The 115,343-nt window shown below is 73.4% G+C and carries 97 protein-coding genes, 5 tRNA genes and 1 riboswitch; of the genes, 76 read left to right on the top strand and 26 right to left on the bottom strand.

Annotation, left to right across the window (positions count from 1 at the left end; genetic code table 11):
- Positions 1 to 202 precede the first annotated feature (202 nt).
- Positions 203 to 1,618: a family 2B encapsulin nanocompartment shell protein gene (locus AB0M03_RS13935; protein ID WP_363491626.1), complete on the top strand. Its 1,416-nt coding sequence runs from the start codon at positions 203 to 205 to the stop codon at positions 1,616 to 1,618.
- Here the strand turns inward: AB0M03_RS13935 and glgX are convergent.
- Positions 1,599 to 3,869, bottom strand: a complete 2,271-nt coding sequence (glgX, locus tag AB0M03_RS13930) for a glycogen debranching protein GlgX (protein ID WP_363491624.1) — start codon at positions 3,867 to 3,869, stop codon at positions 1,599 to 1,601. The two genes, AB0M03_RS13935 and glgX, sit on opposite strands and share 20 nt — an antisense overlap.
- Before the next feature lie 209 nt (positions 3,870 to 4,078).
- Here glgX and AB0M03_RS13925 point away from each other — a divergent pair, with 209 nt between their 5' ends.
- The 4 genes from AB0M03_RS13925 to AB0M03_RS13910 all read left to right on the top strand — a co-directional run bounded on the left by AB0M03_RS13925 (position 4,079) and on the right by AB0M03_RS13910 (position 8,795).
- The gene (locus tag AB0M03_RS13925) at positions 4,079 to 5,299 is read left to right on the top strand and encodes an Ig-like domain-containing protein (protein WP_363491623.1); all 1,221 of its coding nucleotides are present in this window, start codon (positions 4,079 to 4,081) and stop codon (positions 5,297 to 5,299) included.
- Positions 5,300 to 5,479: 180 nt separating this feature from the next.
- Positions 5,480 to 6,769: an Ig-like domain-containing protein gene (locus tag AB0M03_RS13920; protein WP_363491622.1), complete on the top strand. Its 1,290-nt coding sequence runs from the start codon at positions 5,480 to 5,482 to the stop codon at positions 6,767 to 6,769.
- A 178-nt stretch (positions 6,770 to 6,947) separates the two neighbouring features.
- On the top strand, positions 6,948 to 8,153 hold the full coding sequence (locus AB0M03_RS13915; protein WP_363491621.1) for an Ig-like domain-containing protein: 1,206 nt from the start codon (positions 6,948 to 6,950) through the stop codon (positions 8,151 to 8,153).
- 93 nt (positions 8,154 to 8,246) lie between these two features.
- Complete coding sequence (locus AB0M03_RS13910; protein WP_363491620.1) at positions 8,247 to 8,795, top strand: ATP-binding protein; 549 nt, start codon at positions 8,247 to 8,249, stop codon at positions 8,793 to 8,795.
- Positions 8,796 to 9,101: 306 nt separating this feature from the next.
- On the opposite strand, the gene AB0M03_RS13905 is transcribed toward AB0M03_RS13910, so the two are convergent.
- From AB0M03_RS13905 to gcvT, 5 genes are all read right to left on the bottom strand, one after another.
- A complete protein-coding gene (locus AB0M03_RS13905; RefSeq protein WP_363491619.1) occupies positions 9,102 to 9,557 on the bottom strand; it encodes a hypothetical protein in 456 nt (151 codons plus the stop codon).
- A gap of 112 nt (positions 9,558 to 9,669) precedes the next feature.
- Complete coding sequence (locus tag AB0M03_RS13900) at positions 9,670 to 11,052, bottom strand: L-serine ammonia-lyase (protein ID WP_363491618.1); 1,383 nt, start codon at positions 11,050 to 11,052, stop codon at positions 9,670 to 9,672.
- A 142-nt stretch (positions 11,053 to 11,194) separates the two neighbouring features.
- A complete protein-coding gene (gene glyA / locus AB0M03_RS13895) occupies positions 11,195 to 12,463 on the bottom strand; it encodes a serine hydroxymethyltransferase (protein WP_363491617.1) in 1,269 nt (422 codons plus the stop codon).
- A gap of 77 nt (positions 12,464 to 12,540) precedes the next feature.
- Positions 12,541 to 12,915, bottom strand: coding sequence for a glycine cleavage system protein GcvH (gcvH, locus tag AB0M03_RS13890; protein ID WP_363491616.1), 375 nt, complete (start codon positions 12,913 to 12,915; stop codon positions 12,541 to 12,543).
- Between the two features lie 81 nt (positions 12,916 to 12,996).
- Complete coding sequence (gene gcvT, locus AB0M03_RS13885) at positions 12,997 to 14,115, bottom strand: glycine cleavage system aminomethyltransferase GcvT (protein WP_363491615.1); 1,119 nt, start codon at positions 14,113 to 14,115, stop codon at positions 12,997 to 12,999.
- Between the two features lie 186 nt (positions 14,116 to 14,301).
- Positions 14,302 to 14,403, bottom strand: a riboswitch (glycine riboswitch).
- A 115-nt stretch (positions 14,404 to 14,518) separates the two neighbouring features.
- Between gcvT and AB0M03_RS13880 the strand changes: the two genes are divergently transcribed.
- The 7 genes from AB0M03_RS13880 (at position 14,519) to AB0M03_RS13850 (ending at position 23,101) form a co-directional block, all read left to right on the top strand.
- Positions 14,519 to 15,313, top strand: coding sequence for an enhanced serine sensitivity protein SseB (locus tag AB0M03_RS13880; RefSeq protein ID WP_363491614.1), 795 nt, complete (start codon positions 14,519 to 14,521; stop codon positions 15,311 to 15,313).
- 155 nt (positions 15,314 to 15,468) lie between these two features.
- Entirely contained in the window at positions 15,469 to 16,356 is an 888-nt protein-coding gene (locus AB0M03_RS13875; protein ID WP_363491613.1) for an enhanced serine sensitivity protein SseB C-terminal domain-containing protein, read from the top strand.
- A gap of 588 nt (positions 16,357 to 16,944) precedes the next feature.
- Entirely contained in the window at positions 16,945 to 17,931 is a 987-nt protein-coding gene (locus AB0M03_RS13870) for an ABC transporter permease (protein ID WP_363491612.1), read from the top strand.
- Positions 17,932 to 18,025: 94 nt separating this feature from the next.
- Positions 18,026 to 19,795, top strand: coding sequence for an ABC transporter substrate-binding protein (locus AB0M03_RS13865; RefSeq protein ID WP_363491611.1), 1,770 nt, complete (start codon positions 18,026 to 18,028; stop codon positions 19,793 to 19,795).
- Positions 19,796 to 19,912: 117 nt separating this feature from the next.
- On the top strand, positions 19,913 to 20,911 hold the full coding sequence (locus tag AB0M03_RS13860) for an ABC transporter permease (protein WP_363491610.1): 999 nt from the start codon (positions 19,913 to 19,915) through the stop codon (positions 20,909 to 20,911).
- Positions 20,908 to 21,969, top strand: a complete 1,062-nt coding sequence (locus tag AB0M03_RS13855) for an ABC transporter ATP-binding protein (RefSeq protein WP_363491609.1) — start codon at positions 20,908 to 20,910, stop codon at positions 21,967 to 21,969. Before AB0M03_RS13860 ends, AB0M03_RS13855 begins: the two co-directional genes overlap by 4 nt.
- Before the next feature lie 34 nt (positions 21,970 to 22,003).
- Positions 22,004 to 23,101: a dipeptide ABC transporter ATP-binding protein gene (locus AB0M03_RS13850; RefSeq protein WP_363491608.1), complete on the top strand. Its 1,098-nt coding sequence runs from the start codon at positions 22,004 to 22,006 to the stop codon at positions 23,099 to 23,101.
- Between the two features lie 36 nt (positions 23,102 to 23,137).
- Here AB0M03_RS13850 and AB0M03_RS13845 read toward each other — a convergent pair whose 3' ends face one another.
- Positions 23,138 to 23,563: an SRPBCC domain-containing protein gene (locus AB0M03_RS13845; protein ID WP_363491607.1), complete on the bottom strand. Its 426-nt coding sequence runs from the start codon at positions 23,561 to 23,563 to the stop codon at positions 23,138 to 23,140.
- Positions 23,564 to 23,565: 2 nt separating this feature from the next.
- Positions 23,566 to 24,165 (bottom strand): ABATE domain-containing protein, encoded by a 600-nt coding sequence (locus AB0M03_RS13840; protein WP_363491606.1) that lies wholly within the window; start codon positions 24,163 to 24,165, stop codon positions 23,566 to 23,568.
- Between the two features lie 21 nt (positions 24,166 to 24,186).
- Between AB0M03_RS13840 and AB0M03_RS13835 the strand changes: the two genes are divergently transcribed.
- The 5 genes from AB0M03_RS13835 (at position 24,187) to AB0M03_RS13815 (ending at position 28,885) form a co-directional block, all read left to right on the top strand.
- Positions 24,187 to 24,636 carry a VOC family protein gene (locus AB0M03_RS13835; RefSeq protein WP_363491605.1) on the top strand — a complete coding sequence of 150 codons (450 nt, stop codon included), beginning with the start codon at positions 24,187 to 24,189 and terminating at the stop codon, positions 24,634 to 24,636.
- A 16-nt stretch (positions 24,637 to 24,652) separates the two neighbouring features.
- Positions 24,653 to 25,468: a class I SAM-dependent methyltransferase gene (locus tag AB0M03_RS13830; RefSeq protein ID WP_363491604.1), complete on the top strand. Its 816-nt coding sequence runs from the start codon at positions 24,653 to 24,655 to the stop codon at positions 25,466 to 25,468.
- A 158-nt stretch (positions 25,469 to 25,626) separates the two neighbouring features.
- A complete protein-coding gene (locus AB0M03_RS13825) occupies positions 25,627 to 26,406 on the top strand; it encodes a ferritin-like domain-containing protein (protein WP_363491603.1) in 780 nt (259 codons plus the stop codon).
- Positions 26,407 to 26,465: 59 nt separating this feature from the next.
- The gene (locus tag AB0M03_RS13820) at positions 26,466 to 27,614 is read left to right on the top strand and encodes a hypothetical protein (protein ID WP_363491602.1); all 1,149 of its coding nucleotides are present in this window, start codon (positions 26,466 to 26,468) and stop codon (positions 27,612 to 27,614) included.
- A complete protein-coding gene (locus AB0M03_RS13815; protein WP_363491601.1) occupies positions 27,611 to 28,885 on the top strand; it encodes a serine/threonine-protein kinase in 1,275 nt (424 codons plus the stop codon). Before AB0M03_RS13820 ends, AB0M03_RS13815 begins: the two co-directional genes overlap by 4 nt.
- Positions 28,886 to 28,920: 35 nt before the next feature.
- On the opposite strand, the gene AB0M03_RS13810 is transcribed toward AB0M03_RS13815, so the two are convergent.
- A complete protein-coding gene (locus AB0M03_RS13810) occupies positions 28,921 to 29,349 on the bottom strand; it encodes an FHA domain-containing protein (RefSeq protein ID WP_363491600.1) in 429 nt (142 codons plus the stop codon).
- A 131-nt stretch (positions 29,350 to 29,480) separates the two neighbouring features.
- Here AB0M03_RS13810 and AB0M03_RS13805 point away from each other — a divergent pair, with 131 nt between their 5' ends.
- Positions 29,481 to 30,140, top strand: coding sequence for a trimeric intracellular cation channel family protein (locus tag AB0M03_RS13805; RefSeq protein ID WP_363491599.1), 660 nt, complete (start codon positions 29,481 to 29,483; stop codon positions 30,138 to 30,140).
- Here the strand turns inward: AB0M03_RS13805 and AB0M03_RS13800 are convergent.
- Complete coding sequence (locus tag AB0M03_RS13800; RefSeq protein ID WP_363491598.1) at positions 30,076 to 30,891, bottom strand: IclR family transcriptional regulator; 816 nt, start codon at positions 30,889 to 30,891, stop codon at positions 30,076 to 30,078. The two genes, AB0M03_RS13805 and AB0M03_RS13800, sit on opposite strands and share 65 nt — an antisense overlap.
- A 134-nt stretch (positions 30,892 to 31,025) precedes the next feature.
- On the opposite strand from AB0M03_RS13800, the gene AB0M03_RS13795 reads away from it, so the two are divergent.
- The 21 genes from AB0M03_RS13795 to AB0M03_RS13695 all read left to right on the top strand — a co-directional run bounded on the left by AB0M03_RS13795 (position 31,026) and on the right by AB0M03_RS13695 (position 61,597).
- A complete protein-coding gene (locus AB0M03_RS13795; protein WP_363491597.1) occupies positions 31,026 to 32,207 on the top strand; it encodes a cysteine desulfurase family protein in 1,182 nt (393 codons plus the stop codon).
- Positions 32,208 to 32,327: 120 nt separating this feature from the next.
- A complete protein-coding gene (gene mnmA, locus AB0M03_RS13790) occupies positions 32,328 to 33,455 on the top strand; it encodes a tRNA 2-thiouridine(34) synthase MnmA (RefSeq protein WP_363491596.1) in 1,128 nt (375 codons plus the stop codon).
- Positions 33,456 to 33,598: 143 nt separating this feature from the next.
- The gene (locus AB0M03_RS13785; RefSeq protein ID WP_363491595.1) at positions 33,599 to 34,126 is read left to right on the top strand and encodes a TIGR00730 family Rossman fold protein; all 528 of its coding nucleotides are present in this window, start codon (positions 33,599 to 33,601) and stop codon (positions 34,124 to 34,126) included.
- 15 nt (positions 34,127 to 34,141) lie between these two features.
- The gene (locus AB0M03_RS13780; protein WP_363491594.1) at positions 34,142 to 34,831 is read left to right on the top strand and encodes an SDR family oxidoreductase; all 690 of its coding nucleotides are present in this window, start codon (positions 34,142 to 34,144) and stop codon (positions 34,829 to 34,831) included.
- Between the two features lie 37 nt (positions 34,832 to 34,868).
- Positions 34,869 to 35,879: a methionine synthase gene (locus AB0M03_RS13775; protein WP_363491592.1), complete on the top strand. Its 1,011-nt coding sequence runs from the start codon at positions 34,869 to 34,871 to the stop codon at positions 35,877 to 35,879.
- Between the two features lie 18 nt (positions 35,880 to 35,897).
- On the top strand, positions 35,898 to 38,156 hold the full coding sequence (gene ligA, locus AB0M03_RS13770) for an NAD-dependent DNA ligase LigA (RefSeq protein ID WP_363491591.1): 2,259 nt from the start codon (positions 35,898 to 35,900) through the stop codon (positions 38,154 to 38,156).
- A gap of 327 nt (positions 38,157 to 38,483) precedes the next feature.
- Positions 38,484 to 40,208 carry a bifunctional diguanylate cyclase/phosphodiesterase gene (locus AB0M03_RS13765; protein WP_363491590.1) on the top strand — a complete coding sequence of 575 codons (1,725 nt, stop codon included), beginning with the start codon at positions 38,484 to 38,486 and terminating at the stop codon, positions 40,206 to 40,208.
- A 210-nt stretch (positions 40,209 to 40,418) separates the two neighbouring features.
- Positions 40,419 to 41,267, top strand: a complete 849-nt coding sequence (locus AB0M03_RS13760) for a hypothetical protein (protein WP_363491589.1) — start codon at positions 40,419 to 40,421, stop codon at positions 41,265 to 41,267.
- A gap of 316 nt (positions 41,268 to 41,583) precedes the next feature.
- Positions 41,584 to 41,880, top strand: coding sequence for an Asp-tRNA(Asn)/Glu-tRNA(Gln) amidotransferase subunit GatC (gatC, locus tag AB0M03_RS13755; protein ID WP_033820075.1), 297 nt, complete (start codon positions 41,584 to 41,586; stop codon positions 41,878 to 41,880).
- Positions 41,881 to 41,883: 3 nt separating this feature from the next.
- A complete protein-coding gene (gene gatA / locus AB0M03_RS13750; RefSeq protein WP_363491588.1) occupies positions 41,884 to 43,377 on the top strand; it encodes an Asp-tRNA(Asn)/Glu-tRNA(Gln) amidotransferase subunit GatA in 1,494 nt (497 codons plus the stop codon).
- Entirely contained in the window at positions 43,374 to 43,613 is a 240-nt protein-coding gene (locus tag AB0M03_RS13745; protein ID WP_363491587.1) for a hypothetical protein, read from the top strand. The genes gatA and AB0M03_RS13745 overlap by 4 nt, the downstream gene beginning before the upstream one ends.
- Before the next feature lie 31 nt (positions 43,614 to 43,644).
- Entirely contained in the window at positions 43,645 to 45,147 is a 1,503-nt protein-coding gene (gene gatB / locus AB0M03_RS13740; protein ID WP_363491586.1) for an Asp-tRNA(Asn)/Glu-tRNA(Gln) amidotransferase subunit GatB, read from the top strand.
- Positions 45,148 to 45,371: 224 nt separating this feature from the next.
- On the top strand, positions 45,372 to 45,560 hold the full coding sequence (locus tag AB0M03_RS13735; protein ID WP_363491585.1) for a hypothetical protein: 189 nt from the start codon (positions 45,372 to 45,374) through the stop codon (positions 45,558 to 45,560).
- A 119-nt stretch (positions 45,561 to 45,679) separates the two neighbouring features.
- The gene (locus tag AB0M03_RS13730; protein WP_363491584.1) at positions 45,680 to 48,706 is read left to right on the top strand and encodes an AAA family ATPase; all 3,027 of its coding nucleotides are present in this window, start codon (positions 45,680 to 45,682) and stop codon (positions 48,704 to 48,706) included.
- 429 nt (positions 48,707 to 49,135) lie between these two features.
- Positions 49,136 to 52,042, top strand: a complete 2,907-nt coding sequence (locus AB0M03_RS13725; RefSeq protein ID WP_363491638.1) for an EAL domain-containing protein — start codon at positions 49,136 to 49,138, stop codon at positions 52,040 to 52,042.
- A 295-nt stretch (positions 52,043 to 52,337) separates the two neighbouring features.
- Positions 52,338 to 54,191 (top strand): acetolactate synthase large subunit, encoded by a 1,854-nt coding sequence (locus AB0M03_RS13720; protein ID WP_363491583.1) that lies wholly within the window; start codon positions 52,338 to 52,340, stop codon positions 54,189 to 54,191.
- 36 nt (positions 54,192 to 54,227) lie between these two features.
- Positions 54,228 to 54,752 (top strand): acetolactate synthase small subunit, encoded by a 525-nt coding sequence (gene ilvN / locus AB0M03_RS13715; protein ID WP_263107951.1) that lies wholly within the window; start codon positions 54,228 to 54,230, stop codon positions 54,750 to 54,752.
- Positions 54,753 to 54,879: 127 nt separating this feature from the next.
- Positions 54,880 to 55,878, top strand: coding sequence for a ketol-acid reductoisomerase (ilvC, locus tag AB0M03_RS13710; RefSeq protein ID WP_263103553.1), 999 nt, complete (start codon positions 54,880 to 54,882; stop codon positions 55,876 to 55,878).
- A 216-nt stretch (positions 55,879 to 56,094) separates the two neighbouring features.
- Positions 56,095 to 57,675 (top strand): phosphoglycerate dehydrogenase, encoded by a 1,581-nt coding sequence (serA, locus tag AB0M03_RS13705; RefSeq protein WP_363491582.1) that lies wholly within the window; start codon positions 56,095 to 56,097, stop codon positions 57,673 to 57,675.
- Between the two features lie 309 nt (positions 57,676 to 57,984).
- Positions 57,985 to 58,143 carry a hypothetical protein gene (locus tag AB0M03_RS13700; protein ID WP_363491581.1) on the top strand — a complete coding sequence of 53 codons (159 nt, stop codon included), beginning with the start codon at positions 57,985 to 57,987 and terminating at the stop codon, positions 58,141 to 58,143.
- A gap of 187 nt (positions 58,144 to 58,330) precedes the next feature.
- A complete protein-coding gene (locus tag AB0M03_RS13695; RefSeq protein ID WP_363491580.1) occupies positions 58,331 to 61,597 on the top strand; it encodes a S8 family serine peptidase in 3,267 nt (1,088 codons plus the stop codon).
- On the opposite strand, the gene AB0M03_RS13690 is transcribed toward AB0M03_RS13695, so the two are convergent.
- The 4 genes from AB0M03_RS13690 to AB0M03_RS13675 all read right to left on the bottom strand — a co-directional run bounded on the left by AB0M03_RS13690 (position 61,538) and on the right by AB0M03_RS13675 (position 67,875).
- The gene (locus tag AB0M03_RS13690) at positions 61,538 to 61,987 is read right to left on the bottom strand and encodes a GtrA family protein (RefSeq protein WP_363491579.1); all 450 of its coding nucleotides are present in this window, start codon (positions 61,985 to 61,987) and stop codon (positions 61,538 to 61,540) included. The two genes, AB0M03_RS13695 and AB0M03_RS13690, sit on opposite strands and share 60 nt — an antisense overlap.
- Positions 61,984 to 62,952, bottom strand: coding sequence for a glycosyltransferase family 2 protein (locus AB0M03_RS13685; RefSeq protein WP_363491578.1), 969 nt, complete (start codon positions 62,950 to 62,952; stop codon positions 61,984 to 61,986). The genes AB0M03_RS13690 and AB0M03_RS13685 overlap by 4 nt, the downstream gene beginning before the upstream one ends.
- Before the next feature lie 69 nt (positions 62,953 to 63,021).
- The gene (locus AB0M03_RS13680) at positions 63,022 to 65,598 is read right to left on the bottom strand and encodes a YfhO family protein (protein ID WP_363491577.1); all 2,577 of its coding nucleotides are present in this window, start codon (positions 65,596 to 65,598) and stop codon (positions 63,022 to 63,024) included.
- Positions 65,599 to 65,808: 210 nt separating this feature from the next.
- A complete protein-coding gene (locus tag AB0M03_RS13675) occupies positions 65,809 to 67,875 on the bottom strand; it encodes a PIG-L family deacetylase (RefSeq protein WP_363491576.1) in 2,067 nt (688 codons plus the stop codon).
- A gap of 157 nt (positions 67,876 to 68,032) precedes the next feature.
- Here AB0M03_RS13675 and AB0M03_RS13670 point away from each other — a divergent pair, with 157 nt between their 5' ends.
- From AB0M03_RS13670 to cimA, 3 genes are all read left to right on the top strand, one after another.
- Positions 68,033 to 69,070, top strand: coding sequence for a 3-isopropylmalate dehydrogenase (locus AB0M03_RS13670; RefSeq protein ID WP_363491574.1), 1,038 nt, complete (start codon positions 68,033 to 68,035; stop codon positions 69,068 to 69,070).
- Between the two features lie 177 nt (positions 69,071 to 69,247).
- Positions 69,248 to 70,360, top strand: a complete 1,113-nt coding sequence (locus AB0M03_RS13665; protein WP_363491573.1) for a branched-chain amino acid aminotransferase — start codon at positions 69,248 to 69,250, stop codon at positions 70,358 to 70,360.
- Positions 70,361 to 70,757: 397 nt separating this feature from the next.
- Positions 70,758 to 72,371 carry a citramalate synthase gene (cimA, locus tag AB0M03_RS13660; RefSeq protein ID WP_363491572.1) on the top strand — a complete coding sequence of 538 codons (1,614 nt, stop codon included), beginning with the start codon at positions 70,758 to 70,760 and terminating at the stop codon, positions 72,369 to 72,371.
- Positions 72,372 to 72,444: 73 nt separating this feature from the next.
- Here cimA and AB0M03_RS13655 read toward each other — a convergent pair whose 3' ends face one another.
- The 4 genes from AB0M03_RS13655 to AB0M03_RS13640 all read right to left on the bottom strand — a co-directional run bounded on the left by AB0M03_RS13655 (position 72,445) and on the right by AB0M03_RS13640 (position 77,488).
- Positions 72,445 to 73,029, bottom strand: a complete 585-nt coding sequence (locus AB0M03_RS13655) for an ATP/GTP-binding protein (protein WP_363491571.1) — start codon at positions 73,027 to 73,029, stop codon at positions 72,445 to 72,447.
- Complete coding sequence (locus AB0M03_RS13650; RefSeq protein WP_030277985.1) at positions 73,010 to 73,462, bottom strand: DUF742 domain-containing protein; 453 nt, start codon at positions 73,460 to 73,462, stop codon at positions 73,010 to 73,012. The genes AB0M03_RS13655 and AB0M03_RS13650 overlap by 20 nt, the downstream gene beginning before the upstream one ends.
- Positions 73,463 to 73,599: 137 nt before the next feature.
- A complete protein-coding gene (locus AB0M03_RS13645; protein WP_035873530.1) occupies positions 73,600 to 74,013 on the bottom strand; it encodes a roadblock/LC7 domain-containing protein in 414 nt (137 codons plus the stop codon).
- A gap of 10 nt (positions 74,014 to 74,023) precedes the next feature.
- Positions 74,024 to 77,488 carry a nitrate- and nitrite sensing domain-containing protein gene (locus AB0M03_RS13640; protein ID WP_363491570.1) on the bottom strand — a complete coding sequence of 1,155 codons (3,465 nt, stop codon included), beginning with the start codon at positions 77,486 to 77,488 and terminating at the stop codon, positions 74,024 to 74,026.
- 521 nt (positions 77,489 to 78,009) lie between these two features.
- Between AB0M03_RS13640 and AB0M03_RS13635 the strand changes: the two genes are divergently transcribed.
- From AB0M03_RS13635 to AB0M03_RS13600, 8 genes are all read left to right on the top strand, one after another.
- Positions 78,010 to 78,231 carry a hypothetical protein gene (locus AB0M03_RS13635; RefSeq protein ID WP_363491569.1) on the top strand — a complete coding sequence of 74 codons (222 nt, stop codon included), beginning with the start codon at positions 78,010 to 78,012 and terminating at the stop codon, positions 78,229 to 78,231.
- A gap of 190 nt (positions 78,232 to 78,421) precedes the next feature.
- Positions 78,422 to 79,222, top strand: coding sequence for a fumarylacetoacetate hydrolase family protein (locus tag AB0M03_RS13630; protein WP_363491568.1), 801 nt, complete (start codon positions 78,422 to 78,424; stop codon positions 79,220 to 79,222).
- Positions 79,215 to 80,720 carry a glutamate--tRNA ligase gene (gene gltX / locus AB0M03_RS13625; RefSeq protein ID WP_363491567.1) on the top strand — a complete coding sequence of 502 codons (1,506 nt, stop codon included), beginning with the start codon at positions 79,215 to 79,217 and terminating at the stop codon, positions 80,718 to 80,720. The genes AB0M03_RS13630 and gltX overlap by 8 nt, the downstream gene beginning before the upstream one ends.
- A gap of 175 nt (positions 80,721 to 80,895) precedes the next feature.
- Positions 80,896 to 80,967: transfer RNA gene (locus tag AB0M03_RS13620), tRNA-Gln, on the top strand.
- 22 nt (positions 80,968 to 80,989) lie between these two features.
- Positions 80,990 to 81,062 (top strand) — tRNA-Glu (locus AB0M03_RS13615).
- Between the two features lie 37 nt (positions 81,063 to 81,099).
- A tRNA-Glu gene (locus AB0M03_RS13610) sits at positions 81,100 to 81,172 on the top strand.
- A gap of 24 nt (positions 81,173 to 81,196) precedes the next feature.
- Positions 81,197 to 81,269, top strand: a tRNA-Glu gene (locus AB0M03_RS13605).
- Between the two features lie 4 nt (positions 81,270 to 81,273).
- Positions 81,274 to 81,348: transfer RNA gene (locus AB0M03_RS13600), tRNA-Gln, on the top strand.
- A 154-nt stretch (positions 81,349 to 81,502) separates the two neighbouring features.
- Here the strand turns inward: AB0M03_RS13600 and ndgR are convergent.
- Positions 81,503 to 82,216 (bottom strand): IclR family transcriptional regulator NdgR, encoded by a 714-nt coding sequence (gene ndgR / locus AB0M03_RS13595; protein WP_030275730.1) that lies wholly within the window; start codon positions 82,214 to 82,216, stop codon positions 81,503 to 81,505.
- Positions 82,217 to 82,452: 236 nt separating this feature from the next.
- Between ndgR and leuC the strand changes: the two genes are divergently transcribed.
- From leuC to AB0M03_RS13575, 4 genes are all read left to right on the top strand, one after another.
- On the top strand, positions 82,453 to 83,874 hold the full coding sequence (gene leuC, locus AB0M03_RS13590) for a 3-isopropylmalate dehydratase large subunit (protein ID WP_363491566.1): 1,422 nt from the start codon (positions 82,453 to 82,455) through the stop codon (positions 83,872 to 83,874).
- Positions 83,875 to 83,879: 5 nt separating this feature from the next.
- Positions 83,880 to 84,476, top strand: coding sequence for a 3-isopropylmalate dehydratase small subunit (leuD, locus tag AB0M03_RS13585; RefSeq protein WP_363491565.1), 597 nt, complete (start codon positions 83,880 to 83,882; stop codon positions 84,474 to 84,476).
- A 373-nt stretch (positions 84,477 to 84,849) separates the two neighbouring features.
- Positions 84,850 to 85,038 carry a hypothetical protein gene (locus tag AB0M03_RS13580; RefSeq protein ID WP_078661527.1) on the top strand — a complete coding sequence of 63 codons (189 nt, stop codon included), beginning with the start codon at positions 84,850 to 84,852 and terminating at the stop codon, positions 85,036 to 85,038.
- A 132-nt stretch (positions 85,039 to 85,170) separates the two neighbouring features.
- Positions 85,171 to 85,806, top strand: coding sequence for an HU family DNA-binding protein (locus tag AB0M03_RS13575; protein WP_363491564.1), 636 nt, complete (start codon positions 85,171 to 85,173; stop codon positions 85,804 to 85,806).
- 157 nt (positions 85,807 to 85,963) lie between these two features.
- On the opposite strand, the gene AB0M03_RS13570 is transcribed toward AB0M03_RS13575, so the two are convergent.
- Both AB0M03_RS13570 and cofC read right to left on the bottom strand, forming a co-directional pair.
- The gene (locus AB0M03_RS13570; protein ID WP_363491563.1) at positions 85,964 to 86,188 is read right to left on the bottom strand and encodes a hypothetical protein; all 225 of its coding nucleotides are present in this window, start codon (positions 86,186 to 86,188) and stop codon (positions 85,964 to 85,966) included.
- Positions 86,189 to 86,209: 21 nt separating this feature from the next.
- Entirely contained in the window at positions 86,210 to 86,887 is a 678-nt protein-coding gene (cofC, locus tag AB0M03_RS13565; RefSeq protein WP_363491562.1) for a 2-phospho-L-lactate guanylyltransferase, read from the bottom strand.
- A gap of 299 nt (positions 86,888 to 87,186) precedes the next feature.
- Between cofC and AB0M03_RS13560 the strand changes: the two genes are divergently transcribed.
- Genes AB0M03_RS13560 through AB0M03_RS13550 form a run of 3 tightly spaced genes read left to right on the top strand, consistent with a single transcriptional unit; the run spans position 87,187 to position 90,185 of the window.
- Positions 87,187 to 88,002 carry a lysophospholipid acyltransferase family protein gene (locus AB0M03_RS13560; RefSeq protein WP_363491561.1) on the top strand — a complete coding sequence of 272 codons (816 nt, stop codon included), beginning with the start codon at positions 87,187 to 87,189 and terminating at the stop codon, positions 88,000 to 88,002.
- Positions 87,999 to 89,000 (top strand): NAD(P)H-dependent glycerol-3-phosphate dehydrogenase, encoded by a 1,002-nt coding sequence (locus AB0M03_RS13555; protein WP_363491560.1) that lies wholly within the window; start codon positions 87,999 to 88,001, stop codon positions 88,998 to 89,000. The genes AB0M03_RS13560 and AB0M03_RS13555 overlap by 4 nt, the downstream gene beginning before the upstream one ends.
- Before the next feature lie 39 nt (positions 89,001 to 89,039).
- Entirely contained in the window at positions 89,040 to 90,185 is a 1,146-nt protein-coding gene (locus AB0M03_RS13550) for a D-alanine--D-alanine ligase family protein (protein ID WP_363491559.1), read from the top strand.
- A gap of 59 nt (positions 90,186 to 90,244) precedes the next feature.
- Here the strand turns inward: AB0M03_RS13550 and AB0M03_RS13545 are convergent, their stop codons facing one another.
- Positions 90,245 to 90,748 (bottom strand): DUF3515 domain-containing protein, encoded by a 504-nt coding sequence (locus AB0M03_RS13545; protein WP_363491558.1) that lies wholly within the window; start codon positions 90,746 to 90,748, stop codon positions 90,245 to 90,247.
- Between the two features lie 19 nt (positions 90,749 to 90,767).
- Positions 90,768 to 91,001: an Lrp/AsnC ligand binding domain-containing protein gene (locus AB0M03_RS13540; protein WP_363491557.1), complete on the bottom strand. Its 234-nt coding sequence runs from the start codon at positions 90,999 to 91,001 to the stop codon at positions 90,768 to 90,770.
- 158 nt (positions 91,002 to 91,159) lie between these two features.
- Between AB0M03_RS13540 and AB0M03_RS13535 the strand changes: the two genes are divergently transcribed.
- From AB0M03_RS13535 to thiD, 3 genes are all read left to right on the top strand, one after another.
- On the top strand, positions 91,160 to 92,128 hold the full coding sequence (locus tag AB0M03_RS13535) for a thiamine-phosphate kinase (RefSeq protein ID WP_363491556.1): 969 nt from the start codon (positions 91,160 to 91,162) through the stop codon (positions 92,126 to 92,128).
- A gap of 182 nt (positions 92,129 to 92,310) precedes the next feature.
- A complete protein-coding gene (locus tag AB0M03_RS13530; protein ID WP_363491555.1) occupies positions 92,311 to 93,336 on the top strand; it encodes an ATP-dependent 6-phosphofructokinase in 1,026 nt (341 codons plus the stop codon).
- Between the two features lie 24 nt (positions 93,337 to 93,360).
- Entirely contained in the window at positions 93,361 to 94,194 is an 834-nt protein-coding gene (thiD, locus tag AB0M03_RS13525; protein ID WP_363491554.1) for a bifunctional hydroxymethylpyrimidine kinase/phosphomethylpyrimidine kinase, read from the top strand.
- Positions 94,195 to 94,334: 140 nt separating this feature from the next.
- Here the strand turns inward: thiD and rpmB are convergent, their stop codons facing one another.
- A complete protein-coding gene (gene rpmB, locus AB0M03_RS13520; protein ID WP_014138233.1) occupies positions 94,335 to 94,520 on the bottom strand; it encodes a 50S ribosomal protein L28 in 186 nt (61 codons plus the stop codon).
- Positions 94,521 to 94,845: 325 nt separating this feature from the next.
- Between rpmB and AB0M03_RS13515 the strand changes: the two genes are divergently transcribed.
- The 10 genes from AB0M03_RS13515 to mutM all read left to right on the top strand — a co-directional run bounded on the left by AB0M03_RS13515 (position 94,846) and on the right by mutM (position 104,577).
- Positions 94,846 to 96,513 carry a DAK2 domain-containing protein gene (locus tag AB0M03_RS13515; protein ID WP_363491553.1) on the top strand — a complete coding sequence of 556 codons (1,668 nt, stop codon included), beginning with the start codon at positions 94,846 to 94,848 and terminating at the stop codon, positions 96,511 to 96,513.
- Between the two features lie 38 nt (positions 96,514 to 96,551).
- Complete coding sequence (recG, locus tag AB0M03_RS13510) at positions 96,552 to 98,753, top strand: ATP-dependent DNA helicase RecG (protein ID WP_363491552.1); 2,202 nt, start codon at positions 96,552 to 96,554, stop codon at positions 98,751 to 98,753.
- Between the two features lie 110 nt (positions 98,754 to 98,863).
- Complete coding sequence (locus tag AB0M03_RS13505; protein ID WP_363491551.1) at positions 98,864 to 99,376, top strand: hypothetical protein; 513 nt, start codon at positions 98,864 to 98,866, stop codon at positions 99,374 to 99,376.
- A 129-nt stretch (positions 99,377 to 99,505) separates the two neighbouring features.
- The gene (rsmD, locus tag AB0M03_RS13500) at positions 99,506 to 100,090 is read left to right on the top strand and encodes a 16S rRNA (guanine(966)-N(2))-methyltransferase RsmD (RefSeq protein WP_363491550.1); all 585 of its coding nucleotides are present in this window, start codon (positions 99,506 to 99,508) and stop codon (positions 100,088 to 100,090) included.
- A 30-nt stretch (positions 100,091 to 100,120) separates the two neighbouring features.
- Positions 100,121 to 100,606: a pantetheine-phosphate adenylyltransferase gene (gene coaD, locus AB0M03_RS13495; RefSeq protein WP_363491549.1), complete on the top strand. Its 486-nt coding sequence runs from the start codon at positions 100,121 to 100,123 to the stop codon at positions 100,604 to 100,606.
- Between the two features lie 182 nt (positions 100,607 to 100,788).
- Positions 100,789 to 101,916 carry an ATP synthase F0 subunit B gene (locus AB0M03_RS13490; RefSeq protein WP_363491548.1) on the top strand — a complete coding sequence of 376 codons (1,128 nt, stop codon included), beginning with the start codon at positions 100,789 to 100,791 and terminating at the stop codon, positions 101,914 to 101,916.
- 169 nt (positions 101,917 to 102,085) lie between these two features.
- Positions 102,086 to 102,730, top strand: coding sequence for a DUF177 domain-containing protein (locus AB0M03_RS13485; RefSeq protein WP_363491547.1), 645 nt, complete (start codon positions 102,086 to 102,088; stop codon positions 102,728 to 102,730).
- Between the two features lie 2 nt (positions 102,731 to 102,732).
- On the top strand, positions 102,733 to 102,906 hold the full coding sequence (rpmF, locus tag AB0M03_RS13480) for a 50S ribosomal protein L32 (RefSeq protein ID WP_035866499.1): 174 nt from the start codon (positions 102,733 to 102,735) through the stop codon (positions 102,904 to 102,906).
- 20 nt (positions 102,907 to 102,926) lie between these two features.
- Positions 102,927 to 103,703 (top strand): ribonuclease III, encoded by a 777-nt coding sequence (gene rnc, locus AB0M03_RS13475; protein ID WP_363491546.1) that lies wholly within the window; start codon positions 102,927 to 102,929, stop codon positions 103,701 to 103,703.
- Positions 103,704 to 103,713: 10 nt separating this feature from the next.
- Positions 103,714 to 104,577, top strand: coding sequence for a bifunctional DNA-formamidopyrimidine glycosylase/DNA-(apurinic or apyrimidinic site) lyase (gene mutM, locus AB0M03_RS13470; protein ID WP_363491545.1), 864 nt, complete (start codon positions 103,714 to 103,716; stop codon positions 104,575 to 104,577).
- Between the two features lie 32 nt (positions 104,578 to 104,609).
- Here the strand turns inward: mutM and AB0M03_RS13465 are convergent, their stop codons facing one another.
- Entirely contained in the window at positions 104,610 to 105,530 is a 921-nt protein-coding gene (locus AB0M03_RS13465; RefSeq protein ID WP_363491637.1) for a hypothetical protein, read from the bottom strand.
- Positions 105,531 to 105,716: 186 nt separating this feature from the next.
- On the opposite strand from AB0M03_RS13465, the gene AB0M03_RS13460 reads away from it, so the two are divergent.
- Positions 105,717 to 107,039 (top strand): hypothetical protein, encoded by a 1,323-nt coding sequence (locus AB0M03_RS13460; RefSeq protein WP_363491544.1) that lies wholly within the window; start codon positions 105,717 to 105,719, stop codon positions 107,037 to 107,039.
- 40 nt (positions 107,040 to 107,079) lie between these two features.
- On the opposite strand, the gene AB0M03_RS13455 is transcribed toward AB0M03_RS13460, so the two are convergent.
- Complete coding sequence (locus AB0M03_RS13455) at positions 107,080 to 108,456, bottom strand: MFS transporter (RefSeq protein WP_363491543.1); 1,377 nt, start codon at positions 108,454 to 108,456, stop codon at positions 107,080 to 107,082.
- 61 nt (positions 108,457 to 108,517) lie between these two features.
- Between AB0M03_RS13455 and AB0M03_RS13450 the strand changes: the two genes are divergently transcribed.
- The 5 genes from AB0M03_RS13450 to ftsY all read left to right on the top strand — a co-directional run bounded on the left by AB0M03_RS13450 (position 108,518) and on the right by ftsY (position 115,210).
- Positions 108,518 to 109,012, top strand: a complete 495-nt coding sequence (locus AB0M03_RS13450; protein ID WP_363491542.1) for a helix-turn-helix domain-containing protein — start codon at positions 108,518 to 108,520, stop codon at positions 109,010 to 109,012.
- A gap of 176 nt (positions 109,013 to 109,188) precedes the next feature.
- Positions 109,189 to 109,512 (top strand): acylphosphatase, encoded by a 324-nt coding sequence (locus AB0M03_RS13445; RefSeq protein ID WP_363491541.1) that lies wholly within the window; start codon positions 109,189 to 109,191, stop codon positions 109,510 to 109,512.
- Between the two features lie 398 nt (positions 109,513 to 109,910).
- Positions 109,911 to 110,114 (top strand): hypothetical protein, encoded by a 204-nt coding sequence (locus AB0M03_RS13440; protein WP_095873024.1) that lies wholly within the window; start codon positions 109,911 to 109,913, stop codon positions 110,112 to 110,114.
- Between the two features lie 229 nt (positions 110,115 to 110,343).
- Positions 110,344 to 113,928 (top strand): chromosome segregation protein SMC, encoded by a 3,585-nt coding sequence (gene smc, locus AB0M03_RS13435; protein WP_363491540.1) that lies wholly within the window; start codon positions 110,344 to 110,346, stop codon positions 113,926 to 113,928.
- 94 nt (positions 113,929 to 114,022) lie between these two features.
- Positions 114,023 to 115,210, top strand: coding sequence for a signal recognition particle-docking protein FtsY (gene ftsY, locus AB0M03_RS13430; RefSeq protein ID WP_363491539.1), 1,188 nt, complete (start codon positions 114,023 to 114,025; stop codon positions 115,208 to 115,210).
- Positions 115,211 to 115,343: the final 133 nt, after the last annotated feature.

Genomic DNA, 115,343 nt, shown 5'->3' with positions numbered 1-115,343 from the left:
GACGGCGACATTCGGCCGACGCCGCCGCGGGCGTCCGCGGCGCGGGAGGTACGGCAGGGGCGCGCGGCCATTCGAGTGCATCCGGCGCCTGCGCGCGCCGCGCGCGCCTCGGCCGTCCGGGTGTCGCCCTCCGATTTCATCTGCATGCGGAGAGTGGTCGCCGACCTGCCATGGCGGCCCCCCACGACACGAGAGGTGCCCGATGACGGTCGAGACGGAGCCCCAGCCGGCCGGTGCCCAGGAGCAGATCCAGCTCAGCCTGAGCACGGCGGCGGCGCGGAACCTCGCCACCACCACCAAGTCCCAGCCCCAGATGCAGGAGATCAGCTCCCGCTGGCTGCTGAAGTCGCTGCCGTGGGTCCAGGTGTCCGGCGGCACCTACCGGGTGAACCGGCGGCTGAGCTACGCCGTCGGCGACGGCCGGCTGACGTTCGTGAAGACCGGTTCCCGGGTGCAGGTCGTCCCGGCCGAGCTCGGCGAGCTGCCGCTGCTGCGCGGCTTCGAGGACCCGACGGCGCTGGGGGCGCTGGCCGGCCGGTTCGTCCAGCAGGAGTTCGAGCCCGGCCAGGTCATCGTCGAGCGCGGCCGCCCGGCCGACCACGTCTTCCTGATCGCGCACGGCCGGGTCGAGCAGATCGGCGCCGGCAAGTACGGCGACGAGACGGTGGTCGGCGTGCTCGCCGACGGCGCCTCCTTCGGCGGCCACGTGCTCGCCGGGCCGGACGGCGACTGGGAGTTCACCGCGAAGGCGGCCACCGCGGTCACCGTGCTGGCGCTGCCTCACCAGGCGTACCAGCTGGTCGCCGCCGAGTACCGGCAGCTGGACGACCACGTCCGGGGGCTGTCGGGCAACGGCCACCGGCCGCAGAACAGCCACGGCGAGGCCGCGATCGAGATGTCCGCCGGCCACGTCGGCGAGCACGCCCTGCCGGCCACCTTCGTCGACTACGAGGTCGCGCCCCGCGAGTACGAGCTGTCCGTGGCGCAGACCGTCCTGCGGGTCCACACCCGGGTCGCCGACCTCTACAACAAGCCGATGAACCAGACCGAGCAGCAGCTGCGGCTGACCATCGAGGCGCTGCGCGAGCGTCAGGAGCACGAGCTGGTCAACAACCCGGAGTTCGGCCTGCTCAACAACGCGGACTACGACCAGCGCATCCAGACCCACTCCGGCCCGCCCACCCCGGACGACCTGGACGAGCTGCTCAGCATGCGGCGCCAGACCACCCACCTCTTCGCGCACCCGCGGGCCATCGCCGCCTTCGGCCGCGAGTGCAACAGGCGCGGCCTGTACTTCGGCACGATCGAGGTCGGCGGCCACCACCTGCCCGCCTGGCGCGGGGTGCCGCTGCTGCCCTGCGGCAAGATCCCGGTCACCGACGGCCACACCACCTCGATCATCGCCATGCGCGCCGGCGAGGCCGAGCAGGGCGTCATCGGCCTCAACCAGACCGGCCTGCCCGACGAGTACGAGCCCGGCCTCAACGTGCGCTTCATGGGCATCGACGAGAAGGCCGTCATCAACTACCTCGTCAGCACCTACTACTCGGCGGCGGTGCTCGTCCCGGACGCGCTCGGAATCCTCGAGAACGTCGAGGTCAACCGTCCGCTCGGCTGAACGTCCCACCGCGGTCCGGGGCGGGCGCGCGCAGCAGCTGCAGCGAGCGCCCGCCCAGTACGACGCTGCCCGGCGCGCTGTGGCGGGCCGGCCCGGCCCCGTCCGCCGGGGCCGCGGTGTCGACCACCGTCTCGTAGCGGTCCGCCCACGGCGCACCGGGCAGCCGGAAGACGACCGGCTCGGCACCGGCGTTGACCAGCAGCAGGAAGCTGTCGTCCGTCACCGCCCGGCCCTGCTGGTCGCGCTCGGACATCGCGCTGCCGGAGAGCAGCATGCCGAGCACCGCGGTCGGCGCGAACCAGTCGGCCTCGGTCATCTGCTCGCCGCGCGGGGTGAACCAGGCGAGGTCGCGCTGCCCGCCCGGCACCGTCTCCCGCCCGGAGAAGAACGCCCGCTGGCGCAGCACCGGGTGGGAGCGGCGCAGCCGCACCAGGGTGGACACCAGGTCGGTGAGGGAGGCCCAGGCGGGGTCGTCCAGCAGCGACCAGTCCATCCAGCCGGTCTCGTTGTCCTGGCAGTAGGCGTTGTTGTTGCCGTGCTGGGTGCGGCCGAACTCGTCGCCCGCGGTGAGCATCGGCACGCCGCTGGACAGCAGCAGGGTGGCGAGCAGGTTGCGCAGCTGGCGGTGGCGCAGCCCGCGCACGGCCGCATCGTCCGTCTCGCCCTCGGTGCCGTGGTTCCAGGACCGGTTGTCGTCGGTGCCGTCCCGGTTGTGCTCGCCGTTGGCCTCGTTGTGCTTGCGGTTGTAGGAGACCAGGTCGCGCAGGGTGAAGCCGTCGTGCGCGGTGACGAAGTTGACCGAGGCGTAGGGGCGGCGGCCGCCGCGCTGGTAGAGGTCGGAGGAGCCGGAGAGGCGGTAGCCGAGCTCCCGGACGTCCGGTCTGGCACCGCGCCAGAAGTCGCGCACGGTGTCCCGGTACTTGTCGTTCCACTCGGCCCACAGCGGCGGGAAGCCGCCGACCTGGTAGCCGCCCGGGCCGACGTCCCACGGCTCGGCGATCAGTTTGACCCGGCTGAGCACCGGGTCCTGGGAGACGGCGGCGAGGAAGGGGTGGTGCATCTCCACCCCGTCGCTGCCGCGGGCGAGCGCCGCGGCCAGGTCGAAGCGGAACCCGTCGACGCCCATCTCGCCCACCCAGTACCGCAGCGAGTCGGTGATCAGCCGGACCACGTGCGGCTGCCGGGTGTCCAGGGTGTTGCCGCATCCGGTGTAGTCGGCGTAGCCGCGCCGGCTGCGGTCCAGCCGGTAGTAGCCGCCGTTGTCGATGCCGCGCAGCGACAGCGCCGGGCCCATCACGCCGGCCTCGGCGGTGTGGTTGTAGACCACGTCGAGGATCACCTCGATGCCGGCCGCGTGCAGCGCCCGCACCATCCGCTTGAACTCGCCGACCTGCCCGCCGCGGCTGCCGGAGGCGGAGTAGCCGGCGTGCGGGGCGAAGTAGCCGAGCGTGTTGTAGCCCCAGTAGTTGGTCAGGCCGCGGGACTGCAGGTGGTCCTCGCTGACGTGGTGGTGGACGGGCAGCAGCTCCACCGCGGTGACGCCCAGCCGGGTGAGGTGGGCGATCGCGGCGGGGTGCGCCAGGCCCGCGTAGGTGCCGCGGAGGTCCGGCGGCACGTCCGGGTGGCGCATGGTGAAGCCGCGCACGTGCATCTCGTACAGCACCGTCTCGGCCCACGGGGTCTTCGGCCGCTGGTCGTCGTACCAGTCGTCGTCGTCGTGGACGACGACCGCCTTGGGCACGTACGGCGCCGAGTCCCGGTTGTCGCGCACCGTGTCGGCGACGTCCGGCTCGGGCCAGCCGCGGACCGCGGTGCAGGTGGCGTCGTGGCTGGTGTATTGGCCGTCGATCGCCCGGGCGTACGGGTCGAGCAGCAGCTTGGCCGGGTTCCAGCGGGCGCCCGTCCAAGGGTCCCAGCGGCCGTGCACCCGGTAGCCGTAGCGGGTGCCGGGCAGCACGCCGGGCAGGTAGCCGTGCCAGGTCTGGAAGGTCTGCTCGGTCAGCCGGTGCCTGGTCTCGGTGCCGTCCTCGTCGAAGAGGCACAGCTCGACGGCCTCGGCGCCGGGCGCCCACAGTGCGAAGTTGGTGCCGCAGCCGCCGTCCGGGGCGGTGCGGAAGCGGGCGCCGAGCGGCTGCCAGCTGCCCGGCCACGGGTCGGGGGGCGCCGGCTGCGGGGCGGTGGGGCGCCCGGCCGCCGGATGGCGGCCGCTCCCGGGGCGCGTGCTCCGTCCCAGCTCCTGCCACGCCGTCATCGCCGCACCCTCCCTGCGCGGGGGTCCCGTACCCGCCCTCCAGTTGTTCCCTGATCCCGTGCAGGTGTCACGTGGCCGATCGTGTTGTGACGCTGGGTGAACGGGAGGACGTCCACGGGGTGGCGCGGACGAGTGTCCGGTGCTCCGCGGCATGGTTGCACCAGGTACCGGGCGGTCCGCGCCCGGACGGCGGAGAACGGGGGAACGGCATGCCCGCCATGGCACGGCGCTGGGTGCTGCGGGCGGCCGCGGCGGGGCTCGTCCTGCTCGCCGGATGCACCGGTGCGCCGCCCGGTGGTGACGGCGCGTCGCCGGACGCCGGCCGCGGCGGGCCGCGGACCTCCCGGGCGGCGATCGCCGCGGTGCCGGCCGACGGCACCCAGGACGTGCACTCCGACGCCGAGGTGGCCGTCACCGTGGCCGAGGGGAAGCTGCTGTCGGTCCGTCTGGCGGACGACCGCGGGGTCGCCGTGCCAGGGCGGACGGCGCCCGACGGCAGCCGCTGGACCCCGGAGGAGCCGCTCTCCCCGGCCACCCCGTACACCGTGGACGCGGTCGCGCAGGACGCCGACGGGCTGCGGGCCGACCACCACTCGACCTTCGCGACGGCCGGTCCGGCGCACAGCGTGGCCGCCTTCCTCACCCCGGAGGACGGCGTCACGGTGGGGGTGGGGATGCCGGTCTCGCTGCGCTTCACCCGGCCGATCGCCGACCGCGCCGCGGTGGAGCGGGCGGTGGCGGTGACCGCCGACCCGCCGGTGCCGCTGGCCGCGCACTGGTTCGGCAACCGGCGGCTGGACGTGCGGCCGCAGCACTACTGGGAGCCGGGCACCCGGGTCACCGTCTCGCTGCGGCTGAAGGACGTCGAGGTCGCGCCCGGCGAGTACGGCACCCAGACCAAGGACGCGGACTTCACCGTGGGCCGGGCCCGGGTCTCCACCGTCGACATCGCCGCCCGCACCCTGACGGTCCGCGAGGACGGCGTCCCGGTGCGCACCCTGAAGATCACCGCCGGAGGCCCGCAGCACCCCACCTACCGGGGGACCATGGTGATCTCGGAGAAGTTCGCCGAGACCCGGATGAACTCCCGGACGGTCGGCCTCGGCGACGAGTACGACATCAAGGACGTGCCGCACGCGATGCGGCTCACCGACTCCGGCACCTTCCTGCACGGCAACTACTGGGCCGACGAGGCCGTGTTCGGGACGGCCGACACCAGCCACGGCTGCATCGCCCTGGCCGACCGCCGGGGCGGCGACCCCGAGTCCCCGGCCGGCTGGTTCTTCGAGCACTCGCTGGTCGGCGACGTCGTCGAGGTGCACGGCGACACCGGTGCGACCGTCCCGCCCTCCAACGGCCTCAACGGCTGGAACATGCCCTGGCACGCCTGGCTGAACGGCAGCGCCCTCGGTCCTTCGGGTACCCCCTGAGGCCCGCGCAGGGATTCACCGAACCTGCCGAAGATTCACTCATTCGGGCCAGTTATCCTGGCGTGCCGCGCCCGCCGGTCCGTCCGGAGGGGGTGTGCGCGGAAGGAAGTCCGCGCCCCGGTGAAACCGACCCGGGCGGCGGCGCGTGTATGCAGCGTGAACACCGGGAGGGGAGCAACCGTGAAGGCGGTTCAGGCGGCCGAGGCCGCGATAGTCAGAGGTGCGGCCGGATCGGACCGCACCCGCCGCACCGCCCGCACCGCGGCGGTCGCGCTGGCCATGGGCGGCGTGCTGCTGTTCACCGCCGCCTGCAACGGTGACGGCGGATCGGGCGGCTCCAAGGGCTCCGGCGGCTCCGGCGCCAGTGCGAACGCGGACGCCTCGGCCGGCGGCTCCACCACCCAGGCCGCCCCCAAGACCTCCGCCGCGGTGCTCAGCGTGAGCGCCAAGGACGGTGCCACCGACGTCCAGCCGGGCGGTCTGACCGTGACGGTGGCGAGCGGCAAGCTCACCTCCGTCGAGGTGAAGGACAAGAACGACAAGGCGGTCGCCGGCACCATCGCCGCCGACGGCCTCAGCTGGAAGCCGGACGCGCCGCTCGCGGTCGGCATGGCCTACACGGTCAACGCGCAGGCCAAGGACGACGCCGGCCTGCCCGCCGCGATCTCCTCCGCGTTCACCACGCTGACGCCGGCGAAGAAGGTCAGCACCAACGACAACATCGCCGACAACGCCACCTACGGCGTCGGCATGATCGTCTCGGTGTCCTTCAACAAGCCGGTCAAGAACAAGGACGCCGTCGTCAAGGGCATCACCTTCGAGACCAGCAACGGCACCACGGTGAAGGGCCACTGGTTCGGCAGCCAGCGCCTGGACTTCCGCCCGGCCGAGTACTGGAAGCCCGGCACCAAGGTGACCGTCAAGTACCGGCTGAAGAACGTCGAGGTCTCGCCCGGCGTCTACGGCGACGTGGACCGCGACGAGCCGTTCACCATCGGCCGCTACCAGGTCAGCACGGTGGACGCCGCCAAGCACACCATGGTGGTGGCGAGCGGCAACGGCTCCTCCAAGACGATCCCGATCACCGCGGGCAACTCCCAGAACCCGTCCTGGAACGGCACGATGGTCATCTCCAGCAAGGAGAAGGTCACCCGGATGAACTCGGCGACCGTGGCCAACGTCAAGGGCGACGAGTACGACGTGCCGGACGTGCCGCACGCCATGCGCCTCACCACCACGGGCACCTACATCCACGGCAACTACTGGGGCAACGCCTTCGGCAAGTCCAACGCCAGCCACGGCTGCGTCGGCCTGAAGGACGTCAAGGGCGGCAGCGAGTCCTCCTCCGCCGGCACCTTCTTCAACAGCTCGCTGATCGGCGACGTGGTGAAGATCGTCAACTCCACGGGCCGCACCGTCGGCGCGGACAACGGCCTCAGCGGCTGGACGCTCCCCTGGAGCAACTGGTAGGCCGCCCCTCCTCCCGGACACCTGCAACGGCCCGGCCGCTCCCCGTCGAGCGGCCGGGCCGTTGCTGCTTCGTGACCGGATCGTCGCACGCCGGGCTGCAACCCGCGGTGCCTCCCGGAGCGTTCAACAGGTGGGGATCGCGCGAGGGAGTGCGCGACCGGACACGGGGGGAGTTGCCATGGGGTCGGTGCGCAGAGGGCTGACGGCGGGTGTGCTCGGGGGAGCACTGGTGCTCGCGGCCGCGGCCTGCGGCCCGTCCGGCGAGGGGAAGGACACCACCGCGTCCAAGGCCGGCACCACGGCGGCCAGGCCCAGGCCCACCGTTCCGGCCGCCGTGGTCGCCATCGAGCCGAAGAACGGCGCGACCGACGTCAAGCCGTCCGGCGCCCTCAAGGTCACCGCCACCGGCGGGAAGCTCACCGCCGTCAAGGTCACCGGCAGGGACGGCAAGGAGGTCCCCGGCGCCGCCTCCGCGGACGGCCTCGGCTGGACGCCCTCCGCCGCCCTCGCCGTCGGCGAGCAGTACAGGGTCGTGGCCCGGGCCACCGATGCCGACGGCCTGGAGACGACCGCCGAGAGCGCCTTCACCACGCTCACCCCGAGCAAGAAGATCGGTGCCGACGTCAACATCGACGACAACGCCACCTACGGCGTCGGCATGATCGTCTCACTGCGCTTCAGGAAGCCGGTGGAGAACCGCGCCGAGATCGAGAAGGCGGTGGTCTTCGAGACCTCCGACGGCACGGTGGTCAAGCCGCACTGGTTCGGCAAGACCCGGGTCGACTTCCGCCCGGAGAAGTTCTGGACGCCGCAGACCAAGGTCACCGTCCACTACCGGCTGAAGAGCGCCGAGGTCGCCCCGGGCGTGTACGGCGACCTCCAGGGCGACGACCACTTCACCGTCGGCCGCTCCCGGGTCAGCACCGCCGACGTGGCCACCCACCGGATGACCGTGGTGGAGAACGGGCAGACCGTGGACACCGTGAAGTTCACCGCGGGCAAGGCCGGTTTCGACAGCTGGAACGGCACGATGGTCGTCGAGGAGATGGCCCGCAAGACCCGGATGTCCTCGAACGGCGTCAGCGGGATCCGGGCCGGCGACGAGTACGACCTCGACGACGTGCCGCACGCCCTGCGCCTCACCGACTCCGGCACCTACGTGCACGGCAACTCCTGGGCGATCGGTTCGATGGGCCGGGCCAACGCCAGCCACGGCTGCATCGGCATCGCCGACACCCGCTACGGCAGCGACGGCACCGACGCCGGCCGTTTCTACAACGCGTCAATGATCGGTGATGTCGTCACCGTGGTGAATTCCAAGGGCGAGCAGGTCTCCGGCGAGAACGGGCTGAGCGGCTGGAACGTGCCCTGGACTGCCTGGTAGGCCCTCAGGCGTGCCGCTGTCATATGTCAGCCCGCCGTGATCGTTTGCTCATTGTCCGTACGCACCCGCATGCGTTCCGCAATGATGTGGGCCATGGCGGGATGGCGTGAGGCGGACCAGGCGTCGAATCGGGTGCTCGGCACGGCCGGTGACGATTCGTCGGCCGGCCCCGCCCTCGCGCTGGCGGCCCTGGAGCGGCTCACCGCGCGGGAGCTGGAGCAGGCCGCCTTCGAGCTGCTCCGCGACCCGGCGGTCGAGGAGGAGGTGCGGCTGCCCTCCCGGCCGGAGTCGGCCCGGATCGCCCGCCGCCTGGTGATCGCCGTGCTGCGCTGCTGGGAGCTGCCGCAGCAGCAGGACGCGGGCGAGCTGCTGGTCGCCGAGCTCGTCGCCAACGCCGTCCGGCACGCCGGGGGGCGCACGGTGGGCCTGAGGATGGCGCGCCGGCCGGGCTGGGTGCGGATCGAGGTCCGCGACTCCTCGCGGGCGCTGCCCTGCATGATCGTGGCGGCCGAGCGCGGCGGCGCCGAGAACGGCAACGGCCTGGTCCTGGTGGACGCGGTGTCGGACCGCTGGGGTGCCGACCTGATGCCCCGCGGCAAGGCCGTCTGGTGCGAGCTGAGGGTCCGCGAGAGAGCCGTCTGACCGGCGGGTGCGCCGCCCGGTCCGCGCCGCCCGGAGATGAGCCGCCCGGAAATGAGCAGGGCCCCCGTTCCGCTCGGTGTGCGGTGTCGGGGGCCCGTGCGCGTCACCGCGCGGCCAAGGGGGTGCGTGCCCCGCGGTGGAAACGGCCGAACCGGGTCGGTGGAGGCCGTGGAATGCCTCTACTGTCGCATGCTCGGACTGGTCTGGACAAATCGATCCAAAGGTGCATGCGTCTCATTGCCTTCGAAGGCGTGCATTCGGTGGCTTCCGACCTGCGAATGCTGTGTCGCGCGTGCGTCACTGCTGTCATGTCGCCAGCGCCTTTGCCGGCGAGAGCCGCGACGCCCGGACGGCCGGGTACAGGCTGGCCACCGTGCCGATGACCAGCAGCGCCACCGAGCCGAGGCCCGGCAGCAGCCCGCCCAGTGCCGCGTCGGTCGCCCGCTGCGCGGCCAGTGCGTCCGACGGCCGGGAGACCCGCACCGCCGACGGCGACTCCGGGTCGGCGGTCGCCGCCAGCACCGAGCGCACCGCCTCCACGGACGGCTGCACGGCCCGGACGAACAGCTCGGTCGGCCGCCCGTCGAAGCCCGGCAGCCGCTCGCCCGCCGGCCGGCCCACCAGTGCGGCCGAGTCCAACTCGCCGACCGGCGGCACCGGTTCGAGGACGCCCGTGACGGAGAGCCACTGGCCGCCGAGCCGCACCCGGGTGCCGGGCGCGGCCTCGGCCTGTCCATCGTCCGCTCGGTGGCGCGCATGCACGGCGGCCTGCGCGTGGAGGCCGTGCTCGGGTCCGAGGAACGGCCCGGAGGAGCCGTCCTCCGGTGGTTCCGGTGGATTCCCGGTGCCCGGGCGGGCGGCGCGCCCGGCGCCGTCAGCACTCGATGACGTTCACCGCCAGGCCGCCGCGCGAGGTCTCCTTGTACTTGATCTTCATGTCGGCGCCGGTCTCCTTCATGGTCTTGATCGCCTTGTCGAGGGAGACGTGGTGCCGGCCGTCGCCGCGCAGCGCCATCCGGGCCGCGGTGACGGCCTTCACGGAGGCCATGCCGTTGCGCTCGATGCAGGGGATCTGGACCAGGCCGCCGACCGGGTCGCAGGTGAGGCCGAGGTTGTGCTCGATGCCGATCTCCGCGGCGTTCTCCACCTGCTCCGGGGTGCCGCCGAGGACCTCGGCGAGGCCGCCGGCCGCCATCGAGCAGGCCGAGCCGACCTCGCCCTGGCAGCCGACCTCGGCACCGGAGATGGAGGCGTTCTCCTTGAAGAGCATGCCGATCGCACCGGCCGCCAGCAGGAAGCGCACGATGCCGTCGTCGTCGGCGCCGGGGATGAAGTTCATGAAGTAGTGCAGCACGGCCGGGACGATGCCCGCGGCGCCGTTGGTCGGTGCGGTGACCACGCGGCGGCCCGAGGCGTTCTCCTCGTTCACCGCCATCGCGTACAGGGTGACCCACTCCATCGCGTTCGCCGGGCCGATGCCCTCGGCGCGCAGCGCGCGGGCACCCGCGGCGGCCCGGCGGCGCACCTTCAGCCCGCCCGGCAGGATGCCCTCGCGGCCCATGCCGGCCGCCACGCACTCCTGCATGACGTGCCAGATCTCCAGCAGCCCGGCCCGGATCTCCGCCTCGGTGCGCCAGGCCTTCTCGTTCTCCAGCATCAGGCCGGAGATCGACAGCCCGGTCTCGCGGGTGAGCCGCAGCAGCTCCTCGCCGGTGCGGAAGGGGTAGCGCAGCACGGTGTCGTCGGGCTTGACGCGGTCGGCGCCTATCGCGTCCTCGTCGACCACGAAGCCGCCGCCGACCGAGTAGTAGGTCTTCTCCAGGACGGGCACGCCGGCCGCGTCGTAGGCGGCGAGGGTCATGCCGTTGGCGTGGTACGGCAGCGAGCGGCGCCGGTGCAGCACCAGCTGGCTGTCCGGGTCGAAGGCGATCTCGTGCTGGACGTCCTTGTCCTGGGCGAGCAGGCGCAGCCGCTTCTCCCGGTGGATGCGCTCGACGTCGAGGTCGGCCTGGTCGACGTCGACGGTGCGCGGCGAGTTGCCCTCCAGACCGAGCAGGACGGCCTTGGGGGTGCCGTGGCCGTGGCCGGTGGCGCCGAGCGAGCCGAACAGCTCGGCCCGCACCGAGGCGGTGCGGTCCAGCAGCCCCTCCGAGTTGAGGCGGCGCGCGAACATCCGGGCGGCGCGCATCGGGCCGACGGTGTGCGAGCTGGACGGCCCGATGCCGATGGAGAAGAGGTCGAAGACGCTGATGGCCACGGGGGGACGTCCTTGTCTGGTCTCGTGGAAGGACTTGCTGGGTGACACGGTTCGGGGCACCGTGCGCACTGTCCAGTGTGCTCGGTGCCCCGGAATTCCCGGCGAACGGCCGGGGTGGGGCCGTTCGCCGGGAGGAGACGGACTACAGCTCGGGGTAGAGCGGGTACTTCGCGGCCAGCGCCGTCACGCGGGCCTTGAGGGCGGTGGCCTTGGCCTCGTCGAAGCCCGGCAGCAGGGCCTCGGCGATGACGTCGGCGACCTCGCGGAAGTCCTCCGCCTGGAAGCCGCGGGTGGCCAGGGCCGGGGTGCCGACGCGCAGGCCGGAGGTGACCATCGGCGGGCGCGGGTCGTTCGGGACGGCGTTGCGGTTGACCGTGATGCCGACCTCGTGCAGGCGGTCCTCGGCGTCCTGGCCGTTGAGCTCGCTGTTGCGCAGGTCGACGAGGACGAGGTGCACGTCGGTGCCGCCGGAGAGCACCGAGACGCCGGCGTCCACGGTGTCCTGGCGGAGCAGGCGCTCGGCCAGGATCTTCGCGCCCTCCAGGGTGCGGCGCTGGCGGTCCTTGAACTCCTCCGAGGCGGCGACCTTGAAGGCCACGGCCTTGGCGGCGATCACGTGCTCCAGCGGGCCGCCCTGCTGGCCGGGGAAGACCGCGGAGTTGATCTTCTTGGCCCACTCCTCCTTGCAGAGGATGACGCCGCCGCGGGGGCCGCCGAGGGTCTTGTGGGTGGTGGTGGTGACCACGTCCGCGTACGGCACCGGGGAAGGGTGCAGGCCCGCGGCGACCAGGCCGGCGAAGTGCGCCATGTCGACCATGAGCAGGGCGCCGACCTCGTCCGCGATGCGGCGGAACTCGGCGAAGTCCAGCTGGCGCGGGTAGGCGGACCAGCCGGCGATGATCAGCTTCGGCTGGTGCTCCTTGGCCAGGCGCTCGACCTCGGCCATGTCGACCTGGCCGGTCTTCTCGTCGACGTGGTACGCGGCCACGTTGTAGAGCTTGCCGGAGAAGTTGATCTTCATGCCGTGGGTGAGGTGGCCGCCGTGCGCCAGGCTCAGGCCCAGGATGGTGTCGCCCGGCTGGATCAGAGCGAACATCGCCGCGGCGTTCGCCTGCGCGCCGGAGTGCGGCTGGACGTTCGCGTGCTCGGCGCCGAACAGCGCCTTCACCCGGTCGATGGCGATCTGCTCGGCGACGTCGACGTGCTCGCAGCCGCCGTAGTAGCGCTTGCCGGGGTAGCCCTCGGCGTACTTGTTGGTCAGGACCGACCCCTGGGCCTCCATGACCGCCACGGGGGCGAAGTTCTCGGAGGCGATCATTTCGAGGGTGGTCTGCTGGCGGTGCAGCTCGGCGTCGACCGCGGCCGCGATCTCCGGGTCGAGCGCGTGCAGGGACTGGTTGAGAACCGTCATGAGGTGGGGTCTCCCCGTGGAGCGAAGGGCCAGGGCGGGGCGGCCGCTGCGCTGCGGCCGCCCCGGAGAGCGGGCGGTCAGCCGCCGATGAAGGCGGTGTACGCGTCGGCGTCGAGCGTCTTGCCGGTCTCCTCGACGCGGACCTTGAACAGCCAGCCCTCCTCGAACGGGGAGCTGTTCACCAGCGCGTTGTCGTCGAGGACGGCCTGGTTGACCTCCACGACCTCGCCGGTGACGGGCGAGTACAGGTCGCTGACCGACTTGGTGGACTCCAGCTCGCCACAGGTCTCACCGGCGGTGACCGTGTCACCGACCTCGGGGAGCTGGACGTACACGATGTCGCCGAGGGCGTCCGCGGCGTGCGCGGTGATGCCGATCGTCGACACCCCGTCCACGGCGGCGGTCAGCCACTCGTGCTCCTCGGTGTACTGCAGGTGCGTGGGGTTGCTCATGGCGTCATTCTCCAGGATCGCAAGGGGGAGGGGCGGGGCCGTCCGCTGTGCGGACCGCTCGGTGAAGGGGCTTTTCGGCGCTCAGCGGGCGCGCTTGTAGAACGGCAGCGCAACGACCTCGACCGGCTCGGCCTTGCCGCGCACGTCGACGGCGACGGCGGTGCCGGGCTCGGCGTGCGCCGCGTCCACGTAGGCGATGGCGATCGGCTTGCCGAGGGTGGGGGAGGGCGCGCCGGAGGTGATCCGGCCGATCGGGTCGCCCTGGGCGTCGACCACCGCGTACTCGGCGCGCGGCACCCGCTTGCCCTCGGAGACCAGGCCGACCAGCTTGCGCGGCGGCGCGGACTCGGCCTCGGCGGCCGCCTGCTCCAGCGCCTTGCGGCCGACGAAGGCGCCCTCGTTGGTGGTCTTGTCGAAGCGCACCACGCGGCCGAGGCCGGCGTCGAACGGGGTCAGGTCGGTGGACAGCTCGTGGCCGTACAGCGGCATGCCCGCCTCCAGGCGCAGCGTGTCGCGGCAGGACAGGCCGCACGGCACCAGGCCCTTGTCGGCGCCCGCCTCGGTCAGCGCCTGCCACAGGTGCTCGGCGTCGGCCGGGGCGCAGAAGACCTCGAAGCCGTCCTCGCCGGTGTAGCCCGTACGGGCGAGCCAGACCTGCTTGCCGGCGACGGTCGCGGGCAGCAGCGCGTAGTACTTCAGGCCGGGCAGGTCGGCGTCGGTCAGCGAGGCGAGGATGCCGTTCGCCTCCGGGCCCTGGACGGCGATCAGCGCGTAGGCGTCGCGGTCGTCGCGGACGACCGCGTCGAAGCCCTCGGCGCGCTCGGTCAGCGCGTCCAGCACCACCTGGGCGTTGGAGGCGTTGGCGACCACCATGTACTCGTCCTCCGCGGTGCGGTAGACGATCAGGTCGTCGAGGATGCCGCCGTCCTCGCGGCAGATCATGGTGTAGCGGGCGCGCAGCACGCCGAGCGCGGAGATGAAGCCGACCAGCGCGTGGTCCAGCATCTCGCCGGCCTGCGGGCCGCTCACGGTGATCTCGCCCATGTGCGAGAGGTCGAACAGGCCGGCCTTCGTCCGGACGGCGAGGTGCTCCTCGCGCTCGCTGCCGTAGCGCAGCGGCATGTCCCAGCCGGCGAAGTCGGTCATGGTGGCACCGAGCGAGCGGTGCAGCGCGTCGAGCGCGGTGAGGCGGAGGGACATGACGGCAGGACTCCTTGGCTGCTTGCGGGCACGCGGGCGACCCTCCTGCCCGGGGGCGGGCAGGACGGGCTGGTGGAGTCTCCCCGTCTGTCGTCAACAACCTGAGAGCTTCACCGCCACCTCAAGGATGGCGGCTTGCACCGTGGGTGGGCGCACGGCGCGGCCGTGTCCACTTTCCAGATGTGCCTCGCCCGTGCGGTATGGGTGCCTGAGAGATTCCGGGGAGGACTTGCTCCTTCGGCGCCGGCCGCGCCCTGGGGGCGTTCCGGACTCTCCCGCGCGGGTTCGAGCGGCCAGTATGAACTTGGAGGTCGAGCGCGCTCATCATGGCATGCCGCCGGGCCTGATGGGAGAGGGGGCGGCCCGCTAGGCTCTGTACAGCGGTCGATCGAAGGGGCGGTACATGGGCTATCCGGCGGGCGAGGCACAGGCGTGGGCCGGTCCCGGCTCGGCGCCGGAGGGCGGCGGCTGGCCGTCCAACGAACTGGAGCAGGTGCTCACCGCGGCCCTCGGCGACCCCGGCGCGACGCCCCGGGTGATCGAGGTGCTGGCCCGCAGCCAGGTGTGGATCCCGCTGCCGGCCGGCGCCGACCCGCAGGGCACCTCGCTGGACCTGCCGACCATCGAGCTGGCCGGTACCCCGTACGTCCCGGTGTTCTCCTCGCAGGAGCAGTTCCTGCAGCACGCCCCCGGCATGCCGTTCGCGATCGCACCGGTCTGGGAGTTCGCCCGCGGCCTCCCGCTCGGCATCGGCATCGCGGTCAACCCGGAGGCGCCGGTGGGCATCCCGGTGCCGCCCGAGGGCGTCGGCGAGCTGCGCCGCGGACCGCAGGGCGACCGCTGGGACGCCGAGCCCGTCTCCGAGGGCGCCGCGGTGGCCCTGCGCGAGCCCGAGCCGCACCACGAGCCGTACGCCTTCCTCGCCGCGGCGACCGCCGAACTCCAGGCGCTGCCGGGCGTGCTGACGGCGCGCCGGGCGCTCGCCCGGGTGGAGGCCGACGCCCCGCAGCTGTACGTCGGGATCCAGCTCGACCCGGCCTGGCCGGCCGATCCCGCGCAGGTCAACGAGGCGCTCGGCCGTGCGATGGGAACCGCGCCGCCGCCCTGGGGCGTCCACCTGGTGCTGCTCGATCTTGCCGACGACCCCGTCGTCGAGTGGCTGCTCACCGCCGTGGCGCCGTTCTACGTCCGGGGGTGACCGCCTGCGCCGCACGGCGGCGGGGCGGCCGGGGGGTATGCGGCATGACGCCTGTCGGCCTTGCGCAATAGGGTGCTCCCCGACAGTGAGGGCGAGCGGCGGAAGACGGACAAGACGGGGCACGGCGACGTGAGCGAGCGGAGCGAGGCGGGCGCATGAGCGCGGCAGCGGCAGGCGGCGGGCCGGGCCAGTGGGGCCGGGCACCCGTGGCGCCCGCGGGCGGAGACCCGGGCGCCATCGAGCGCGCCCTCGGCGCGGTCGCCCCGGAGCGCTACGACGCGTACGAGAACCTGCTCCGGGCCCTCGCCCAGGGGCAGGTCTGGATGCTGCTCTGGCACGGCACCCCCGGCAGCCCCGACGCCCAGTACGGGAACATGGACATCGGCGGGCACGGCTACGCCCCCGCCGTCACCTCCGCCGAGCAGCTCGCCGCCAGCGGCTGGGCCCGCGGCCACGAGGTGATCTCCGGCACCGAGATCGCCGCCGCGCTGTTCCGGACCCGCTGGGGCCTGTGGCTGAACCCGCACGCGCCCGGCGGCGGCGTCGGCGTCCCGTGGGCCGACCTCAGACGCATCGCGGTGGGCCTGGACCGGCTCCCGGCCGGCCCGCTGGGCATCTCCGAACCCCGCCTGCACGCGCCGCAGTTCTACGGCCTGCTGGAGCAGCAGGCGGTGCAGGTCCGGCCGCTGCGCTCGCTGCGCCAGGCCTGGGTGCAGCCCGCCCTGGGCGAGGCGTACCTGGCCGTCGGGCTGGACCTGTACGACAACTCCCCGCCCGCGGTGGAGGCGGCGCGGGCGCTGGTGCAGCGCGCCGCCCAGCTGGCCCCGGAGGGGCTGGCGGTCTCCACCGTCGCGATGGCCGACGAGTTCGACCCGGTCGCGATGTGGATGCGCGCCAACGCCCGCCCGTTCTTCGACCGCGACGCCCAGTACGGGCACCCGCAGGGCGGGGCCCCCTACCCGGCCTATGGTTACTCTCCGCAGTCGGCGCCGGGGCCGCAGCCCTGGCCCCAGCAGCCGTGGCCCGGCTACCCCGGCCGCTGATCCACTTTCTTTTCCCGCACTTTACCGAGCCTTGTGGCGGAGGTCCGCCAGTGGCGGGTCATGCCCAGGTGGTGGCGGTTTCCCGCCGTTGGCGGGCTTCCGTCAGTACCCGTCTTGACAGGCTTGTTTCAGCCGTGTGAAGACGCCCATTCGAGGCCCGACGGGTCTGCATGTGGACAGATCACAGTTAGGCATCCTTCGGTTGCCCCCTCTGGCGGAACGCCTCTCCGATGACAGAGAGTGCTGCCCAACGCAGTGCGCGATCCGATCCCCACAAAGGTGAACGCGCCCTCCGGAACCCGCCGAACCGCGCGATGTGCATGCCGCGCACCGGCACCACGCAGGACCCGCTCCACCCCGCAACGCCGCGAACCCGCCACCCCGGTCCCCGAGTCCGGCCGGCCGGTTCCGGCACCCCGAAAACGAACTCTGCACCGCCGCACCGGCGTACGGAACCACCGCACCGCTCTGCACCGCACTGTCGCGAACTCCGGACCGCACCGGGGTCCGGGCCCTGATCGGGCCCGGGTCGCCCCGCCGGACCGGGCCGTGGGCCGGCCACCGTCGGCGAGGGGAACGAACTGACTCATGACCACACCCACCGAGACCACCGGCTCTGCCCGGCCCGAGGCCGCAACTGCCGCCCCGGCCAAGCGCATCCAGGGCCGTTCTCCGGGCCGGATCGCCTGGGACCGCCTGAAGCGTGACAAGGTCGCCCTCGCGGGCGGCGCCGTGGTGCTCCTGCTGATCCTCGCCGCGATCTTCGCTCCGGTGCTGACGGCGCTGTTCGGCCACCCGGTCGACGAGCCCCACCCGGACCAGATCAACCCGGACCTCGGCCTCCCCAAGGGCGCCTACGGCGGTATGAGCGGCGAGTTCCTGCTCGGCGTCGACCCGACCTTCGGCCGCGACGTCTTCAGCCGGATCCTCTACGGCGCCCAGATCTCGCTCACCGTGGCCTTCCTGGCGGCCGCAGTCTCCGTGGTGATCGGCGTGGTGCTCGGCGCCGCGGCCGGCTACTTCGGCGGCTGGATCGACACCGCGATCAGCCGGGTGATGGACGTCCTGCTGGCCTTCCCGCAGCTGCTGTTCTCCATCGCGCTGGTCTCGGTCATGCCGAACTCGCTGCTGGGCCTCGGCGGAACCACCCTGCGCATGGGCATCCTCGTCCTGGTCATCGGCTTCTTCGGCTGGCCGTACATCGGCCGCATCGTCCGCGGCCAGGCCCTGTCACTGCGCGAGCGGGAGTTCGTCGACGCCGCCCGCAGCCTGGGTGCCGGCAGCATCCACATCCTCTTCCGTGAGCTGCTGCCGAACCTGGTCGCACCGATCCTCGTCTACACGACGCTGATCATCCCCACCAACATCCTCAGCGAGGCGGCGCTCAGCTTCCTGGGCGCGGGCGTCAAGCCGCCGACGCCCTCCTGGGGCCAGATGCTCTCCGAGGCGACCAAGATCTACCAGGCCGACCCGACCTACATGGTCATCCCCGGTCTCGCGATCTTCGTCACGGTGCTCGCCTTCAACCTCTTCGGTGACGGCCTCCGTGACGCGCTCGACCCCAAGGGCAACTAGCCCGTACCCCCCACAGACCCGGCAGGTCCCTCTCAACCTGCCCGCCCCCGGCGGACCGTTCGTGCCCGCACATCATCAGGAGGACTCCGTACCCATGAAGCGCAACAGGACACTTGCCGCAGCCTCCCTCGTGGCTGTGCTCGCCCTGACCACCGCGGCCTGCGGCGGCACCAAGGGCGGTGGCACGAGCGACAACGCCGGCAAGGGCTCGACCGGCGGTTTCAACGCCGCGGTTGACAAGGTGCTGAACCCCTCCGACAAGAAGGGCGGCACGCTCAACCTCTGGACGTCGACCGACGTCGACTCGCTCGACCCGGGCCGCGCCTACTACGCCTCGGTGTGGAACTTCGAGCGGTTCTACGCCCGCACCCTCCTGTCCTACGACGCCAAGCCGGGCAAGGACGGCCTGAAGCTCGTCCCGGACCTCGCGGCCAACATGCCGTCCGTCTCCTCCGACGGCAAGACCTACACCTTCCACCTGAAGCAGGGTCTGAAGTTCGAGGACGGCTCGCCGATCACCTCGAAGGACATCAAGTACGGCATCGAGCGCATCTTCGCGCAGGACGTCGTCGCCGGTGGTCCGACCTACCTGATCCAGTCGCTGGACCAGGGCCAGGACTACAAGGGCCCCTACACCGACACCGACCCCAACAAGCTGGGTCTGAAGTCGGTCGAGACCCCGTCCGACACCACCATCGTCTTCAAGCTGGCGAAGCCGGACTCCTCCTTCCCGTACCTGCTCGCGATGGGCTCCGCCTCGCCCATCCCGCAGAAGCTGGACACCGGTGCCAAGTACGGTGAGAAGCCGGTCTCCTCCGGCCCGTACAAGTTCGCCAAGGTCGAGCCGGGCAAGGGCTACGAGCTGGTCCGCAACGAGAACTGGGACCCGGCCACCGACCCGTTCCGCAAGGCGCTGCCGGACACCGTCAAGCTGACCGTCACCTCCAACGCCGACGACATGGACGCCCGCCTGCTGGCCGGCACCGTCGACCTCGACTTCGGCCAGACCGGTCTCTCCCAGGCCGCCCAGGTCAAGGTCCTCCAGGACGAGAAGCTCAAGGCCAACACGGACGACCCGTACAACGGCTTCATCCGCTTCATCGCGCTGAACCAGAAGGTCGCGCCCTTCGACAACATCCACTGCCGCAAGGCCGTGCTGTACGCGGCCGACACCACCGCGCTGCAGACCGCCCGCGGCGGTTCGGTCGCCGGCTCCACCTACGGCAACATGCTGCCCCCGAACATCCTCGGCTCGGACGACTACGACCCGTTCGGTCTGACCAAGGGCAAGCCGGACCTGGAGAAGGCCAAGGCCGAGCTCAAGGAGTGCGGCAAGGCCGACGGCTTCACCACCACCATCGCCGTCCGCGGCAACAAGGCCAAGGAGGTCAACTCGGCCGTCGCGCTGCAGACCGCCCTCAAGGCCATCAACGTCACCGTCAACGTCGACCAGTACGACGGCAAGCTGCTCGCCTCCGTCGCCGGTGCGCCGGACGTCGTCCACCAGAAGGGCTACGGCCTGATCGTGGCCGGCTGGGGCGCCGACTACCCGAACGGCGCGGGCTACATGCAGCCCCTGATGGACAGCCGTTTCATCACCAAGACGGGTAACAGCAACTACCCGGAGACCGCCGACCCGGCGATCGACAAGCTCTTCGACGAGGCCGCTGCCCAGACCGACCCGGCCAAGGCCGCCGAGATCTACAAGCAGATCAACCACAAGGTCGTCGACACCGCGGTGTGGCTGCCGGTCGTGGCCGACAAGGCGCTCAACTACCGCAACCCGCGCCTGACCAACGTCTTCATCAACGACGCGTTCGGCGAGGTCGACTTCCAGGCCCTGGGCGTCTCCGACGGCAAGTGACCTGCCCCTCCCGCACCCGTAGTTCGCACAGCTAGTCCGAAGGGCAGGTGAAGGCTCCGCCCGGGCCGGTCGGCGTCCCCACAGGGACGCGGCCGGCCCGGGGCGGGGCCGACCGCAGTGCTCGTATATCTCATCCGACGGCTCGTCAATGTCGTCGCCATGCTGCTGGTGGTCTCCGCGGTCACCTTCGGCATCTTCTTCATGGTGCCGAAGCTGACCGGGACCGACCCTGCGCTGCTCTACGTCGGCAAGATCGCCGACAAGGTGGCCGTCGAGGGTATCCGACACAAGATGGGCCTCGACAAGTCCGTCGTCGAGCAGTACTTCCTGTTCCTGAAGGGCCTGTTCGTCGGGCGCGACTACAGCACCGGCGTGGACCTCACCCACTGTGCCGCGCCGTGCTTCGGTTACTCCTTCAAGACCGAGCAGGAGGTGTGGCCCGTCCTGCTCGACCGGCTGGGCGTCACCGCCTCGCTCGCCTTCGGCGCGGCCGCGCTGTGGCTGGTGTTCGGCACCGCCACCGGTGTGGTCTCCGCGCTGCGCCGCCGCACCCTGCTGGACCGCTTCACCATGACGACCGCCCTGGCCGGCGTCTCGCTGCCGATCTACTTCACCGGCATGCTCGCCAGCGCGATCTTCGTCTACCAGCTCGGCTGGTTCCCGCACGACTACGTGAACTTCGCCGACGACCCGGTCGCGTGGTTCCAGAACCTCGTGCTGCCGTGGATCACCCTGGCGTTCCTCTTCGCCGCGACCTACGCCCGCCTCACCCGCGCCACCCTCCTGGAGGTGCTGGGCGAGGACTACATCCGCACCGCCCGGGCCAAGGGCCTCGGCGAGCGGACGGTCATCGGCAAGCACGCCATGCGCTCCACCCTCACCCCGATCCTCACCGTCTTCGGCATGGACCTCGGAGGCCTGATCGGCGGCGCGGTGCTCACCGAGTCGACCTTCAACTTCCGCGGACTCGGCTACGAGGCGGTCACCGCGGTCAACTCCAGCGACCTGCCGGTGATCATGGGTGTCACCCTCTTCGCCGGATTCTTCATCATCCTGGCCAACCTGCTGGTTGACGTGATGTACGCAGTTGTCGATCCCCGGGTGAGGCTGGCATGAGCAAGACCCTGAACACCACCAAGCCCTCGGCCTTCCTCTCGGTGCGCGACCTGCGGGTCCACTTCCCCACCGAGGACGGCCTGGTCAAGTCCGTGGACGGGCTCACCTTCGACCTCGAGAAGGGCAAGACCCTCGGGATCGTCGGCGAGTCCGGCTCCGGGAAGTCCGTCACCTCGCTGTCGATCATGGGCCTGCACCGCACCGGCACCAAGCGCGGCGCCCCCCGGATCACCGGCGAGGTCTGGCTGGACGGCGAGGAGCTGGTCGGGGCCGACCCCGACCGGGTCCGCAAGCTCCGCGGCCACAAGATGGCGATGATCTTCCAGGACCCGCTGACCGCGATGCATCCGTACTACTCGGTGGGCGCGCAGATCATCGAGGGCTACCGGGCGCACCACCCGGGTGCCACCAAGAAGCAGGCCCGCACCCGGGCGATCGAGATGCTCGACCGGGTCGGCATCCCGCAGCCGGACAAGCGGGTGGACGCCTACCCGCACGAGTTCTCCGGCGGCATGCGCCAGCGCGCCATGATCGCGATGGCCCTGGTCAACGACCCCTCGCTGCTGATCGCCGACGAGCCGACCACCGCCCTGGACGTCACCGTCCAGGCGCAGATCCTGGACCTCATCCGGGACCTGCAGAAGGAGTTCGGCTCGGCCGTCATCATCATCACCCACGACCTCGGCGTGGTCGCCGAGCTCGCCGACGACATCCTGGTGATGTACGGCGGCAAGTCCGTCGAGCGCGGCCCCGCCGCGTCCCTCTTCGAGGCACCCGAGCACCCCTACACCTGGGGCCTGCTCGGCTCGATGCCCCGGCTCGACCGGGAGCTCCAGGACCGGCTGATCCCGGTCAAGGGCACCCCCCCGAGCCTGATCAACGTGCCGTCCGGCTGCGCCTTCCACCCGCGCTGCCCGTACGCCGAGCTGACCGGCGGGCGCTCCACCTCCGAGGTGCCCGTGCTGGCCGAGGCCGCCCCCCGGCACCTCGCGGCCTGCCACCTGCCGATCGCCGAACGGCACCGGATCTTCGCCGAAGAGATCGCGCCCCGGCTGTGACCCGGCCGCCAGTACCACACTCAGGAGACAACCGATGACGGACTCGAAGACGGCGGCGATCCCCGCACCCGCGCCCGCCTCCGACCGTCAGCCCCTGCTCAAGGTGACCGGGCTGACCAAGCACTTCCCGATCACCAAGGGGCTGCTGCGCCGCCAGTCCGGCGCCGTGCGCGCCGTGGACGGCCTCGACTTCGAGGTCCGGGCCGGCGAGACCCTCGGCGTGGTCGGCGAGTCCGGCTGCGGCAAGTCCACGATGGGCCGCCTGGTGACCCGTCTGGACGAGCCGACCGGCGGAAAGATCGAGTTCGAGGGCACCGACATCACGCACCTCGGCGTCTCTGCGATGCGCCCGCTCCGCCGGGACATCCAGATGATCTTCCAGGACCCGTACTCCTCGCTCAACCCGCGGCACACGGTCGGCACCATCGTCGGTGCGCCGTTCCGGCTGCAGAAGGTGGCGACCGAGAGCGGCGTGAAGAAGGCCGTGCAGGAGCTCCTCGAGCTCTGCGGCCTGAGCCCGGAGCACTACAACCGCTACCCGCACGAGTTCTCCGGCGGCCAGCGCCAGCGCATCGGCATCGCCCGTGCGCTCGCCCTCAAGCCGAAGATGATCGTCGCGGACGAGCCGGTCTCCGCGCTCGACGTGTCGATCCAGGCGCAGGTGGTCAACCTGCTGGACGACCTGCAGAACGAGCTGGGCCTGACCTACCTGATCATCGCCCACGACCTCTCGGTCGTCCGGCACGTCTCGGACCGCGTCGCGGTGATGTACCTCGGCAAGATCGTCGAGATCGCCGACCGGGACGCGCTGTACGGCGCGCCGATGCACCCGTACACCAACGCGCTGATGTCCGCCGTCCCGACGCCGGACCCGCGCCGCAAGGAGCGCCGCGAGCGCATCCTGCTCACCGGTGACGTCCCCTCGCCGCTCAACCCGCCGAGCGGCTGCCGCTTCCGCACCCGCTGCTGGAAGGCGCAGGACGTCTGCGCCACCCAGGAGCCGCCGCTGGTCGCGGCCGCACCGGGGCACCAGGTGGCCTGCCACTTCCCGGAGAACTCCGAGCCGGGCACCGGTGCGCACGCCAAGCGGCTCGGCGGCATCCACGCCCAGCGGGGCACCGACCTCGGCTGACCCCCGCAGTACCCCCGGCCGGCCCGGGTGCCTGTTTCAGGCACCCGGGCCGAGCCGTGCCAGGGCGTCGACGACCGACGCCCAGTGCGCCCGCTGCCGCTCGCGCTCCTGCGCATCGGCCAGTCGCTCCTGGTGGAAGCGCAGCACCGCGCCGCGCGGCGCGGGCGAGACGGTCACCTGCAACGTGGTGTCGCCCGCACGGCCGGGCGGCCGCCAGGTCAGCCGCAGCCGCGAACCCGGGTGGTGGCTGCGGACCTCGCCCGCCGTGCCGTCGGCCGTCCGGTACGCGGCGCCCCTTCCGCCGAGCGGCCCGGTGCCCTCGCCGAGCCAGAGGGCCAGCCCCTCGGGCGAGGTGACGAGGCGCCAGAGCGCCTCGGGCGGGTACGGCAGCGTCCGGGAGACGCCGATCTCCCAGCCGGCGTCCGCGGTCAGCCCGGTGGGTCGTGCGTTCGCGGTGGACACGGTCATCCCTCCTGTCCGGCCCTGCGGGCGCGCAGCGCCTTGACCTTCTGTCGGTTGCCGCACCGCTCCATCGAGCACCAGCGCCGCCGTCCGGGCCGGGAGGTGTCGACGAAGACCAGCTGGCAGTCGTCGGCCCCGCAGGCGCGGATGCGCCCGGCGAAGGGGCCGGTGAGGAGTGCGACGGCGTCCCGGGCGACGGCCGAGAGCACGGCGGTCGCACTGGTCGGGGCCGGGGCGGCGGGCCGCCCGTCGTGGCCGATCCGCGGGACGGGCGGGGGTGCGGCGGCCGCCCGGTTGAGCACGTCGTAGTCGGCGGGGGCGCCCGGCGTGCCCTGGGCGCGGGCCTCGGCGAGCCGCCAGAGCGCGTCGCGCAGCTCCCGGGCGGCGCCCACCTCGGCCTCGCCGACCTCCACCCCGCCGGTCTCCAGGCGGCACGCGGCGATCCAGTCCGCGAGGTCGGCGGGCCGGTGCAGCACCTCGTAACGTGCGTAGGGGCCGGGGCCTCCGGTGGGCAGCAGCTCCAGGCAGAGCGCACCGGGGTCGAAACGCCACGCGGTGCCTTCGGGGGAGTGCAGCACGAGTCCGGTTGCGGCGTCGTTCATGTAACCACTATAACCGGTAGCATGACACTGGACTGGAAGATCGTCGTCGACTGCGCAGACCCGCACCGCCAGGCCGCCTTCTGGGCCGAGGCGCTCGGCTACCTGGTGGAGGACAACAGCCCCGTCGTGGAGCACCTGGTTGCCGGCGGCGCCCTGCCCACCGAGGCCTGGACGGTCGTCGACGGCCGCAAGGCCTTCCGCACGATGGCCGCCGTCCGGCACCCCGACGACCCGTTCGACCCGGCCACCGGCATCGGCCGCGGCCGGCGCCTGCTCTTCCAGGCCGTTCCGGAGCCCAAGACCGTCAAGAACCGCCTCCACCTGGACCTGCACGCCGGCCCCGAGCGCCGCGAGTCCGAGGTCGACCGGCTGACCGCCCTCGGCGCCACCGTGCTCGCCCGCATCGACGAGCCGGGCAGCCGGCACGTCACCCTCGCGGACCCCGAGGGCAACGAGTTCTGCGTCCAGTGAGCGGCACGGTGTTTCCATGAGCGGCACAGGGGGAGCGATGGACTTCGCAGAGTTCGAACGGCACGGCTGGGCCCGGCGCAGCACCGGCTACGACGAGGGCTTCGGCGCCATGACCGCCGGCGTCCACCCGGTGCTGCTGGACGCGGCCGGGGTGGCCGCCGGCACCCGACTGCTGGAGGTGGGCTGCGGCCCCGGCCGGCTCTCGGCACTCGCCCTGGCCCGCGGCGCCGAGGTGGTCGCCACCGACGCGGTCGCCGAGATGGCCGCCGTCGCCGCCGCGGCGCTGCCCGGCGCCCGGGTCGAACAGGCCGCGCTGCCCGGACTTCCCTACCCCGGGGGCAGCTTCGACGCGGCGGTGGGCGCCTTCGTCGTCAACCACGTGCCCGACCCGCCGGCCGCCGCCGCCGACCTGCACCGAGTGCTCGCCCCCGGCGGCCGCCTCGCCCTCTCCTGCTGGGACACCCTGGCGGCCAACCGCGCCCAGGGCCTGTTCTTCGACGCCGTCCGCGCGGTCGGCGGCGACGACCCCGCGGGGCTGCCCGGCGCCTCCCCCTTCGCCCGGTACGCCTCGCCCGGGGGCTTCGCCGGCCTGCTCGACGCGGCCGGCTTCGCCGAGGTGGAGGTCCGGCCGGTCCGCTGGACGCACCGGGTCGACCCGGAGGCCTGGTGGCAGCACGTGCTCGGCGGTACCGTGCTCACCTCCGCGCTGATCGAGAACCGGCCGCCCGAGGCGGTCGCCCTGATCCGCGCCGAGTACCTCCGCCTCGCCGCCCCGTACGCGGCCGGAGGCCTCCCGGTGGCCGCCCTGGTCGCGAGCGCCACCCGGCGGTAGCCGGGCAGGCCCCCGGGTGGCCGGTCCGTCCCGGGTCCTTCGTCCGGACCAGTGGGCGGGGTCTGGTGTTGCGGGTCGTCGGGAGGCTGCGTTCACTGACGGTGTTCGGAACCGATCGACGACGGCGCCTGCCCGGGCGGCCGGGGGAGTTGGGCCAGATGCTCTCAGCACGCAGCCTGTTCCAGGAGATCCACGACAACGACGAGTCGTTCCGTCTGTTCTGCAGCATCGCGGCGAAGGGCGAGGACCAGGGCGGCTGGGAGAACGCGCGGATCTCCAAGCTCGTCACCGACCAGGTCCTCGCCCCCAAGATCGCCCGGCACGGTGCGGACGAGGACAAGCACGGGCGGATCTTCAACGCCCTGCTGCACAAGCGCGGGCTGGCGCCGGTCGAGGTCCCCGACGACACCGACTACACGATGCTGCTGGAGCACCAGGGCATCGGCCTCGCCCACAGCCGGCTCCGCCGCGACGAGCCGCTCACCGAGCAGGACGTCATCACCTACCTCGCGCACAGCCGGGTCACCGAGCAGCGGGCCGCCGAACAGATGCAGCTGCTGAAGAAGGTCTTCGGCGACCACCCGGTGGTCGGCCGCGCGGTGCGGATGATCTCCAACGACGAGGACAACCACCTGGCCTTCTGCCACGAGGAGTTGCTCCGCCTCGCCGCAGCCGGCCACGGCCGGGCGATCCTGGACACCCTCCAGGAGAGCGCCCGGGCCGAGATCCGCACCTACCGCGACGTCAGCCTCGCCGTCATGGCGCACATGGGGGAGATCCTCCGCTGGCCGCGCGCCAAGTCGGCCGTCCTCGCCGCGGGCATCCACGCCGTCTACGCGTACGAACGGGCCCTGGGCTGGCGGCGGATGACGACCCTGTCGATGCCGGAGCGGCGCAATGCGCTCGGCGGCCCGGCCCCCGTGGAGTCCTTCGCCTGATCGGGGCCGTTCCCCGAAGGCCCGTCACCGTCCGACGGCGGGGTGCTACCTTCCGTGCCATGGAGCCGGAGTCGCACCTCGCCGTCGACGTACTCGCCGCCGCCGCCGTCGTCGACCTCTCCAACGTGGTGCGCGAGACCGGTCTGTGCAGCGGCCGCAAGGCCGACCTCGGCCGCTTCACCGCGCTCCTCGCCGCCCTCGTCCGGTACACCGGCGACCCGGCCGTGCAGGTCTACCCGGTCTGCGACCGCTCGCTGCTCGACCTGCCCGAACTCACCCGCGCCGAACGGGAGACGCTCGCCGACTGGGAGCGCCGCACCCTGATCGAGGTGCTCCCGGTCGCCGACGACCGGGTGCTCGAACTCGCCGACCGCACCGGCCGACCGGTCGTCAGCAGCGACAACTTCCACGACCACCTCCGCCGGTACCGGTGGATCGCCGGCAGCCGCCGCCGCTTCCTGCAGCCCGTGGCGATCCCCGCCCCGCCCGGCGTCGCCGTCCGGCCCCGGTACATGGAGCTCCCGCCGGACTGGGTGATCTCCCGCAAGGAGGAGGAGAGCGCGCTGATCGCCGCCGGCCTCTACGACCGCCGCGGCGCCGGCCCGCGCCGCGAGCTGCTCTCCCGCCGCTGGCGCTGCCCCGTCGACGGCTGCCCCACCTTCGGCCGGCGGGCGCCCGCCGCAGGCCCGCTGCCGGACTGCCGGGGGCACCGCACCCCGCACTGCCCCACCCACCAGCGGCCGCTCGCCGACCTCGGCGACGCACCGCACCGCAGCCAGCTCAAGGTGCGGATCGACGGCATCGTGCGCTGCCGCCGGGTGGTGGCCGAGGGCCGGCCGCTCACCGTCGGCCGCGCCTCCCGGGAACCCGGGGTCCCGCTCGCCGCCTGGCTCTCCGGCGCCGCCAGGGAGTGGATCAGCCGCGACCACGTCGCCGTCCGGCAGGCCGGCCCGCGGATCACCGTCGAGGACCTGAGCAGCAACGGCACCCGCATCCGCCGCCAGGACGGCCAGGAGATCCTGCTGCGCCGCGGCCAGAGCCGGACGCTGGCCCGCGGGGACGTCGTGCTGCTCCACGACACCGTCGAACTCCTGCTCAGCGGGAAGGAGTTCGCCTTCGACGAGGAGGCCGGCCAGGCGCCGCCGCAGGGCGAGGCGCTGCGCGCCACCTGGATCCAGCCGCCGCAAAGACCCGGACGGCGGCGGTGACCGCGGCCGGCGACCTGCTCGCCGGCCGCTACCTGCTGCTGCAGGAGCGCGGCCGGGGCGGTTTCGGCACCGTCTTCCGCGGCCACGACCGGGTGCTGGACCGCGAGATCGCGGTCAAGGTGCTCAACCCCTCCGCCGACGACGGCCACACCGTGGTGCGCGGCCGCTTCGACCGCGAGGCCAGGCTGCTGGCCGGGCTCGACCACCCGGGCATCGTCGGCGTGCTCGACCGCGGCACGCACGGCCGCACCGCGTTCATCGTCATGGAGTACCTGCCCGGCCCCGACCTGCAGGTCCTGCTCCGGGAGCACGGCGGCCCGCTCCCGGTGGCCGAGGTGCTCCGCCACGGCGTCCGGGTCGCGGACGCCCTCGACCACGCGCACACCCGGCCCGCCCCGGTCGTGCACCGCGACCTCAAGCCGTCCAACCTCATGCTGGACCGCCGCGGCGAGGTCCGGGTCCTCGACTTCGGCATGGCGGTCGCCCCGGCCGCCGGGCTCACCCGCTACACGCGGCTCGGCAGCGTGCTCGGCACGCTGCTGTACATGGCGCCGGAACAGCTGGTCGGCGAGGAGGCGGACACCCCCGCCGACCTGTACGCCTTCGGTGCCGTCCTGCACACCCTGCTCACCGGCGTGCCGCCCTTCCTGCCGACCGGGGGCCACGCGGACTTCGTCCGCGCGGTGCTCACCCGGGCGCCCGGACCGCCCTCCGCACCGGCCGGGTTGGCCGCGCTCGTACTGGCCATGCTGGCCAAGCGGCCCGGCGACCGGCCCACCGCGGCCACCGTCCGGGACACCCTCGGCGGGCTCCTCCGGCAGGGCGTGGGGGAGGCCCCGGAGATCACCGCCACCTCCGCCCGGCTGCTCGCCGCGGCCGAGTGGGACGTGCCCACCGGCGCCGCGGCGGCCTCCGCCCCGGTCTCCGCGGCCGGTGCCTCCGGCGCGGCCCCGGCGCGGGAGGGCACCGCGGGGCAGCGGCACGAGGCGGCGTGGGAGCAGCTCGAACTCGCCGAACGGGAGCTGGCCTCCGGGCGGCAGGCGGCGGCGGGGCACCGGTTCGCCGCACTGGCCGACCGGCTCGCCGCCGCGGGGGAGGGCCGCAGCCCGGCCGCGCTCGCCGCCCGGCTCGGCGCGGTGCGCGCACTGCGCGGACTCGGCCGGCGCGAGGAGGCCGCCCAGCGGCTGGCCGCGCTCGCCGCCGACACCGCAGCCGCACTGCCGGAGCACCACCCGCTCGCCCGCGCCGTCCGCGGCCTGCCGCCGCACTGACCGGCCGGTCGCGGCGGCGCCCGGCCGACGGCCCGTCAGCCGGGGTGCCCGGCGGTGAGCCGGACCTCGACCCGGATGTCCTGGGCCACCCGCAGCCGGTCGCCGTCGGTGAGCAGGCGGCGCACCCCCGGCGGCAGCCGCCGTTCGTTCAGCCTGGTGCGGTTGGTGGAGCCGAGGTCCTCCACCCAGGCCGGCCCGTCCGCCGCCAGCCCGGCCCGCAGGTGGCGGCCCGACATGGTGGGCAGCCCGCGGAAGAGGTACGAGTACGGCGACTGCACCGGGTCGCGCCCGAGCACCGCCTGCTCCCCGGCGGCCAGCTCGACCGTGCCGGTCGGGAAGACCAGCCGCAGCACGGGCCCGGGCCGCAGCAGCGCGTACGGGGCCAGACAGCCGCGGCACACCAGCTGCCGCCCGTCCGGTCGGACGGTGCCGCAGGCGCACCGGTCGGCGGATGTGTACGGCACCCGCGCCCCCTCCCTCGCCCCTCGGGGAGGAGTCTGCCGCAACCCGGTGCAGCCGTGCGGTCCCACGGCAGGGCGGACCCACCGGCGTGGGTGGTGCAAGATCGGACAATCCGACCGGGGAGGATGGGGCGGTGAGCTCGCAAATCTTCTCCCCGGGGCTGCAGCAGGCCCTGGACCTGGTCGGCATCTTCGTCTTCGCCCTGTCCGGCGGCCTGCTGGCCGTCCGCAAGAACATGGACATCTTCGGCATCTGCGTCCTCGCCGAGGCGACCGCCCTCGGCGGGGGCGTCATGCGCGACCTGGTCATCGGGGCCACACCGGTGGCGGCCTTCACCAACCTCGGCTACTTCTCCACCCCGCTCGCCGCCGGGCTCGTCGTCTTCTTCCTGCACCCGCAGGTCGAACGGATCAACACCGCCGTGCAGACCCTGGACGCCGCGGGCCTCGGCCTGTTCTGCGTCGCCGGCACCATCAAGGCCCACGACTACGGCCTGGGCTTCGTCCCGTCCGTCGCCCTGGGCATGCTCACCGCGGCCGGCGGCGGCGTGGTCCGCGACCTGCTCGCCCTCGAACCGCCCGCCCTGCTGCGCTGGGACCGCGAGATCTACGCGGTGCCCGCCCTGGTCGGCTCCACCGTCGTCGCGGCGCTCATCGCCGGCAACCGGCTCACCCCGCTGAACGCCGGCGCGGCCGCGCTCAGCGCCTTCGCCATCCGGATGCTCGCGCTCAGGTACGGCTGGCGCGCACCACGTGCTTGGCACCGCAACGATTCTCGCACCAGCGAGGAGTAGGCGAACCGCCGTACGCCAGCGAGATCGCCTCCGCCGTGCACAGCAGCTCCGGAAGCAGCCGGCTCAGCTCCGCCTCCACGGCCAGCCGGGCCGGCGCGGAGATCGTGCACACCGCGATCGACCGGCCCTCGGCGCCGATGATCGGCGCCGCCACGCAGTCCACCGCCTCCCGGTAGCCGCCCTGGTCCGCCGCCCAGCCGCGGCGGCGGACGGCCTCCAGCTCGGTCCGCAGCCGCGGATCCGGCGGCTCCGCGCCCGTACTGCTGCCGTCCAGGTCCTCCAGAAACGCCGTCAGCTGCTCCTCCGGCAGATCCGCCAGCAGCACCTTGCCCGCCGCGCAGGCCGCCGCGGGGATGCGCGTGCCGATCCGCCCGGCCGCCTCCGGCGCACCCGCCTGCACCGCCGGGTACCGGCCCTCCACCCGGTCCAGGTAGAGCACCGCGCCGTCCTCCAGCACCGCCAGCTGCACGGTGTGCCCGTACCGCTCGTTCAACGACGCCAGGTACGGCGCGGCGACCTGCCGGATGTCGATGCCCTCCAGGGCCTGCTGCGCCAGCCCGAACAGCCGGCCGCCCAGCCGGTAGCGGTGGTCCGGCTGGCGGTGCACGAAACCGTGTTCCTGCAGGGTGCGCAGCAGCCGCAGCGCCGTGGACTTGTGCACCCCGATCCGCGCGGCCGCCTGCTCCAGCGAGGCAGGGCCGTCCCCGAGCGAGGCGAGGATCGTCAGCGCCCGGTCCACCGTCTGCGACATCCGTCCACCCCTCAACGCACGGCAGTGAGGCAGGAGGCTAACGGCGCGTTGCACAGGCTGCAATGGCCAAATCGTGACCCCGCCGGACCTCCCGCCCGGCGCACCCCGTGACGGCCCCTACACTGGGAGCCGCCATGCCATATCTCGACCACGCAGCCACCACCCCGATGCTGCCCGAGGCCGTCGCCGCCATGACCGCCCACCTCGGGATCGTCGGCAACGCCTCCTCGCTGCACGCGGCCGGCCGCCGTGCCCGCCGGGTGGTCGAGGAGTCCCGCGAGTCCCTCGCCGAGGCGCTCGGCGCCCGTCCCAGCGAGATCGTCCTCACCGGCGGCGGCACCGAATCCGACAACCTCGCCGTCAAGGGCCTCTACTGGGCCCGCCGCGACGCCGACCCGCTGCGCCGCCGGGTGCTGTGCAGCCCCGTCGAGCACCACGCCGTACTGGACGCCGTCCACTGGCTCTCCGAGCACGAGGGCGCCCAGGTCGAGTACCTGCCCGTCGACGCCCACGGCCGGGTCCACCCGCTCGCGCTGCGCGAGGCAATCGAACGCAATCCGGCGGACGTCGCCCTGGTCACCGTCATGTGGGCCAACAACGAGGTCGGCACCCTCCAGCCCGTCGTCGAACTCGCCGCCGTCGCCCGCGAGTTCGACATCCCGATGCACGCCGACGCGGTGCAGGCGCTCGGCCAGGTCCCGGTCTCCTTCGCCGATTCCGGCCTCACCGCCCTCACCGTCACCGGCCACAAGATCGGCGGCCCGTACGGCATCGGCGCCCTGCTGCTCGCCCGCAACGCCGCACCCGTCCCGCTGCTGCACGGCGGCGGCCAGGAACGCGACGTCCGCTCCGGTACCCTCGACGTGCCCGCCGCCGCCGGCTTCGCCGCCGCAGCCGCCCTCGCCGTCGAACGCCGCGCCGACTTCGCCACCAGCGTCGGCGCACTCCGCGACGGCCTCGTCGCCGCCGTCACCGCCGCCGTTCCCGACGCCGTCCTCAACGGCGACCCCGACCCGGCCGGACGGCTCCCCGCCAACGCCCACTTCTCCTTCCCCGGCTGCGAGGGCGACGCACTGCTGATGCTGCTCGACGCCCAGGGCGTCGAGTGCTCGACCGGCTCCGCCTGCTCGGCGGGCGTCCCGCAGCCCAGCCACGTGCTGCTCGCCATGGGGGCGGACCCGCTGCTCGCCCGCGCCAGCCTCCGCTTCTCGCTCGGCCACACCTCCACCCCCGGGGACGTCGACGCCCTCACCGCCGCCATCACCCCGGCCGTCGAGCGGGCCCGCAACGCCGGCCTCGCCACCGCCCGCCACTGACCCCCCGGGCCAACCCCCACGCGCCCCTGGGGGGTTGGCCCGCCCCGCGTCCCTGTTCGGTCGGCCCGGTCCCGTGCCCCGGAAATGTGGTTGGCCCGAGCACGTACGCTTGGGGGCATCATGAGTGACTTCGCCGGTGACCCGAACACCCCCCGCCTCCGTGTGCTCGCTGCGATGTCCGGCGGCGTGGATTCGGCCGTTGCCGCCGCGCGTGCGGTCGAGGCCGGCCACGACGTGACCGGCGTGCACCTGGCGCTGTCCTCCAACCCGCAGTCGTTCCGCACCGGCGCCCGCGGCTGCTGCACCATCGAGGACTCCCGCGACGCCCGCCGGGCCGCCGACGTGATCGGCATCCCGTTCTACGTCTGGGACCTCGCCGAGCGCTTCCGCGAGGACGTCATCGACGACTTCGTCGCCGAGTACGCGGCGGGCCGCACCCCCAACCCCTGCCTGCGCTGCAACGAGAAGATCAAGTTCGCGGCGCTGCTGGACAAGGCGGTCGCGCTGGGCTTCGACGCGGTGTGCACCGGCCACTACGCCCGGATCGTGGACCTCCCGGGCGGCGGCCGCGAGCTGCACCGCGCGGTGGACGCCGCCAAGGACCAGTCCTACGTCCTCGGCGTGCTGGACGCCGACCAGCTCGCGCACTCGCTGTTCCCGCTGGGCGACACCACCAAGGACGAGATCCGGCTGGAGGCGGAGCGCCGCGGCCTGGCGGTCGCGAAGAAGCCGGACAGCCACGACATCTGCTTCATCGCCGACGGCGACACCCAGGGCTTCCTGGCCAAGCACCTCGGCACCGCGACCGGCGACATCGTGGACACCGACGGCACCAAGCTGGGCGAGCACGAGGGCGCGTACGGCTTCACCATCGGCCAGCGCAAGGGCCTGCGGATCGGCCGCCCGGCCGCGGACGGCAAGCCCCGCTACGTGCTGGACATCTCGCCGGTCACCAACACCGTCACCGTCGGCCCGGCCGAGGGCCTGGACGTCACGGCGCTGACCGCGGTCAAGCCGCGCTGGTGCGGCGAGCCCGCCGCGGGGGAGGGCCGGTACACCGCCCAGCTGCGCGCCCACGGCGAGGAGGTGCCGGTCACCGCCGAGCTGGACGGCGACGAGCTGCGGGTGCGCCTGGACAGCCCGGCCCGCGGGATCGCGCCCGGCCAGGCGGTCGTGCTGTACGACGGCACCCGGGTGGTCGGCTCGGCCACCATCGCCACCACCGAGCGCCGCACCGTCACCGCCTGACGGGCCGGCGCCGCCGACCGCCGATCTCCGACCGCACTGCCGACTGCCGACTGCCGACCCGCGGCGCCCCGGCCCGGACCCGTCCGGACCACGGACCGGAATTCCCGGCGGGGCGGGCGCCGCCCGTGTACACCTGGGGCCCTATGAACATCACCGTCTTCTGTTCCGCGTACTCACTCGACGAGCGCTACACCGCCCCGGCCGCCGAGTTCGCCCGGCTGCTCGGCGAGCGCGGCCACACCCTGGTCTGGGGCGGCTCGCACGCCGGCCTGATGGGCCTGCTCGCCGACGGCGTGAAGGAGGCCGGCGGCCGACTCGTCGGCATCTCCGTCGAACTCCTCGCGCACAAGGCCTACGAGGGCGCCGACGAACTGGTCACCGCCCCCGACCTCGCCGCCCGCAAGGCCCTGCTGCTGGAGCGCGCCGACGCACTCGTGGTGCTGGTCGGCGGCCTCGGCACGCTGGACGAGGTCACCGAGGTGCTGGAGCTCAAGAAGCACGCCCTGCACGACAAGCCGGTGGTCCTCCTGGACACCGAGGGCTTCTACTCCGGCCTGCGCACCCAGCTCGAGCGGATGGACACCGAGGGCTTCCTGCCCCGCCCGCTGGACGAGCTCGTCGTGTTCGCCACCACCCCGGCCGAGGCCTTCGCGGCCCTCGACCGCCTCTGACGACAGGACCGTCCCATGGGAACCCACCTGATCACCGGTGCCGGCTCCGGCATCGGCGCGGTCGTCGCCGAGCGGCTGCTGGCCCGCGGCGAGGACGTCCTGCTGCTGGCCCGGGACGCCCGGCGCGCCGCCGAGCTGCGCGAGCGCTTCCCCGGCGCCGCCACCCTGGTCGGCGACCTCGCCGACCCGGCGAAGCTCTCCTGGGCGTTCGGCCACCAGAGCCTGCCCGTCGAACTCGACTCGCTGCTGCACATCGCCGGAGTGGTCGAACTCGGCAACGTCGGCGACCTCCCGGTCAAGGCCTGGCAGGAGCAGCTGAACGTCAACGCGGTCGCCCCCGCCGAGATCACCCGGCTGCTGCTGCCCTCGCTGCGGCTGGCCCGCGGCCACGTGGTCTTCGTCAACTCCGGTGCGGGGCTGTACGCCCACGCCAACTGGAGCGCCTACGCGGCCAGCAAGTTCGCCGTCCGGGCGCTCGCCGACTCGCTGCGCGCCGAGGAGCACGGCAACGGCGTCCGGGTCACCACCGTCTACCCGGGCCGCACCGCCACCCCGATGCAGGAGAAGGTGCACCGCCAGGAGGGCCGCGACTACGACCCCGCGCAGTGGATCGCCCCCGAGTCCGTCGCCACCGCGATCCTCACCGCGATCGACCTCCCGCGCGACGCCGAACTCACCGAGATCACCGTCCGCCCGGGCCGGTAGCCGCGGGGGACGCCCGTTCTGGCTAGGCTCGGGCGGTGTGAGCACTGAATTCCCCTTCCCCGAGCTGTACGGCGCCGCCACGGGTGTCGGGTCGATGCCCGGCACCGACGCCCGTGAGGCGGCCCGGACGGCGGTCGGCGCGCTGGAGCAGCTGCCCCACCTGCCGGAGCTGCCGGCCCGCGGGCCCGGCGCCGACATGATCGGCCGCGGGGCCGGTCTGCTCGTCGAGCTGTTCGCCCAGGTGGAGCCCAGCGGCTGGCGGTTCGCCGACCGGCCGGGACGCGACACCCGCCGCGCCCACTCCTGGCTCGGCGAGGACCTCGACGCCCTGGAGGAGTTCACCCAGGGCCACGAGGGCGCGCTCAAGCTGCAGGCCGTCGGCCCGTGGACGCTCGCCGCCTCGGTCGAACTCAAGCACGGAGAGAAGGCGCTGGCCGACCCCGGCGCCTGCCGCGACATCGCCGAGTCGCTCACCGAGGGCCTGCGCCGCCACCTCGCCGACGTCCGCCGGCGGGTGCCCGGCGCGCAGCTCGTCCTGCAACTGGACGAGCCCTCGCTGCCCGCCGTGCTGGCCGGCGCGGTGAAGACCGCCAGCGGCTTCCAGCGGCTGCGCGCCGTCGACCGCCAGGTCGCCGAGGAGGCGCTCCGCTCGGTGATCCGCGCCCTGGACGTGCCCGTGGTGGTGCACAGCTGCGCCCCCGGCGTACCGATCCCGCTGCTGCGCCGGGCCGGGGTGGCCGGAGTGTCCCTGGACTTCTCGCTGCTGACGGAACGTGAGGACGACGACCTCGGCGAGGCGGTCGAGGCGGGCACGGTGATCCTCGCCGGTGTCGTGCCCTCCACCGAGGGGGGACTGTCCGACCCGGCCGGTAGTGTCCAGGGTGTCAGGACGTTGTGGAAGAGGCTCGGGTTCGGCCCGGAGCTGCTGGGCCGCCGGGTGCTGGTGACGCCGACCTGCGGGCTGGCGGGGGCGTCCCCCGCGTACGCGCGCCGGGCGCTGTCGTACAGCGCGAAGGCCGCACAGAGCCTGGTGGACAACCCGGAGTGAGACGCTAGGAGGCGCACGGTGGCGGCGGTCGAGGGCTGGGAGGACGTCCCCGCGGAGGTCCGGAAGCGGCACGCCGAGCTGGCGGCCGAGATCGAGGACCACCGCGTCCGCTACTACGAGCAGGACGCGCCGGTCGTCAGCGACGCCGAGTTCGACGCCCTGATGCGGGAGTTGCAGGCCATCGAGGCCGACCACCCGGTGCTGTGCACGCCCGAGTCGCCCACCCAGAAGGTCGGCGGCGCCGTCGCCGAGGGCTTCGCCTCGGTGGAGCACCGGGAGCGCCTGCTCAGCCTCGACAACGCGATGGACGACGAGGAGCTCGCCGCCTGGGCCGAGCGCGTCGCCCGCGAGCTCGACGGCCTCGACTACCACTACCTGTGCGAGCTCAAGGTGGACGGCCTCGCCGTCAACCTCACGTACGAGCGCGGCGAGCTGGTGCTGGCCGCGACCCGCGGCGACGGCCGGGTCGGCGAGGACATCACCGCCAACGTGCGCACCATCAAGGAGATCCCGCACCGGCTGCAGGGCGACAACGTCCCCGAGCTGGTGGAGATCCGCGGCGAGGTGTACTTCCCGACGGAGGCCTTCGAGGCGCTCAACGCCTCCTTCGCCGCCGAGAACGAGCGCCGCCGCCAGGAGAACGAGGAGCGGGCCAAGGAGGGCAGGCGGCCGCGGGCGATGGTCAAGCTGTTCATGAACCCGCGGAACGCCGCCGCCGGCTCGCTGCGCATGAAGGACCCCCTGGTCACCGCCTCCCGCCCGCTGCACATGGTGGTGCACGGCATCGGCACCCGGGTCGGCTTCGACATCGACTGCCAGTCGCACGCCTACGACCTGCTGCGCGAGTGGGGCCTGCCGACCGCCCGGCACAACAAGGTGGTCGGCACGCTCGACGAGGTGCGGGCCTTCATCAAGCAGTACGGCGAGCAGCGGCACTCCGTCGAGCACGAGATCGACGGCGTGGTGGTCAAGGTCGACGAGATCCCGCTGCAGGGCCGGCTCGGCGCCACCTCCAAGTCCCCGCGCTGGGCGATCGCCTGGAAGTACCCGCCGGAGGAGGTCACCGCCAAGCTCGCCAGCATCAAGATCGGCATCGGCCGCACCGGCCGGGCCACCCCGTACGCGGTGATGGCCGAGCCGGTGAAGGTTGCCGGCTCGATGGTGCAGTACGCCACCCTGCACAACCAGCAGGTGGTCAAGGCCAAGGGCGTGCTGCTCGGAGACACCGTGGTGCTGCGCAAGGCCGGCGACGTCATCCCGGAGATCCTCGGCCCGGTGGAGGACCTGCGGGACGGCACCGAGCGGGAGTTCGTGATGCCGACGCACTGCCACGAGTGCGGCACCGAGCTGCGCCCGATGTCCGAGGGCGACATCGACCTGCGCTGCCCCAACGCCCGGTACTGCCCGGCCCAGGTGCGCGAGCGCCTGGCGTACCTCGGCGGCCGCGAGTCGCTGGACATCGAGGGCCTCGGCTACGTCGCCGCCACCGCGCTCACCCAGCCGCTGGAGCCCGCCGAGCCGCCTGTCAAGAACGAGGGGGACATCTTCGGCCTCACCGAGGAGCAGCTGCTGCCGATCAAGGTGCTGGTGCGCGATCCCAAGACCGGCATGCCCAAGCTGGACGACGAGACCGGCGAGGAGAAGGAGGTCTTCTTCTTCGCCACCACCGCCGGAGCCCCCAAGAAGGCCCTCACCGCGCTGCTCGACAACCTCGCCGCGGCCACCGACCGCCCGCTGTGGCGGTACCTGAACGGCCTGTCGATCCGCCACGTCGGACCGGTCGCCGCGCAGGCGCTGGCCCGCGAGTTCCGCGACCTGGACCGGATCTTCGCCGCCACCGAGGAGGAGCTGGCCGCCGCCGAGGGCGTCGGCCCGAAGATCGCCAAGGCCGTCAAGGAGTGGTACGCCGAGGAGTGGCACCGGGAGATCCTGGAGAAGTGGCGGGCCGCCGGTGTGCAGTTCACCGAGACCGGCACCGAGGAGGAGGGCGAGCGCCCGCTGGAGGGCCTCGTCGTGGTCGTCACCGGCACCCTGACCGGCCACACCCGGGACGGCGCCAAGGAGGCGCTGACCTCGCGCGGCGCCAAGGTCACCGGCTCGGTGTCCAAGAAGACCGACTTCGTGGTGGTCGGCGACAACCCGGGCTCCAAGTACGACAAGGCCGTCCAGCTCGGGGTGCAGGTCCTCGACGACGCGGGCTTCGCCGTGCTGTTGGAACAGGGCACCGAGGCCGCCCGCGCCCTCGCCGGCACGGGTGACGCCGAGGCCGCCGGCTAGCGCGTCCGCCGGGGGAGTCCGACGGCGTCCCACGGCCCGATCCTGTTATCGTCCTGACACCGCGTCACGGGTGCACCGAGCCGGAAACCGGGCATTGTGTCACTGTCCGGCATCGGTCTGCCGGTGGCGCGCCCAGGGTTGTCCGAAAGTCCGCCCTGTCGGCGGACTCCGGCTTACCCTTGGCGCAACAGAGTGTCAGCAGGGGTGAAATGGCGACGGTTCCGGCCGCCGCTCGTGGGGCGCCCCGATACCTGACGTCCACCGGCACCGCCAGGTGCCTCACCGTGAGGCGGCCTGTCGGGGCGGGCCCGACGGAGGACAGGGCATATGGATCGTACGACCGGCGGCGCGCCCACACGCCCGCCGCAGGGGGTGGCAGGGGCGGTCCTGCTGCTCGGCGTGCTGCTGGCCGGCGCCGCGCCGCTCATCCCGCTGGCCGTGCTGGTCTACCGGTACGAACCGGAACTACTGCCGCTGTTCGCCGTCCCGCTGGCGGTGCTGGTCGCCGCCTGGCGGATCGCCAGGGACCGGGCGAGGGACCAGCTCACCGACCCGCTGACCGACCTGCCGAACCGTCAGGCGTTACTCCTGGCCGCCCAGGACGCCATCGCCCGGCACGACGGCGACGAGGACTACAGCGTCGGCATCGTGCTGCTCGACCTCGACCGGTTCCGCTCGCTCAACGACGCGCTCGGCCACACCGCCGGCGACAGGCTGCTGGTGCACATCGCCCGCCGACTGCACCGGGCGCTGCGGACCGGCCATTCCCGGACGTCGGCCGTGCCCGCCCGCACCGGACCCGACGAGGTCGCCGCCGCCCTGCCCTCCCCGCTGCACCGCGGCGGCCGGCCGGTGGTCGCCCGGATGGGCGGCGACGAGTTCGCCGTCCTGCTGCCCGGCGTGGGCCGCCCCGAGACCCTGGAGCGGATCGCCAAGGCGCTGATCGTGGAGCTGGCCGCCCCGATCCGCCTGGACGGCCTGCTGCTCGTCCTGGAGGCCAGCGCCGGCGTCTGCGTCTACCCCGCCCACGCCCGGGACGCCGAATCGCTTCTGCGCCGCGCCGACGTCGCCATGGGCCACGCCCAGCGCGGCCGCAGCGGTGTCGAGGTCTACCACGAGGCCCAGGACACCGACACCCCGTACCGGATCGGCCTGCTCGGCGACCTGCGCCGGGCCCTGGAGACCGGCGAGGTGCAGCTGCACTACCAGCCGAAGGTCGCCTTCGACGGCCGGGTGGTCGGCCTGGAGGCTCTGCTGCGCTGGGAGCGGCCCGGCCAGGGCCGCGTCCCCCCGGACGAGTTCATCGGCCTCGCCGAGTCCAGCGGCCTGATGCCGCGGCTCACCGACTACGTGCTGGAGGCGGCGGTCGGCCAGCTCGCCGCCTGGCGCGAACAGGGGCTGCAGGTACCGGTCGCGGTCAACGTCTCGCCCCGGGACGTCCTCAACCCGGGCTTCGCCACCCGGGTCGCCGGCCACCTCACCCGGCACCGGGTGCCCGCCCACGCCCTCCAGCTGGAGATCACCGAACGGCTGCTGCTCGACGACTCCCGGCGCGCCGCCGACACCCTCGCCGAACTGCGCCGCTACGGCGTCGGGATGTCCCTGGACGACTTCGGCACCGGCCACTCCTCGATGGCCCGGCTGCGCAGCCTGCCGGTCGGCGAGCTGAAGATCGACCGCTCCTTCGTCTCCCGGATGGTCGCCGACGACCACGACGCCGCCGTGGTGCGCTGCTCGGTCGAGCTCGCCCACTCGCTGGGGCTCACCGTGGTCGCCGAGGGCGTCGAGGACGATGAGACCTGGGAGCGGCTGCACGGCATGGGTGTCGACGCCGTGCAGGGCTGGCTGGTGTCGGCCGCACTGCCCGCCGACCAGGCGACCGCCTGGCTGATGGTGCGGCAGACCGGCACCGCCCGGGTCGAGCGGCTCGCCCCCCAGCAGCAGCCGCTCACCCCGCCCGTCCCGCAGCCGCGGTCGCTGCCGACCGTCTCGGCCCAGGCCGAACTGCCCGCCCCGACCACCCCCTTGCCCGCGCCGACCACCCAGCAGTGACCCGCCCGCGGGCCCCGCACACGGCATCCGCCCGCCCTCGGCCGTGCACGGACGGCGGCCCCGGGCGGACGTGTGCGCGAGTCCACCACGGCAGGCCGTCCGGGGCGGGCGGCGGCTTCCTTCGTCCCCGCCCCTTGTTGCGGATGCGGTGATTCCGGTTGAGTGTGACCCTCTGAGCACACCACCGGACGTCGTCGAAGGAGAACCGCCGTGAGCGAGCAGCGGACGGCCGCAGTCCTGGCCGGCCTCGTCCTGCTGGCGGGCGCCGCGGCCTGCAACGGCGGCGGCGCCGGGGCGCCCGGTGCGGCCCCGGGCAGCGCCTCCGGCGGCTCGGCCCGCTCCGCCTCCGGGCCGACGGCCTCCGCCTCCGCCTCCGCCTCCGCCGAGCCCGAGAACGGCGCGGCCGCACTCCCCGCCCGCGAGATCGTCGAGCGCTCGGTGGGGGCGCTCAGGACGGCCGGCTCGGTACGGATCACCGGCCGCGGCAGCAGCCAGGGCCAGTCCGTCACCTTCGACCTGTCCACGGACACCTCCGGCACCTGCGCGGGCACCATGGGCCTCAGCGGCCAGGGCACCTTCCGCCTGGTCAAGCTCGGCACCGAACTGTGGGTCAAGCCGGACGCGGTGTTCTGGCGCAGCCACGGCGGCGCCGCCGCCGAAGACCTGGTCGGCGAGAAGTACCTGAAGACCACCACCGACAACACCGACTTCTCGCAGATCGGCGACGTGTGCGACCTGGACGCGCTCGGCGGCGCCCTGCTCGAACAGACCCCGGACAGCCTCGCCGTCGGCGGCCCCGCCACCGTGGACGGCACCCCCGCGGTCACCGTCAGCGGCACCGCGGACGACGGCACCAGCACCCTGACGGTGGCCACCCGCGGCGAGCCGTACCCGCTGCGGATGGAGAAGGCGGGCGGGGAGGAGACCGGCCGGGTGGAGCTCAAGGAGTTCGGCGTGCCGGTCGAGGCCGAGGCACCGTCCCCTGCCGAGACCCTCGACCTGGACCTGCTGAACAGCGACAGCGGCGACCCGACGGACCCGGCCACCATGTCGCTGTGACTCGCCCGCTCGCCTCCGGGCCCTCCCGATCCGGCGCCGACGGTCTCCCCCAGCCTGACGGCTGGGAGGTGCCCCCATGCTCCGTCGCTGCGCTCCCTCGATCGCCCTCCTGCCCGCCGGCGGGCAGGAGGGGCCCACCCTTTCGGCACCGGCGGGCCCTTCGGCTCGGGCGGATATCGCCCTCTGGCACAGTGCTTTCGGGTCCCGCGCCTTGTGCGGCGCCGGGTGCGGGCGTGTGCGCCATAGGATGTGTCCTTAGACCAAGAGGACGGGCAAGCCCCCGGTCTCACCCGAACCCGAACCTGAGGATCGCTGCATGCCTGGCATCACGCGCGAGGAGGTCGCCCACCTCGCTCGGCTGTCGCGTCTCGAATTGCAGGCCGAAGAGCTGGACCACTTCGCCGAGCAGCTCGACGTGATCATCGGCGCGGTCGCCCGCGTTTCCGAGGTCGCCGGACAGGACGTCCCGCCGACCTCCCACCCGCTGCCGCTGACCAACGTCATGCGCGCGGACGAGGTGCGGCCGTCGCTCACCCCCGAGCAGGCGCTGTCCGGCGCCCCGGCGAGCGAGGAGCAGCGTTTCCGTGTGCCCCAGATCCTCGGGGAGGACTGAGCGATGACCGAGCTGATCAAGTACACCGCTGCCGAGACCGCTGCCGCGATCTCCGCCGGCGAGGTCTCGGCCGTCGAGGTCGCCCAGGCGCACCTGGACCGGATCGAGGCCGTCGACAAGAAGGTCAACGCCTTCCTGCACGTCGACACCGAGGGTGCGCTGAAGGCCGCCCGCGCCGTCGACGACAAGCGCGCCCGCGGCGAGGAGCTCGGCCCGCTGGCCGGCGTCCCGCTCGCGCTCAAGGACGTCTTCACCACCAAGGGCATCCCGACCACGTGCGGCTCGAAGATCCTCGAGGGCTGGGTGCCGCCGTACGACGCCACCCTGACGACCCGTCTGAAGGACGCCGGCGTCGTCATCCTCGGCAAGACCAACATGGACGAGTTCGCGATGGGCTCCTCCACCGAGAACTCCGCCTACGGCCCGACCGGCAACCCGTGGGACCTCTCCCGCATCCCCGGCGGCTCCGGCGGCGGCTCCGCGGCCGCGCTGGCCGCCTACCAGGCCCCGCTGGCGATCGGCACCGACACCGGCGGTTCGATCCGCCAGCCCGGCGCCGTCACCGGCACCGTCGGTGTGAAGCCGACCTACGGCGCGGTCTCCCGCTTCGGCCTGGTCGCGTTCTCCTCCTCGCTCGACCAGGGCGGCCCCTGCGCCCGCACCGTGCTGGACGCGGCGCTGCTGCACGAGGCCATCGCCGGCTACGACCCGCTGGACTCCACCTCCATCGACGCGCCGGTGCCGGCCGTCGTCGAGGCCGCGAGGATGCGCGACATCCGCGGCATGCGGATCGGCGTCGTCAAGGAGTTCGGCGGCGAGGGCTACCAGGCCGGCGTGATGCAGCGCTTCAACGAGTCGGTGGAGCTGCTGCGCGAGCTGGGCGCCGAGGTCGTCGAGGTGTCCTGCCCGTCCTTCACCCTGGCGCTGCCCGCGTACTACCTGATCGCGCCCAGCGAGGCCTCCTCCAACCTGGCCCGCTTCGACGCCATGCGCTACGGCCTGAGGGTCGGCGACGACGGCACCCGCAGCGCCGAGGACGTCACCGCCCTCACCCGCGAGGCCGGCTTCGGCCCCGAGGTGAAGCGCCGCATCATGCTCGGCACGTACGCCCTCTCCTCGGGCTACTACGACGCCTACTACGGCTCGGCGCAGAAGGTCCGCACGCTCATCTCGCGGGACTTCGACGCCGCGTTCGCCGGGGTGGACGTGCTCGTCTCCCCGACCACGCCGACCACCGCCTTCCCGATCGGCGAGCGCGCCGACGACCCGATGGCGATGTACCTGGCAGACCTGTGCACCATCCCGTCGAACCTGGCGGGCAACGCGGCCATGTCGCTGCCCTGCGGCCTGGCCCCGGAGGACAATCTCCCGGTCGGCCTGCAGATCATCGCTCCCGCGATGGCGGACGACCGCCTGTACCGCGTGGGCGGCGCCGTCGAGGCCGCTCTCAACGAGAAGTGGGGACACCCCCTGCTGGAGGAGGCACCGGCACTGTGAGCAGGATCGAGAAGGCCAAGGGCTTCAAGCACTCGAAGCCGGGCCTGTGGCTGTCCATCGGCACCAGCGCGTTCGGGGCGGTCTCCATCGCCAAGGACGTGAAGAAGGCCCGGTCCGAGAACGACACGCTCAAGCTGATCAACGCCCTCGTCGGCGCCGCCGCCCTGATCACCGGCACCGCGCTCCTCGTCCGCGAGCTCCGGCGGCTCGGCGACGACGACGTGCTGCTCGGCTGACGGACCTCCAAGAAGAAGTGAAGGAAACGCTGTGAGCGTCATCAGTCTGGTCTCGTACGAGGACGCGCTGGCCTCGTACGACCCGGTGATGGGCCTTGAGGTCCACGTCGAGCTGGGTACCAGGACCAAGATGTTCTGCGGGTGCTCCACCGAACTCGGTGCCGAGCCCAACACGCAGACCTGCCCCACCTGCCTCGGCCTGCCCGGCTCGCTGCCGGTCGTCAACGCGGTCGGCGTGGAGTCGGCGATCCGCATCGGCCTCGCCCTCAACTGCGAGATCGCCGAGTGGTGCCGGTTCGCCCGGAAGAACTACTTCTACCCGGACATGCCGAAGAACTTCCAGACCTCCCAGTACGACGAGCCGATCGCCTTCAACGGCTACCTCGACGTGCAACTGGAGGACGGCGAGGTCTTCCGCGTGGAGATCGAGCGCGCCCACATGGAGGAGGACACCGGCAAGTCGACCCACGTCGGCGGTGCCACCGGCCGCATCCACGGCGCCTCGCACTCGCTGCTCGACTACAACCGGGCCGGCATCCCGCTGATCGAGATCGTCACCAAGCCGATCGTCGGCGCCGGCGAGCGCGCCCCCGAGGTCGCCAAGGCGTACGTCGCCGAGCTCCGCGAGCTCATCCGCGCCCTGGGCGTCTCCGAGGCCCGGATGGACAAGGGCCAGATGCGCTGCGACGTGAACCTGTCGCTGCGCCCCAACGGCACCGAGAAGTTCGGCACCCGCAGCGAGACCAAGAACGTCAACTCGCTGCGCAGCGTCGAGCGGGCCGCCCGGTTCGAGATCCAGCGGCACGCGACCGTCCTCGGCGACGGCGGCACCATCGTCCAGGAGACCCGCCACTTCCACGAGGACAACGGCAGCACCACCTCGGGCCGGGTCAAGGAGGAGGCGGAGGACTACCGCTACTTCCCCGAGCCGGACCTGGTGCCGATCGCCCCCTCCCGCGAATGGGTCGAGGAGCTGCGGGCCACGCTGCCCGAGCTGCCGCGCGTCCGCCGGGCCCGGCTGCAGGCCGAGTGGGGCCTGTCCGACAAGGACATGCAGGCCGTGCTGAACGCCGGCGCGGTCGAGCCGATCCTGGAGACCGTCGCCGCCGGCGCCCCGGCCGACCAGGCCCGCAAGTGGTGGCTCGGCGAGCTCGCCCGCCGCGCCAACGAGACCGGCACCGAGCTCGCCGACCAGCCGATCACCCCGGCCCAGGTCGCCCGGGTCTGCGCGCTGGTCGCCGAGGGCAAGCTCAACGACAAGCTGGCCCGCCAGGTCATCGAGGGCGTCCTCGCCGGCGAGGGCGAGCCGGACGAGGTCGTGGCCGCGCGCGGCCTGGCCGTCGTCTCGGACGACTCCGCGCTCGGCGCGGCCGTCGACCAGGCCATCGCCGACAACCCGGACGTCGCCGCCAAGATCCGCGACGGCAAGGTGCAGGCCGTCGGTGCCCTCGTCGGCGCCGTCATGAAGGCCACCCGCGGCCAGGCCGACGCCGCCCGCGCCAAGGACCTCATCCTGGAGCGCCTCGGCGCCTGAGGTCCCCCGGGGCCGCCTCTGAGGTACCTCAGACCGGCCGACCGCACCGCAGGGCCCGTGCCCGCCCCTTCTAAGGGGTGGGCACGGGCCTTCTTTGTCCCCGCGGCCGCCCTCCTGAGCCCGCCGCCCCGGGAAGATCCGGCAGGCTGCCGATGTGCCCGGCCCCCCTGGGGGAGGAGTCTCGAAGTCGGGAAGCCCCCAGGGACGAGACGAGGAGAAGCGCCATGCTGGAGTACGAGCTCTTCATGCAGCGCCAGGCGGAACTCGAGCACCGGGCACACCTGGAGCGGATGGCCCGGCAGGCCGCTCAAGCCGGGGGGCCGCACGTCGGAGCACTGCGCCGGTTCGCCCGCAGCCTGCTGCACGCCGCCCCGGCAGCGCCGCTGCAGACCGCCGGACCGGCCGGATGCTGATGGCCGGCGGCCCCGGGGACACGGAAGGGGAGGACGCCACGGGCGCCCTCCCCGTCGGCCGTCCACACCTTGGGACCGCATCTCAGTTCGTGTCCGCACCTTGTGTCATGCTCGCCAGCATGGAGCAGATTTCGGTCAGCCCGGTCTTCGTCGGCCGCAGCCGCGAGACCGAGCTCCTCGCCACCGCGCTGGTCCGGGCCGGGGCCGGTGAGCCCCAGGCCGTCCTCGTCGGCGGCGAGGCGGGCATCGGCAAGACCCGCCTGGTGGAGGAGTTCCTGCACGGCGTCCGGGCACCGGGGGCCGTCGCGGCCGTCGGCGGCTGCCTGGAGGTCGGCGCCGAGGGCCTGCCGTACGGCCCGCTGGCCACCGCCCTGCGCCGGCTGCACAGCGAACTCGGCCCCGCCTTCGAGGAGGCCGCGGCCGGCATGGAGGGCCACCTGGCCCGGCTGCTGCCGGAGTTCGGCGAGCCCGACGCCGGGCCCAACGACGAGTTCGGCCGCGCCCGCCTCTTCGACCACGCCGCGCGCCTCGTCGAGCGCCTCGCCGAGGACCGCACGCTGGTGCTGGTCGTCGAGGACCTGCACTGGTCGGACCGGTCCACCCGGGACCTGCTCGCCTACCTGATCCGCACCCTGCACCGGGCCCGCGTCCTGGTCGTCGCCACCTACCGCAGCGACGACCTGCACCGGCGCCACCCGCTCCGCCCCTACCTGGCCGAGCTCGAACGGCTGCGCACCGTCCAGCGGCTGGAGCTGGAGCGGTTCGGCCCGGCCGAGGTCGCCGCCCAGCTGGCCGGCATCCTCGGCACCGAGTCGCCCGACCGCGTCCTGGTCGACCGCATCCACCGAAGGGCCGAGGGCAACCCGTTCTTCGTCGAGCAGCTCGCCAGCGCCCAGCGCGAGGGCTGCACCGTCGGCATCCCCGACACCCTGCGCGACATCCTGCTCGTCCGCGTCGAGACGCTGCCCGACGACACCCAGCACATCCTGCGGATCGCCGCCGAGGGCGGCACCTGCGTGGAGCACGACCTGCTCGCCGCCGTCCTCGACCGCCCCGAGGAGGTGCTGATCGAGGCGCTCCGCACCGCCGTCGGCGCCGGCGTGCTGCGGCCGGACACCGACGGCGACGGCTACTGCTTCCGGCACGCCCTCGTCCGCGAGGCCGTCTCCGACGACCTGCTGCCCGGCGAGCGGCACCGCATCAACCGGCGCTTCGCCACCGTGCTCGACGCCGACCCGGGCCTCGTCCGCGGCGAGGCCTGCGCGGCCCGCCTGGCCAACTACTGGTACCACGCGCACGAGCCCGCCAGCGCCCTGCCCACCGCCCTGGAGGCGGCCCTGCAGGCCCACCGCCGCAACGCCTTCGCCGAGCAACTGCGCATGCTGGAACGCGTCCTGGAGCTGTGGGACGAGGTGCCCGACACCGTCCGCGCCACCCCGGTCCGCCCCCGCGACCGGGCCGAGACCTACCCGTCGTGCGGCTGCACCGGGGAGGCCCACGACCCGTCCTGCGCCGGCCTGCAGTTCGTCGACGTGCTGGCCGAGGCGGTCGTCGCGGCCCGCCGCAGCGGCGACTGGGACCGCGCCGTCGCCCTGGTGAAGCGGGCCCTGGCCCTGGTGGACGAGGACCGCGACCCGGCCCGCGCGGCCTGGTTCCGGGTGCAGCTCGCCAAGACCTGCGGCCACCTGGAGCGGCCCGGCGGCGGGGAGATCGAGTACGCGTACCGGCTGGTCTCCGGGCTCGGCCCGTCCGCCGTCCAGGCCGAGGTGCTGGCCATGGACGCCGCCCAGGGCATGCTCGGCAACCCCGCCCGGTCGCACATGGACGTCGCCGAGCAGGCCGCCGCGATCGCCCGCCAGGTCGGGGCCGGCGCGGTCGAGCAGCACGCCCGGATCACCCTGGCCGGGCTCTACGAGGAGTTCGGCGAGCCGGAGCGGGCGCTCGGCCTGCTGGCCGACGCCATCGAACGGGCCCGCGAGCTGGGTGCCGCGGACGTGCTCTGCCGGGGCCTCAACAACCAGTCGTGCATGCTGCAGAGCCTCGGCCGGTCCGCGGACTCCCTGGAGGCCTCCCGCGAGGGCCTCCAGGTGGCCGGCCGCACCGGCCTGCTCGGCACCGCGGGCGGCTGCCTCACCGGCAACCTGGTGGAGGCGCTGACCTCCCTCGGCCGCTGCACCGAGGCCGCCGCGACCCTGGACTCCTGGGAGTACGGACCCCCGCTCGACCCGTACCACGAGTTCCTGGACCGACTGCGCGGCGAGCTGAGCTTCCTGGCGGGAGACCTCGACCAGGCCGCGGAGCTCAACCGGCGGGCCCGCGCCGCGGACCTCTCCCGGCAGCCGCAGAACGTGCTCCCCTCCACCACCCTGGCCGTGCGCATCCACGCCCGGCAGGGCAGGCCGCTGGAGGCACGGGCCGAACTGCTCGCCGCGCTCGACCTCGACCTCACGGCCGGCCACGAGGCGCTGATGCTTCCGCTGCTCGTCCACGGCGCCGGCGCCGAGGCCGACTCGCGCGGCCTGCCCGCCGCCGACCTCGGCCGGCCCGTGGTGCTGCGGCGGATCGCCCAGGCCGCCGCCCGGCTCGACCCCCAGGTGCCGCTGCACCGGGCCTGGGCCCGGCTGCTGGACGGCGAACTCGCCCGCGCCCAGGGGCTCGACGCCCGCGAGCACTGGGCCGCGGCGATCGCGCTGCTGCGGCCGGTCGGCCTGCCCGGCCCGCTCGCCCTGGCCCTGCTGCGGGCCGCCGAGAGCGCGGCCGCGGGCGGCCACCGGGACGAGGCCCGCCGGCTGCTCAAGGAGGCCGCCGACACCGCCCGGGCCAGCGGCGACCGGTACCTGGAGGAGGAGGCCGCGCACTTCGCCGAGCGCGCCCGCCTCACCGGCGGCCCCGCCGCGGAGCGGGAGGGCGGGGAGCCGGCCGAGGAGGAGCCGGCGCTCGGCCTCACCCCGCGCGAGCGCGACGTGCTGCGGCTGCTGACCCTGGGCCGCACCAACCGGCAGATCGCCGAGGAGCTCTACATCTCGCCGAAGACCGCCAGCGTGCACGTCTCGAACATCATCGCCAAGCTCGGGGTGAACGGTCGCGGGGAGGCGGCGGCGGTCGCCTACCGGCTGCGGCTGTTCGGCGCCGGGACGCCGGCCTGACGGCGCCCGCCCGCTGAGCCGAACGGGGGGCGCGAGGGGCGCGCAGGGATGCGCGCCCCTCGTCCGTGCGCTGTCGACACCGCCCGGAAGGACTGGACCAGCGCTGCCGCCGGCCCTCCGGTCATTACTCTAAGTTGAGTGGGCGTGCCGTTGAGTGACGGCAGTGGTGTAGTGTCCCGAGTGGGAACACCGGTGCGGCACGGCGGAACAGGCCTCCTGCGACACGATGGTGACGTGGCGTCAGACCACGCCGGCGCCGCCGCACAGCCGAGGTCCGGGCGCGGACGAGCCCCGGGCCGGAGGGGGAGATGTCGAGTGAACTCCACCGATGCGGTGCTGCCCGCCGCGGCCCCCGCCCCCGCACCCCGGCACGAGCCCGCCCCGCCGCGCCGCACGCTCTCCCGGGCCCTCACCCGCGCCACCGGCCGCATCGGCAGACCCGCAGCCCTGCTGGTCCTGCTGTGCGCCGGATACACCACCGGGGCCGCCCTCGGCTGGGGCTCCGGCGAGGTCTCGCTCGTCATGGGTGACTTCGGCCTCGCCGCGGCCGCCGCCGCGGCCGCCGTCTCCTGCCTGGTGCACAGCTTCCGGGTCGGCGGCCCGCTCCGCTCCGCCTGGCTGCTCTTCGGCCTCGCCTCCGCCGCGGTGGCCTTCGGGAACGGCGCCTGGGGCTGGTACGAAGTCGTCCTCGGCACCCCGCTGCCGCAGGACTCGCCCGCCGACTACGCCTTCCTGCTGTTCGCCCCGCTCGCCATCACCGGCCTGCTGGTGCTCGCCCAGCGCCCCCGCACCCCGGCCGGCTGGTTCTGCCTGCTGCTGGACGGCTGGCTGGTCGCCGGCTCGCTCTTCACCCTCAGCTGGAGCCTCGCCCTCGGCCGCACCGCCCAGGGCCAGGCCGGCGACCCGCTGGAGGTCGCCCTCGCGCTCGCCTACCCGGTGATGGACATCCTGCTGGTCAGCCTGGTCGTCGGGCTGCGCTTCCGGCGCCGCGACGGCAACCGCGCCGCCGTCCACACCGCGATGGTCGCGCTCGCCGTCACCGTCGTCTGCGACGCCCTGTTCACCTCCCCCGAACTGCGCAACAGCTACCACTCCGGGGAGCTGCTCGACGCCGGCTGGTTCGCCGGCAGCCTGCTGCTCGCCTGGGCCCCCTGGTCGCCGGACGCCCGCCGCTCCTCCCGCGAGCACCCCTCGGCGGGCGGCCTCCCGCGCCGCCGCGTCGCCTCCACCTTCAGCGCCCTCGCCCCGTACGCCGCGGCCGCCGTCTGCACCGCCGGCATCCTCTACAACGCGCTCGGCGAGGGGCACCCGCTCGACCGGGTGGTGCTCGCCGCCGCCTGCACGGTCGGCCTCGCCCTGATCGTCCGGCAGGGCGTGATGCTGCTCGACAACCTCTCGCTCGCCCAGGAGCTCGCCCACAAGGAGGCGCACTTCCGCTCGCTCGTCCAGGGCTCCAGCGACGTCATCATGATCGCCGGCGGGGACGGCGTGCTCTCCTACATCAGCCCCGCCGCCCTCGGCGTCTACTCCCGGGACCCCGAGGAGCTGGTCGGCGGCAACCTGCTCGACCTCGTCCACCCCGAGGACGTCGAGCGGGTGCTGCGCGAGGTGCGCCGCTTCATGGCCCGCCGGCACCTGCCCGGCCTAGCCGAGAGCACCGAGCCCTCCGCCCGGGTGGAGTGCCGCATCCGCTCCGGCACCGGCGAGTGGCTGCACGTGGAGTCCACCGTCAACAAGCACCGCGACGGCCTCATCCTCAACAGCCGGGACGTCACCGAACGGGTCAGGCTCCAGGCGCAGCTCCAGCACAACGCCTTCCACGACCCGCTGACCGACCTGCCCAACCGCGCCCTGTTCGTGCAGCGGCTGAAGGCCGCGCTCGGCGCCGGCCGGGCCGACGGCCGCGGCGAGCGCGCCGGCGACCCGGGCGGCGCCGCCGTCCTCTTCCTCGACCTCGACGGCTTCAAGGCGGTCAACGACACCGTCGGCCACCAGGCCGGCGACGAACTGCTCGTCCAGGCCGCAGGACGGCTGCGCCGCGCCGTCCGCGCCGACGACACCGTGGCCCGCTTCGGCGGCGACGAGTTCGCCGTCCTGGTCTGCGGCCGGCTCGGCCCCGACCGCGTCCGCGACCTCGCCGAGCGGGTCCGCGCCGCGCTCTCCGAGCCGTACTGGATCGGCGGCACGGAGCTCGGCGTCGCCGCCAGTATCGGCATCGCCTTCGCCCCCCGCGACACCGCCCCCGGCGCAGACCCGAAGGCCGCCACCGACGAACTGATGCGCAACGCCGACCTCGCCATGTACCGCGCCAAGTCCCAGGGCAAGGGCCGCGTGGTGCTCTACCGGCCCGGCATGCGCTCCGAGGTGGAGCGCCGCACCGAACTGGAGGCCCGGCTGCGCACCGCCGTCCGCGAGGGCGGTTTCACCCTGCTCCACCAGCCCGTGGTGGACCTCGCCACCGGCCTGGTGGCCGGCGTCGACGCACAGGCCCGCTGGCGGTCCGCGCAGGGCCTGCTGCTCACCCCCGCGGAGTTCCTGCGCACCGCCGAGCACGGGGACGCGGCCGCCAGGTTCGCCCGCTGGCTGCTCCAGGAGGCGGTGGCCGCCGCGGCCGCCCGCCGCCGCGACCTGCCGGGCCCGGTGCCGGTCTGGGTCCGGCTGACCGCCGAGCGGATCTGCTCGCCCGGCCTGTACGAGACGGTGGCGGGCGCCCTGCGCGAGACCGGCCTGCCCGCCGACCAGCTGGTCGTCGAGGTCGCCAGGACGGGCCCGGACAGCACCGCCGACGAGCTCGGCCGCCGGCTCGCCGCGCTCCGGAGGCTCGGGGTGTCCACCGCGGTCGGCGGCTTCGGCGCGGGCGGCGGCTCGCTCGGCGCGCTCGCCCGGCTGCCGCTCGACACCCTCAGGCTCGACTGCAGCCTCGTCCAGGGGATCGCCGACTCCGCGCTCGCGCGGGCGCTGGCCGGGCACGCGCTCCGGCTCGGCCGGGACCTCGGCCTGGTCACCGCCGCCGAGGGCGTCGACCACCCCCGGCAGGCCGAGGTGCTCCAGGAGTTGGGCTGCCGGCAGGCGCAGGGCCCGGTCTTCGCCCCGCCGCTGGACGAGCCGCGGCTGCGCCGGGCGCTGGCCCGCCGGTCCTACCCGCTGCCGCGCCCGGTCGGGGCGTCCGCGGGCCGCCGGTCGCACCTCGGACCGGACACCCGTACGAGTGGCCGTACCGAGCCGCCCGCAGCCCGGGTCGGGCACCACCACACCCCCTCCGACCTGCCGGAACGCCATGCCGTGGGCGGTCCGTCCGGGGGTCCGCATGGTGAGACCTCCGTCCCACCAGCTTGACACCCGCTGCCGCGGGGGAGGAAGGTCGGTGCCATGCGCACCCGAATTCTCGTACTTGGCGGGCGCGTCGGCTGAGTGGGCCCCCGTGCTCCGCTCCAGACAGACCGACGCGCCACCCCTCGCATGCCCTGGGCACGAGGGGTTTTTTGTTGCACGCGAACTGTTCCACCCCTGCAAGACCACTGGCCCCAAGCGCCGCAAATCGGGACGATTGGGGCAGAGCCGGCTTACCGGCCCGACGCACGGCAGGACCCTCAGCTGCCCGGGCCGGCAGAACCCGAGAAGAGACAGGCAGATGACTGAGCACGCCGCATCCCCCCGCCGCGGGGACACCCCGGCAGCCCACGCTCCGGGTCAGCAGACCACCGTCGAGACGATGACCGGAGCGCAGTCGCTCATCCGCTCCCTCGAAGCCGTAGGCGCAGACACGGTCTTCGGCATCCCCGGCGGTGCGATCCTCCCCGCGTACGACCCGCTGATGGACTCCACCAAGGTGCGCCACATCCTGGTCCGCCACGAGCAGGGCGCCGGCCACGCCGCCACCGGCTACGCGCAGGCCACCGGCCGCGTCGGCGTCTGCATGGCCACCTCCGGCCCGGGCGCCACCAACCTGGTCACCCCGATCGCCGACGCCTACATGGACTCCGTGCCGATCGTCGCGATCACCGGCCAGGTCGCCTCCAAGGCGATCGGCACCGACGCCTTCCAGGAGGCGGACATCTGCGGCATCACCATGCCGATCACCAAGCACAACTTCCTGGTCACCGACCCGGCCGAGATCCCCCGGGTCATCGCCGAGGCCTTCCACATCGCCGCCACCGGCCGTCCCGGCCCGGTGCTCGTCGACGTCGCCAAGGACGCCCTGCAGGCCACCACCGTCTTCCGCTGGCCGGTCGAGACCTCGCTGCCCGGCTACCGCCCGGTCACCAAGCCGCACGCCAAGCAGATCCGCGAGGCCGCGAAGATGCTGGTGAGCGCCAAGCGGCCGGTCCTCTACGTCGGCGGCGGCGTGCTCAAGGCCCGGGCCAGCGCCGAGCTGCGCATCCTCGCCGAGCTGACCGGCGCCCCGGTCGTCACCACCCTGATGGCCATCGGCACCTTCCCCGACAGCCACCCGCAGCACCTGGGCATGCCCGGCATGCACGGCTCCGTCCCGGCCGTCACCGCGCTGCAGAAGGCCGACCTGCTCTTCACCCTCGGCGCCCGGTTCGACGACCGCGTCACCGGCAAGCTGGACAGCTTCGCCCCCAACGCCAAGGTCGTCCACGCCGACATCGACCCCGCCGAGATCGGCAAGAACCGCCCGGCCGACGTGCCGATCGTCGGCGACGCCCGCGAGGTCATCGCCGACCTGATCGTCGCCGTCCAGGCCGAGTACGACGCCGGCCACAAGGGCGACTACGCGGACTGGTGGAGCAAGCTCGACGAGTGGAAGCGGACCTACCCGCTGGGCTACGAGCCCGCCCCCGCCGGCGAACTGTCGCCGCAGCAGGTCATCGAGCGGATCGGCCAGCTGGTCGGCTCGGACGCCATCTACGCCGCGGGCGTCGGCCAGCACCAGATGTGGGCCAGTCAGTTCATCCGCTTCGAGAAGCCGGCCACCTGGCTCAACTCCGGCGGCGCGGGCACCATGGGCTACGCCGTCCCCGCCGCGATGGGCGCCAAGGCCGGCAAGCCGGACACCGCGGTCTGGGCGATCGACGGCGACGGCTGCTTCCAGATGACCAATCAGGAGCTCGTCACCTGCGCCCTGAACAACATCCCGATCAAGGTCGCCGTCATCAACAACGGCTCCCTCGGCATGGTGCGCCAGTGGCAGACGCTGTTCTACAACCAGCGCTACTCGAACACCGTCCTGCACGCCGGCCCGGAGCACGACGGCAAGGAGCCGCCGGCCCAGGGCACCCGCATCCCCGACTTCGTCCTGCTCTCCGAGGCGATGGGCTGCGTGGGCCTGCGCTGCGAGCGCCCGGAGGACCTGGACGCCGTGATCAAGCAGGCGATGGAGATCAACGACCGCCCGGTCGTCATCGACTTCATCGTCCACCAGGACGCCATGGTCTGGCCGATGGTGGCCGCCGGCACCAGCAACGACGAGATCCAGTTCGCCAAGGGCGTCCGCCCCGACTTCGGCGACGACCTCGACTGACGGCCCCGACCTTCCGATAGAGAGTCCATGACCACCATGTCCAAGCACACCCTCTCCGTCCTGGTCGAGAACAAGCCCGGCGTCCTCGCCCGGATCGCCTCGCTGTTCTCCCGTCGGGGCTTCAACATCGACTCCCTCGCCGTCGGCCCGACCGAGCACCCGGACATCTCCCGGATGACCATCGTGGTCAACGTCGAGGACCTGCCGCTGGAGCAGGTGACCAAGCAGCTCAACAAGCTGGTCAACGTGATAAAGATCGTCGAGCTCGACCAGAGCCAGGCCGTCCAGCGCGAGCTGGTCCTGGTCAAGGTCCGCGCGGACGCCGAGTCCCGCTCGCAGATCGTCGAGATCGTCCAGCTCTTCCGCGCCAAGACGGTCGACGTCTCGCCGGACGCGGTGACCATCGAGGCCACCGGCAGCTCCGACAAGCTGGAGGCCATGCTCCGCATGCTGGAGCCGTACGGCATCAAGGAGCTCGTGCAGTCCGGCCTGGTGGCGATCGGGCGGGGCGCCCGCTCGATCACCGACCGCTCGCTGCGCGCCCTCGACCGCAGCGCGTAGTGACGCCGGCGCGCCGCGCGGGCGCGCCGTCTCACCCCCTGAAGCACCGCCCCGAACCCCCGCCGGGTCACCTACGGTGGAGACCGCACCACCCGGCATCACCATCACTGCAAGGAGATGTGCCCCCGTGGCCGAGCTGTTCTACGAAGACGACGCCGACCTGTCCATCATCCAGGGCCGCAAGGTCGCGGTCATCGGCTACGGCAGCCAGGGCCACGCCCACGCGCTGTCCCTGCGCGACTCGGGCGTGGACGTCCGCGTCGGCCTGAAGGAGGGCTCCAAGTCCAAGGCCGTCGCCGAGGAGGCCGGCCTGCGCGTGGTCACCCCCGCCGAGGCCGCCGCCGAGGCCGACGTCATCATGATCCTGGTGCCGGACCCGATCCAGGCCGACGTCTACGAGGAGTCCATCGCGCCGAACCTGAAGGCGGGCGACGCCCTGTTCTTCGGCCACGGCCTGAACATCCGCTTCGGCTTCATCAAGCCCCCGGCGGACGTCGACGTCTGCATGGTCGCCCCGAAGGGCCCGGGCCACCTGGTCCGCCGCCAGTACGAGGAGGGCCGCGGCGTCCCGTGCATCGTGGCCGTCGAGCAGGACGCCACCGGCAACGCCTTCGCGCTGGCCCTGTCCTACGCCAAGGGCATCGGCGGCACCAAGGCCGGCGTCATCAAGACCACCTTCACCGAGGAGACCGAGACCGACCTGTTCGGTGAGCAGGCCGTCCTCTGCGGTGGCACCGCCGCCCTGGTCAAGGCCGGTTTCGAGACCCTGGTCGAGGCCGGCTACCAGCCGGAGATCGCCTACTTCGAGTGCCTGCACGAGCTGAAGCTCATCGTCGACCTGATGTACGAGGGCGGCCTGGAGAAGATGCGCTGGTCGGTCTCCGAGACCGCCGAGTGGGGCGACTACGTCACCGGACCCCGCATCATCACCGCCGACACCAAGGCCGAGATGAAGAAGGTCCTCGAGGAGATCCAGGACGGCACCTTCGCCAACACCTGGATCGCCGAGTACAAGGCCGGCCTGCCGAAGTACAACGAGTACAAGAACGCCGACGCCGACCACCTGCTGGAGACCACCGGCAAGAAGCTGCGCAAGCTCATGAGCTGGGTCGACGAGGAGGCGTAAGCACCTCCCGGGGGTCATCCCCCTTGTACAACTCGGCTGCTCCCGTCCGGGTGATTTCTCCGGACGGGAGCAGCCCGCCCCGAAGCCCGCCGATACACTTCCGAGTGCGCGTCAGGCCCACAGCGTCGTGCGTCTAGCTACGCGGCATGCCACCTTCCCCCGCTGGTCACGCCACCTTCGTGCCGGGGCGAACCGGACAGTTAAGGACACACTGTCGTGAGCAAATCCGTAGTACTCATCGCCGAAGAGCTGTCGCCCGCCACCGTCGACGCCCTTGGCCCCGACTTCGAGATCCGCCACTGCAACGGCGCGGACCGCACCGAGCTGCTGACCGCCATCGCCGACGTGGACGCGATCCTCATCCGCTCCGCCACCAAGGTGGACGCCGAGGCCCTGGCCGCCGCCAAGAAGCTGAAGGTCGTCGCCCGCGCCGGCGTCGGCCTGGACAACGTGGACGTCTCCGCCGCCACCAAGGCCGGTGTGATGGTCGTCAACGCGCCGACGTCCAACATCGTCACCGCCGCCGAGCTCGCCTGCGGCCTGCTGATCTCCGTCGCCCGCAACATCGCGCCGGCCAACGCCGCGCTCAAGCAGGGCGAGTGGAAGCGCAACAAGTACACCGGCGTCGAGCTCTCCGAGAAGGTGCTCGGCGTGGTCGGCCTCGGCCGGATCGGCGTCCTGGTCGCGCAGCGCATGTCCGCCTTCGGCATGAAGATCGTCGCCTACGACCCCTACATCCAGGCCGCCCGCGCGGCCCAGATGGGCGTCAAGCTGGTCTCGCTGGAGGAGCTGCTGGAGGTCTCGGACTTCATCACCGTCCACCTCCCCAAGACCCCGGAGACCGTCGGCCTGATCGGCGACGAGGCGCTGCACAAGGTCAAGCCGACCGTGCGCATCGTCAACGCGGCCCGCGGCGGCATCGTCGACGAGGCCGCGCTCGCCAGTGCCCTCAAGGACGGCCGGGTGGCCGGCGCCGGCCTGGACGTGTACGCCAAGGAGCCGTGCACCGACTCGCCGCTGTTCGCCTTCGACAACGTGGTCGCCACCCCGCACCTGGGCGCCTCCACCGACGAGGCCCAGGAGAAGGCCGGCATCGCCGTCGCCAGGTCGGTGCGCCTCGCGCTGGCCGGCGAGCTGGTGCCGGACGCGGTCAACGTCCAGGGCGGCGTGATCGCCGAGGACGTCCGCCCGGGCCTGCCGCTCGCCGAGAAGCTCGGCCGGATCTTCACCGCGCTGGCCGGCGAGGTCGCCGTCCGGCTCGACGTCGAGGTCCGCGGCGAGATCACCCAGCACGACGTCAAGGTGCTCGAACTCTCCGCGCTGAAGGGCGTGTTCGAGGACGTGGTGGACGAGACGGTGTCCTACGTCAACGCCCCGCTGTTCGCCCAGGAGCGCGGCGTCGAGGTCCGTCTGACCACCTCCAGCGAGAGCCCCGAGCACCGCAACGTCATCACCGTCCGCGGCACCCTCGCGAACGGCGAGGAGGTCGCCATCTCGGGCACCCTCTCCGGCCCGAAGCAGATCCAGAAGATCGTCGGCGTGGACGGCTTCGACGTGGACGTGGCGCTCACCGACCACATGGCCTTCTTCACCTACGAGGACCGCCCCGGCGTGGTCGGCACCCTCGGCCGCATCCTCGGCGACGCCGGCATCAACATCGCGGGCATGCAGGTCGCCCGGGACGGCTCCGGCGCGCTCGCCTCGATCACCGTCGACAGCGAGATCTCGCAGGACGTGCTGAACGCCATCTCCGCCGAGATCGGCGCCAAGTTCGCCCGCGCGGTGAACCTCGGCTGAGCCTGCATCAAGGCCTGTGACCAGGGCCCGGACCGCTTCGGCGGTCCGGGCCCTGCTGCGTTCGGGGGACGCCGGAGGCCGGCCCGCCGGCGTCCGCGTCTCAGATACTAGGAAATCCAACTATTCGTGCAGACATCCTCGCTCCGGCGTCGTACCGTGAAAGAGCCATACGGTGAGCCACCCCTGCAAGCCCAGGGACGTGGCCCGTGTGCGCCCGTACGCGCACCGGCAGGCGATCCCTGCCCGGCGTACCCACCCTCCGCCATTCCTCGCGCCCTGCAGCAGGTGCGCACGCACCAAGGAGCCGGTATGCCCCACGCAGACCGCCACGCCCCCACCGCCCCCGACGCCCGCGCCCCGCGCCGCCGCCGGCGCACCGAGCCCACCCCGCGCTTCGCGGCCGACGCCCTGCAGCGCGCCCTCGACCGCCGCGACAACGGCGGCGTGACGGGTCATCACCTGCACTGACGACCCCGCTGGGCCGAAAGACTGACGTACCGTCACCTGAACGAGTGCACAGTCGGCCCCCACGAGGGAAAGGGCTCGCCCACCCCGGCGCGATGATCCTAATTTGGTGCGTCCGGGAGGGTGATCGACGTCCGCGCGGTGCGGGCGGCCGCAGGATCAGGCCACCCCTGCCGGGGAGACCGCTCCCGTGCGTACGCCCGCAGTCCTCGCGCTCGCCCTCGTCACCTTCGCCGCCCCCGCGGCCTGGGCGGAACCGGCCGCCGGCCGCGCCCCGGCCCCGCCGGGCGCACCCGTCACCGTCCTGCTGGAGCTCGACACCGAGGCGGTCGCGCCCGCCTGGCAGCGGGCCGCCGCCGACGCCCGGCGGCAGCGCCGCTCCCCGGAGGCCGTCCGGGCCGCCGCGGCCGCGGCCGGTGCCGAGCAGCGGGCCCGTGCCGCCCGGGCCGCCGACCGGCTGGCCGGGAGCGTCCGCGCCGCCGCCCCCGACGCCCGGGTGGTCTACCGCACCCAGACCCTGCTGAGCGGCCTCGCCGTCAGCGTGCCCCCGCGCGCGGTGGCGCGGCTGGCCGCCCTGCCGGGCGTCCGGGCCGTCCACCGGATCGCCCTCAAGCACCGCGACAACGGCCACTCGGTGCCGCTCACCGGCGCGCCCGAGGTGTGGTCCGGGCCGAGCGGCAACACCGGCACCGGCGTGCGGATCGGCGTCGTCGACTCCGGCATCGACTACACCCACGCCGACTTCGGCGGCCCCGGCACCCCGGAGGCCTTCGCCGCCGTCGACGGCGCGAAGGCCGCACCGGCCGGGCTGTTCCCCAGCGCCAAGGTCACCGGCGGCCGGGACCTCGTCGGCGACGACTACAACCCGGACCCGGCCTCCGCGCACTACCAGCCCGTCCCGCACCCGGACGCCAACCCGATCGACTGCGCGCGGGGCGGCCACGGCACCCACGTCGCCGGCACCGCTGCCGGCCTCGGCGTCACCCGCGACGGCAAGCCCTACCCCGGCCCCTACCGGCCCGGCCTCGATCCGGCCGGCTTCCTGGTCGCCCCCGGGGCCGCCCCGGGCGCCACCCTCTGGGCGATCCGCGTCTTCGGCTGCGACGGCTCCACCGACCAGCTCGCGAACGCCCTCGACCTCGCCGCCGACCCGGACGGCGACGGCGACCTGACCGACCGCCTCGACGTGGTCAACCTCTCCCTCGGCAGCGGCTTCGGCAGCCCCGACGACGCCGACTCGCTCGCCGCCGACGAGCTGTCCGCCCTGGGCACCGTGGTGGTCGCCTCGGCCGGCAACGAGGGCGACGTGTACGGGATCGGCGGCAGCCCCGGCACCGCCGCCCGGGCGGTCACCGTCGCCGCCTCCGTCGACCCGCACGGCGACGCCGACGGCATCCGGGTGCTCGCCCCCGAGGCGCTCGCCGGGGTCGTTCCCGGCCACTGGAGCGCCGAGTACACCGGCTGGTCCACCCAGGACGTCGCCGCCGACCTCGCCCTGCCCGCCGACCAGACCGACGGCTGCACCGCCTTCGGCACCGCCGACGCCGCCCGCCTCAAGGGCCGCATCGCCCTCCTCGCCTGGAAGAGCCGGGACTCCGACCGGGCCTGCGGCTCCGCCGCGCGCGCCGACCACGCCGCGGACGCCGGCGCGGTGGGCGCCGTCTTCGCCGCCGACAGCGACGCCCTCGCCGAGATCGCCGGCAACGACCGCATCCCCGCCGTCCTGCTCGCCCGCACCGACGCCGGACCGCTCACCGCGGCGGCCGCCGCCGGCCCCGTCCGCGTCCGGCTGGCCGGCCCCGGCAACACCCTGCACGGCGCCGTCTCCCAGGACCTCCCGCAGCGCACCGACACCCTGACCGCCTTCAGCTCCCGCGGCATCGGCGTGCCCGGCCTGGTCAAGCCGGACGTCGCCGCCCCCGGCGAGACCATCTGGTCCGCCAAGGTCGGCAGCGGCAGCGGCGGCATGCGCGAGGACGGCACCTCGATGGCCGCCCCGCACGTCGCCGGCCTCGCCGCGCTCGTCCGGGCCGCGCACCCCGACTGGCCGGTCGCCGACGTCAAGGCCGCGCTGATGAACACCTCCGTCGACACCCGGCACGACGCCGACCCGGACAGCCCGGTGTACGGCCCCGAACGCACCGGCGCGGGCCGGGCCCGGGTCGACGCCGCCGTCGCCACCCCCGCCGTCGCCTACGCCGCCGGCGAGGGCGCGGTGGAGGGCGCCGTCGGGCTCTCCTTCGGACCGGTCGCCGTCACCGGCCCGACCGCCCTGGAACGCCAGGTGGAGATCCGCAACCACGGCGACGGCCCGGTCGACTACACCACCGGCTACGCCCCGGCCACCGAGCTGCCCGGCGCCTCCTTCGGCATCACGCCCTCCCGGGTCACCGTGGAGCCGGGCGGCACCGCCCGGGTCACCGTCACCCTCCGGGTGCCCGGCAGCCTCGGCCGCACCCCCGACCCGACGCTCGCCCTCACCCAGGCCGGGCACGCCCGCAGCTACCGCGGGGAGCTCTCCGGCCGACTGCTGCTGACCCCGGCCGACACCGCGCTGCCACAGCTGCGGGTGCCGCTGTTCGCCGCACCGCGGGCCGCCTCCGACCTCGCGGCGGGCCCCCTGCTCGCCTCCGGGCGGGCGACCGGCAGCCTGCTCGCCCTGACCGGCTCCGGTGCCCCGACCTCCGGCGGCGCCGGCCTGCTCAGCGCCTTCGTCCACGGCGGCGAGGCGGCCCGCTGGCCGGACTGCGCCACCGCCGGCGAGCAGGACGACATCTGCGTGGAACGCCCCGGCGAGCGCACCGCCAACCTGCGCTACGCCGGCGCGGCCAGCGACGCCCCCGCGCACGGCGACCCGATCGCCGAGGGCACCCTCTACCTGGCCGCCGCACTGTGGGCGCCCGCCGCGAGCCCGGTCGGCCTGTTCGGCGTCCGCGCCTCGCTGGACACCGACGGGGACGGCCGCACCGACGCGATCGTCGCCGCCCACCGGCTGCGCGGCAGCGACGTCCTGGTGGCCCGCACCACGGACGCCCGCACCGGCAAGGAGCTCGACGTCCAGCCGCTGAACGCGCGCTGGGGGGACACCGACACCGGCCTGTTGGACGGCGACGCCGTGGTGCTGCCCGTCCGGCTCTCCGCGCTGCCGGGCCTGCGCCCGGGCGCGAGCACCGTCCGCTACGCGCTGTGGACGGGCCAGGTCGTGCCGGGCACGCCGACCGAACAGGACGCGCTGGGCTCGATCGGCCTCACCGGCGGGCGGCCGACCCTGTCGCTGGACGTCCTGCACCCGGCGCTGGACATCAGGGACGGGGTGAACGGGCCGGCCGCCGTCGCGGTCGCCGAGCGGCCCGGCAGCGTCCTCCAGGTCACCCGGGCGGCCGCAGGCGCCAGGCTGCTACTGCTCCACCACCTCAACCCGGACGGGCGCCGGGCCGAGGTCGTCACCCTTGGCTGAACCGGCCGCGGGGCCCTCGCCCCGCCCGGTCAGCACCAGCTTGGACAGCACGTAGGTGATCGGGATCGCGACCACTGCCGCCAGCAGCGGCGCGATCCGGTCGTCCACCCGGGCCCACTCCACCAGCGCGAACACGCCGCCGCTCTGCACCAGGTAGTTGGTGATGTTCGGCAGCGGGAACAGCAGGAACTTCCGCCAGGTCGGCCGGGTCCGGTAGGTGAAGTAGGTGTTCATGAAGAACGACCCGACCATGCTCAGGAAGAACGCCGCGCTGAACGCGGCGAAGTACGGCAGGTACGGGTGGATCACCAGGTACAGCAGGTAGAACGTCGCCGTGTTGACGACACCGACGAGGCCGAACCTGACGACCTGCCACAACTGCGGCCTCATACTGCCTCTCCTGCGCGGTGGCTCTCCGCGCGGAACGCGGCCCGCGGCACGTTGGTCTCCTTGACGAGGAAGTGCGGCCGGCGCTTGGTCTCGTAGTAGATCCGGCCGATGTACTCGCCGATCAGTCCGAGCATCACCATCTGCAGGCCGCCCAGGCCCACGATCGCCACGATGAGCGTGACGTAGCCGGGGGAGTCGACGCCGTCGACCAGGGCCACCCCGGTGATCCAGGCCGCGTACAGCGCGGCCACGCCGACCAGGGCGAGGCCCAGGTAGATGGCGATCCGCAGCGGCCGGTTGTTGAACGAGATCAGCCCGTCCATGCCGTAGTTGAGCAGGGCACCGAAGTGCCACTTGGTCTCGCCGGCCTCGCGGGCGACGTTCTGGTAGTCGAAGGTGACGGTGTCGAAGCCGATCCAGGAGAACAGGCCCTTGGAGAACCGGTTGTACTCCGGCAGCGACAGCAGCGCGTCCACCGCGGCCCGCGACAGCAGGCGGAAGTCGCCGACCCCGTCCTGGAGTTCGACGTCCACCCAGCGGTTGACCATCCGGTAGTAGAGCCGGCTGACCGCGGTGCGCACCGGCCGGTCGCCCTCGCGGGTGCGGCGGGCGATGACCTGGTCGTGGCCCCGGTCGTACAGCTCCAGCATCCGCTCGATGAGCTCCGGCGGGTGCTGCAGGTCGGCGTCCATCAGCACCACGGCGTCGCCGGTGGCCTCCCGCAGGCCGGCCAGCATGCCGGCCTCCTTGCCGAAGTTCCGGCTGAAGGAGACGTACCGGGTGGTGTCCGGATGCTCGGCAGCGATCTTGCGCAGCCGCTCCAGGGTGCCGTCCGCACTGCCGTCGTCGACGTAGCAGAGCTCGTACTCGACCGGCAGGGCGTCCAGGCTCCCGCGGATCGCGGTGTCGAAGAGCTCGATCACCGCTTCCTCGTTGAAGCAGGGCACCACCACGGACAGTCGCACCAGGTCACCTCCGGCCGTTGACGCAGTCGGTGGCCGAAAGCACTGCCCCCTCGCCCTGCCTGTCTGATTTCACACAGATGGTACCGGGCCGCCGTCGGCCGTCCGCCCGCCGCGGCCCCGCAGCCGCGTGAGCAGCGCCACGCCCAGCAGTACCGCCGCGGCCGCGCCGCTCGCCGCGAGACCCGGCAGCAGGCCCGGCGGGCGGTAGCCGCAGGAGACCTCCGAGGCGCCGGCGCCCAGATCGACGCCCATCATGCCGAGCACCGACCGGGGAGCTGCGGCAGGCCGGCCGTCCACCGAGCACCGCCAGCCGTCCACCGCCGGCACCGAGATCAGCGCGGTGCCGGCGGAGCCCGCCGGGAGCTCGGCGGTCAGGGTGTGGCCGCCTGCGGTGACCTTCGTCGCGCCGTGCAGCCCGCGCAGCGCCGAGTCCAGGGCGGAGCGGTCCAGGCAGCCCAGCGGCAGCGCGGGGATCTCAGCCTTCGCCGAGGCGCGCAGCTGCACGGTGAGCCGCCCGTCGGCCGGGACCGGGCCGAGCTCGCGGATCGGCATCGCCGTCATCGGCTGCCGGCCCCAGCTGGTGTACGAGCCGCTCGGGCCGGTCACCGTGCCGCCCAGCCAGGGCGCGTACAGGAAGGCGGTGCGTCCGGGGGTGCAGGCGGCGGTGAAGGTCGTCCAGGCGCGGCCCTTCGGCGTGGCCGGGACCTTCCAGCCGCCGTCGGCCGAGCGCACCGGCCGCGGCCCGGCCGTCCACTCCGGCTCGGGGGTCTCGTAGACCCTCGCGCCGAGCAGGGACTCCTGGCGGCTCCACACCGAGCGGGTGTCCGGGGCCGCCGCAGGGTGCACGGTGACCAGCGGCGCGGCCGGGGCGTGCTTCACCGCGAAGCCGCCGGGCCGGCCGGTGGAGTCCAGCCGGGTGGTGACGCCGAAGAGCGCCTGCCCCACCGGGTCGGCCGGGCTGAGGGTGTGCCGGCCCTGGATGTACCAGCCCGTGCCGAGGCCCTGCAGCATCTCGGCGGTGACCGCCGGCAGGTAGCTGCTGTAGTACGAGCCGCCCTGGCCGCCGAGCAGCAGCGGGTCGTTGTTGGCGAACTCGTGCGGGCCCGGATCGGTACGGCTGTGCGGCCAGTCGTCGGCCTCGCGCAGCGCGTCCCGGGCGGCCAGCGACTCGGCGGAGACCGTGGTGCGCGGCTGGTAGAACGGCAGCCGGTCGCGGATCCCGGTCACCGCGTACGCGGTGTGCGCGGCCCCGGCGAAGACGGTGAGCACCAGCACCGCGCCGGCGCACCGGCGCACGAGCGGGCGCGCACGCCACCGGGCGAGCGCCAGCAGTGCACCCAGCACCAGGGCGCCGCCGGCCCCCACCTCGATCCAGGTCGACCAGCGCACCGAGCTCTGCCCGTGCCCGGCCAGCGCGAGCAGCGCCACCAGCCCGGCGCCGCCCAGCAGCGCGGGCACGTCCGGGCGGCGCGCCAGCGAGGCCCAGGCGGCCGTCACCAGCAGACCGCTCAGCACGAACGAGGCCCGGTACGGGCTGCCGTTGGGGATCGCCAGGCCGTGCCACAGCAGGATCGTCGGCTCCCACACGAAGCTCGCCCCGACCGCCACCAGCAGCACGTACCAGCCGATCCGCTCCGCCGGGCGGACCCGGCGGTGGAACGGCAGCGCCGCGACCAGCAGCAGCGCGAGCATGCCGACGAAGACGTTCGGCACCGAGTGGTCCGAGCGGCCGCCCGGCAGCAGCTGCGCCAGGTAGTCGGTGAGGCCGGGCGCGCCCTCGTAGGTCGCGAGCGGCGCCGGCTGCGAGGCCTTGCTGGCCTTCAGCGAGACGGTCATCGCCGGTGCCGCCAGCAGCACGCCGACGGTGAACATGCCGGCGGCCCGGCCGGCCGCCCGCAGCCGCGCCCGCCGCGAGCCGTCGGCCAGGGCGAGGCGCAGCAGCAGCACCAGGCCGGAGGCGATGGTCGCCATCGCCGCGGTGTAGAAGTTGCCCGCCCAGGCGGCCGCGACCAGCAGCGTGCCGAGCACCCAGCGGCGCTCCCGCAGGCACCAGTCGCAGGCCAGGCCGATCGCCGGCAGCGAGACCAGGCCCCACATCCACATCGGGTCCGGCGATCCGTCGTTCAGCACCCAGGCGCACAGCCCGTAGCCGACCGCGAGCAACGCGCGCGGCCACGGGCTGCCCGGCACCAGCCGGCCCAGCAGCACCGTCATCGCGGCGGAGCCCAGGCCGATGCTCAGCAGCGTGACGAGGAACACGGGGAAACCGACCGCGTCCCGCGGGAAGAGCCCGACCAGCCAGGAGAACGGGTTCATCAGATAGGTGACGAAGTCCCCCAGGAAGGGGGCGCCGTAGCCGCTGTTCCAGTTGAACAGCAGGTCACCGGTGGACTCGCCGTGCATCAGGTCCCACAGGTGGGCGTGGAACGGCACGAACTGGTTGCCCAGGTCGTTCACCGCCCGCGACCGCCCGCCGAAGGGATAGGTCCCGCGCAGGGCCGTGGCCAGGCAGAACGCGCCCATCGCCAGCACCGCCGCCAGCAGGGCGGCCTGCGCCTCGCGGCCGCGGGTGCGGCGGGGCAGCGGCGGCGCCTCCTCCTCCGCCTCGCGGACTCGCGGGCGGGCCGGGGCCGATCGCTGGCTCACTGCGCGGTGCTCCTGCCTGGCCCTGGCGGGCCGAAGGGGTCGTACGGGACCGGCCGGCGGGCACGCGGCGGCCGACGCGGGTGCGGGGGATGCGGACCGAGCATATGCAACGCCCGGGCCGCCCGATCGCGGCCCGCACGGGTACGCGGGCGGTCATCCCGGAGGGCGACCGTGCTACCCACAGGGCACCCGACTGCGTTGACGGTGTGCCTAGCCGGCCTGGTTCCAGGAGCCGAAGGGGGCGCCGGGCACCGGTTGGCGGGCGGTGTACAGGTGGCCGTCGCAGCCGAGCGCCGCGGCGACCAGCCGGCCGTCGGAGTCGGCCGCCAGTGCGGGGGTGTGGGAGAGCAGCGGGCCGTCGTGCTGCCAGTCGTGGCCCGCGGCGCGCAGCGCCGTCCGCCCGCGGTCGTCGCGCACGGCCAGCGCCCCGGCGGTGGCGGCGATCCGTCCGAAGCCGCCCGGCGGGGCGGACTCGGAGACCACCCGCCAGGCCTCGGAGCCGGGCGTGCGTTCGGCGGTCAGCACCCGGGCGCTCTTCGGCTCGCGGAAGCGCACCCGCAGCGCGCCCTCCTCGCCGAGCTCGGCGGTGACCGGTCCGGCCGGCACCGGCAGCCCGGTGGGCGGCGCGGGGCGCAGCGGGCCGCCCGGGACGTCGGAGGCCCAGTGCACGACGGTGCGCGCGCCGGGCGCGAAGACGTGGGTGTTGCCTAGCCCGTCGACGACGGCGCCGAGGCCGTCCTGGACGCCTCCGCCGGCCGCCGGCGGCAGGGCCAGCGCCGTCCAGGGGCCGTCCGTGGTGCGGACGGCGACCGAGCCGCCCCAGGTGCGGGCGGCGACCTGCACGGTGCCGTCGGGCAGGGCCGCGCCGATGGGGTAGCCGAACTCCATGGAGCGCACCGGGTCGGGGCCGTCCGGTGCGCCGAGGCTCTCCCAGGGGCCGAACGCGTCCGGGCCGGTCTGCACGCAGGTGACCACCTCGCGGCAGTGCTCGGCGGCCGCGTACCGCAGTACGGTGCGCACCCCGAGCAGCCTTATCCGCCCGTCGGCCTGCCGGACGGCCTGCAGCTGGCCCTCCAGGCCGCTGCCGGCGATCGGGCGCGGGCCGGCCCAGCCGTGCTCGGACTGCACCCAGTGCACCGCGGAGCCGTTCAGCAGGCCGAAGGCGGCCAGTCGGCCGTCGGACAGCGGCTGCAGCCAGGCGCCGCTTCCGGGGGCGCGGTAACGGGTGGACTGCGCCCAGCCATTGCGCAGTGCGCCGGCCCCGACCTTGCGGTCGCCGCAGCCGGCCGGGTCGCCGCAGCGGCGGTTGTCGGCCCAGCCGTAGCTGTTCAGCGCGAGGACCTTGCGGCCGACCGCGGCCTGGTCGAGGTTGTGCGGCAGCGCGGCGTTGACGTAGCCGAGGTAGTGCTCCACGGTGCCGTTCCTGGCCCGGTCGCCCGCCCAGTGCCGGGCGAGGGCGGCCTGCGCGAAGTACGCGGAGTAGGTGTGGTCCTGGTGGTCCAGGTACACGTGGCCGCTGCGCGGGTCCTTGGGGGGCTTGGGGGAGTGGTCCGGGTTGGGGTCGAGGGTGCGCACCACCGTGGGCCGGAAGTGGTCGAGGACGGCGTGCAGGGTGGCGATCAGCTGCTCGCGGCTGTAGCCGGCGCCCGGCGGGAGGCCGCTGCGCACCGGCGGCAGGGTGTCGAGGGAGTCGGTCTCGCCGAGCCACAGGCCGCGCAGGCTCTCCGCGCGGGGGAGGCTGACCGACCGGGCCTCCACCAGGGCGAGCAGGATCAGCTGGACCTGCGGGGCGGCCCGCAGCGTGTGCTGTTCGACCAGGCGGCCGTCCAGGTAGCTGACCAGCGACGTGTCCCACGGGCTGTTCTCGTCGCCGGTGGTGAGCAGGGCGAGGGCGGCGGTCAGTCCGTTGATCCGGGCCCGGGTGTACGCGGGCCGGTCGGCCCGGGCGACCCGGCCGAGCTCGGAGTGCAGGACGTTGCGGCCGTCGGACTCGCCGTCGGTGAGGCAGACCGTGACGCAGGCGGCGCCGGAGGCGAGCGCATGGTCGAGGTCCGGATTCATGAAGTAGAGATTGTCGTCCGGATGCGCGATGACGTGCACGAACGACTGTGTGATGCTGTGATTGGCGATGCCGGTCACCCGCGTCGGCCCGTCCGGTTCCGGATCGGGCCTGCGGTCCTCGCGAACCCCCAGCCAGGCACCGCAGCCGGCCGCGGGCAGCGCCAGTGCCCCACCGGTCAGCCAGAGCGCGCGGCGTCTGCTGATCGGACCCCCCATAGTGCAGTCCCCCGTGAATTCCCCGTGCAGATCTGTTGGATTTTAACGGAGCAGTCCGGTACGCCTTCGGGGCCCCCATCCCGTCCGCCGTATCCGCGAATGTCCGGATACTGGACAGAAGGTGTCAGTGACTGGGACGCGGAGTAGGGTCCTTAACATGTCTCGCAGCCTTCGTCTTGCAGTGATCCCCGGTGACGGCATCGGCCAGGAAGTGGTGGCCGAGGGCCTCAAGGTGCTCGGCGCCGCCCTGCCCGCCGACGTGAAGCTGGAGACCACCGAGTACGACCTCGGCGCCCGGCTCTACCACCGCACCGGCGAGACCCTGCCGGACGCCGTGCTGGAGGAGCTCAAGGACCGCGACGCGATCCTGCTCGGCGCCATCGGCGACCCCAGCGTCCCCTCCGGCGTGCTGGAGCGCGGCCTGCTGCTCAAGCTCCGCTTCGCCTTCGACCACCACATCAACCTCCGTCCGGGCAAGCTCTTCCCCGGCGTGAAGTCCCCGCTGGGCGGCGACCCGCAGATCGACTTCGTCGTCGTCCGTGAGGGCACCGAGGGCCCGTACGTCGGCAACGGCGGCACCCTGCGGGCCGGCACGGAGCAGGAGGTGGCCACCGAGGTCAGCCTCAACACCGCCTTCGGCATCGAGCGGGTCGTCCGCGACGCCTACCGCCGCGCCCAGGCCCGCCCGCGCAAGAAGCTCACCCTCGTCCACAAGAACAACGTGCTGGTCCACGCCGGCCACCTGTGGACGCGGATCTTCCAGGAGGTCGGCCGGGAGTTCCCCGAGGTCACCACCGACTACCTGCACGTCGACGCGGCGACGATCTTCTTCGTCACCCAGCCCGAGCGCTTCGACGTGATCGTCACCGACAACCTGTTCGGCGACATCCTGACCGACCTCGCCGCGGCCGTCACCGGCGGCATCGGCCTGGCCGCGTCCGGCAACATCAACCCCACCGGCGCCTTCCCGTCGATGTTCGAGCCCGTCCACGGCTCCGCCCCCGACATCGCCGGCCAGGGCAAGGCCGACCCGACCGCCACCGTGCTGTCCGTCGCCATGCTGCTGGAGCACCTCGGCTACACCGCCGAGGCCGCGAAGGTCGAGGCCGCCGTCGCGGCCGACCTCGCCGAGCGCACCGGCCCCCGCTCCACCTCCGAGGTCGGCGACGCGCTCGCCGCCCGAGTATCCGGCTGACGGGCCGGGAACAGCACCGTTCCGGGCCCGAAGGGCCCGGAACCGCACAGCGCAGCAGCCGACCGGCTGTTCGGCACGGCCCTCTGGATGCGAGTATCGACAGTGGGCCGTGCCGTCATGCGTTCTCTCACCGGCGGAGGCGGCCCGGACCAACCCCACGGTGAAGGACAGACAGTCATGAGTACGCCCACCCAGGCGCCCATCACGTTCGAGCTCAAGCCCTCCGCGCACCCGCTGTCCGACGCGGAGCGCCAGGCCCGGCTGGCCGACCCCGGCTTCGGCCGGATCTTCACCGACCACATGGTCACCATCCGGTGGACGGAGGGCCTGGGCTGGCACGACGCCCAGCTGACCCCGTACGCGCCGCTGGAGATCGACCCGGCCAACATGACGCTGCACTACGGCCAGTCGATCTTCGAGGGCCTCAAGGCGTACCGCCAGGCCGACGGCTCCATCGCCACCTTCCGCCCCGAGGCCAACGCCGCCCGCTTCCAGGCCTCCGCCCGCCGTCTCGCCATGCCCGAGCTGCCGGTCGAGACCTTCGTCGAGGCCGTCGAACTGCTCGTCCAGCAGGAGCAGGCCTGGGTGCCGAACGAGGCCGAGCAGAGCCTCTACCTGCGGCCCTTCATGTTCGCCACCGAGGTCGGCCTGGGCGTCCGCCCGGCCAACTCCTACCTCTTCATGATCATCGCCTCGCCGGCCGGCGCCTACTTCCCGGGCGGCATCAAGCCGGTCTCCGTCTGGCTCTCCGAGGAGTACGTCCGGGCCGCGCCGGGCGGCACCGGCGCCGCCAAGTGCGCCGGCAACTACGCCGCCTCGCTGATCGCCCAGGCCCAGGCCGCCGAGAAGGGCTGCGACCAGGTCGTCTGGCTCGACGCCGCCGAGCACCGGTGGATCGAGGAGATGGGCGGCATGAACCTGTACTTCGTCTTCGGCGAGGGCAAGGACGCGAAGATCGTCACCCCCGAGCTCTCCGGCGCCCTCCTCCCCGGCATCACCCGGGACTCGCTGCTGCAGCTCGCCTCGGACCTCGGCTACGCCGTCGAGGAGCGCCGGATCTCCACCGACGAGTGGAAGCAGGGCAACGCCGACGGCACCCTCACCGAGGTGTTCGCCTGCGGCACCGCCGCCGTCATCACGCCGGTCGGCTCGGTGAAGTCCGCCCGCGGCGACTGGACGGTCGGCAAGGGCGAGCCCGGCCCCACCACCATGGAGCTCCGCAAGGCCCTCCTCGCCATCCAGGGCGGCCAGGCCCCCGACACCCACAACTGGCTCCACAAGATCGTCTGATCCTCCGCGAGGGGTGAACCACAAGAGGCGCCCCGCGCGCCCTTGTGGTTCACCCCTCCCCGCTGCCGACGGGCGCGTCTCGGCATGCGGATGGTGCGGGCCGGATGGCGGATGGTGTGCAAGACTGCGAGCGTGTCCTCGCTTTCGCTGATCATTAGCAGCAGGCGCGCCGGTCCGCAGTGACCGCCCCGCACCACCCCGTTGCGGAGCGACCACGAGCGTCCAGACCCGCGCGCAGACCTCTCGCACCCGCGAGGGGTCTTTTGTTTTGCCCCGGACCGGCCGGACCCCCACAAGGGGTTCGGAGACACCGGGCGGCGCGCGGGATGCTGGACAGTGGAGCCGGACCCATCACCGGCAACAGCAGTGCACTCCACCGAACGGAGAACCCAGGGCCATGACCGAGGCCAGCAGCCACCCGAACGACAGCTTCCACGTCTTCGACACCACGCTGCGCGACGGCGCCCAGCGCGAGGGCATCAACCTCACCGTCGCGGACAAGCTGACCATTGCCCGGCACCTGGACGAGTTCGGCGTCGGCTTCATCGAGGGCGGATGGCCGGGCGCCAACCCCCGCGACACCGAGTTCTTCGCCCGGGCGGCAGCGGAACTCGACCTCCGGAACGCCCAGTTGGTCGCCTTCGGCGCCACCCGCCGGGCCGGCGGCAAGGCCGCCGACGACCCCCAGCTGGCCGCCCTGGTGAACTCCGGCGCCCCGGTCGTCACCCTGGTCGCCAAGTCCCACGACCGCCACGTCGAACTGGCCCTGCGCACCACGCTGGACGAGAACCTGGAGATGGTCCGCGACAGCGTCGAGTACCTCCGCTCGCAGGGCCGCCGGGTGTTCATCGACTGCGAGCACTTCTTCGACGGCTACAAGGCCAACCCGGAGTACGCCCTGGCGGTCGTCACCACCGCCCACCGGGCCGGCGCCGACGTGGTGGTGCTCTGCGACACCAACGGCGGCATGCTGCCCGGCGGGGTGCGCGAGGTCGTCGCCGAGGTGCTGGCGAGGACCGGCGCGCGGCTCGGCATCCACGCCCAGGACGACACCGGCTGCGCGGTCGCCAACACGCTGGCCGCGGTGGACGCCGGCGCCACCCACGTGCAGTGCACCGCGAACGGCTACGGCGAGCGGGTCGGCAACGCCAACCTCTTCCCGGTGGTCGGCGCGCTGGAGATCAAGTACGACCGCCGGGTGCTCCCCGAGGGCCGGCTCGCCGAGATGACCCGGATCTCGCACGCCATCGCCGAGGTCGTCAACCTCGCGCCCTCCACCCACCAGCCGTACGTGGGCTTCTCCGCCTTCGCGCACAAGGCCGGCCTGCACGCCTCCGCCATCAAGGTCGACCCGGACCTGTACCAGCACATCGACCCCGAGCTGGTCGGCAACACCATGCGGATGCTGGTCTCGGACATGGCCGGCCGCGCCTCCGTGGAGCTCAAGGGCAAGGAGCTCGGCTACGACCTCTCCGCCGACCGCGACCTGGTCGGCCGGGTCGTCGCCAAGGTCAAGGAGCAGGAGAACCTGGGCTACACCTACGAGGCCGCGGACGCCTCCTTCGAGCTGCTGCTGCGCGACGAGGTGCGCGGCCGCCGGGAGCGGTTCTTCGCCCTGGAGTCCTGGCGGACCATCAGCGAGCAGCGCGCGGACGGCGCTTCGGGCAACGAGGCCACCGTCAAGCTGTGGGCCAAGGGCGAGCGCCGGATCGCGACCGGCGAGGGCAACGGCCCGGTCGACGCGCTGGACCGGGCGCTGCGCACCGCGCTGGAGCGGATCTACCCGCAGCTGGCCGAGCTGGAACTGGTGGACTACAAGGTCCGCATCCTGGAGGGCCAGCACGGCACCGGCTCCAAGACCCGGGTGCTGGTGGAGTCCGGGGACGGCGTCGCCACCTGGTCGACCGTCGGCGTGGCGGACAACGTCATCGCGGCCTCCTGGCGGGCCCTGGAGGACGCGTACACCTACGGGCTGCTGCGGGCCGGCCTGGAGCCCGACGAGACCGACTGAGGCCCGTACGGACGCCGGAGGGGGCGCGGAAACCCCGCGCCCCCTCCGGCATGTCCGGCCCGCCCGTCGTGCCCTATCGGAGCCGGGCGAGGAGGGCGTGCTCGACGAGGGTGATGAGGGCGCTCTTGGCGCTGTCCCTGCGTCGGGCGTCGAGGGTGACGATGGGGGTGTCGGGGCCGAGTTGGAGGGCTTCGCGGACCTCGTCGGCGGTGTGCGGCTGGTGGCCGTCGAAGCCGTTGAGGGCGACGACGAAGGGCAGGCCCGAGTTCTCGAAGTAGTCGAGGGCGGGGAAGCAGTCGGCGAGGCGGCGGGTGTCGACGAGGACGACGGCGCCGATGGCGCCGCGGACGAGGTCGTCCCACATGAACCAGAAGCGGTCCTGGCCGGGGGTGCCGAAGAGGTAGAGGATCAGGTCTTCGTCGAGGGTGATGCGGCCGAAGTCCATGGCGACGGTGGTCGTCGTCTTGCCCGCGGTGTGGGTGAGGTCGTCGATGCCGGCGCTGGCGCTGGTCATGACGGCTTCGGTGCGCAGCGGGTTGATCTCGGAGACGGCGCCGACGAGGGTGGTCTTGCCGACTCCGAAGCCGCCGGCGACGACGATCTTCGCGGAGGTGGTGGCGCGGCTGGGGGCGGCCGCGTTAGAGCTTGCGAAGTCCACTGAGGACCCTTTCGAGCAGCGTGACGTCAGGCGCACCGCCGGACTCGCCCGCGGCAGCGGGCTGGTGGATGGTGACGAGGCCGGCCTCTGCGAGGTCGGCGACGAGAATACGGGCGACACCCAGCGGGACCCCGGCCAGGGCCGAGATCTCCGCCACGGACTTGACCTCGCGGCAGAGTCCGACGATCCGGGCGTGCTCCGGCAGCAGACCGCCGGAGCGCTCGGCCGAGCCGGTGGTCGAGATCAGCGCCTCGATCGCCAGCTGGTACCGGGGCCGGGTACGGCCACCGGTCATCGCGTACGGACGGACGAGCGGCTGCTGCTCGTAGCCGCCGGACTGCTGCTGCCCACCGTAGCCGCCGGCCTGCTGGCCGCCGTAGCCACTGCCGTACCCGTTGCCGTACGAGCCGGCCGGTGTCGGGGGCGGGGTCATAGGTCCTCCTCGTGCTGCCGCCGTTCGCAGCGGGGTTCCAGCCGGGCGGTGCCGGCTGAGGCGGTCGGCCGCCCGGGGGCGGCCGATGGTCGGTGCGCCCGACCAGGCGGGCCGGGCGCATTACGGGGGTCGGGAAATCAGTGCAGCAGGCTGCCCTGGAGTTCTGCCCGGAGGGCGGGGGTGAGGACGGCTCCGGCGCGGTCGACGAGGAGTGCCATCTCGTAGCCGACGAGGCCGATGTCGGAGTCGGGCGAGGCGAGGACGGCGAGGGCGGAGCCGTCGCTGATCGCCATGAGGAAGAGGAAGCCGCGCTCCATCTCGACGACGGTCTGGTTGACGTCGCCGCCCTCGAAGATCCGGCTGGCGCCGGAGGTCAGCGAGGTGAGGCCGGAGGCGACGGCGGCGAGCTGGTCGGCGCGGTCCCGGGGGAAGCCTTCGGACATGCACAGCAGGAGACCGTCGGCGGAGACCACCACCGTGTGCGACACCCCGGGGGTGTTGTCCACGAAATTGGTGATCAGCCAGTTCAGGTTCTGTGCGGCCTGGCTCATCTGACTCAACTCAACGCTCCTGGTGGTTCTGGCCGAAGCCGTCAAAGCCCTGCTGCTGGCGACCGAAGTCGTTCTGGCCCTGGCCGGCCTGGCGTCCCTGCTGGATGCCGCGGCGCAGGTTGGTCAGCCGGCCGCGCACCTCCTCCGGGCTGCGGGAGACCTGCGGGCCGGTCAGCGGCGCCGCCTCGGCGGTGCCGGAGACCAGGTTGGCCTGCGGGGTGCGCCGGGGCAGGCCCGACGTGGTCAGCCCGCTGGTCGAGGGCTCGCGCACCTGCTCGGCACGGCGCCAGCGCTCGTCGTTGGCCGACGGACGCCACGGGGCCTCGGCGGCCTCGCGGCGGACGCCCTGGGGACCGCCCTGCGGGCCGCCCTGCTGCGGCGCCTGCGGGCGCTGCTGCGGACCGCCCTGGGGGCCGCCCTGCTGCGGGCCCTGGGGCCGCTGCGGCGCCTGCCGCTGCGGACCGCCCTGCAGCGGACCCTGCGGCCGCTGCGGGGCCTGCCGCTGCTGCGGGGCCTGCTGCTGGCGCGGGGCCTGCGGGGCCTGCTGCTGCGGGAAGCCCGGCGCCGAGGTGCCGGGGCGCTGCGGCTGGTACTGCTGCTGCGGGGCCTGCCCGCCGTCCTCCGGACGGAACCACTGCTGGGTGTCCTGGGAGCCGGGGCCGGTCGGCAGCGCCATCGGCTGGGCCTGCTGCTGCGGCTGCTGCCGCGGGGCCGGCTGCTCGAACGGCCGGTCGGCCTCCTGCTGGGACGGGTCCGGCAGGACCGGCTCCACCAGGCCGAGGCCCAGCGGGTCGCGCGGGTCGATGTCGCTGGCCTCGAAGCGCGGCCGGGCGAACTGCACGGTCGACTCCACCTGGGCCGGCTCGCCCTGGCCGGCCGCCGGCAGCGGCGCCTGCGGGCGCTGCTGGCCCTGGGGACGCTGCTGGCCCTGCGGGCCGGGGCCCGCCTGGCGCTGCGGCATCGGGGCGCGGCCGGCGGGGCCGCCCTGCTCCTGGGCCGGGCCGCGGCGCGGCAGGCCGCCGCCCTGTCCGGCCGGGGCACCGGGGGCGCCGGACGCACCGGGCACCCGGCGCGGCGGCTGGTTCGGCTGCTGGCCAGGCTGGTTCGGCGAGGGGTTCTCGCGCAGCGCCTGGCCGACCTCACGGGTCGGCAGGCCGCCGGTCGGGCGACCGCCCTGCGGCTGCTGCGGCTGCTGCTGGGGCTGCTGCGGCGCGCCCTGCGGGCCCTGGCCGAGCTGCGGCCGGGCGGCCGGAGCACCGGCCGGGGCCTGTCCGAGAGCGGCGGCGGCGCGGCCGGACAGCGCCTCGGCGGCACTGGCGCGGCCCTGCTGGCGCGGGGTCGGGGCGAGCCCGCGGCCCTTGCCGCCCGCGGCCGCGGCACCGCCGGAGCGGTTGCCGCCGCGGCGGTCGGCGGAGTTGGTGACGTCGACCGGCAGCATGACGAGCGCGGTGGTGCCGCCCGAGTCGCTGGGGCGCAGCTGGATGCGGATGCCGTGTCGCAGGGACAGGCGGCCGACCACGAAGAGGCCCATGCGGCGGGAGACGGAGACGTCGACGGTGGGCGGGCTCGCGAGGCGCTCGTTGATGTCCGCGAGGTCGTCGGGGCTCAGGCCGATACCGGTGTCGTGGATCTCGACCAGCACGCGGCCGTCGGGCAGCGCGTGGCCGGTGACCCGGACGCGGGTCTGCGGGCTGGAGAACGAGGTCGCGTTCTCGAGCAGCTCGGCGAGGAGGTGGACGAGGTCGTTGACGACGCGGCCGGCGACCTCGGTCGACGGCACCGCGGCGAGTTCGATGCGCTCGTACTGCTCCACCTCGGACGCGGCGGCGCGGAGCACGTCGACCAGCGGGACGGGGCGGGTCCAGCGGCGGCCCGGGTCCTCACCCGCGAGGACGAGGAGGTTCTCACCGTTGCGGCGCATGCGGGTCGCGAGGTGGTCCAGCTTGAAGAGGCTGGCCAGCTGGTCCGGGTCGGCCTCGCGGCTCTCCAGCTCGGAGATGAGCGACAGCTGGCGCTGGATGAGGCCCTGGCTGCGGCGCGAGAGGTTGGTGAACATCGCGTTGATGTTGCCTCGCAGAAGGGCCTGCTCGGCGGCGAGGCGGACGGCCTCGCGGTGCACCATGTCGAACGCGGAGGCCACGTGGCCGATCTCGTCCGCGGAGTCGACGCCGACGGCCTCGACGGTGACGTCGACGTCGTGCGGGTCGCTCTCCGAGAGGGTCTTGACCAGCTCGGGCAGGCGGCGCTCGGCGACGTCCTCGGCCGCGGCCTGCAGACGGGTCAGCGAGCGCACCATCGAGCGGGCCACGATCGCGGCACCGGCGATGGCGACGATGAGGACGATCGCGACCAGGGCGCCGTTGACCAGCGCCTCGGTGTCGGCGTCGTTCTGCAGCTTCTGCGCCTTGCCGTCCAGGACCTCCAGCAGCTGCGACTCGATCCGCTGCTCGGCGTTGATCTTGACGCTGGCGGCGTCGTACCAGTCCGTGTAGGAACGCGGGTCGGTCTGCCGGATGCCGTTGGTGTTCAGCACCTGCTGGGTGTACCGGTCGGTGTCCGCGATGGTCTGGTTGAAGCTCAGGCTGGAGCGCAGCTTCCGGGCCTCTTCGTCGCCGTAGATGGCGGTGAAGTTGGCGAGCGCGCTCTCCTCGGAGACCTGGAGGCGGATGCCGAAGGTCTCGTCCGAGGGGGAGAGGTCGGCCTTCTGCGGCCGGGCGAGCGCGGCCGAGATCAGCGCGCGCTGCATGGAGGAGTTCTCCTTGGACAGCGCGAACTGGGTGAGCGCTCGGGTGATCTTGATCAGCTCGGTCGAGTTCGACGCGATCGCGATCTCCTCGGTGATACCGATCAGACCCTTGATGATGACGTCGTAGTTCAGGACCGTGGACTGGATGTTGTCCTTGTTGGAGTACGCCGAACCGCGTGCCTCCGACAGCTGGTTGAGGTCCTTGCGGACCTGCAGCAGCAGCGCCTTGCCACCGGCGAGGTCGAGCTCGTCGAACTTGTCGGCACTGGTGGCGAAGGCCTTGCTCAGCTGGTCGGTGGTCTTCCGCGCGTCGAGGACGTCCGGATCCTCCCGGTCGCCCTTGGCCGTCAGCGGGCCGGCGCTGATGTCGCGCTCGGTCTCCAGTGCGTCGGCCAGCGCGGTCGCCTTGCGGGCGAGGTCCGCGAGGTCGCTCATCTGCGCCAGCTGGCGGGAGTTCTCCATCGAGGCCTGCACACGCAGACCACCGAGCGCCAGCGCGACGATCACGGGGAGCAGCAGCAGTGCGATCAGACGCGTACGGATGCGCCAGTTGCGCAGCGCGAATCTGTTCAGGCCGGTTGCCCGACGGTAGTTGAGCGTGCTGCGCAGCCGCGCACGGCCGGACTTCTTGTCGGCCGAGTCGTGGCCGTCCGTGACCGTGTCGTCGGCGGGCTCGGCGGTGCCGGTGGCCTGGCCTGCCGTCGGCGCTGCCTGGTGGGGGCCTGCCACGGGCTCGCGCGACTCCGGGTCACCCGCGGCGCCGCTGCCCCTCTTGAAACGTCCCTGCACTGGCGTCGCAACCTCTGGACCGGGCGCCCCTCCCCGCTGTCGCGGAGGGGGACGGTGTCGAGTTTTTCCGTGGCATTCCAGCACAGCGGGGGAAGTCCAACAAGGGGCGTTATGACACGGTGTCCTGAGCTACCGACCGCGCGCACGCTCTCACGGTCTGTTCGGTTACCTGCAGGTAATACGGCTTTTTTCGGACACGGAGCACCCATCGGCCGATTCGGAGCCGCCTGGGCATGTGTGACCAATGTCCGAATTGCCGTGAATGTCGGATTTCTCGAACCGTCTCGAATGTCCGAGAAGTGAGAATTGCTCTTGAAAATGTGACCAAGGTCACAGATTAATGTGTAGCTTTGGTCACGGCTCCTGTGACAGGAGATCCTTACCCTTGGCGGGGCCGCGGAGAGCCTGCCCGGGCCCGCGCCGTTCCCAAACCCCGATCCCGAAACCAAGGTGTGCTGCACATGTCCAAGCCGTCGAAGGCCACGATGTCCACGCTCGGCAGCGAAGCCACGGCCAACCCGCGTCGGACGACCCTGGCCTCCGTCGAGGACTTCGCCGACCTGCCCGGGGCGGTCGCCTCCCAGCAGCCGCGCGAGTACGCCTCCGAGCTGCCGACCGTCACGGCCAACCCGCGCCGCACCCAGCTGATGGTGGCGCCCGCGCCGCGCCTCCCGCAGGACTGACCCCGCACCTCCCTCGAAGGGGCACCGGCCGCCGCGGCCGGTGCCCCTTCGCGCATGCGTGCGTGCGGACGCCCCGCGGGGCGCGCCGGGGCCGGGCACGCGCCGCCCGGCCTTGTGCGGCCCGGCCGGGGCGGGCCCACGCGATAGCCTGGGGATGATCGAGCAGGCCGACGAACCGAGAGGTTGCAGGGTGCGTATCGCCAGGTTTTCCGTCCGGGAGGGGAGCCCTGCCGCGGGCAGCGTCTCCTTCGGCGTCGTCGAGGGCGATGCCGCCCAACCCGATTCCCTGGTGGTGCATGCACTCGCCGGCCACCCCTTCGGCCAGCCGCAGCCGACCGGTGAGACCTACCGGATGCAGGAGGTCCGGCTGCTGGCGCCGATGCTGCCCAACAAGATCGTCGCGGTCGGCCGCAACTACGCGGCGCACGCCGCCGAGCTCGGCAACGAGGTCCCGGACGTCCCGCTGACCTTCTTCAAGCCGTCCACCTCGGTGATCGGCCCGACCGAGTCGATCGCCTACCCGCCGTTCTCCACGGACGTGCAGCACGAGGCGGAGCTCGCCGTGGTGATCGGCCGGATGTGCCGCGAGGTGCCGCTGGAGCGGGTGCCCGAGGTGATCCTCGGCTACACCTGCGCCAACGACGTCACCGCCCGCGACGTGCAGCAGCGCGAGGGCCAGTGGGCCCGCGCCAAGGGCTTCGACACCTCCTGCCCGCTCGGCCCGTGGATCGAGACCGAGCTGGACCCGTCGGACCTGGCGATCACCTGCACCGTCAACGGCGAGCTCCGGCAGACCGGCCGCACCTCCCTGATGGTGCGTTCGATCGCCGAACTGATCGTCCACATCTCCGAGGCGATGACGCTCCTGCCGGGCGACGTCGTCCTCACCGGCACCCCCGCGGGTGTCGGCCCCATCCATGTCGGCGACGAGGTCGCCGTCTCCGTCGAAGGCATCGGCACTCTCGCCAACAAGGTGATCAAGCGTGGCTAACTCCACCCCGGGCTCGGACGTCCGGGTCCGTTTCTGCCCGTCCCCGACCGGCAACCCGCACGTCGGGCTGGTCCGCACCGCCCTCTTCAACTGGGCCTTCGCCCGCCACCACGGCGGCACGCTGGTGTTCCGCATCGAGGACACCGACGCGGCCCGCGACTCCGAGGACTCGTACAACCAGCTGCTCGACGCCATGCGCTGGCTCGGCTTCGACTGGGACGAGGGCCCCGAGGTCGGCGGCCCGCACGCGCCCTACCGGCAGTCGCAGCGGATGGACATCTACGCCGACGTCGCCCGCCGCCTGCACGAGGCCGGCCACGCCTACCACTGCTACTGCTCCACCGAGGAGCTGGACGCCCGCCGCGAGGCCGCCCGCGCCGCCGGAAAGCCCTCCGGCTACGACGGCCACTGCCGCGAGCTGAGCGAGGACCAGGTCGCCGTCTACAAGCTGGAGGGCCGCTCGCCGATCCTCCGCTTCCGGATGCCCGACACCGCGCTCTCCTTCGACGACCTCGTCCGCGGCCCGGTCACCTTCGACCCCAAGGACGTGCCGGACTACGGCATCGTCCGGGCCAACGGCGCCCCGCTGTACACCCTGGTCAACCCGGTCGACGACGCGCTGATGGGCATCACCCACGTGCTGCGCGGCGAGGACCTGCTCTCCTCCACGCCCCGTCAGATCGCGCTGTACGCGGCGCTCGCCGACATCGGCGTGGGCGCCGGCGCCACCCCGCGCTTCGGCCACCTGCCGTACGTGATGGGCGAGGGCAACAAGAAGCTCTCCAAGCGCGACCCGCAGGCCTCGCTCAACCTCTACCGGGAGCGCGGCTTCCTGCCCGAGGGCCTGCTCAACTACCTCGCGCTGCTCGGCTGGTCGCTCTCCGAGGACCGCGACCGCTTCTCCATGGCGGAGATGGTCGAGGCCTTCGACATCGCCAAGGTCAACGCCAACCCGGCCCGCTTCGACCTGAAGAAGTGCGAGGCGATCAACGCCGAGCACCTGCGCGCCCTCGACCCGGAGGAGTTCGTCCGCCGGCTGGTGCCGTACCTGCAGGCCGCCGGCCTGCTGCCGGCCGAGCCGACCGCAGGGCAGCTCGACCTGCTCGCCAAGGCGGCCCCGCTCACCCAGGAGCGGATGGTCGTGCTGGGCGAGATCGTCTCCATGGCGGGCTTCCTCTTCGTCGACCCGGCCGACTTCACCGTCGACCCGGACGACGCCGCCAAGGCGCTCGGCGCGGACGCCCGCCCGGTGCTGGAGGCCTCGATCAAGGCGCTGGAGGCCCTGGAGGACTTCAGCCCCGAGCCGATCCAGGCCGTGCTGCGCGAGGCCCTGGTGGACGGCCTCGGCATCAAGCCGAAGTTCGCCTTCACGCCGCTGCGGGTGGCCGTCACCGGCCGCCGGGTCTCCCCGCCGCTGTTCGAGTCGATGGAGCTGCTGGGCCGCCCCGAGACGCTGCGCCGGCTGACGGCCGCTCTGGAGCTCGTACCGGCCTCCTGAGCCCCTCGCGGAGCCTGCGGGCCTGGTGCGCTGACCAGGCCCGCAGGCGCCCGGCGCCCTGCCTGCGGTTATCGATTTTGGAGCGGGGCCCGGCGTCGGGTAATGTTCTTTCTGCGCCGCCCGGGCAGGGAGGCGCGGGACACCGAGCGAAGACCCCGCAGGGGTTGAACTCCGGTGGGGTATGGTGTAATTGGCAGCACGACTGATTCTGGTTCAGTTAGTCTAGGTTCGAGTCCTGGTACCCCAGCGCAGTACGAGCAGTAGTGCAAGCCCCCGTTGTGTAGCGGCCTAGCACGCCGCCCTCTCAAGGCGGTAGCGCCGGTTCGAATCCGGTCGGGGGTACGCAGTTTCTTCGGAAAATTGCATAGTGAATGAGTATGCCCCCGTTGTGTAGCGGCCTAGCACGCTGCCCTCTCAAGGCAGTAGCGCCGGTTCGAATCCGGTCGGGGGTACTCAGCGCCACCTCGGTGGTGCGGGCCCCCGTTGTGTAGCGGCCTAGCACGCCGCCCTCTCAAGGCGGTAGCGCCGGTTCGAATCCGGTCGGGGGTACTTTTGGGGTATGGTGTAATTGGCAGCACGAGTGATTCTGGTTCATTTAGTCTAGGTTCGAGTCCTGGTACCCCAGCCAACAAGCTCCGGGTGACCGGGGCTTTTTGTTTTCCCGGATTCCCCGGGTATTTCCCGGGCATTCCCTGGAGGGCCCGGGCATTCCCCGCGCGCAGCTCGAGGGGCCCGCTCCGTATTCCGGAGCGGGCCCCCTGCCGTTCCCGGGCCGAATTCGGTCAGCCGCGGCGCAGCGCCTCGGTGAGGCGGTTGGCGGCCTCGATGATGGCCTGGGCGTGCAGCCGGCCCGGGTGGCGGGTCAGCCGCTCGATCGGGCCGGACACCGAGACGGCGGCCACCACCCGGTTGGAGGGCCCGCGGACGGGTGCGGAGACGGAGGCCACGCCGGGCTCGCGCTCGCCGATCGACTGGGCCCAGCCGCGGCGCCGGACGCCGCTGAGGGCGGTCGCGGTGAAGCGGGCGCCCTGCAGACCGCGGTGGAGGCGCTCGGGCTCCTCCCAGGCGAGCAGGACCTGCGCGGCGGAGCCGGCCTTCATCGGCAGGGTGGAGCCGACCGGGACGGTGTCCCGCAGGCCGGAGAGCCGCTCGGCGGCGGCGACGCAGATCCGCATCTCGCCCTGGCGGCGGTAGAGCTGGGCGCTCTCGCCGGTGACGTCGCGCAGGTGCGTGAGCACCGGCCCGGCGGTGGCGAGGAGGCGGTCCTCGCCCGCGGCGGCGGAGAGCTCGGCGAGTCGGGGGCCGAGGATGAACCGGCCCTGCATGTCCCTGGTGACCAGGCGGTGGTGTTCGAGTGCGACGGCGAGTCGATGGGCCGTGGGCCGCGCCAGACCGGTGGCGGCGACCAGCCCCGCCAACGTGGCGGGGCCCGACTCCAGTGCGCTCAGCACCAGAGCGGCCTTGTCGAGAACGCCGACGCCGCTAGTGTTGTCCATGTCTCGATACTGCAGTCTCAGTGGGCGAGACGCAAGTTCAATCTTGCGAGAAAAGCGCCACTCTTGATGCAGCAGCCCGGGAGACACCCAGGATGGACCCTCACCAAAGCGTCCACATCCTGGACAGACGATCCGGCGTGCAGGTCGCGACTCGCAGCGAGCCTCACCAGGGCGGCTCGGGAAGAGACCCCGACGACACGAGAAGGCCGGCAATGCGGCCGGCTGGAGGGAAAGCGATGGGACGGACACTCGCAGAGAAGGTCTGGGACGACCACGTCGTCCGGCGCGCGGAGGGCGAGCCCGACCTCCTCTTCATCGACCTGCACCTGCTGCACGAGGTCACCAGCCCCCAGGCCTTCGACGGTCTCCGGCTGGCCGGCCGCAAGGTCCGCCGCACCGATCTCACGATCGCCACCGAGGACCACAACACCCCGACCCTGGACATCGACAAGCCGATCGCCGACCCCGTCTCGAAGGTCCAGCTGGAGACGCTGCGCAAGAACGCCGCCGAGTTCGGCGTGCGCATCCACTCGCTGGGCGACGTCGAGCAGGGCGTCGTGCACGTGGTCGGCCCTCAGCTCGGGCTGACCCAGCCCGGCACCACCGTGGTCTGCGGCGACTCCCACACCTCCACCCACGGCGCCTTCGGCGCGCTGGCGTTCGGCATCGGCACCAGCCAGGTCGAGCACGTGCTGGCCACCCAGACGCTGCCGTTGGCCCCGTTCAGGACGATGGCCATCACCGTCGAGGGCGAACTCCCCGAGGGCGTCACCGCCAAGGACCTGATCCTGGCCATCATCGCCAAGATCGGCACCGGCGGCGGCCAGGGCTACGTCCTGGAGTACCGCGGCTCGGCCATCCGCAGCCTCTCCATGGAGGCCCGGATGACCATCTGCAACATGTCCATCGAGGCGGGCGCCCGGGCCGGCATGATCGCCCCCGACGACACCACCTTCGAGTACCTCCGGGGCCGTCCGCACGCCCCCGCCGGCGAGGACTGGGACGCCGCCGTCGAGTACTGGCGCACGCTGGCCACCGACGAGGACGCGGTCTTCGACGCCGAGGTCTTCATCGACGCCAACTCCCTGACCCCGTTCGTCACCTGGGGCACCAACCCGGGCCAGGGCGCCCCGCTCGGCGCCAACGTCCCGAACCCCGAGGACTTCGAGGACCCGCAGGAGCGCATCGCCGCCGAGAACGCCCTCAAGTACATGGGCCTGGAGGCCGGCACCCCGCTGCGCGAGGTCTCCGTCGACGCCGTCTTCGTGGGCTCCTGCACCAACGGCCGGATCGAGGACCTGCGGGCCGCCGCCGACATCCTGGACGGCCGGCAGATCGCCGACGGCGTGCGCATGCTGGTCGTCCCCGGCTCCGTCCGGGTCGCCCTGCAGGCCGTCGAGGAGGGCCTGGACAAGGTCTTCACCGCGGCCGGCGCCGAGTGGCGCCACGCGGGCTGCTCGATGTGCCTCGGCATGAACCCGGACCAGCTGGCCCCGGGCGAGCGCTGCGCCTCGACCTCGAACCGCAACTTCGAGGGCCGCCAGGGCAAGGGCGGCCGCACCCACCTGGTGTCCCCGCAGGTCGCCGCCGCGACCGCGGTGCTGGGCCGCCTGGCCTCGCCCGCCGACCTGTCCGACCGCGTCGCCGTGGAGGCCTGAGCACCATGGAGAAGTTCACCACCCACACCGGCCGGGCCGTCCCGCTGCGCCGCTCCAACGTGGACACCGACCAGATCATCCCGGCGCACTGGCTGAAGAAGGTCACCCGCTCGGGCTTCGAGGACGGCCTGTTCGAGGCCTGGCGCAAGGACGAGGAGTTCGTCCTCAACCGCCCCGAGCGGCAGGGCGCCAGCGTCCTGGTGGCCGGCCCCGAGTTCGGCACCGGCTCCTCCCGCGAGCACGCCGTCTGGGCGCTGCAGAACTACGGTTTCCAGGCCGTCATCTCCTCGCGCTTCGCCGACATCTTCCGCGGCAACTCGCTGAAGAACGGCCTGCTGACCGTCGTCCTGCCGCAGGAGACCGTCGAGCGGCTGTGGGAGCTCACCGAGGCCGACCCGACGGCCGAGATCACCGTCGACCTGGAGGCCCGCGAGGTCCGCGCCGAGGGCGTGACCGCGTCGTTCGAGCTCGACGACAACGTCCGCTGGCGCCTGCTGAACGGCCTGGACGACATCAGCATCACGCTGCAGAACGAGGCCGACATCGCCGCATTCGAGGCGACCCGCCCGTCCTTCAAGCCGCGCACGCTGCCGGTGGCCTGAGCTCCGGCACAGCCTCCGTACGCCGGATGGCCCGCCTCCCTTCGGGGGGGCGGGCCATCCGCCGTTCGGGCCCCGGGAACGTCCGCCCGGCCCCCGTACCCGGGCCGGAGTTCGAGTCGGAGTTCGGGGCTGACGCCGACTCGGAACGGGTCCGGGCATTTGCCCAAGAGCCCCCTTGCGCAGGGCACATCACAACAGATGGCACAATCGTTGCATGCACCGGCACGACGAACCTCCGTACGCGGGTGGCGATCCCGTGCACCCGGAGGCGGCCGGCGGTGCACCCGGTGGTCGAATTGACGACCGGACGGACGACCGGTCCTCACCTGCTGAGGAACCGGACGAGTCGGAAGTCGCAGCGCTCTACGCGCTTGTGGCCGAGCGGTTGAAGCAAGCCCACGCTCGCGTATCTGCGCTGAACGTGTCCGCGGAAGCAAAGACCGCTCTCACCCGTCAACTGCTGATCGTCACCGAGACCGCCAAGCGTGATCTCCCGGGGGCGGCCCGGCGGTTGAGTCGCTTTGTGCAGGACCTCGACGCGGGGCGCCCGCCGCTCGGCTGAGGTCGCGAACGCGCAAATCCATTGCGACACTAGGGTGATTCACGCGTTTGGTAATTGAAAGTCCGCAGATACATACCTAACGTGCGAAATGAACGGATGGATTCATCCGCGCCCGTTTCCGAAGGGGAAGACGTGAACAAGGCTCAGCTTGTCGAAGCGGTGGCCGAGCAGCTGGGCGGTCGCAAGGCTGCCGCAGAGGCCGTCGACGCAGTGCTCGACACCATGGTGCGTGCCGTCGTGGCCGGTGACCGCGTCTCGGTCACCGGCTTCGGCACTTTCGAGAAGGTGGAGCGCTCCGCGCGCTTCGCCCGCAACCCGCAGACCGGTGAGCGCGTCAAGGTCAAGAAGACCTCGGTCCCGCGCTTCCGCCCCGGCCAGGGCTTCAAGGACCTCGTCAGCGGCGCCAAGAAGCTGCCGAAGGAAGGCCCCTCGGTCAAGAAGGCCCCCAAGGGCTCGCTCACCCCGGGCAAGGGCGGTGCCACCACGGCCGCCGCCAAGCGCGCTGCCACCAAGCGCGTCGCGGCCGCCGCCGGCACCGCAGCCGCGGCCACCAAGAAGACGGCCGCGAAGAAGGCGGCTCCCGCCAAGACCGCGGCGGCGGCGAAGAAGACCACCGCGGCGGCCAAGAAGGCGGCTCCCGCCAAGACCGCGGCGGCGGCGAAGAAGACCACCGCGGCGGCCAAGAAGACCGCCACGACGGCCAAGACCGCTCCGGCGAAGAAGACCACGACGCGCAAGACCACCGCGCGCAAGACCGCCGCCAAGTAGGCTCTGTCGGCCCTTCGGGCGACGGCCGGTCAGACCACGGCGAGAGCTGCGGCGGCCCGCAGATCCGGGGTTCCGGAGGCGGGCCGGCGCAGCTCTTTCGCGTTGTCCGGGGTGCGTGTCGCGGAGCGCGCGTCCGGGGCGCATGCCCCGGCGGGGTTCAGCCCTCGGCGCCCGGGTCGGGGAAGGTCTGCAGCGTCACGAAGACCACCCGGCGCGCGTCGCCCGCGCCCTCGGTGCGGATGCGCACCCGCTGGCCGGGCCGCAGCAGCCGCAGGCCCCCGGCGTCGAAGGCCGCGGCGTCGAACGGCACCGGCGTGCCGTCGTCGAGCAGGACGGAGCCCGTCCGGGTGGCGGGATCGAAGGTGAACGCGGTGGCCTGCATGGTCGCAAGCATAGCGAGCGGTCACACCAGGGCGGCCGCCGCGGCGGCCGTCCGCGGGCCCACCCCGAGGGCCAGCGCCTCGCGCAGGTCGTCCCCGGTGTCCACGTCCCGCCGCACCGAGGCGACGTGCGCCAACTCCAGTTCCAGCGCCCCGCCGAGGGCGTGCCGGGAACGCGATCCCTCCCCGAACGCCGGGCGCAGTGCAGCGCCGCCCGGAGCGGCCAGCAGCGTGGTGCCCACCCCCGGTGCGTCCGCCAGGAACGCCCGGCCGTCCGGCGGCACCGCCGCCAGCACACGGGCGAGTTCGGCCGGGCGCAGGGCCGGGAGGTCGGCGGAGAGCGCGGCCACCGGGGCGTGCGGGGCGATCGCGGCGGCGCGTGCCGCGCCGTGCACCAGCGCGGCGTTGAGGCCGCCCCCGGGTTCGTCCGGCACCACCAGGACGCCGAGCCGAGCGAGTTGCGTCCCGGCCGCGGCGTCCCGGGTCACCGCCAGCACCCGGGCCACCGCCGGGCACGCCAGCGCCGCCTCCGCGGTGTCCAGTGCGAAGGCCAGCGCCAGCTGCGGCCGGTGCACCCCGGCGAACGGCTCCAGCCGGCTCTTGGCCACCGCCGGGGGCTTCACCGGCAGCACCAGCGACCAGCCGGAGCGGGCCGGTGGGAGCGCCGGACGGCCGGCGGGGCGTACGGTGTCCTCGGTCATCGGCGCCATTGTGGCGTCGGCTTCCGGGCAGCGGCCAGCCGCCGCGATCCGCGTGCGTTTGGTCACTCGCCCGGCGCCCGCCCAGGGCGGCTGCTCGACAGGCGGTCCGCCCGCGGGTGAGACTGGTCGGCGCCCCGGGCACTCCCGGCCGTCCGGCCGGTGGAGAGCAGCAGGTCACACCCCGTCGACACGCATCAGCGAACGGCGCACGGGAGTCCGCGCCGAGGCCCCGACCGGACAGACCGGGAGGCGATCGAGACCGCGGCACCCCCGTGCCGCACCGGATGAGGAGGAGCTGGGTGGCCCGCCGCTCGTACGCCAGGTTCGGCAACGCCGACTACGGGATCTGGTACCGCTTCGCGGCCGTCCTCGTGAAGCCGGTGACCAACGCGCTGGCCAGGACCGACTGGCGCGGTTGGGAGCACCTTCCCGAGGAGGGCGGCTTCATCGCCGCGGTCAACCACAACTCGGTCATCGACCCGGTGTTCTACGCCCACTGGCAGTACAACAGCGGCCGCCCGCCGCGGATACTCGGCAAGTCCCAGCTGTTCTCGGTGCCGTTCATCGGCTTCATGCTCCGCAAGACCGGTCAGATCCCCGTGTTCCGCGAGTCCACCGACGCCGCCGAGGCGTTCCGCGCCGCCATCGAGGCCATCGAGGGCGGCCAGTGCGTGCAGTTCTACCCGGAGGGCACGCTCACCCGGGACCCGGACCTGTGGCCGATGACCGGCAAGAGCGGCGCCGCCCGCGTCGCGCTGATGACCGGCGCGCCGGTGATCCCGGTCGCCCACTGGGGCGCGCACGAGATCATCCCGCCGTACGGCCGCGGCGGTAAGGGCAAGTACCACTTCTTCCCGCGGCACAAGGTGACGGTGGCGGCCGGCCCGCCGGTCGACCTGAGCAAGTACCAGGGCCAGGAGCTCACCGCACAGGTGCTCAGGGACGCCACCGAGGACATCATGGCGGCCATCACCGCCGTCCTGGAGGAGGTCCGCGGCGAGAAGGCCCCGGCCGAGCGCTACGACATGCGCAGGGCCGCCCGCGAGCGCGCCGCCGCCGCGGCCGCCAAGGGCGACCGGGCCCGCAAGAACGACACCGAGGAAGGTGCCCGGTGACCCGCTGCGCCGTTTTCGGCACCGGCTCCTGGGGCACCGCCTTCGCCATGGTGCTGGCCGACGCCGGCTGCGAGGTCGTGCTCTGGGGACGCCGCAAGGAACTCGTCGAGGCGATCGACCGCACCCACGAGAACCCCGACTACCTCCCGGGCATCCCGCTGCCCGCTGCGGTGCGCGCCACCACCGACGCCGCCGAGGCGCTGGCCGGCGCCGACTTCGCGGTGCTGGCGGTGCCCTCGCAGACGCTGCGCGCCAACCTGGCCGCGTGGGCGCCGCTGATCGAGCCGCAGACCGTCCTGGTCAGCCTGATGAAGGGCATCGAACTCGGCACCGCGGAGCGGATGAGCGAGGTGATCCAGGAGGTCGCCGGGGTCGGCCCGGAGCGCGTCGCGGTCGTCTCCGGCCCCAACCTGGCCATGGAGATCGCCCGCCGGCAGCCCGCCGCCAGCGTGGTCGCCTGCACCGACGAGACGGTCGCCCAGCGCTTCCAGAAGGCCTGCCACACCCCGTACTTCCGCCCCTACACCAACACCGACGTGGTGGGCTGCGAGCTCGGCGGCGCGGTGAAGAACGTCATCGGCCTGGCCGTCGGCATGGCGGCCGGCATGGGCCTCGGCGACAACACCAAGGCCACGCTGATCACCCGCGGCCTGGCCGAGACCACCAGGCTCGGCCTCGCGCTCGGCGCGGACGCGCACACCTTCGCCGGCCTCGCGGGCATGGGCGACCTGGTCGCCACCTGCTCCTCGCCGCTGTCGCGCAACAACACCTTCGGCATGAACCTCGGCAGGGGCATGACCCTGGAGGAGACCGTGGCCGCCACCCGGCAGACCGCGGAGGGCGTGAAGTCCTGCGAGTCCGTGCTCGACCTGGCCCGGCGCAACGGCGTCGACATGCCGATCGTGCAGGCCGTCGTGGACGTCGTCCACAACGGGCGCCCCACCCAGGAGGTGCTCGCCGGTCTGATGGCGCGCTCGGCGAAGCCGGAGCGACGGTGACCGGAACCACGGGTTTCGCACGGTAGTCTCACAGCCGATATGAGCATCGAACAGACCTCCCCGAACCAGCCCGGCCGCAAGCCCCGGGTCGCGATCGTCTTCGGTGGCCGCAGCTCCGAGCACGGCATCTCGGTCGTCACGGCCGCGAGCGTGCTGCGCGCGATCGACCGGAGCAAGTACGAGGTGCTGCCGATCGGCATCACCCACGAGGGCCGCTGGGCGCTGGTCGGCGACGAGCCGTCCCGGATGGCCATCACCGACGGCAAGCTGCCCGACGTCGCCCAGGTCGCCGAGCACGTCGAGGGCCAGGTCGCGCTGCCGCTCGCCCCGGGCAACCGCGAGGTGGTCCTGAGCGAGCCCGGCAGTACCCCCAAGGTGCTCGGGGAGGTCGACGTCGTCCTGCCGCTGCTGCACGGCCCCTGGGGCGAGGACGGCACCCTGCAGGGCATGCTGGAGCTCTCCGGGGTGCCCTACGTCGGCTCCGGCGTGCTGGCCAGCGCGGTCGGTATGGACAAGGAGTTCACCAAGCGCGTCCTCGCCTCGCACGGCATCGGCGTCGGCGACTGGACGGTCGTCCGCCCGCGCGAGTGGGAGACCGAGGAGGGCCGCGCCGCCGCCCGCGAGCGGATCGCCGCACTCGGCCTGCCGCTGTTCGTGAAGCCCTGCCGGGCCGGCTCGTCCATGGGCATCAGCAAGGTCAAGGACCTCGCCGACCTGGACGCGGCGATCGAGGAGGCCCGCAGCCACGACCCCAAGATCATCGTGGAGAAGGGCGTCGAGGGCCGCGAGATCGAGTGCGCCGTCCTGGAGTTCGAGGACGGCCCGCGGGCCAGCCTGCCGGCCGAGGTCCTGGTCGGCGGCGACTTCGAGTTCTACGACTTCGAGGCCAAGTACATCGACTCCTCGGACGTCGAGATCCCGGCGAAGCTCAGCGCCGAGGAGACCGCCGAGATCCGCCGCCAGGCCGTCGCCGCGTTCGAGGCGCTCGGCTGCGAGGGTCTCGCCCGGGTCGACTTCTTCCTGCTGAACGACGGCCGGTGGATGGTCAACGAGATCAACACCATGCCCGGCTTCACCCCGATCTCCGCCTACCCGAAGATGTGGGAGGCCACCGGGATGCCCTACCCGGAGCTGATCGACCGTCTGCTGCAGGCGGCCCTGCGCCGCTCCACCGGCCTGCGGTGATCCGGGGATTGCCGAGGGGCGCGGAGAACCACGTGTTCTCCGCGCCCCTGCGGTTTCCCTCAGAGGCCTTCGGGGACGGTCGCCTTCACCGCGTCGGAGATCGCCGGGATCGGGTCGGCGTAGTTCGGGTAGGCGCCCGCGGGCACCAGCACCTCCACGTACGCCTTGCGCAGCGTGGTCACGAAGCGGTACCCGCCCTCGCCGTCCTGCGAGAAGCCCCACTGCACCCCGTTGACCTCGGGGGAGTTCTTCAGCGGGTCGTCGTCGAGGTACGCGGGGCGCTCGATGCCGCAGCGCAGCACCGTCCGCGGCGAGCTCGCCCAGGCGGCGGTGTACGGCGAGGCGGGCGACGGGTCCCGGCGGTCGTGGCCCTGGACGGACGCCGGGAGCGCCCGGTCGAGGGCGTCGCAGTACCGCGCCACGGCGGCCTGCGGCACCGGCGGCGCGATCTCGTCACCGCCGCCGCTGCCGGCGAGCAGCAGGACGCACCCCAGCAGCGCCGCGGGCGGGGCGAGCCAGCGGACGGGGGCGGGCATCATTGCGAGCCGACGGGAGGAAGCCACCCGCCGATCGTAGCCGTGCCTACAGTCGGACCACCGGACAGGTCAGCGTGCGCGTGATGCCCTCGATCTGCTGCACCTGGGCGACCACCAGCCGGCCCAGGTCGTCGATGGAGTCGGCCTCGGCCCGCACGATCACGTCGTAGGGGCCGGTGACGTCCTCGGCCTGGACGACGCCTTGGATCTTCGCAATGGACTCGGCGACCGCGGTGGCCTTGCCCACCTCGGTCTGGATCAGGATGTACGCCTGTACCACGGGAGACCTCCAGGCGGCTGGGGGGTGGGCTGGCCGGCAGTCTGATCACCACGCTACCGCGCCCCTCCCCGGGGAGGGGAGACTTCTGCACGGCCGGAGGGCGTACGCTGCGCGCGGGGGCGCGCGACCATCGCTCGAATGACTTGAGAGGACGGCAGATGCAGGGGACCGTGGGCGAGCTCGGCGAGTTCGGACTCATCAGGGAGCTCACCGCCCGGCTGGCGCCGACACCGGCCGTCGACCTCGGCCCGGGGGACGACGCCGCGGTGGTGAAGGCCCCCGACGGACGCGTGGTGGCCACCACCGACGTGCTGATCGAGGGTCGGCACTTCCGCCGGGACTGGTCCACCGCCTACGACGTGGGCCGCAAGTCCGCGGCGCAGAACCTCGCCGACGTGGCCGCCATGGGGGCCGTCCCGACCGCCATCCTGCTGGGCTTCGTCGCCCCGGCCGACCTGCCCGCCACCTGGGCGACCGAGCTGATGGACGGGCTGCGCGACGAGTGCCAGGTCGCCGGCGCCGCCGTGGTCGGCGGCGACGTGGTGCGCGGCGACGCGGTCACCCTGGCCATCACCGCCCTCGGCGACCTGCAGGGCCGCAAGCCGGTGCTGCGCTCCGGCGCCCAGGTCGGCGACGTGGTCGCGGTCACCGGCTGGCTGGGCTGGTCCGCCGCCGGGCTGACGGTGCTGCAGCGCGGCTTCCGTTCGCCGCGGGCCTTCGTCGAGGCGCACCGGCGCCCCGAGCCGCCGTACCACGCCGGCCCGGCCGCCGCCGACCTCGGCGCCACCTCCATGGTCGACGTCAGCGACGGGCTGGTCGCCGACCTCGGTCACGTGGCGGCCGCCAGCGGCGTCGACATCGACCTGCGGGCCGCCGACTTCGACGTCCCCGCGCAGATGGCCGACATCGGGCAGGCGGTCGGCGTGGACCCGCTGCTGTGGGTGCTCTCCGGCGGCGAGGACCACGCGATCGTGGCGACCTTCCCGAAGAGCGTGCAGCTGCCCGCCCGCTGGCGGGTGGTCGGCGAGGTGGCGCGCACCGCCCGCCCCGGCCGCGGCGGCCGGGTCACCGTCGACGGCGCGCCCTGGGAACGGGTCGGCGGCTGGGACCACTTCGCCGCGGAGTGACCGGTACGGGTGACCCGGTCGGTCCGGGTCCGGTCCGGGCGCGGTGGGGCCTTCGAGGCGGTTGCAGCGCGTAGTCTTGCCGTGGTGCCGGGGCGGTGGTCCGTCCGGCCCGGCCGCCCGGTGCCGACCGGCCCGGACCGTACCGACTCGGGGCCCGCCCGCCCCAGGGAGACCAGGCCACCATGCGTATCGGCGTCCTCACCAGCGGCGGCGACTGCCCCGGCCTCAACGCGGTCATCCGCTCGATCGTCCACCGCGGCACCGATGTGCACGGTGACGAGATCCTCGGCATCGAGGACGGCTTCCTGGGTCTGATCGAGGGGCGGGCGCGGATCGTCTCGCACGACGACGTGACCGGCCTGCTCACCCTCGGCGGCACCGTCCTCGGCTCGGCGCGGGTGCACCGGGAGCGGATCGACCGGGCCGTGCAGGAGTGCCGGGATCTCGCCGACGCGCTCGGCATGGACGCCCTCGTCACGATCGGCGGGGAGGGCACGCTCACCGCCGCCCGGATGTTCAGCGACGCCGGGCTGCCGGTCGTCGGCGTGCCCAAGACCATCGACAACGACATCGACGCCACCGACGTCACCTTCGGCTTCGACACCGCGGTGCACGTCGCCACCGAGGCGATCGACCGGCTGAAGACCACCGCCGAGTCGCACCAGCGGGTGATGGTGGTCGAGCTGATGGGACGGCACACCGGCTGGATCACGCTCACCGCGGGCATGGCCGGCGGCGCGCACGGCATCCTCATCCCGGAGAAGCCCTTCGACATCGAGGCGGTGGCCCGGATGGTCGAGGAGCGGTTCCGGCGCGGCAAGAAGTTCGCCATCATCGCGGTCGCCGAGGGCGCCAGGCCGGCTCCCGGCACGCTCCGCTTCGACCACGGCGGCCTCGACCAGTACGGCCACCAGACCTTCGGCGGCATCGGCAACCGGCTCGCCCGGGAGCTGGAGGGCATCCTCGGCACCGAGGCCCGGCCGGTCATCCTCGGCCACACCCAGCGCGGCGGCACCCCCACCGCACGGGACCGCACCCTGGCCACCCGGTTCGGCTGGCACGCCGTCGAGGCCGTCCACAAGGGCGCCTTCGGGCACTTCACCGCACTGCGCGGCACCGATGTCGAACTGGTGCCGATCGCCGACGGCGTGCGCGAACTGAAGACCGTCCCGCAGGACCGCTGGCTGGAGTCGGAGGCCGTGCTCTGAGCCGGCCCCGGTAGGTTGGCGGACATGGCTTCGACTGCTCCGTCCCACACGCCCGCCGCAGGCTCCGCCGCACCGCCCCGCGTCCTCACGGTCGCCGGCTCGGACAGCGGCGGCGGCGCCGGCATCCAGGCCGACCTCAAGGCGATGCTCGCCCTCGGCGTGCACGGCATGAGCGTCATCACCGCCGTCACGGCACAGAACTCGCTCGGTGTGCAGGGCTACTGGGAGCTGCCGGCGGAGGCCGTCCGGGCCCAGTTCCGCAGCGTGGTCGACGACATCGGCGTGCAGGCCGTGAAGACCGGCATGCTCGCCTCGGTCGAACTCGTCGCCACCGTCTCCGAGCTGCTGGCCGGCGTCGACGCCCCGGTCGTGGTCGACCCGGTCGGCGTCTCCAAGCACGGCGACGCGCTGCTCGCCGCCGAGGCGGTCGCCACCGTCCGGGAACTGCTGCTGCCGGTCGCCACCGTCGCCACGCCCAACCTGCACGAGGTGGCGCAGCTCACCGGCGTGGTCGTCGAGGAGGAGAAGGACCTGCCCGCCGCCGCCGAGGCCGTCCTGGCCCTCGGCCCGCGCTGGGCGCTGATCAAGGGCGGCCACCTCGCCGGGGACGCCGTCGACCTGCTGGCCGGCGCCGACGGCGAGCGCCACTGGTACCGGGCGCCGCGCCACGACAACCGGCACACCCACGGCACCGGCTGCACGCTGGCCAGCGCGGTCGCCGCCGAGCTCGCCAAGGGCCGCACCGTGGAGGAGGCCGTGGGCGCCGCCAAGGAGTACGTCACCGGTGCCATCGCGGCCGGCTTCGCCCTGGGCGCCGGCATCGGTCCGGTCGACCACGCCTGGCGCACCCGGGGCTGAGCCCGCCCCACGACGCGGGGGGCCGCCGCCGACGGCCCCCCGCATCCGGGGACCGGTGCCGCCGCGCGGCGAAAAGCAGGAAAGCCGACCCACCCGAGGGTGGATCGGCTGTCCGGAGGACCGGCGTACCGGTCTGCGCGTCAGCGCGAGACCTTACCGGCCTTGATGCACGAGGTGCAGACGTTGAGCCGCTTCGGCGTCCGCCCAATCACAGCGCGCACCGTCTGGATGTTGGGGTTCCAACGACGGGGGGTACGGCGGTGCGAGTGGGAGATGCTGTTGCCGAAGCCCGGCCCCTTGCCGCAGACGTCGCAGTTGGCAGCCACAGGAGTCACTCCAAGACTTCAGATCAGGTACGTTCGAAAACCCCGGCTGAACTGACCGGCACCACGCACGTGGAGCGAATCGGATCAAGGGGTGAGCCCGGGTTGTTCCAGGCAACCGGGAGAGCATACAACGGCTGCTCCCGAGCTACGAAACTACCATGTCGGAACCGGTGATCGCGTCGGAGGCCGCGGGGCCCGCCGGACGCTCCCGGCCGCGACGGCTCCGGCCCGCCCCGATAACCTGCGAGCATCGCCCCACAGCCACCGCGTCCGGCCGCCCGCGCGCCGGTGCGCGTTCCCGTGGCGTTCACCCGGAGGAGACCTGGTGCTGGACACGCTCGACGCCACGGCCGTCCGCACCTGGTGCCGCCTGGCGCTGACCGCCCTCGGCCAGGCCCGGGAGGAGATCGACGCGCTCAACGTCTACCCCGTCCCGGACGGCGACACCGGAACCAACCTCTACCTGACCGTCGAGGCCGCCGTCGAGGCCGCCGAGGCCGCCGGCACCCCGGCCGGCCCCGCAGCCGGCGCCACGGCCCGCGGGGAGGCGGCCGGCGACGGCCTCGGCCCGGTCACCGCCGCCATGGCCCGCGGCGCCCTGATCGGCGCCCGCGGGAACTCCGGCGTGATCCTCGCCCAGTGGTTCCGCGGCCTCGCCGAGGGCCTGGCCGACGGCGGCGACGCCGCGGCCCTGCGCCGCGCCCTGCCGCGCGCCGCCGAAGCCGCCTACCAGGCCGTCGCCGACCCGGTCGAGGGCACCCTGCTGACCGTCGCCGCCGAGGCCGCCCGGGCCGCCGCCGCCCAGGACGGCACCCTCGCCGACACCGCCCGCACCGCCTGCACCGCCGCCCGCACCGCCCTCCAGCACACCCCCGAGCAGCTCGACGTCCTCGCCGAGGCCGGCGTGGTCGACGCCGGCGGCCGCGGCCTGGTCGCCGTCCTCGGCGCACTCGCCGACACCGTCCTCGGCCACACCCCGATGGGCCCGATGGCGCTGCGCCACGAGACCGTCCTGCCCGTCCCCGCCCACCACGACGACTGCGAGGGCCACGCCCGGCTGCCCGGCCACCCCGCCTTCGAGGTGATCTACCTGCTGGAGGCCGGCGACGAGGCGCTGCCGGCCCTGCGCACCCGGCTCGCCGCCCTCGGCGACTCACTGGTGATCGGCGGCGGCGACGGCCTGTGGAACGTCCACGTGCACGTCGACGACGCAGGCGCGGCCGTCGAGGCCGGCGTGGAGGCCGGCCGGCCCTACCGCATCCGGATCACCCACTTCGCCGAGGCCGCCGCCCGGGCCGGCGCGGCCGGCGGCGGTTCCGAGGCCTCCGCACCCACCCGCGCCGTGCTCAGCGTCGTCAGCGGACACGGCCTCGCCGATCTCTGCGAGCAGGCCGGCTCCGCCGTGCTCCACGCCGACCCGGACCGGCCCCCGGTCAGCGCCGAACTCGCCGACGCCGTCCGCCGCTGCGCCGCCCGCGAGGTGATCGTCCTGCTCAACGACCCCGAGCTGCGCGCCGCCGCGGGTGCCGCCGCCGACCAGTTGCGCGAGGAGGGCCTGCGGATCGCCGTCCTGCCCACCAGGTCCCCCGTCCAGGGGCTCGCCGCGCTCGCCGTCCACGACGCCGGCCGCCGCTTCGACGAGGACGTGGTCGCCATGACCTCCGCCGCCGGCGCCACCCGGCACGCCGAACTCGCCGTCGCCGAGGGGGAGTCCTGGACGATGGCGGGCGTCTGCCAGGCCGGCGACGTGCTCGGCCTGATCGACGGCGACGTCGCCGTCATCGGGCACGACACCGCCGGGACCGCCGCCGTCCTGCTCGACCGGATGCTCGCCGCCGGCGGCGAACTCGTCACCCTCGTCCTCGGCGCCGACGCCCCCGGGCACCTCGCCGAGGACCTCGTCGCCCACGCCCGGCGGCAGCGGCCCGAGGTCGACACCGTCGTCTACCAGGGCGGCCAGGAGGCCGCCCTGCTGCTCATCGGGGTGGAGTGAGCCCGCTCTGTCGCCCCCGTGGTGTCCAATAGGGCGTGATGGGCGCTCTCGATGAACCACTGACCAAGCTGGTCGGCGACCGCACCGCCAAGGTCCTCGCCGACTCCCTCAAGCTGCGCACGGTCGGCGACCTGCTGCACCACTACCCGCGCCGGTACGTCGAGCGCGGTCAGCTCACCAGCCTCGACGAACTCGAGGTGGACGAGCACGTCACCGTCCTCGCCCGGATCGAGAAGGTCACCCTGATCCCCTTCCGCGGCCGCAAGGGCGACCGCCTGGAAGTGATCGTCACCGACGGGCGCAGCCGGCTCACCCTGGTCTTCTTCAACCAGGGCTGGCGGCAGAAGGAGCTACGCACCGGCGCCCAGGGCCTGTTCGCCGGCAAGGTCGGGCTGTTCAACCGCACCCGCCAGCTCGCCTCGCCCGACTACCAACTGCTCGACGAGGACGCCGACTCCGGCGCGGCCAGGGCCTTCGCCGGCCGGCTCATCCCGGTCTACCCGGCCAGCGCCCAGATGCCCAGCTGGAAGCTGGTCAAGTGCATCGAGGTCGCCCTCGACAAGCACCTCGCCGACGTCGGCGAGCCGCTGCCCGCCGAACTGCGCACCAAGCACGGGCTGATCCCGCTGCCCGAGGCGCTCGAACTCATCCACCGCCCGCGCACCCAGGCCGACCGCGAACGCGCCCAGGACCGCCTCCGCTGGGACGAGGCCTTCGTCCTCCAGGTCGCCCTCGCCCGCCGCCGTGCCGCCGACTCGGCGCTGCCCGCCACTGCCCGGCACCGCAGCCCCGGCGGCGCCCTGGACGCCTTCGACGCCCGGCTGCCCTTCGAACTGACCGACGGCCAGCACACCGTCTGCGCCGAGATCTTCACCGACCTCGCGAGCGAGCACCCCATGCACCGGCTGCTCCAGGGCGAGGTCGGCTCCGGCAAGACCCTCGTCGCGCTGCGCGCCATGCTCGCCGTGGTCGACGCCGGCGGCCAGGCCGTGCTGCTCGCTCCCACCGAGGTGCTCGCCCAGCAGCACCACCGCTCGATCGTCGAGATGATGGGCGACCTCGCCGAGGGCGGCATGCTCGGCGGCTCCGACCTCGGCACCAAGGTCGTGCTGCTCACCGGCTCGATGGGCGCACCCGCCCGCCGCCAGGTGATGCTCGACATGGCCTGCGGCGACGCCGGCATCACCATCGGCACGCACGCCCTCATCGAGGACAAGGTGCAGTTCCAGGACCTCGGCCTGGTCGTCGTCGACGAGCAGCACCGCTTCGGCGTCGAACAGCGCGACGCGCTGCGGGCCAAGGGCGAACGCCCGCCGCACCTGCTGGTGATGACGGCGACGCCGATCCCGCGCACCGTCGCGATGACGGTCTTCGGCGACCTGGAGACCTCCGTCCTCGACCAGCTCCCGGCCGGCCGCTCGCCGATCTCCACGCACGTCGTCCCCGCGCTGGAGAAGCCCAACTTCCTGGCCCGCACCTGGGAGCGGCTGCGCGAGGAGGTCGGCAAGGGCCACCAGGCGTACGTGGTCTGCCCGCGGATCGGCGACGAGCCCGAGGAGCCCCGCAAGAAGCGGAAGTCCGCCGAGGAGGACCTGGAGGACGTCGGCGCCGGGAGCGACGACCGGCGGCCGCCGCTGTCCGTCGTCGAGACGGCCGAGATGCTCGCGAAGGGCCCGCTCGCCGGGCTGCGGATCGAGATCCTGCACGGCCGGCTCGCGCCGGAGGCCAAGGACGACGTGATGAAGCGGTTCGCGGCCGGGCAGGTGGACGTCCTGGTCGCCACCACCGTGATCGAGGTCGGCGTCAACGTCCCCAACTCCACCGTGATGGTCATCATGGACGCCGACCGCTTCGGCGTCTCGCAGCTGCACCAGCTGCGCGGCCGGGTGGGCCGCGGCAGCGCGGCAGGGCTGTGCCTGCTCGTCAGCGACATGCCGGCGGCCAGCGCCGCCCGCGCCCGGCTCGACGCGGTGGCCGGCACCCTGGACGGCTTCGAGCTCTCCCGGATCGACCTGGAGCAGCGCCGGGAGGGCGACGTGCTCGGCCAGGCGCAGTCCGGAGTGAAGTCCTCGCTCAAGGTGCTCAGCGTCCTGGAGGACGAGGAGGTCATCGCCACCGCCCGCGAGGAGGCCGCCCGCCTGGTCGCCGCCGACCCCGACCTGGCCGCCCACCCCGACCTCCGCACCGCCCTGGAGAGCCTCCTCGACGAGGACCGCGCCGAGTACCTCGAAAAGGGCTGAGAAGCGCCCCGGGCCCGGACGGCCCCGGACTGTCAGTGCCCGGAGGGAGGATGGAGGTGTCCGGGCGCGTTCCCAACGTGCCTTTCCGGCGCGACACTTGGGGGTTCTCCATGGCATTCCGTCATCTCAACGAGCTTCCGCTCGGCGACAAGGTCTTCCGGATCGAGCTCGCGAGCGAGGACGACCGCGAGGTCACCCTCACCCTGAACGGCTGGCGCGAGGGGGCGGCCGCCTCCCCGCTCGCCTCCGGCCGGCTCCGGCTGCCGGTGGAGGACGTCGCCAGCCTGCGGATCGCGCTCAACCGGGCGCTGCGCGCGCTCGCGATCGTCGCCGACGTCTCCGAGCCCATCCCCGACCGTGACGTGCTGCGCGAGCTGTACCCCGGCCACGGCGCCCCCTGGGTGCCGCAGCACGAGGAGGAGCTCGTCCGCCGCTTCCACGACGGCGAGACGATCGCCCGGATCGCCGCCCGCTACGGCCGCACCCCGGACTCGGTCCGCACCAAGCTGCGCGAGCTCGGCCACGACCCGCGCCGCCCGGAGTACTGCCCGCCGGACGGCTGCCTGTCCTGGTCCCGGTTCGCCTCGCCGGCGCTGCTCGGGGCGGCCGCCCCGGCCGAGTGACGCAGCGGGCCGGATGCCGGAGCGGGCCGGATGACGCGGCGGGCCGTGCGGCGCGCTTGAATGGGGGAGCCCCGCCGCCCCGCCGGTGCGGGCTCCCGCAGCACCAGGCACGAGAGGACCGCGCACCCCATGACCCGCGTCATCGCCGGCGCCGCCGGCGGCCGCCGGCTGGCCGTACCACCCGGCCGCACCACCCGCCCCACCTCGGACAAGGCGCGGGAGGCGATGTTCTCCACGCTGGAGGCGCTGCGCGGCACCGTGCACGGGGCGCGGATGCTCGACCTGTTCGGCGGCTCGGGCGCGGTCGGCCTGGAGGCGCTGTCCCGCGGGGCGGAGCACGTCCTGCTGGTGGAGTCGGACGCGAGCGCGGCGCGCACCATCCGGGAGAACGTGCGCAGCCTCGGCCTGCCGGGCGCCGAGGTGCGCGCCGACCGCGCCGAGCGGGTGATCGCCGGGCCCGCCCCGGCGGTCCCGTACGACCTGGTGTTCCTGGACCCGCCGTACGCCGTGGCGGACGAGGAGCTGCGGGAGATGCTGATCACACTCCGTGCCGGGGGCTGGATCGCGGAGGACGTTCTCGTCACCGTGGAACGCAGCACCCGCGGCGGAGAGTTCGGCTGGCCGGAGGGCTTCGAAGCGCTGCGCTCGCGCAGGTACGGCGAGGGCACCCTCTGGTACGGTCGCGCCGCCGACGAGGCCGATCGACACTCGTAGCACCGGTTACCCCACAAGGGAGCACACGACATGCGCCGCGCCGTCTGTCCTGGGTCCTTCGACCCCATCACCAACGGACACCTCGACATCATCGAGCGGGCTTCCAAGCTGTACGACGTGGTGCATGTCGCCGTTCTGATCAACAAGAACAAGCAGGGCATGTTCACCATCGAGGAGCGCATCGCGCTCATCGAGGAGACCACCGCCAAGCTGGGCAACGTGAAGGTCGAGTCGCACACCGGTCTGCTGGTCGACTTCTGCCGGGACCGCGACATCCCGGCCATCATCAAGGGCCTGCGCGCGGTCAGCGACTTCGACTACGAGCTGCAGATGGCCCAGATGAACCACGGGCTCACCGGCGTGGAGACGCTCTTCGTGCCGACCTCGCCGACGTACAGCTTCCTCTCCTCGACCCTGGTCAAGGAGGTCGCCTCGCTCGGCGGCGACGTCTCGCACCTGCTGCCGGCGGTGGTACACGGCCGGCTGGTCGAGCGGATCGCCGAGCGCCGCGGCTGAAACGGACATTCCCGGCGCAGCGTCACGGCGCGGCGGCCCGCCCGCGCGGCCCGCTGCGCCGGATGTTGTGAGCGGTGCCCCCTGTGGCCGTACAGTCTGTACTCCCGCCCCGCGGCGTCGTTGTGCCACGGGGCCTGCCTCCGCCAGAGCCCTTGGCGGCACACGGAAAGACAGAATCGCCCGTGGACGTGCAGCAGCAACTGGACGAGATCGTCGCGTCGGTGGAGAACGCCCGCGCGATGCCGATGTCGGCGTCGTGCGTGGTCAACCGGGCCGACCTGGTCGGCATGCTCCGCGACCTGAAGGCCGCGCTGCCCGCCGAGCTCGCCCAGGCCCAGTCGGTGGTCGCCGACCACCAGCAGATGGTGGCGGACGCGCAGGCGCAGGCCGAGGAGATCATCCGCGGGGCGCACGACGAGCGCGGCTCGCTGATCTCCGACACCGAGGTCGTGATGCGCGCCCAGGCCGAGGCCGACCGCATCCTGGCCGAGGCCCGTGCCGAGGTGGAGGCCAAGCGCGCGGAGGCCGACGACTACGTCGACTCCAAGCTCGCCAACTTCGAGGTCGTGCTGACCAAGACGCTCGGCGCGGTCGGCCGCGGCCGGCAGAAGCTGCGCGGCACGGGCGTCTACGAGCCGGAGGGCGAGGCGGGCGAGGACGGCGAGGAGTTCGAGCCGCGGGTCAGCCCGAGCCCGGAGGCCGACGAGTACGTCGACGCCAAGCTGGCCACCCTGGAGGCGGTGCTCGGTGCCACCCTGGAGGCGGTCGGCAAGGGCCGCGACAAGCTGCTCGGCAAGAAGCCGATCGACGAGCTCGGCGCCTACCTGGCCGCCGCCGACGAGGCCCAGCAGCTGAAGGACCGGGCCGAGGCGTTCGCCGCCGGCTTCTCCGCCGAGGGCGAGGAGCAGCCCTGGTACCGCGAGGAGGTGCCGCAGCAGCAGGCCTGGCCGGACCAGACCCCCGCCGCGGCCGGCTGGCAGGCCCCGGGCGAGGACCCGTACGCCGGCCAGGGCGCCCCGCAGTACGCCGACGCGTACGGCGGCTACGACCCCGCGACGGGCGGCCAGGCCGACCCGTACGGCGGCCAGTACGGCTACCAGCAGCCCGCCGCGGCCTACCAGGAGCAGCAGGGCATGGCGGACGGCTACTACCAGCAGCAGGCCTACCAGGCGGACCCGTACGGCCAGTACGGCTACCAGCAGCAGCAGGCCCCGATGCCGCACCAGCAGCAGGCCGGGCTGGACGAGACGAGCTTCTTCGACACCAGCATGATCGACATGAGCAGGCTGCGGGAGCTCGGCGGCCGCTGACCGGAGGCGGGTCGGGCACCGACTTTGGGCCTGGCCCGACTCTCCGGTAGTCTGACCACTCCGGCCTGTTCGCACCGGCCTCGTTGCGTGCCCGCGTACGGGCCACGCACACCGAATGAAGGATTCGCGCCACGCAGGGATGCGTGCCGCCTCAGGAAGTCAGGACACCTTGAACCGCCTCGACCACCGCGACCCGCTCGTGTTCGACACGCACGAGCTCGGCCGTCGCCCCGGCTCGATGCGCAAGGTGTCGCGGACCCTGGAGGCCCCCGAGGGCTTCGGCGTCGCGGACGTCATCGGGGTGCCGGAGAACAGCGGGATCGCGCTGGAGCTCCGCCTGGAGTCGGTCGTCGAGGGCGTGCTGGTCACCGGCACCGCCGAGGCGCACGTCGAAGGCGAGTGCGTGCGCTGCCTGGAGCCGCTGGAGGACGACCTGGAGGTCGACTTCCAGGAGCTCTACTACTACCCGGAGTCCGACGAGCGCCACCGCGCCCGGACGGCCGGGGCCGAGGACCTCGACGAGGAATCCGAGGACGAGACTTACCGTCTGGAGGGCGACTTCTTCGACCTCCGGCCGGTGCTGCGTGACGCGGTGGTGCTCGCACTGCCGCTGCAGCCGGTGTGCCAGGAAGACTGCCTGGGCCTGTGCTCCGAGTGCGGGGCACGCCTGAGCGACGACCCGGACCACCACCACGACGCCGTCGACCCTCGGTGGGCGGCTCTGCAGGGACTCTCCGCCGCCCCCGGCGACGAGGGTGACGAGAACAAGAACAGCGACACCCGTGAGGGTCTCGCCGAGAACCAGGAGAAGTAGCCGTGGCTGTTCCGAAGCGGAAGATGTCGCGCAGCAACACGCGCCACCGCCGGTCCAACTGGAAGGCCGTCGTGCCCGCGCTCGTCGCGTGCGACCGCTGCCACGAGCCGAAGCTCGCGCACATCGCGTGCCCGAGCTGCGGCACGTACAACCGTCGCCAGGTCCTCTCGGTCTGATCGGCGGGGTGCACGGATCGATGTCGGACGGCAACTCCTCCCGCAAGTCGGCTCCTGCGAACGGGGGCAAGGGCGGCGGGCCGGCCTCGACCGAATACGACGTCCTGGAAGGGCGCCTCGGGTACGAACTCGAGCGCGCCCTTCTGGTACGCGCCCTCACCCACCGCTCGTACGCGTACGAGAACGGCGGGCTGCCCACCAACGAGCGCCTCGAGTTCCTCGGCGACTCGGTGCTGGGCCTGGTGGTGACCGACACCCTCTACCGCCTCCACCCGGAGGTCGCCGAGGGCACGCTCGCCAAACTCCGCGCCGCGGTGGTCAACTCCCGCGCGCTCGCCGAGGTCGGCCGCGGCCTGGAGCTCGGTACCTTCATCCGCCTCGGCAAGGGTGAGGAGGGCACCGGCGGCCGCGACAAGTCGTCGATCCTCGCCGACACCGTCGAGGCCGTGATCGGCGCCATCTACCTCGACCGCGGCCTGGACGCCGCCACCGAGTTCGTCCACCGGCTGTTCGACCCGCTGATCGAGGAGTCCTCGCAGCTCGGCGCCGGCCTGGACTGGAAGACCAGCCTCCAGGAGCTCACCGCGGCCGTCGGCATCGGCGTGCCGGAGTACGTGGTCGCCGAGTCCGGCCCGGACCACGAGAAGACCTTCGACGCCGCCGCCCGCGTCGCCGGCCAGGACTACGGGCACGGCAGCGGCCGCTCGAAGAAGGAGGCCGAGCAGAAGGCCGCCGAGAGCGCCTGGCGGGCCATCAAGGCCAAGTACGCCGAGAGCACGCCCGACTCCACCGACTGAGGCGGCCCGCATGCCCGAGCTCCCCGAGGTCGAGGTCGTCCGCCGAGGACTGGCCCGCTGGACGGCGGGCCGCACCGTCGCCGAGGTCCAGGTCCTGCACCCGCGCGCGGTCCGCCGGCACACCGCGGGCGGCGAGGACTTCGCCGTCCGGCTCGCGGGCACCACCTTCGGCGAGGCCCACCGCCGCGGCAAGTACCTCTGGGTGCCGCTGGCGGGCACCGGCCACTCGATGGTCGGCCACCTCGGCATGAGCGGGCAGCTGCTCGTCCAGGACCCGGCCGCCCCCGACGAGACCCACCTGCGGGTGCGGTTCCGCTTCACCGACGGCGGCCGCGAACTGCGCTTCGTCGACCAGCGGACCTTCGGCGGCCTCGCCGTCGAGGAGGCCGAGGACGGCGACCTCGAAGCCACCCCCGTCTCGCTCGCCCACATCGCCCGCGACCCGCTCGACGCACGCTTCGACGACGCCGCCTTCGTCGCCGCACTGCGGGCCCGGCGGACGACCGTCAAGCGCGCCCTGCTCGACCAGACGTTGATCAGCGGCGTCGGCAACATCTACGCCGACGAGTCGCTGTGGCGCGCCAGGCTGCACTACGACCGGCCCACCGCCGGCATCACCCGGCCCCGCGCCGCCGAACTCCTCGGCCACGCCCGGGACGTGATGAACGCGGCGCTCGCCGTCGGCGGCACCACCTTCGACAGCCTCTACGTCAACGTGAACGGCGAGAGCGGCTACTTCGCCCGGGACCTCGACGCCTACGGCCGCGAGGGCGCACCCTGCCACCGCTGCGGCACGCCGATCCGCCGCGCCGCCTGGATGAACCGCTCCAGCTACTACTGCCCCCGCTGCCAGCCGGTGCCCCGCCAGCGGTAGGCCCCGGCGGGAGAACGGCCACCACTCAGGGCTCAGTGCTCGGCGAGTTGGGGCTGCTTGGGCTCCACACCGTGCAGGGCACCCTCGTCCTCGCCGAACCAGGCGACACCCACGGCGCTCACCACCGCCAGTACGAAGCCCAGTCCGGCCAGCCAGCCCAGGCCCGCGCGCGAGGTGTCGCCGAGCCACAGCACGCCCACCGCGCCCGGCACCACCGTCTCGCCGACCACCAGCGCGGCGGTCGCCCCGTTCACCGAGCCGACCTGCAGTGCCACCGTGTGCAGGTACATCCCGCCGATGCCGCCGATCAGGATGGTGTACAGCGCCGGGTCGGACACCAGCGCCGTGAGGTCGAACGGGTCGACGCCGTCCAGGATGCGCACGCCGATGCCCAGCGCACCGAACCCGAGGCCGGACAGCAGGCCCGCGACGATCGCCCCGCTGCGGCCCATCCGCCGCACCAGCAGGCTGCCGCCCGCGATCAGCACCGTCGTCGCACCGAGCAGCCACCAGTGCACCGCCCGGTCGACCACGTGGTCGCCCTCCGGTCCGGCGGCCACCGCCAGCATCACCAGCGCGCCGCACAGCACGCCGATCGACACCCACTCCAGCTGCTTCAGCCGCAGCCCCAGCAGCTTGATGCTGAGCAGCGCGGTGATCACCAGGTTGGCGCTGATGACCGTCTGCGACAGGAACAGCGGCAGCAGCCGGGCGGCCAGCGCACCCAGTCCGAAGCCGATGAAGTCCAGCACCGTGCCGAGGATGAACTCCCAGGTCACCGCCGCCTTCGCGGTCGACGCCAGGCTCGGCCCGCCGTGCTCGGTCAGCGTGACCCCGCCCTCGGAGCGGGCGGCCTCCTCGCGCGCCGAGCGGCGGGCGCCGACCGCCTGCAGGACGGAGCCGGTGCCGTAGCAGGCGGAGGCCGCGACGGCGGTGACGAGACCGATGAACACAGGGGCTCCGATCATGGGTGGGGCTGGCAGTGCACCACTATGCCGGGTCGGAGCGGCCCGCCGGTCACACCGGGGGGTATTCCGGCCGGTCGGCGGGGTGGGAATCCGACCGGGGGAGCACGGCGGCGGGATTCCGGTGCGACTGCAGGAGGGGTTCGGGGCCGTCCTGGCGGTAGCGTCGATTACATGGGAACCGTTCTGCGTCGCCCGGTCCTCGTGCTCACCGCGCTGCTGACCGGGATGCTGCTGCTCTTCGCCCCGGCGGCCACCGCGGCCGGGGTGTCCGACGCGGCCGCCGCCCTCAAACAGGGCCAGGTCTACGTCGACCCCTCGATGACCGACCGCTTCTCCGAGGCGCAGGCCGTCGACCTCACCGAGAAGATCGCCGATGCGGACAAGCCGATCTTCGTCGCCGTCGTCCCCGCCAACGACGACTACCCGGCGGCCACCGTCGCCCGGGACCTGCGCACCGAGGTCGGCATCGTCGGCGTGTACGCGATCTGGCGCGGCGACCAGTTCAAGGCGTTCTCCGACCGCCGGGCCCTGCCGCCCGCCTCCGCCGACCGGATCGCCGACGCCGCCTTCCGCGCCCACCCGGGCGACATCAACGCGGCCCTCAACGACTTCGTCGACCAGGCCGCCCCGCAGACCCGCGGCCACGGCGTGGCCTCCGGCGGGGTGAGCGCGGCCGCGATCGCCGTCCCGCTCGCCCTGCTGGCACTGGTCGGCGCCGGGGCGTTCCTGCTCCTCCGCCGGGCGAAGCGGCGCAAGGAGGAGCAGGCCCGCGCCGAGCTGGCGCAGCTGCGCACCGTCGTGGACGAGGACATCACCGCCTTCGGCGAGGAGCTCGACCGGCTGAACTTCACCCCGGGCGCACCCGACGCCGACGACGACCAGCGGGACGACTACGCGCGGGCCCTCGACGCCTACGAGAAGGCCAAGCTGACCATGGACGCGGCCACCGGGCCGCAGGACGTCCGGCCGGTGACCGAGGCGCTGGAGGAGGGCCGGTTCTCGCTGGCGGTGCTCGCGGCGCGGCGGGAGGGGCGACCGCTGCCGGAGCGCCGTCCGCCGTGCTTCTTCGACCCGCGGCACGGCCCGTCCAGCGAGGACGCCGACTGGGCGCCGGCCGGCGGGGCACTGCGCAGTGTCCCGGTCTGCGCGCAGGACGCGGCGCGGCTCAGGGACGGACAGGACCCGGACGTGCGGACGGTGCCGACCGCGTACGGGCGCAAGCCGTACTGGAACGCGGGCCCGGCCTACAGCCCGTGGGCCGGCGGCTACTACGGCTCCGGGCTGCTGCCCGGGCTGGTGGCCGGCACGCTGATGGGCTCGGTGCTCGCCTCGCCCGGCAGCGCCTGGGCGGCCGGCGGTGAGGCCGGCCCCGGCGGCGGGGAGTACTCCGGCGCCGACTTCGACCAGAACGACTTCGGCGGCTTCGGCGGCGGCGGGGACTTCGGCGGCGGAGGCGACTTCGGTGGCGGGGGCGACTTCGGCGGCGGCTTCTGACCCGACCCGCCGGGCCGACCCTGGGGGCTCGCCCGCATTTTCAGGTGCGCCGTTGGGCTGCGGAGAGGAGCAGGGCGGCCCCGGAGGCGAGCAGGGCCGCAGCGGCCACCGCCGTCCAGCCGTGCCGGAAGGCGTCCAGTGCGGCGGCTGCGGAGTGCGGGCTGCCGAGCAGCGGGACGACCACGGCGACGCCGATCACGGCGCCGATCTGGCGGGCCATGGTGGTGACGGCCGATCCGGTGGCGAACCGGTCCGGCGGCAGGGCTGCGGCGGCCGCGCCGACCAGGGTGGGCAGGGCGAGCCCCACGCCGAGGCCGGTGAGCAGCATGCCGGGCAGCAGCCCCTGGGCGTATCCGGGTGCGGTGCCGACGGCGACGGCCCACCAGGCGACGCCCGCGGCGAAGACCAGGGTGCCGGTGCAGGCCACCGCACCCTGGCCGAACCGCCGCAGCAGCGGCCCGGTGGCGAGGGCGACCGGCGGCACCAGCAGCGGGCCGGGGGAGATGGCGAGTCCGGTGCGCAGTGCGGAGTAGCCCCAGACCTGCTGGCACCAGAGCACGGCGGTGAGCAGCATGCCGGAGAAGGCGACGGTGAACAGCAGGGCGGCCGCGTTGGCGGCGGCGAAGACCGGTACCCGCAGCATCGGCAGGTCGACGACGGGTGCCCGGTGGCGGGCGGAGCGGGCGAGGAAGAGGGCGGTGAGCAGGGCTGCGGCGAGCAGGCTGCCGAGGGTGCGGGCGGACGTCCAGCCCCAGGCCTCGGCCCTGACCAGCCCGAGGGCGAGTGCGCCGATCGCCGCGGTGAGCAGGACGGCGCCGGCGAGGTCGGGGAGGGGGCCTGCCCCAGTGGCCCGCGGGCGGGGGAGGACCCGTGCGCCGACGGCGAGGGCGAGTGCGCCGACGGGCAGGTTCACCAGGAAGACCCAGCGCCAGTCGGCCTCGACCAGCAGGCCGCCGAGGACGGGGCCGAGGCCGGCCGCGATGCCGCCGATGGAGGCCCAGCCGCGGACGGCGGCGGGGCGGCGTTCGGGTTCGGTGGCGGCCAGCAGCAGGGCGAGCGAGGTCGGCATGAGGAGGGCCGCCGTGGCGGCCTGCAACAGCCGGGCGCCGACCAGCAGGCCGACGCCGGGGGCGAGGGCGCAGAGTGCGGAGGCGGCGGTGAACCCGGCGAGTCCGGCGAGGAAGCCGGTGCGGTGGCCGATCCGGTCGGCCATGCGCCCGGCGGGCACCAACAGGGCGGCGAAGACGATCGCGTAGCCGTTGAGCACCCAGGAGAGCTCGGCGAGGCCGGCGCCGGCGAAGTGCTCGGTCATGGCGGGGACGGCCACGTTGACGACGAACAGGTCCAGGTTGGAGACGAAGACCGCGGCGGCGACCACCGGCAGCACCAGTGAATTTGATTTTCCAACTTTCTGCATGGCCGGTCACGCTAGACCGTGTGGGTTTGGAAACGCAACCCGCTGTGGCACCCTGGGGCGGGTGACCGCGCACGCACCGCCCCCGCTCCCCGCACTCCCCGGCCGCCCCTGCTCGATCGCCGCCGCGCTCTCCGTCGTCGGCGAGAAGTGGGCCCTGCTCGCCGTCCGCGAGCTCTTCTACGGGAACCACCGCTTCGAGCGGCTGGTGGAGAACACCGGTGCCCCGCGCGACCGGCTCACCGCCCGGCTGCGCGCCCTGGAGGAGGCCGGCGTGGTCGAGCGGCGGCTCTACCAGGAGCGGCCGCCGCGGTACGAGTACCACCTCACCGAGGCCGGCCGGGACCTCGCGCCGCTCACCCAGGCCCTGCTCGCCTGGGGCGACCGCTGGCTGCTGCCCGAACCGCCGGTGACCCTCCGGCACGCCCCGGCCGGCAGCCCCGAGCACTCGCTGGACGCCGCCTGGATCTGCCGCACCTGCGGCGAGCCGGCCGGCCGCCACGACGTGGGCCTGCAGATCAACACGCCCGGGTGGGACCGGCAGGGGCCGACCGGGTGAAACCGCCCGCCCGGTCCGCCGGCACCGCGCCCACCCGCGCCCACCCCGCGTCCGGGCCCGGCGGCAGTCGGTCCGCGGCGGCCCGGTGAACGGCACCGCCGGTGCGCAAAGGTGCCGTGCACGTGCGGTGAAACCCCTTCGCACCCGGCCGTGCGGGGGCGCACTATGGTCGAGCCATGCGCGGTCACGACAGCTACGGCCACCACACGCTGGGGCACGACGGCGTCCGGCCGGTCCGGGTCACCGCCTGGGTCCGCGGCCGGGTGCAGGAGGTCGGCTTCCGGTGGTGGACCAGGGCCCGCGCCCTGGAGATCGGGCTGACCGGGTACGCGAGCAACCTCGGCGACGGGCGCGTACAGGTCGTGGCCGAAGGACTGCACGCCGACTGCGAGGAACTTCTCGGCCTGCTGCGCGGCCCGGACACTCCGGGCCAGGTCAGCGGGGTCACCGAGATATGGACCGCGACCGGGGACGGGTACGACGGATTCGCGATCCGCTAGGTACCCGGCAGTTGCCGGAGGAGTGGAGAGACCCTCCGGCAACTGCCGGTGTCATCCGGTTGCCATCCGGGCAGACTCGTGGTTGACTCCGCACCAGCAGTGATCCACCGGATCCGGTGGCCCGCCCCGCCCCGTGGTGTGACCGTCCCGCCATGCAGGTGAGAGGGGTGCGGTAGCGTGCGGTGATCGTGTTGACCCGTACCGTCTTTGGTGAGACGCTGGAAGCCCGCGCACCAGTCCGCGTTTACCCGGCAGGGTCGAGCCGTCGTGTGCCCAGCTCACTGCGGCCGCCCTGGAGTGCCCAGCCAGCACCTCGGGTCGACGAGGAGTGCGCACCCCTTCCCCCTAGACCAGTACCGCAAAACGGTTCGGTCACTCAGCGTGGAGGACCATACATCATGGCAAAGGCGCTTCTCGGGTACGTCGGCGGCCCCGACCCGCGAATGCTCTCCGAGATGCGACGGCTGCAGCAGCGTGTTCAGGACCTGGAGGCCGAACTTCTCCGGCTCCAGACGGAGAACGACGCTCTCGCCGCTGTCGCTGACGAGCACTCGCTGCTCACCAGCATCGACATGGATCACCGGGAGCCTGCGCTCACCTGATCCTCCCCGGTCGGATCGATCGACGCCGTCGGTGCGCTGAGCTTCCCGAAAGGGATCGCAGCCTGCAAGGGACGTCCGGTGTGGCGTCCCTTCGTCGTATCCGGTGCCCTCCCCGCGCGAATGCTGCCCATGCCGCAACGCGGTCAAACCGCCTCCTGACGTCCCGGCCCGCACCGGGCCGGATAAAGTCGCCAGCACAGCGCCGAACGCTGGCGAGGAGGTCGGACGGGTGCACCTGAAGAGTCTGACGCTGCGCGGGTTCAAGTCCTTCGCGTCGGCCACCACGCTGCGCTTCGAACCGGGCATCACCTGCGTGGTCGGACCGAACGGCTCCGGCAAGTCGAACGTCGTCGACGCCCTCTCCTGGGTGATGGGCGAGCAGGGTGCCAAGTCGCTGCGCGGCGGCAAGATGGAGGACGTCATCTTCGCCGGCGCGGGCGGCCGCGCCCCGCTCGGCCGCGCCGAGGTCAGCCTCACCATCGACAACACCGACGGCGCCCTGCCCATCGACTACTCGGAAGTCACCATCACGCGGACGATGTTCCGCAACGGCGGCAGCGAGTACGCGCTCAACGGCACCGTCTGCCGGCTCCTCGACATCCAGGAGCTGCTCTCCGATTCCGGCATCGGCCGCGAGATGCACGTCATCGTCGGCCAGGGCCGCCTGGACTCCGTCCTCCAGGCCGACCCGATGGGCCGCCGCGCCTTCATCGAGGAGGCCGCCGGCGTCCTCAAGCACCGCAAGCGCAAGGAGAAGGCGCTGCGGAAACTGGACGCGATGCAGGGCAACCTCAACCGCGTCCAGGACCTCGTCGGCGAACTCCGCCGCCGGCTCGGCCCGCTCGGCCGGCAGGCCAGGATCGCCCGCCGCGCCGCCGGCATCCAGGCCGAACTCCGCGACGCCCGGCTCCGCCTGCTCGCCGACGACCTGCTCGCCCTGCGCCGCGCCGTCGAGGCCGAGATCGCCGACGAGCTCGCCCTCAAGCTGCGCCGCACCACCGTCGAACAGCAGCTCGCCGCCGCCCTCCAGCGGGAGGCCGTCCTGGAGGCGCAGGTCGAGCAGCTCGGGCCGCGCCTGGAGGCCGTCCGGCAGACCTGGTACCGGCTCTCCGCCCTCGCCGAGCGCACCCGCGGCACCATCGGGCTCGCCGAAGCGCGCGTCCGGCACGCCCACTCCGGCGCCGGGGCCGAGGAACGGCGCGGACGCGACCCGGAGGAGCTCGCCGCCGAGGCCGCCCGCATCCGGGAGGAGGAGGCCGCCCTCGCCGAGGCCCTGGAAGAGGCGCAGTGCGCGCTCGCCGAGGCCGTCGAGACCCGCGGCGAACTCGAAAGGTCGCTCGCCGCCGAGGAAGCCGCGCTCAAGAGCGCCGCCCGCGCCATCGCCGACCGCCGCGAGGGCCTCGCCCGGCTCCAGGGGCAGGCCGCCGCCGCCCGCTCCCGGGCCGCCGCCGCCCGCGCCGAGATCGGCCGGCTCGCCGAGGCCGCCGCCGACGCCCGGCAGCGGGCCGAGGCCGCCCAGCAGGAGTACCAGCGGCTCAAGGACGAGACCGACGGCCTGCAAGCCGCCGACGACGAGCAGGAACACGCCCTCGACCGGGCCCGCGCCGACCTCGCGGACGCCGAGCGCGTCCTCGCCGCCGCCCGGGACATCGCCGCGGCCGCCGAACGCGAACGCGCCGGCCTCACCGCCCGCCACGAGGCGCTCTCGCTCGGCCTGCGCCGCAAGGACGGCAGCGGCACCCTGCTCACCGCCGCCGACCGGCCCGACGGGGTCCTCGGCGCCGCCGCCGAACTCCTCACCGTCCGCCCGGGCCACGAGACCGCGATCGCCGCCGCCCTCGGCCCGGCCGCCGGAGCCGTCGCCGTCGACGGCCCGGACACCGCCGCCGAGGCCCTGCAACTGCTCCGCAAGCAGGACGCCGGCCGCGCCGCCCTCCTCCTCGCCGGCGCCCCGGCCACCACCGGCGGCGAACGCCACCGGCTCCCCGACGGCCACCACTGGGCGGCCGACCTCGTCGAAGCCCCCGCCGGACTGCGGCCCGCCGTCGACGGCCTGCTCGCCGGCACCGCCGTCGTCCCCGACCTCGCCGCCGCCCGCCGGCTCCTCGACCGGCACCCCGGGCTCACCGCCGTCACCGCCGACGGCGACCTGCTCAGCGGCAGGTGGGCCCAGGGCGGCGCGGCCGGCGCACCCAGCCTGCTGGAGACCCGGGCCCAGGTCGCCGAGGCCGCCCGGCGCATCGACGAACTCGACGCCCACTGCGAAGAGCTGGCCGAAAAGCTGGCCGCCGCCTCCGAACTCCGCCGGGAACTCGCCCAGAACCAGGAGCAGTTGGCCGCCGCCCGGCGCAGCGCCGAGAAGGAGCGCGCCCAACTCGCCGGCGCACTCGGCCGGTCCGCCGGACAGGCCAGGGCCGCCGTCGACGAGGCCGAACGCCTCACCGCCGCCGCCGACCGCGCCGAACAGGGCCTCGCCGAGGCCGAACTCGCCGCCGAGGAACTCGCCGCCCGGCTCGAGGCCGCCGAGGAGATCGACGCCGCCGCCGAGGACGAGCCCAACACCGCCGAACGCGACCGCCTCGCCGCCGCCGGCACCGCCGCCCGGGCCGCCGAGACGGAGGCCAGACTCGCCGTCCGCACCCACGAGGAGCGCGTCCGTTCGCTGACCGGCCGCGCCGACCAGCTCGACCGGACCGCCGCCGCCGAACGCGAGGCCCGCGCCCGCGCCGCCCGCCGCCGCGAACGCGCCCGCCACGAGGCAGAGGTGGCCACCGCCGTCGCCGAGGGCGCCCGGTACCTCCTCGCCGCCGTCGACACCTCGCTCACCGCCGCGGACACCGAACGCACCGCCGTCGAGCAGGACCGCACCGGCCGCGAGGCCGAGCTCCGCACCGCCCGCGAACACGGCCGCGAACTCAAGGCCGAACTCGACAAGCTGGTCGACGCCGGCCACCGCGACGAGGTGCTGCGCGCCGAGAAGCGGCTGCGCATCGAACAGTTGGAGGCCCGCGTACTGGAGGAGTTCGGCATCGGCGGCCAGGAGCTGCTCGACGGCTACGGCCCCGACCAGCCCGTCCCGCCGCCGCTGCCCGAGGAGGGCCAGGAGCCCGGCGAACCCCGCCCGTACGACCGGGCCGAGCAGGAGAAGCGGCTCAAGGCCGCCGAGCGCGCCTATCAGCAGCTCGGCAAGGTCAACCCGCTGGCACTGGAGGAGTTCGCCGCACTGGAGGAGCGGCACCGCTTCCTCGGCGAGCAGCTCGACGACCTCAAGAAGAGCCGGCGCGACCTCATGGACATCGTCCGCGACGTCGACGCCAGGGTCGAGCAGCTCTTCAGCGCAGCCTTCGCGGACACCGCCGCCCAGTTCGAAGGCGTCTTCTCCCGGCTCTTCCCCGGCGGCGAGGGGCGCCTGGTGCTCACCGACCCCGAGTCCATGCTGACCACCGGCGTCGAGGTCGAGGCCCGCCCGCCCGGCAAGAAGGTCAAGCGGCTCTCGCTGCTCTCCGGCGGCGAGCGCTCGCTCACCGCCGTCGCCCTGCTGGTCTCCATCTTCAAGGCCCGGCCGAGCCCCTTCTACGTGATGGACGAGGTCGAGGCGGCCCTCGACGAGACCAACCTGCGCCGGCTGATCGCGATCATGGAGGAGCTCCGGGAGAGCTCCCAGCTGATCGTCATCACCCACCAGAAGCTCACCATGGAGTCCGCCGACGCCCTCTACGGCGTCACCATGAAGGGCGACGGCATCTCCCAGGTGATCAGCCAGCGGCTGCGCGAGGAGCACAAGGAGAAGCGCACCCCCGCCCCGGCCGGGTGACCCGCCGCCCCGCCCGGCGGGCACGCACGGTGCGCGAGCCACGCCGTCCTGCTACTCCCGGCCGCGCGGGGGCGTCGCCGATACTGGGGGGGTTATGGAATACGTGATCCTTGCCGTAATCATCGCCGTGGTCGCCGTCGGCGCGATCGCGGGTCTCGTCGTCACCGGCAGACGACGCAAGCCGCTGCCTCCCAAGCCCGAGGCACCCGTCATCACGCCGCCCCGCGAGCCGCAGGTCGGCGAGGAGGCCGCCCCGCCCACCGAGGCGCCCGTCCAGACCATCGAGGAGGTGCCGCTCCCCGAAGCAGAGGAGCAGGCCCCGGCGGAGGCCGCGGCCCCGCCGGCGGTCGAGGTGCCCGAACCCACCGCCGGCCGGCTCGTCCGGCTGCGCTCCCGGCTCTCCCGTTCGCAGAACTCGATCGGCAAGGGCCTGCTCACCCTCCTCTCCCGGGACCGCCTCGACGAGGACACCTGGGAGGAGATCGAGGAGACCCTGCTCGTCGCGGACGTCGGCGTCGCCGCCACCCAGGAGCTCGTCGACAGCCTCCGCACCCGGGTGAAGGTGCTCGGCACCCGCACCCCCGACGAGCTCCGCGGCCTGCTGCACGAGGAACTCGTGAAGCTGATCGGCCCGGACGCCGACCGCACCGTCCGCTCCACCAAGCACGAGGAGGGCCCCGCGGTCGTCCTGGTGGTCGGCGTCAACGGCGTCGGCAAGACCACCACCACCGGCAAGCTCGCCCGCGTGCTCGTCGCCGACGGCCGCCGGGTGGTGCTCGGCGCCGCCGACACCTTCCGTGCCGCCGCCGCCGACCAGCTGCAGACCTGGGGCGAGCGGGTCGGCGCGTACACCGTCCGCGGCCCCGAGGGCGGCGACCCGGCCTCGGTCGCGTTCGACGCCGTCAAGGAGGGCATCGCCGAGGGCGTCGACACCGTCCTCGTCGACACCGCCGGCCGGCTGCACACCAAGACCGGCCTGATGGACGAGCTCGGCAAGGTCAAGCGGGTCGTCGAGAAGCACGGCCCGGTCGACGAGGTGCTGCTCGTCCTCGACGCCACCACCGGCCAGAACGGCCTCGTCCAGGCCCGTGTCTTCGCCGAGGTCGTCGACATCACCGGCATCGTGCTGACCAAGCTGGACGGCACCGCCAAGGGCGGCATCGTCGTCTCCGTCCAGCGCGAACTCGGCGTGCCGGTCAAGCTGATCGGCCTCGGCGAGGGCGCGGACGACCTCGCACCCTTCGAGCCGGCCGCCTTCGTGGACGCCCTCATCGGCGACTGAACGGCACCACCGGCCGATCCGGCAGCACGGCGGCGGGGGGGCCGCCCCCCCCCCCGCGGGGGGGGCCCCCCCCCCGGGGCCCGCCCCGGGGGGGCGCGCCCCCGGGCCGGACCGCCGCCCCGCGGCGGGGCGG

This window comes from Kitasatospora sp. NPDC051914 (assembly GCF_040680995.1).
Classification (GTDB): Bacteria; Actinomycetota; Actinomycetes; order Streptomycetales; family Streptomycetaceae; genus Kitasatospora.
Note: the sequence above shows the minus strand (reverse complement) of the source record. Positions and strands in the feature narration are given on the sequence as shown.

Bases quoted from the DNA above. Each gene is read 5' to 3' on its own strand.
- AB0M03_RS13935 (WP_363491626.1), top strand. From the start codon at position 203: ATGACGGTCGAGACGGAGCCCCAGCCGGCCGGTGCCCAGGAGCAGATC.
- glgX (WP_363491624.1), bottom strand. From the start codon at position 3,869: ATGACGGCGTGGCAGGAGCTGGGACGGAGCACGCGCCCCGGGAGCGGC.
- AB0M03_RS13925 (WP_363491623.1), top strand. From the start codon at position 4,079: ATGCCCGCCATGGCACGGCGCTGGGTGCTGCGGGCGGCCGCGGCGGGG.
- AB0M03_RS13915 (WP_363491621.1), top strand. From the start codon at position 6,948: ATGGGGTCGGTGCGCAGAGGGCTGACGGCGGGTGTGCTCGGGGGAGCA.
- AB0M03_RS13910 (WP_363491620.1), top strand. From the start codon at position 8,247: ATGGCGGGATGGCGTGAGGCGGACCAGGCGTCGAATCGGGTGCTCGGC.
- glyA (WP_363491617.1), bottom strand. From the start codon at position 12,463: ATGACGGTTCTCAACCAGTCCCTGCACGCGCTCGACCCGGAGATCGCG.
- gcvH (WP_363491616.1), bottom strand. From the start codon at position 12,915: ATGAGCAACCCCACGCACCTGCAGTACACCGAGGAGCACGAGTGGCTG.
- gcvT (WP_363491615.1), bottom strand. From the start codon at position 14,115: ATGTCCCTCCGCCTCACCGCGCTCGACGCGCTGCACCGCTCGCTCGGT.
- AB0M03_RS13880 (WP_363491614.1), top strand. From the start codon at position 14,519: ATGGGCTATCCGGCGGGCGAGGCACAGGCGTGGGCCGGTCCCGGCTCG.
- AB0M03_RS13875 (WP_363491613.1), top strand. From the start codon at position 15,469: ATGAGCGCGGCAGCGGCAGGCGGCGGGCCGGGCCAGTGGGGCCGGGCA.
- AB0M03_RS13870 (WP_363491612.1), top strand. From the start codon at position 16,945: ATGACCACACCCACCGAGACCACCGGCTCTGCCCGGCCCGAGGCCGCA.
- AB0M03_RS13865 (WP_363491611.1), top strand. From the start codon at position 18,026: ATGAAGCGCAACAGGACACTTGCCGCAGCCTCCCTCGTGGCTGTGCTC.
- AB0M03_RS13855 (WP_363491609.1), top strand. From the start codon at position 20,908: ATGAGCAAGACCCTGAACACCACCAAGCCCTCGGCCTTCCTCTCGGTG.
- AB0M03_RS13850 (WP_363491608.1), top strand. From the start codon at position 22,004: ATGACGGACTCGAAGACGGCGGCGATCCCCGCACCCGCGCCCGCCTCC.
- AB0M03_RS13840 (WP_363491606.1), bottom strand. From the start codon at position 24,165: ATGAACGACGCCGCAACCGGACTCGTGCTGCACTCCCCCGAAGGCACC.
- AB0M03_RS13835 (WP_363491605.1), top strand. From the start codon at position 24,187: ATGACACTGGACTGGAAGATCGTCGTCGACTGCGCAGACCCGCACCGC.
- AB0M03_RS13830 (WP_363491604.1), top strand. From the start codon at position 24,653: ATGAGCGGCACAGGGGGAGCGATGGACTTCGCAGAGTTCGAACGGCAC.
- AB0M03_RS13825 (WP_363491603.1), top strand. From the start codon at position 25,627: ATGCTCTCAGCACGCAGCCTGTTCCAGGAGATCCACGACAACGACGAG.
- AB0M03_RS13820 (WP_363491602.1), top strand. From the start codon at position 26,466: ATGGAGCCGGAGTCGCACCTCGCCGTCGACGTACTCGCCGCCGCCGCC.
- AB0M03_RS13800 (WP_363491598.1), bottom strand. From the start codon at position 30,891: ATGTCGCAGACGGTGGACCGGGCGCTGACGATCCTCGCCTCGCTCGGG.
- AB0M03_RS13795 (WP_363491597.1), top strand. From the start codon at position 31,026: ATGCCATATCTCGACCACGCAGCCACCACCCCGATGCTGCCCGAGGCC.
- mnmA (WP_363491596.1), top strand. From the start codon at position 32,328: ATGAGTGACTTCGCCGGTGACCCGAACACCCCCCGCCTCCGTGTGCTC.
- AB0M03_RS13785 (WP_363491595.1), top strand. From the start codon at position 33,599: ATGAACATCACCGTCTTCTGTTCCGCGTACTCACTCGACGAGCGCTAC.
- AB0M03_RS13780 (WP_363491594.1), top strand. From the start codon at position 34,142: ATGGGAACCCACCTGATCACCGGTGCCGGCTCCGGCATCGGCGCGGTC.
- AB0M03_RS13765 (WP_363491590.1), top strand. From the start codon at position 38,484: ATGGATCGTACGACCGGCGGCGCGCCCACACGCCCGCCGCAGGGGGTG.
- gatC (WP_033820075.1), top strand. From the start codon at position 41,584: ATGCCTGGCATCACGCGCGAGGAGGTCGCCCACCTCGCTCGGCTGTCG.
- gatA (WP_363491588.1), top strand. From the start codon at position 41,884: ATGACCGAGCTGATCAAGTACACCGCTGCCGAGACCGCTGCCGCGATC.
- AB0M03_RS13735 (WP_363491585.1), top strand. From the start codon at position 45,372: ATGCTGGAGTACGAGCTCTTCATGCAGCGCCAGGCGGAACTCGAGCAC.
- AB0M03_RS13730 (WP_363491584.1), top strand. From the start codon at position 45,680: ATGGAGCAGATTTCGGTCAGCCCGGTCTTCGTCGGCCGCAGCCGCGAG.
- AB0M03_RS13720 (WP_363491583.1), top strand. From the start codon at position 52,338: ATGACTGAGCACGCCGCATCCCCCCGCCGCGGGGACACCCCGGCAGCC.
- ilvN (WP_263107951.1), top strand. From the start codon at position 54,228: ATGTCCAAGCACACCCTCTCCGTCCTGGTCGAGAACAAGCCCGGCGTC.
- AB0M03_RS13700 (WP_363491581.1), top strand. From the start codon at position 57,985: ATGCCCCACGCAGACCGCCACGCCCCCACCGCCCCCGACGCCCGCGCC.
- AB0M03_RS13690 (WP_363491579.1), bottom strand. From the start codon at position 61,987: ATGAGGCCGCAGTTGTGGCAGGTCGTCAGGTTCGGCCTCGTCGGTGTC.
- AB0M03_RS13675 (WP_363491576.1), bottom strand. From the start codon at position 67,875: ATGGGGGGTCCGATCAGCAGACGCCGCGCGCTCTGGCTGACCGGTGGG.
- AB0M03_RS13670 (WP_363491574.1), top strand. From the start codon at position 68,033: ATGTCTCGCAGCCTTCGTCTTGCAGTGATCCCCGGTGACGGCATCGGC.
- AB0M03_RS13665 (WP_363491573.1), top strand. From the start codon at position 69,248: ATGAGTACGCCCACCCAGGCGCCCATCACGTTCGAGCTCAAGCCCTCC.
- cimA (WP_363491572.1), top strand. From the start codon at position 70,758: ATGACCGAGGCCAGCAGCCACCCGAACGACAGCTTCCACGTCTTCGAC.
- AB0M03_RS13650 (WP_030277985.1), bottom strand. From the start codon at position 73,462: ATGACCCCGCCCCCGACACCGGCCGGCTCGTACGGCAACGGGTACGGC.
- AB0M03_RS13645 (WP_035873530.1), bottom strand. From the start codon at position 74,013: ATGAGCCAGGCCGCACAGAACCTGAACTGGCTGATCACCAATTTCGTG.
- AB0M03_RS13635 (WP_363491569.1), top strand. From the start codon at position 78,010: ATGTCCAAGCCGTCGAAGGCCACGATGTCCACGCTCGGCAGCGAAGCC.
- ndgR (WP_030275730.1), bottom strand. From the start codon at position 82,216: ATGGACAACACTAGCGGCGTCGGCGTTCTCGACAAGGCCGCTCTGGTG.
- leuC (WP_363491566.1), top strand. From the start codon at position 82,453: ATGGGACGGACACTCGCAGAGAAGGTCTGGGACGACCACGTCGTCCGG.
- leuD (WP_363491565.1), top strand. From the start codon at position 83,880: ATGGAGAAGTTCACCACCCACACCGGCCGGGCCGTCCCGCTGCGCCGC.
- AB0M03_RS13570 (WP_363491563.1), bottom strand. From the start codon at position 86,188: ATGCAGGCCACCGCGTTCACCTTCGATCCCGCCACCCGGACGGGCTCC.
- cofC (WP_363491562.1), bottom strand. From the start codon at position 86,887: ATGACCGAGGACACCGTACGCCCCGCCGGCCGTCCGGCGCTCCCACCG.
- AB0M03_RS13550 (WP_363491559.1), top strand. From the start codon at position 89,040: ATGAGCATCGAACAGACCTCCCCGAACCAGCCCGGCCGCAAGCCCCGG.
- AB0M03_RS13535 (WP_363491556.1), top strand. From the start codon at position 91,160: ATGCAGGGGACCGTGGGCGAGCTCGGCGAGTTCGGACTCATCAGGGAG.
- AB0M03_RS13530 (WP_363491555.1), top strand. From the start codon at position 92,311: ATGCGTATCGGCGTCCTCACCAGCGGCGGCGACTGCCCCGGCCTCAAC.
- thiD (WP_363491554.1), top strand. From the start codon at position 93,361: ATGGCTTCGACTGCTCCGTCCCACACGCCCGCCGCAGGCTCCGCCGCA.
- recG (WP_363491552.1), top strand. From the start codon at position 96,552: ATGGGCGCTCTCGATGAACCACTGACCAAGCTGGTCGGCGACCGCACC.
- AB0M03_RS13505 (WP_363491551.1), top strand. From the start codon at position 98,864: ATGGCATTCCGTCATCTCAACGAGCTTCCGCTCGGCGACAAGGTCTTC.
- rsmD (WP_363491550.1), top strand. From the start codon at position 99,506: ATGACCCGCGTCATCGCCGGCGCCGCCGGCGGCCGCCGGCTGGCCGTA.
- coaD (WP_363491549.1), top strand. From the start codon at position 100,121: ATGCGCCGCGCCGTCTGTCCTGGGTCCTTCGACCCCATCACCAACGGA.
- rnc (WP_363491546.1), top strand. From the start codon at position 102,927: ATGTCGGACGGCAACTCCTCCCGCAAGTCGGCTCCTGCGAACGGGGGC.
- mutM (WP_363491545.1), top strand. From the start codon at position 103,714: ATGCCCGAGCTCCCCGAGGTCGAGGTCGTCCGCCGAGGACTGGCCCGC.
- AB0M03_RS13460 (WP_363491544.1), top strand. From the start codon at position 105,717: ATGGGAACCGTTCTGCGTCGCCCGGTCCTCGTGCTCACCGCGCTGCTG.
- AB0M03_RS13455 (WP_363491543.1), bottom strand. From the start codon at position 108,456: ATGCAGAAAGTTGGAAAATCAAATTCACTGGTGCTGCCGGTGGTCGCC.
- AB0M03_RS13445 (WP_363491541.1), top strand. From the start codon at position 109,189: ATGCGCGGTCACGACAGCTACGGCCACCACACGCTGGGGCACGACGGC.
- AB0M03_RS13440 (WP_095873024.1), top strand. From the start codon at position 109,911: ATGGCAAAGGCGCTTCTCGGGTACGTCGGCGGCCCCGACCCGCGAATG.
- ftsY (WP_363491539.1), top strand. From the start codon at position 114,023: ATGGAATACGTGATCCTTGCCGTAATCATCGCCGTGGTCGCCGTCGGC.